Source organism: Marinobacter antarcticus, from assembly GCF_900142385.1.
Lineage (GTDB): Bacteria > Pseudomonadota > Gammaproteobacteria > Pseudomonadales > Oleiphilaceae > Marinobacter > Marinobacter antarcticus.
The window spans coordinates 1-115,343 of record NZ_FRAQ01000005.1 but is presented as its reverse complement, the minus strand read 5'-3'; the positions used below and the strand labels follow the sequence as shown (position 1 = coordinate 115,343).

Here is a 115,343-nt window from a genome sequence, read left to right as displayed (position 1 = left end):
TCACATACTCAATGCCCAGACCCCTTCTGGCCAGCTTTATGAGGTCGATATGCGGCTGCGCCCATCGGGGAAATCCGGCCTGCTGGTAAGCACGCTGCAAGCCTTCGGGAAATACCAGCGCAACGATGCCTGGACCTGGGAGCATCAGGCCCTGGCCAGGGCCAGGGGTGTTGCCGGATGTTCAGAAACGCTCGCCGCCTTTGAAGCTATCCGGCACGATATACTTTGTCAGAGTCGTGATAAGGACAAGCTGCGTCAGGAAGTGGTAGAGATGCGTGAAAAAATGCGGGCCAACCTGGGTACGGCAGAAAGCCGGCGCGAGGAAACTTTTCACATCAAGCATGATGCCGGCGGCATTGTGGATATGGAGTTTATGGTGCAATACCTCATGCTGGCGTGGTGTGAGGAGCACCCGGAACTGACCCGGTGGTCCGACAATATCCGGCAGATGGAGGAGCTGGGCCGGGTCGGTGTGTTGCCGGTGGAAGATGCCGAGAAACTGCGCGAAGCCTACATTGCGCTGCGCTCTAATATTCACCGACGGGCGCTGCAGAACCTTAATAGTCAGGTAGCCGGCGATGCGTTTGCGGACGAGCGACGTTACATCCGGTCTGTCTGGCAGAAAATCATGGTGGGATAACGCGCCAGGTGTCGTTCCGTCAAAATTTCCTGCTAGAATGCGATATCCCCGAAAACCGCTTTTTTAGGAGCAACGAAGAATGTCGATGGCTGATCGCGATGGCGTTATCTGGCTGGATGGTGAAATGGTTCCCTGGCGTGAAGCTAAAACTCACGTCCTGACTCACACTCTGCATTACGGCCTGGGCTGTTTTGAAGGAGTGCGCGCATACAATACAGCGAACGGCCCGGCGATCTTTCGGCTAAAAGATCATACGGATCGCCTTTTCCGGTCTGCGCACATTCTGAACATGAAAATACCGTTCAGTAAGGAAGAACTCAACGAAGCACAGCGTGCATCGGTTCGAGAGAATAACCTGGACGAAGCTTATCTTCGCCCGATGGCTTTTCTGGGCTCTGAAGGCATGGGGTTGCGTGCAGACAACCTGAAAGTCCACGTGATGGTTGCTGCCTGGAGCTGGCCTTCGTATATGTCGCCAGAAGCCAAGGAAATCGGCATCAAGGTGCGTACCTCCTCTTATACGCGCCACCACGTCAACATCACCATGTGTAAGGCCAAGGCTAACGGTAACTATATCAACTCCATGCTGGCGTTGAACGAAGCCATTGCCAGTGGGTGTGAAGAAGCTCTCATGCTGGACAACGAAGGTTATGTGGCTGAAGGCTCTGGCGAGAACATCTTCATTTTGCGCAACGGTGTTCTGCATACGCCAGAGCTGACCTCCTGCCTCGAAGGTATTACGCGCCAGACCATTCTGGATTTCGCGGCGGACCTGAATATTCCCGTGAAAGAGCGCCGTATTACTCGTGATGAAGTGTACATCGCAGATGAGGCTTTCTTTACGGGTACTGCGGCAGAAGTGTTGCCTATCCGTGAGTTGGACGGCCGTTCTATTGGCGCTGGCCAGCGCGGGCCGGTTACTGAGAAGCTGCAGGCGATGTACTTCGATGCGGTTAAAGGGAAGCTCCCTGAGCATAGTGACTGGCTGACACCGGTCAAAAACTGAGAGCGAATGATTTCATAGCCGCTGTCTGCCCCGAGCAGTCGAGCGGCTTCTTTGTGTTTAAACTCATAAAATTGACAGGTGCAGAAAATGGCGGATGTCATTAAAGTTCCGGTTTCTTTCGGTGAAGTTCTCGACAAAATCACTATTCTTGAAATCAAGTCCGAGCGCATCAAGGATGAGGCCAAGGTGCGAAATGTTCGGCTTGAGCTGGATGAGCTAAGCACGACCTGGAACGATGCGGTAGAAAACCAAAGCGCAATTGCAGATCTGCGCAAGCAGTTGAAAGCGGTCAATGAAGAGCTTTGGGTTATCGAAGATGATATCCGGGACCAGGAAGCGGCCCAGGATTTCGGTCCCAGGTTTATTGGACTGGCGCGGGCGGTCTACGTGACCAATGACAAGCGTGCCGCCATCAAAAAAGAAGTCAACCTGGCGCTCGGGTCGCGGTTCGTTGAGGAAAAATCGTATCAGGACTACACGGCCAGAAAGTAAACTGGCTAAGATAAAAAAGGCGCCCTATGGGCGCCTTTTTTATCCGTGGTAAAGATCATAACCTTTTTCTCTGTACCAGGCCTGCCACTTCAATTGCCGTTTCAACTTCTTCAGGCGAGACACAGACGCATACGCCTTCAGGTAATCGCCGAAGCCCGGTTTTGATCTTGGCGACTCCTCGAGCCTATCGGCGAAACGGTCGTACTCACCGGCTAGAGGGTGGAAACGCACTTTTCGCCAAGGCTTATCCCAGCCGATGTAGTGGATGATTCCGGGTGAGAGGGTTGCCTCATCAATCTCGCTTTGCGAGAAGGCAGCCGTTTGCTCACTGGGCCGATACAACCCGGTCTGATGATTCCACTTAAGGTGCAGGTGTTTCCATTTATCGTATAGCACACCGTTTAGCGCGCATTGGTCGTTGGTGCTTATTCTGTCGGGATTTTCTTTTTTGAATTTGAATACTTTTTCCGGTATTTCATCGCGCCGCCAGAGGTCAAGGTTGATCAATAGCATGCCGGAATTGAAGTATTGGTTTTGGGGAATTCCCAATTTTTTGTAGGTGTGGCCTGACAGGTTTTCGACAGCGCCAATATGAAAATCAGAGATATCGGTTTCCCATAACTCGATGATGTCGCCTTTAACGATCATATCGCAATCCAGGTAAATCACTTTATGTACGGATTCATCGAATATTTCGGGAATGGAAATACGATAGTAGGCTGAAGAAGTAATATGTTTGATGGTTGGTAGATCGTCGTACCGATTGCTGTCGAAAGAAACGAAGTCGACGCCAGAAGCTCCGAGCTTCCTGACCTCTTGATTCATCCTTGTTTTGTTCTCGTTGGATATTCCGCCATCCAGGCAAAACAGGGAGACTCGCTCCGGTGCTGAGCAGTTTGCCAGTAACGAATAGAACAGAACGGTCAGGTGAGGCGCGTAATTGTCGTCAGAGCTTGCAACAATGGCAATGGCATCGGACGGCAGGCTCCGGAGTTGTTTATCAGTCATGGTGAGTTTTGCTCCGTTGGAATTTTTTAAGAGCTGATTGCCGCTTGCAGGATTTCCAGTGCTGTCTCAATGCGAAAAAGTACTTCAGATAAACCTTGAATGCGGCATCTGGCGGGGGAAGATCTGCCCAGGGTGTGGTTTTGAGAAATGCCCGGTGTTGCGCTTTGAAAGGATGAAAACAATAGACCTTCCAGGGTTTCTTCTTGCCAGTAAAATGCACGATTTTAGGGTCTAGAATCGCCTCCTCCATGCCTCGCTGCGTGTAGGAACTGCCTTCATGGTATTTCTTTACGACTTTGTAGATGTCGGACTGTTGATTCCAGTCCGGCATTAGGCGCAACCAGCGGCCCCGGAGCACTGCATTCAGGCTGCATTGATCGACATACTGCAGTCGATGTGCATTTTTTCGCGCATAATCGGTAACTTGTAGATGAATGCTCTCTCGCCTCCAGCCCTCAAGATCAATTAGCAGGACACCGGAGTTAAAGTATTCAGTGCGAGGAAGACCAATATCCTTGCACGCTCTTGGTGACAGGTTCTCAACGGCCGCAACGAGATGATCTTTCAGATCCAACTGCCATAGCTCGTCAAGGTCTCCAAGCACCAGGGTATCGGCGTCTATGTAGAGTATCCTTCCAATGTCTGAAGGAATGTATTCAGGCAAATTGATGCGTTGGTAGACAGCCTCTCCATACCTTAGGGTTGGCAGGCCCCGGTAAAGCTGGTCATCGGGTTGGTAGATTTCGAGTTGGCCGTTGTGCCGTTCGATGAGATCCTGAAGCTTGCGAATGCTTTCGGGTGAAATGCTGCAGTTGATCAGGTGAAATGTAATCGGCGTATTCGGTGTTGATGCCAGTGCCGATAGCATCATTACTGCCACATACGGGACGTAATTCTCGTCACAACAGGCCGCAACATGAATTCGGCGGGTCATGGGCTTGCGTCCTCGTGGTGCGATTGAAGATAAAAAGAGTAAATAAATCCTCCCGCGACAGCATTGATATAATGCCCGGTGGTGTAAAGGGTATATGACTCAAAAAGGTTTATTGCCACCCAGAACCCAAAAAAGCTCAACGCAAATATGAAAACATCATCAGGCATTCGACCTTTGCGATGGGCGACAAATGTAGCAACTCCTAACCATACTACCATGGCCAGTAAAATGGCTGATCCAACCAGTCCATTGGCGACAAGGCTTTCAACAAATGAGTTGTGAAGGTGACCAAAGTGTTTCTTGAACCGATCGGAGAAAAAGTCGGATTGGTCGATCAGATCCTCTTTACTTCCCGGGCCCCAGCCCATCAACGGGCGTTCTTTTAGCCATTCGAATGCGACTCGCCAGGAAAGTAGCCGAACGCCATGGCTCGTTTTGGGATCAGCGTTTTCATCTGGCAGGGCGGTGTACTGGTCCACTGAAATGTTGAAAGGCGCCATGATCCGTTCTGGTAAGTTCAGGCCTGCAAGTACAATACACAACAAGAGGAATGGAGCCAGCACGAGAATGACTGTGCGTCGTTGCTGGCCGTGGGCGTTAGCGCTCTTTGTTCTCTTGAGGCAGGCGACTGTCACCAGGCCAATGGTAATGGCAGTGATGATGCCAAGCCAGGCCGCACGGGTCTGGGCGGCTATAAATCCAAAAGCCACTAGGGCAAAGGTGAGGACAACAAGGGACATAAAGGCCCAGCGCCAATGAGTTGAGTTGACCCTGGCGGTTCGGAACATGAAGCAAACCACGCCAATCAGGGCCATTCCAAAAAACATAGCCGTGTGTTGAGCGTTGTGAATGCCAAAGTCTTCCCGTTTTCCGGCCAAAGCGTTGGCCCAGTAGCCGTCTCCGATGGTTGTCAGCAAATAAACTGCAAGCCCGAGTAAGCCTGATAATAAAAGGGGCCAGCGATAGGGACGGGCAATAATGCCCATGCCAAGCGCAACCAGAAATACCATTATCGGCTTCAGAAAATATCGTGTTTCACGAATGTCGGGATCGATGCCCGGCGGCAAGCTATAGGCGTACCACAGCCGTGCCAGAATGAGGAAACCCAACATTACTGCGGACGCCAGAAATAGTGGGTCATGGAGAACGCGGGACCTTAATCCTGTTTTTTTGCCGGAAATAAAAATCAGCCAGAGAAAAACCAGAATCATTACGCTTTCAGCCCCGTGATAGGCTGCGGGGACTGGGAGATAGCTAAAGATATAGGTCGCGAGAGCAGCAACGAACAGTTTTTCGCCGTGGCTTTTTTGAGACAGCCAGGATGCAGGTATTGATAAAAGAGGGGCGCTAGCCATGGGACGGTTCTACGCTCCGCTGTGCTATCCATTCGTCAAGCTTCGCGCAGACTTCATCCACCTCGATCAAATCCATAACGCCCTCAAATTCGGCTTTGGCTCCCCAGCGGGCCGATTCAACACTTTTGCCGGTATATATCTCCAATGCCTCATTATAATGGTCAATACACCAGGGCAGTGAATTATAGGGGCCTGACCGATTCGGGTTGCTCGCCGCATAAAGGCCAATGACATCGGTGTCTACAGCACTGGCGATGTGCGCCGGCCCAGTGTCCGGAGCAACGACAAGGTCAGCCGCACTCATCAATGCCGTCAACTGTTTGAGGGTATCCTTGCCACAGATATTGGTGACCGGTTGCTGCATCTGGTCGGAGATGGACTTGCAAAAGTCCATTTCGAAAGCAGCAGGGCTGCCAACCAGGATGACATTCATTCCATGCTGGCTGACCGCATAGTCAGCCAGTCGCGCGTAGCGCTCCACTGACCAGTTGCGAAGCACATGGCTTGCGCAGGGGCTGATAATAAGATTTCGACGATCCTGTTTCAGGTGAGTCGACGCGAAACTCCGGTCAGCGTCTGAAACGGGAATTACCCACCTCGCCGGCGCGGGTTCAAGACCAAGCGGTGTCAGAAAACTCGCAAGGCAGTCCCGGACGTGCTGCTTGTCGGCTGCCGGAATCCGGCGATTGATAAACATCCCATGCATGTCCTTACTTCGTGCTTTGTCATATCCCACACGGGTTTTAGCGCGGATGCAGGCAGACGCCAGGTTCGCCCTGAATGCAACCTGCATGTGCAGAAGGGCATCAAATCGTCGTTCTCTGAGCGTCTTCCATAGCTCAGCATAACCGCGCCAACCACTTTTTTTGTCGAATACTATGAACTCGACGCCCGGAAGGTCGCCGACCAGTCGTGACTCAATTTTACCGATAACCCAGGTGATGCGGATGCCCGGACATTGGTGTTGAAGACTGAGAACAACGGGCACAACATGAGTGACATCGCCTATCGCTGACAGGCGAAGAATGCAGACTGATTTCATCAAACCGAAATCCTGTGGGGGTTCATTAAATCGTTTGGGCCTTCCGTGGAGCTTTGCTGGCGATCATTGATAAACTTTACGGTATTCTAACTGACTCAGCGGAAATCGTCTCAGGTCGTTCGGGGCGATTGAAAGCCATTTTTATCCATTTCGACGAGAACCATGATGGCCGACGGTGTAAATATTTCGCGAGAGCGCGACTTTGTCTCTATCGCCCATGAGGACTATGGGGGCATTGTGACTCCGGGCTGGTTTGATCCGGATGCCTGGGGCGCGGCCGCTGAGCCAGTCTCCAGCGGCGGTCGCGGAGGAGCATGGTTCGTTGAGACTGCCGACCTCTCGGCGGTGTTAAGAAAGTACTTGCGGGGTGGCTTCGTTGCACGATTTCTGGAGTCGGCCTATCTCTATCTCGGCGAAAAACGAGTTCGGTCGTTTTCTGAGTTCAGGCTGCTGCTGGAGTTGCACAATGACGGCTTTCCAGTGCCTAAGCCCATTGCTGCGTGCTATCAGAGGACAGCATTGGCTTGTTATCGGGCAGCAATTCTAGTCGAGCGATTGAGGGATTCTGCGCCGTTGGCGGACAGTATTGGTCATCTTTCCCTGGGCCAGTGGCAGTCTCTCGGCATGACGCTTCGCCGATTTCATGATGCAGGCATTCGTCATGCCGATTTGAACTGTTTCAATATTCTGGTTCGGGAAGACGGCTTTTATCTGATCGATTTTGATAAGGGGGAAATCAAGGAAAAGCCAAAGCGGGACGCTCCTTGGAAAGCCGCAAATTTGGCGAGACTTCGTCGCTCCCTGGGTCGTTTGAATTGGCGGCAGGCGGGTGCCGGAGATCTTGAAAGCCGATGGGCCGCACTGGAAGAAGGTTACCAGGGTAACGTCGGGTGAACAGTGATGTCGTTTAGGCGACAGTAGTCCTGCCACTGGCTGAATGCCGTCCACTGGTTGATAAAAAAAGTCGAAGTCCGCGAGGAGTCGCATGGGGTGGCATGCAATCCTGACATCAATCAGCTCTGCCTAAATATCTTGTTGTGTGTTCGGTGCGGCGACAATGGGGCGGTACCGTTTAATGTAACTCTCAAGCGCTTTGCTGTGTTGATGGACACTGGGCCCGGTTCCCGGCCGGGCATTGTAATAACCACCGTCTCTTAAAGTGCAGTCGAGCAGAACCATTTATTATTTCCGGGCAATAGGTTTATGGCTGACAAATATTTCATGAGCTGTTGTCCCCGCGACTTTCTTTTTGTCAGGCAGTAGACTGTGCCATCAAAGGGTATTATGTCGTATCAGCAGTGCAATGCGGCGTCACGAAAAGCGCAGAAGGAATCGGGTTTGATCGAAACACAGTCCCCAGAAAAACTCCCTGGAATTCTTTGTTTAACCGATAAATGTGATCGGCCAGAAAGCGAGCTGTTTATCGGCCTCAGAGAGGAGGGGTTTCCCATAGGCGTTATGGCGAATCCGGACGGCGCGAACTTTGAGAGATTGAACAACGCTGGTCTGATTGTTGGCCCAATTGCCTTGCGGAATCGTTTTGACAAAGAGGGTACAGCGGCTATTCGCAATGTGCTTGAGACTGGCAAGTATGATGTTGTGCATGCCTTCAACCCCCGCGCTCTTGCCTGCGCATTGCGGGCAAGCCGGGGAATGTCGATAAAAGTTGTCGCTTATCGGGGCGTTATTGGCAACATCAGCTTCCTTAATCCGGAATCCTGGATTACTTTCCTTCACCCGCGAGTGGACCGTATTGTCTGCGTAGCGGATGCCATTCGAGACTATCTTGCTGGCCTGCATTTCCTTTGGTTGCATCTGCCGCCCTCGAAACTGATAACGGTTTATAAGGGTCATGATCTGGAGTGGTATCAAGATACACCCGCGGATCTTCAAGAGTTTGGTATTCCGGAGGGCGCATTCACTGTCTGCTGTACCGGAAGGGATGTGCCAAGAAAAGGCTTCGACGTGCTTGTTGATTCGCTGGCACGCCTGCCTTCGGATGTTGTTATTCACCTGTTGTTGGTAGGTGATCTGGATCGTAACGAGCCTCTCCGGCAACAGGTTCAGGCGTTGCCTCACCCCGAGCGGGTACACTTCACCGGGTTCAGGAAGGATGCCCCCGCTCTGGCAGCGGCCAGTGATGTGTTCGTGTTGCCCTCCAAGGAGCGTGAGGGCCTGCCCCGCGCTGTCATTGAGGCCATGTCCTACGGTGTGGCGCCAGTCGTAACAGACGTGGGAGGCATGCCCGAACTTGTTGAGCAGGGTGTAAGCGGGCTTGTGGTGCCGCCCAATGATGCGCAGTCGCTCAGTGCTGCACTTCTCGAGCTTTACCGGGATCGGGAACGCCTGAAGCAGATGGGGCAGCTTGCACGCCGGCGGATAGCGACGCATTTCCATACCTCCCAGACGGTGGCGCAGATGGGCAAAATCTATTGCGAGTTAACGGGTCAGAACTGAATGCGGCGTTACCTCTTTTTTGTTAATCAACCTTACTCTTATTCAATACTGCGTCCGCTGCAGACCGAAATCCGCCGCCGGGGCGACGAGGTTGCCTGGTTTGTGGCCGGGTGCTCAGCGGCTCCCCTGAAGCCGGATGAGAAGAGACTGAAGACAGTAAAAGAGGTTGAAGCCTACGGAGCTGAGGCGACGTTTGTGCCAGGTGATTGGGTGCCCTACTTTTTTCCGGGAATAAAAGTAGAGGTTTTCCATGGTATGGCGAGAAATAAACGGGGCCATAAAAGCGAGGACGAAAGCGACCATTACCGAATTCGGGGCTGGTTTGATCTTTACTGCACCCACGCCGAAAAGGATACCGAAAAGTTTCAGGCCCTGGCGCAAGAGTTAGGGCATTTTGCCGTGGCCAAAACCGGCTGGCCCAAACTCGATCCATTGCTCAGAGATGCGAGTTGTGGCGAACGCATCCGCGGAGAGAGTGAGCCACCAACGGTGTTTTTCGCCTCAACATTCAGCCGTTCAGTCACCTGTGCACCTCAACTGGCGGATAAAATCGAGGAGCTTTCGCAGAGCGGGAAATGGCAGTTTATCGTGACGCTTCACCCGAAAATGGACGAAAGCACCGTCGAACGGTATCGGTCAATGCAGGGCGCCAACCTGAGGTTTGTTGAAAGTGATGAGGATTTGATGCCGCTTTTGTCTGAAGCTGATCTTATGCTGTGTGATACCTCGTCGATTATGTTTGAATTCATGTTCCTCCAGAGACCTGTGGTTACCTTCCGTACAAAAATGCCGGGCCCGTATCTTATTGATATTCAAACAGTTGAGCAACTGGAGGATGGGCTGATGCAGGCCGTCCAGCGCCCCCAAGGGCTTCTCGAAGCACAAAAACACCTGTGTCGTGATCTTCATGTGTTTTTCGATGGGCGCTCAAGTGAGAGGGTTCTGGATGCGGTTGATCAGTTTTTGACGGTAAAAAAGCAAACTTTAAAATCCAAGCCGCTGAACCTGCTGAGGAAACTGAAGGTCAGGCGTCGTCTTCGCAAGGAGTTGGCTAAAACGACTTATTAGCCAATGATGCTTTCAATGTCGATAACGGAAGCCAGTCCGGCTGCAAGTGATTATTCATGACCAATCCTGATATATTTTTGGCCAGCACCCCGTTTCAGCTAATAAGCTGCGCCTCGGTTTCCGGTGTTCCGTGACCTGTTTGGCCTGAAGCAGGATAAAGTTGACCGCTCAGTAGGCAAGGGGGTCGGTTATCTGGGGCAGAACCATGGAAAACAGGCGCTTCTGACTCGCCTCAGGGCGCATCTTCTGTACTTGCAGGATCGTCATCCTGGCTCAGAGCTTATTTATTTTATGCACAGAAAACAGAGAGTGGAGTTGTTGTCGCCCTATTTCGAAGGCATTCCTGTGAGCATCCAATCAAATTCCCTGCCCATCGAAATTGCGATGGCATTGGCCGATGACCGGCTCGAAGCCTTTTATGGTTTTACGTCCACCGCACTGTTTACCCTGAAAACACTTTGCCCGGAACTTTCCGTATACCGTATTAGTGACGAGGGTGTTTCTGATGCCGTTTACCACCCCGAAGAGCTTTGGCAAGTGCTGGATCACGCCGGTGCGGAGACAGTTGCGTTTGAGTCTGATAGGGGTGTGGTATGAAAATTCTGGTAACCGGGGGTGCAGGCTTTATTGGCTCGGCAGTCATTCGGTACCTGATTGCACAGACCAGTGCCAAGGTCGTGAATGTCGATATGCTGACCTACGCTGGCAACCTGGAGTCACTGGGTAAAGCATCTACCAGCGATCGTTATTGGTTTGAGCAGGTCGATATCTGTGACCAGCCCGCCCTGCAGGCAGTTTTTGAGGCTCAGCAGCCAGACGCAGTGATGCATCTGGCTGCTGAGAGTCATGTTGATCGTTCGATAGACGGGCCTGCCGCGTTTATTCAAACCAACATCGTTGGTACCTACACGCTACTTGAGGTTGCACGGCAGTATTGGCTGGCACAGCCTGAGCAGAAGCGAAAACTATTCCGTTTTCACCACATCAGCACGGATGAGGTATACGGGGATCTTGATGCTACTGATAAGCTTTTTACTGAAACCACACGATATGCGCCCAGCTCTCCCTACTCGGCCAGCAAAGCCAGTTCTGACCATCTGGTTCGGGCCTGGTTTCGGACTTATGGTTTGCCTGTTGTTGTCAGTAATTGCTCGAACAATTATGGCCCCTATCAGTTTCCGGAAAAGCTGATTCCGTTGATGATCCTTAACGCGTTGGATGGCAAGCCTTTGCCTGTATACGGCGATGGCCTCCAGGTTCGCGACTGGCTTTTTGTCGAGGACCATGCCGAGGCGCTCTGCACAGTATTGAAAAATGGCAAATTGGGTGAAACCTATAACATCGGTGGGCAGAGCGAGAAAACCAATCTTGAGGTAGTTCACTGCTTGTGCAGGTGCCTTGATGACTTGGTTGCAAACAAGCCCGCGGGCCTGTCTTCTTTCAAGGAACTGATTTCTCATGTAACCGATCGGCCGGGCCACGATCGCCGCTATGCAGTTGATATCGGGAAAATCAGCGAAGAGTTGCACTGGCAGCCAAATGAAACCTTTGATTCCGGTATGTGTAAAACGGTGAGCTGGTATCTGGATAATCTTGACTGGTGCCATCGAATTCTTGAAAAATCCGGCAATACATACTGACAGTCAGCAAAGTTGAGCGATTATGAAGGGAATTGTTCTTGCAGGTGGGACCGGGTCTCGTTTGTTTCCAATAACCATGGGTGTGTCCAAACAGCTCCTGCCGATTTATGACAAGCCTATGATCTATTACCCGCTTTCGGTTTTGATGCTGGCGGGTATCAGCGACATTCTGATCATTACGACGCCCGATGATGCGTCGGCTTTCAAACGTTTACTGGGAGATGGCAGCCGGTTGGGTATCCGTCTGAGCTACGAAATCCAAAGAAGCCCCGACGGTCTTGCCCAGGCATTTCTGATTGGGGAGGAATTTATCGGTGCCTCAGATGTCTGCCTGGTTCTTGGTGATAACATTTTTTACGGGCAAGGTTTTACGCCTATGCTAAGGAATGCCGTGCGCCAGATTCAGCAGAAAAGTGGGGCAATGATTTTTGGATATCAGGTCAAGACACCACAGGATTTCGGGGTCATAGAGTTCAACAGTGAAATGCAGGCGGTCTCGTTGGAGGAAAAGCCCACACGCCCGAAATCAAATTTTGCGGTGACGGGGCTCTATTTTTACGACAACCGGGTTGTTGAGTTTGCCAAAAAAGTAGCGCCGTCCGCTCGCGGCGAACTTGAAATAACGGCCATCAATAATGCCTACCTTGACGATGCCTCACTGAGCGTTCAACTCCTTGGGCGCGGATTCGCGTGGCTCGATACCGGCACTCATGGGACGCTTCTGGAAGCGGCACAATTTGTTGAAACCATTGAAAAACGCCAGGGGTTCAAGATTGCCTGTCTTGAGGAGATTGCCTGGCGCAATGGCTGGTTGGATAACGCCGGCATGCTCAGTGCTGCAGCATTTTACGCGAAAAGCGGGTACGGGACGTATATACGGGAACTGGTCAACGAATCTGACATTTCAGACATGAGTGATGCTTCCGGTGAGTGAGCCAAAGGTTCTGCATATTTGTCGGGCGGAGAAGTTCATTCCGCCGTTTATTGATTTGGTGCAGGCCAATTTCGATCCGGCCCTGCATGAATTCGTCATTTTCGGTGACCACAAGAAGTTCAGCAGTGAGGGGCGCTCCAGTGTACATCGCGTTGAGAAGGGTTTTGCCGGGAAAACAGCAGCAAAAGTCCGATTGATTGTTCAGATGCATCGCGCGGATCGAATCATTCTCCATGGGCTGTTCACACGTGCCGTGATTAAAATGCTGTTTTTCATGCCTTGGTTGCTGAAAAAAACGTACTGGGTTATCTGGGGGAATGATCTTTACGGCAAGAGAGAGGCGGGCTCGAAACCAGGGTTGAAGGATTTTTCCAGACGGTTTGTTATAAGGCACCTCGGACATCTGGTAACTTATGTTCCGGGTGATATTGAGCTTGCCAGGGAGTGGTATGGTGCAGGTGGTCAGGTCCATAGCTGCTTGATGTATACCTCTAATTTGTTTTCGGATCCCGGTGTCGGTGAAAGAACCACCGATTTTGTTGAAATCCAGGTGGGCAATTCTGCCGATCCCAGTAATAACCATCTTGAGGTTTTTGAAAAACTGGCGAGTCTTTCGGCCGATAATTTTCGCGTACTTGTGCCACTTTCTTACGGCAATCAGCAGCATGCCCTCCGGGTTATTAGCGAAGGCAAAAAACTGTTTGGCGACCGCTTTGTACCTCTCATTGATTTTTTGCCCTTAGCTCAGTATCAGGAGTTTCTTGCAACGATTGATATTGCCATTTTCAACCACAAGCGTCAGCAGGGGCTCGGCAATCTGATATCGCTTCTCGGTATGGGAAAAAAAGTGTACTTGCGGCGTGGTATATCAACCACCAGCCTGCTGGATTCGTTGGAAATTGAGTGGTTTGATGTCGAAAATATCGATTTGTCTCCGATTCCGGAGCTTTCGAAGGAAGGCAATGTACGACGGGTGCGGCAGGTTTTTTCAAAGCCCAACTTGATTGCCCAACTTGATGATCTTTTTAAGGGGTGAGTGATGGGTTATCTTTCTGAAAGCGCGCTCGAAGAACTGAACTTCAAGAGTCTGGGTCAGGGTGTCAAAATCAGCGACAAGGCCAGCATATATAACGCGGAGCTGATGGAAATAGGTGACTTCTCCCGGGTTGATGATTTTTGTGTTTTGTCAGGCAAGGTTGTCCTTGGCTGTTATTGTCACGTGGCGCCCATGTGCCTGATTGCCGGCGGAGAGCCGGGTGTGGAGCTTAAAGATTTTAGTGGTCTGGCATATGGCGTAAAAATTTTTGCCCAGTCCGACGACTATTCAGGGGAGACGATGATTGGCCCTCTTGTTCCATCAAAATACAAGCGCGAGCGTTTTGCGTCTGTTTTGCTGGAGCGGCAAGTCATCGTCGGAACTAACGCGGTTATATTTCCCGGCGTGACGGTGGCCGAAGGCTGCGCAATAGGAGCTATGGCTCTGGTTACAAAGAGCACTGAACCTTGGGCGATGTACGTTGGAAACCCGGCCCGTTGGCTGAAGGCGAGAAAGAAAGATCTGAACGAACTTGAAAGCAGATTCCTGCAGGAAAAAGACGCGTGATCCCATTTAATCGCCCCCCCGTGACGGGAAACGAGTTGCCCTATATTGAAGAAGCGTTGGGTCAGGGGAAGCTTTCTGGTGACGGCCCATTCACTGAGCGTTGTCAACGGTGGTTCGAACGTCAATTGGGTTGTGAGCGGGCCTTTATGACCCCCTCCTGTACCCACGCGCTCGAAATGGCGGCGCTATTGATCGATGTGAAGCCCGGCGATGAAATCATCATGCCTAGCTACACCTTTGTCAGCACCGCTAATGCTTTTGTACTTCGTGGCGCGCGCATTGTGTTCGTGGACGTCCGTCCGGACACCATGAATATCGATGAAACTCTGATAGAGCCGGCGATTACCGAAAAGACTCGAGCCATTGTTCCGGTGCATTACGCGGGCGTCGGATGCGACATGGACGTTATTATGGAGCTGGCCAATCGTCATGGGCTTTATGTGATCGAAGACGCCGCCCAGGGCATGATGGCCGAATACCATGGCCGTCCTTTGGGTGCCATCGGGCACATGGGTACGTTCAGCTTTCACGAGACGAAAAACTATACCAGCGGCGGTGAGGGCGGATTGCTTAGCATCAACGATGCAAGCTTTGTAAAGCGGGCTGAAATCATTCGGGAAAAGGGTACCAACCGCAGTCAGTTTTTCCGCGGCATGGTCGACAAGTACAGCTGGGTTGGAATGGGTAGCAGCTATCTCCCTTCCGAGCTTCAGGCTGCCTATCTCTGGGGCCAGTTAAACTGCGCCGAGCAGATTCGTGATAATCGCCTGGCTATCTGGGCGCGGTATCACCAGGCTTTCAAGTCTCTGATTGCAAGCGGCACCGTTGACGGGCCTATACTGCCGGAGGCGACTGCGCACAATGCCCACATGTATTATCTGAAAGTCCGGGATCTTGAAGAGCGCACCGCTCTGATTGATCACCTCAAACAAGCCGGTGTTATGGCTGTATTTCACTATGTACCGCTGCACTCCTCGCCGTTTGGCCAGACAGTGGGGCGATTCCACGGCGAGGAGCGCTATACCATCAGGGAGAGCGAGCGTCTGGTGCGCTTGCCGATCTGGTACGGCATGCCAGAGGAAGAGCAGGAGCGCGTCATTCAGTCGCTACTTTCTTTCTTCGACTGACGGGTGATTTTCTCGTTTTGGGCTCAGTGTCCATAGGCCCGCGTACTTGTTAAAGGTCACTTGAGCGTAGGTCACGGCTGTCAGATACCCTACTGCACCGTCAAGAAAGCCGAACCGGATAAAATAAACCTGCACAAAGGTCATTAAACCCCTGAGGGTAGGGTAGATCATAGTGCGCGTTTTCTTGCCTTTCCTGTGTTTTTCCAAAGACCCCAGCCACGCGTATTTGGCACTTTTCTCCAATGAGTGGCCAAAGTCCCGGTGAGTATAGTGGGTCAGGCGGCCGCGCAGGGTTCGGGTTTTCCGGCCTTCGGGGATCAGGATGCGCTCGTGAACCAGGGCGTCGGAAAAACGAACGCCCTCCCGGCGGAAAAGGCGCAATGGAGCCCGGCCACTGCGCCCAAAATCCAGACGGGTGCCATAGATGGTGACGGCCCATGGGAGCTTGTAAGCATCTGCGTCGGGAGCCGCGAGCCGGTGATTGATTTCACGGCCCAGTTCAGGCGTGATGCGTTCATCGGCATCCAGTGACAGCACCCAGTCGCCAGTGGCTTTTTCCAGAGCTCTCTGTTTCTGGACGCCAAAGCCTGGCCAGTCAGTAACTTCAACGATGTCCGCATACTGCTTCGCAATCTCAACGGTTCTGTCTGTGCTTCCGCTATCAAGAACGATAATCTCGTCTGCAACCAGTCTGGCTGACTTCAGGCAGTCGGCAATGTGATCTTCCTCATTCATGGTGATGATGGTGGCTGATACTGTTTTTGTCCGTTGCCGCACGTAAGAGGCGCTTAGCTCATTGAGCAGTGCAGCGGCAATACCGGCAACAGACAGCAGATAGAAAGTCAGGAACAACGTTCGGTTAAAGGTAGCTTCGGTCAGCCCGAAGAGTAGGTAGCCGACGCTGATCATTGAGCCTGACGCTGCGAGGTGCGCCGTAGCAACGTGCGTGCTGAACAGGTGTCGTGCAAAAATCGCCAAAGGTAAGAAAATCAGAAAGGTCCAACCCAGAATGCCGGGAATGCCGCTGGTGGCCGCAACATTGAGTAAATCATTATGGGCGTGGCCGGTACAGCAATCGATCAGCACGGCAGAAGACTCTCCGGATGCGACTGAGGCTTCGATTTCGCGCGTATATCCGCCCAGCCCGACCCCTGTCCAGGGATTTTCTGCGAACATGTGCCAAGCTAGTCCCCACACTTCCATTCGGATCGTGATGCCGGAATCCAGGGTGTCATTTTGCAGAAACCCTTCGAATGACTGAGACATACGTTCGTTGGTTGCGATGGCGGTCATTAGCACAACAGGAATTGCGACCAAGCTGACGATACGCAGGTTTCTGCTGAGCAGTGGAACCAGAAGGAGCAGAAGAAATGGCAGGGCAATCAGGTCGCTCCGGGTTTGCGATAACATGGCAATCGCTGCAGCTCCGGCTCCCATAGCGATAAAGAGAAGGGCAATAGGGAACCGCTTGCTGCGGTAGAAAAACAGTCCGCCTGTCAGGGTGAGAAAGCTGCTTAGTAACGCGATATTTCCAAAGCTGATCGGGTTTATGCCGCCGCCGAAGCGGCTGCTAAGAAGTAAGTCTAAAGAGCCGTGGTTTGCGATCAGCGCTGAACCAAACAAACCGAGAATGGATGCAGCCATCAGCCCGGCCCCGGCAAATACGGTGTTCGCTCCCAGTCGGGCATAACTGAAAGCAATAATCAGGGGCCAGAACAGGATAAAGCGGGCATGAGTGCCGAGAGTTTTTCCGCCCTCATAACTGAAACCTTCAAGTGCCCACGAATAAGCGCTCACGAGTACGAAAAACCAGAAAGCGAAATGCAGTAAACGTAACTCTTTAGGCTTGTCCCACCCTGCCTGATACAGGGCTTTGCGATAGCTGATCGCAAAGCCCGTAATGGCAAGTAACAGGGTTGCGCCTGCCAGGATGCTGGACGATAGAAGCGCACCCCCGACACCGAGTACAAAAAGCAGGTGAATAGGCTTTTTGATTTGATTGGTCATGTTGGAGTGTCCGCGAGGTAAACCGTCAGCATACCCGGCCCGGGTTGTAGGGATTGATTTCGCCTGCTGGCCGGTGCCGCATGCGTTTGTACTCCCATTGGTACTGCCCGGGAATGCTCCGAATACACTGTTCGATAGTGTGGTTCAGTGCTGTTGTTGCTGCCACGGCATCCTTGTTATCCAGGCCCGGCTCGGTTTGGCGTACTACAATCCGAAAACCTTGAGCGTTCTCCAGCCGCTCGGCATAAGTAATCAGAGCCTTGGCGCCAGTGCGCTGCATGAGCTTCGACACAAGAGTCATGGTCTTGACCTCCATGCCAAAAAACGGAGCAAAAGCATTGCCTTTGCCGCGCGGGGACTGATCAGGAAGGATACCGGCAACGCCTCCTTCCCGGAGAATCGAGGCCAGTCTTACGAGCCCCCGTCTGTCGCCGCGCACGAGCTCTGAGCCAAGCCTCCCCCGGACCCGAATCATGTAGTCCTCGAATTCCGGCATGTTAGGCGGGCTGTACAGTGCGGCCATTTTGTAACGGGATGAGAAAAACAATCCTGCCAATTCCCAGTTCCCCAGGTGCGGCGCGAGCAGAATCAGCCCACTGCCGTCAGCCATTGCCTCATCAATTAGCTCAAGCCCCTCTGTTTCCTGAACCAGATCAAGGCATTTTTCAACGGGCCACTCCCACATCAAAGGAACTTCAAGCATCGTCATCCCTGTATTCATCAGCGACTCTTTTGCCATTGCTGCGCGTGCGGGTTGTGATAGTTCCGGGAGGCAAATGGAGAGGTTGATGTCGGTAACCTCACGAGGCTTTGCCGGCATCTTCCACATAAGCAAACCCACAAGCTTGCCAATCCTTTGCGCGCTCGCCAGAGAGAGCCAACCTGCGATACGCAGAAGGCCTGCAACAAAAAAATACTTCAACTTGCTCATTTTCTGCCGTACCGGTCCTCGTATCTGACAATGTCATCCTCGCCGAGATAGGAGCCGGATTGCACTTCGATCAGTTCCAGATCGATAACCCCCGGATTTTCCAGAGAGTGCACCTGTCCTATGGGGATGTATGTGGATTGGTTTTCTGTAACCAGATAGGTTTTTTCGCCGTTGGTCACCCGCGCTGTACCGCTGACGACGATCCAGTGCTCAGCGCGATGATGATGCATCTGAACAGAGAGCTTTGCTCCAGGCTTTACAGTGATTCGCTTCACCTGGTAGCGAGGGCCGCTGTCTATGGAGTCATAGATTCCCCAGGGACGGTAGACCTCACGGTGATTCATGTGCTCGTGCCGGCCATCGCTGCGGATTTGCTCAACCACAGCTTTTACGTCCTGCACCTTGTCCTTGTGAGCAACAAGAATGGCGTCTTTGGTCTCGATTATGACCAGATCATCGACTCCAATGGTGGCAACGAGGCGGCTATCTGCGCGTACAAGCGTGTCTCGGGTTTGGTGAGCAATCACATCGCCGTTGAGGCTGTTTCCATTCGAGTCTTTGTCGCTGACATCCCAAAGGGCGGACCAGGATCCGATGTCGCTCCAGCCTGCGTCCAGGGAGACAACTGCGGCATGATCGGTTTTTTCCATGACCGCGTAGTCCACTGATTCAGAGGGGCATTCAGCGAATAGCTCCGAATTCACCCGGATAAAGTGAAGGTCCTTGCTGGTATCCGTCATCGCGGCACGGCAGGCAGAGAGAATGTCAGGGCGGTGTAATTCCAGCTCTGTCAGATATTGCCGGGCGCCAAACAGGAACATACCGCTGTTCCAGAGGTACTCTCCGGACGCAAGGTAGGCTTTGGCAGTCTGAATGTCGGGCTTTTCCACAAAGCCATCAACGGAGTAGCAATCAACGGCGAGTTCACTGCCGCGATGTATATAGCCGTATCCGGTTTCCGGTTGGTGGGGAACAATTCCGAAGGTCACGAGTTTGCCGTCTTGGGCCAGAGGGACAGCCTGTGCTACGCCTTTCTGGAACGCATCCACATCCTTGATCAGATGATCGGCGGCAAGAACCAGCATAAGCGGGTCATCGCCATCGGCGTTCTCGCAAAGCTGAAGCGCCGCCAGTGCGATGGCAGGTGCTGTGTTGCGACCGCAGGGTTCAAGGATAATGCAGCTATCCTCATGGCCGGATTGCCGCATTTGTTCCGCCGCCAGAAAGCGATGCTCTTCATTGCAGATCAGGAGTGGTTTTTGAGCATCCATCCCGTCAAGCCTGGCCACCGTCGATTGCAGCATCGAGAGTGGGCCGTCCGTCAGCTTAAGAAATTGCTTCGGGTTCAATTGTCGTGACAGCGGCCAAAGTCGCGAGCCGGTACCGCCAGCCATAATGACGGGGTGAATCATGAGTTTACTCCGGGCCTGAGTTTGTGAAAGCTTTGGAAAAGCACCAACCTGAGGTGAAATACTTTACCATACTGGCATCTTAATAATGACCGGCCTGAGGCTTGAGTCGACTGCTTTAATGCCAGGATCCGTGATGAAGCTACCGCTATCCGTTTACTACATTACCCAGAACGAAGAGATGAGGCTCCCGGAGTCGCTGGCAAAGGTGATTGGCTGGGTTGATGAAGTCATTGTCGTGGACTCTGGCAGTACAGACAACACCAGGGATATTGTGGAATCGGCAGGCGCCCGGTTTGTGCACAATGATTGGCACGGCTTCGCGTGTCAGAAGGCGTATGCCGCAAGTCTCTGCCGCAATGACTGGGTACTGGATCTGGATGCTGATGAAGTCCTGTCGGACGAACTTGTTGAAAATATAAAGGCACTTTTCGAGGCGCCCATTCCGGCTGACATAGCGGGCTTTAAAATGCGTTGGGTGTTGTCTCAACCGAACCCCGGGCACCCGTTCAGGCATGATAAAAGCAAGAAGATCCTGCGGCTATACAACCGAAAAAAGGCTGCAATTGAGGCGGAGAAAGATAGCAATAATGATCGGCCCCAGGTGAGGGAGGGGAAGGTAGAGTATCTAAAGGGAGATGTTCTCCACAGGACGCTTATATCGCTTGAGCAAATGGAGAGAAAATACTGCCAGCTTTCCTCAGAGCAAGCGCGGTATCTGGTGGCGAAAGGCCGAAAAATTTCCGCTGGCCGATTGTTTGTGGAATTCCCTCTCAAGTTTCTCAAATATTATCTGATTCACCGGCAGGTCATGAACGGCTGGTTTGGGCTCAGTGTTTCTATTACGGCTGCGAATAGAAATTTCATGAGGCTGGCCAAGGCAAAAGAGTTGCAGATGCTGGCGGAGATAGAAGGCCAGAGCAGCGCAGAAAAGTGATTTTAGGATAGACCAGAGATTGCACAGAACCACGGCGGGAATTGTGTGGTCAGTCCACGGATTTTTTGCCTAGAAGCTCATAATAAAAAGCTTCGGTCCGGCTTGTCATGGCCTCCAGGGTAAGCTCTCGGGAGGCACGCCCAAAGCATGCTTCCTGGCTCTTCTTCAGGCCTCCCAGGTCGGCAAGTTGCACCGACAGGAGTGTCTGCAGCGCGTTCAGGCTGGTCGAGTCTGCCAGGCTTTCCGCAGGAAGAAGATCAAGCGCACCGTTGACCGGCGTTGACAGCACAGGGCACCTTGCAAGTAACGCTTCAACCAGCGCATAAGGGAAACCCTCGCGCTCAGAACTGATTACGCAGACCGACGCTTGTTGCAGCCAGGCCGCGGGGTTGTCTTCGTAGCCGGGTAGCTTTATGAGCGTTTCAGCGCCAAGGCGTTGTACCTGCGCCTTCAATAGATCCATCCCGGAGCCATCGCCCAGAATGTAAAGTGGCAGTGGCGGGTTGAGTGCCGCCCACGCAGAAACCAGGTAGTCGAACTGCTTGACTGGCTCGAGGCGACCTATAGCCAGCGCAAAGGCTTGGACCTCAGGAATCGCATTGGTTGTTTTAGCTCCGTTGTTCTGAGGCTTTACGCCGTTGTATATCAGCTTTGTATTGGCGTGCGAAAGGCTCTGATATATCCCGGTACTGACGGCAATTACCCCGTCAAGCTTGCAGAAATCCTTATGGCTGGTTTTTGTCCCGTGGATCGTGCCCACCGTTATGTTTCCGTGTCTTCCCGTTCCAGACAGCAGTGCGGCAGCTTTATTGCCTTGGGCGTGGAGCACATCGGGTGACAGCTTGCGAATAATTTGCCTTAAACGCAGCTTAAGCAAGGGGTTCCGTCTTCCCCATTGAACCGGTAAAGGGTGGAAATTAACCCTGTGTGAAAAGCGTTGTCTGTAATCAGGGTGAGCAAGAACATGTACTTTATGGCCGCAGCGTGCAAGCTCCTCCGAAAGGTCGGCTGTATGCTTCTCCATGCCTCCCCAATTGCTTCCCGGAGTGGCGATTAGCTGGACGACGGTGAGATGGTCTGGTGCGCTCATGATAGCGGGGGCGCGTTGCCAAGAACTTTGCGGTAGACCTCCAGTGTCGACTCTGTTTGCGCCTGAAGACGAAACCTGAAGGGGATCTCGATATTCGATGTTTTATCGTTCAACAGCCTGAGTGCAACCCGGGCGAATTCCCGGGTGTCATCGGGAGTTACAAGTCCGTCACGGAAGCATGCCTGTAATGTTTCTGCGGCACCACCCCGGTTAAATGCAACGACGGGTGTGCCGGATGAAAGAGCCTCGGTGACGGTGCGACCGAAGGGCTCCGGTTTTGTTGACATGTGGCACACGAGGTCGGAGAAGAGGTAAAGCTCCGCCATGTCATCCCGCTGCCCCAGGAAGGTGACCTTGTCGGTAAGCCCGAGTTTGGCGCGCTGCTGCTCGAGCTCCCCCATAAAATGCTCTTTGCCTGGCTCCACGCCGCCCACAATGATGCCGTGGCAGTGGGGCTTTTCGTGGGTAATTTCCGCCATTGCCTCAAGAAACTGGAGCTGGCCTTTCCACCGGGAAATGCGCCCCGGCATCATCAGAATGCGTTTGTCTTCAAGTTGAGGAAACTGCGCAAACAGAGCCTGTCGCCATGCTCCGCTTAATTTCCGTTGCCGAAAATAATCTACATCCACGCCACGCTGTATCACGGATAGCTTCTGTTCCGGAACGTGAAAGTTTCGGAGAACGTAGTCACGCACGCAATTTGAAACTGCAATCACGTGATCTGATTTCGCCATGATGGCGCTGTAGGGATTAACGGAGTACATGCCATGGAAGGTTGAAACGATCGCGGGGCGCTGATGCGCGGGCAGCCCCTTCCATGCCAGGCGCACAATCCAAGCAGGCATACGGGAGCGTACGTGAATAATGTCTGGCTGCAGCTCCCTGATCAGTTTTCGCATAGGCCGGATCTGACCAAGCGACGCGGCCGATTTGCGGTGAATCGGCATCTGGATGTGGGTCGAGCCTTGTTCTTGAAGGCGCTTTGCCAGCGGACCACCGTTGGAAACGACAAACGACTCATGGCCGTGTCGTACCAGGTCCGACGCAAATTCCACGGTTCCTCTTTCTACACCGCCACTGTAAAGGGCCGGCAGTGCCTGAAGAATTCTCAAGTAGTCGTCCTCTTTTGTCCTTTTTTCATTTTCCCGGAACCCGGAGAAAACCAGCGATGAATTACCCAGTCTGCGGCCCGATCCGCCTCCCAAAGAGAAGTCTCATGGCCAGTTTTGCCGCCCATTACTGCAGCATGATCGCTCCAGCGGGCCACATAGCCAGCTTTGAGCAGCCGTTGGACGCCGCTGACAACCCGACTATCTGAGCGTTCGGATAACTGAAACAGCCCGGTTGGAACGCCGGATGTTGCAGCTTCGCACACCATGGACATGCTGTCCGGGGTTACCCAGATGGCCCTGGACGCGGCAACGTGATGGCTGAGCCAGTCTTCGTGCGTTCTGTCAGGGTCTGCCACGGTGATCCGGGGACCAGAAAGTTCATCAAGTCTCGCCCTGAGAGCATCCGGTGTTCGCCTTGAGCCACTGATCGTCCAGCGCCATTGCGGGTACTCGCCAATCAGGTTGGTGACTTGCCCGAAAACAACGTCATCGTCCCAGTCAAAATGCGGGGAAGGCCCGCCAAGCAACAACAGAGCTTCCGGCTTGTCAGTAATTCTGGCAAGGGGCGTAACGGTGTTGATGACACCTTCTGTGATCAGAGTATCCCGGCTCTGTGCAATCCCGTCATGGGCAGGAATAATTGAGCCATTGATCCACGTGCGCGGGAACCCGGGCTTCATGATGACCAGAGTTTTTGCATTCCTGAGCCGCCGCAATGAGAGCAGAAGCCTATGAGTGCTCGTGCCTGCGGCGATGATAAGGTCTGGGTGGGGTAACGCTTTATCCAGCGCAGGGGGTATCGCCAGCAGTGCGCGCCATAATGGAACGCTTGTGTCGTGAGCATCGATCCAGAACAGGCTGGCGCCGGCCTTCACCCGCAAACGGTTACCCAGGCCTTTCAGTTGATTCCGGTGCCCGGGCTTGTTGTCTGTGAGCAACCATATTACAGGTGCCGGTGATGCTCTATTTGTTGCCATAAAAGCCCGGGTCGTCTATGTCTGGCCGCGTTTTGAAACGCCGGTGCATCCAGAGGTACTGGTCTGGGGCGCGCCGTATCTCACGTTCAAGAATCTGGTTGATCTCGGTTGCATCCCGCAGGTCGTCACCGCTTGGGAATGACTCCAGCGGAGGGTGAAAATAAATGTCGTAACCGGGTTTGTCGTCTCGCCGGAAGTGGCTGAAAGGAACAACCTTGCAGTGGCTGCGTGCTGCGATTCGTGAAGTGGCCGTGATTGTGCCGGCTGGGATGCCAAAAAATGGCGCGAACACAATGTCCTTGCGGCCATAGTCCTGGTCTGTTGCATACCATACGGTGCGATTATCCCGCAGGCTTCGGAGCAAACCACGAAGATCCCGGGAGCCGAGAACCGTGCCATACCGACGCTCCCGCGCCCGGGTCATGATGGCGTTCATCAATGGGTTGTTGTGATCCCGCTGCATCACATCCGCTTCAATATACTCTGTAATCAGGCTGCCGCCGAGATCCAGAGTACTGTAATGGCCGCCCAGCAGCAGCACGCCCTTACCTTTGGCCAAGGCGTTATCAAGGTGTTCTTTGCCGTGAACTTCCGTTATGCCGGTGAGTTTTTTGGGGTTTCGAAACCATGCAGTTCCAAGCTCAATCAGCCCAATTCCATTAGCGATAAAGGTATTGCGCACAAGCGCATCTTGCTGCGACCGAGTGAACTCCGGAAAGCACAATCGGATATTGACCTCGGCTATGTGGCGGCGCCTGCTGGCAAGTCGCCAGGCCAGCAGGCCAATACGCTTGCCAAGCCACCACTGAAAACGGATCGGAAGCTGAGCGACGCTCCACATAACCGCAATTCCAGCCCATGTTGGCCACCAACGAGGATGGCGGTAGGCAGAGTAGTCTGTATTCCGTGGCTGCCGGCGGTATTTCTTCTTCACTTGAAACAGGTCCTGGAAGGGTTAGTTTATTACTGGCCAGGCTATGGTGCCCGGCAGAGTCAGTCGTAAGCAAATCAATAGGGTTTGCGATATGATAGCGCACTGGTTTGCCAGGAGTCCTGCGTGCTTCAATTTATCTATTCACAACTTATACGGTTGCTGCTTCCATTTATTCTTTTGCGGTTGTGGTGGCAAGGCCGACAGGCCCCGGAACTGCGTCTTAACTGGCAGCAGCGCCTGGGCTTTGTGCCCCGGGCCAGCGGTACCGTGGTTTGGGTACATGCCGTCTCGGTTGGCGAAACCATTGCTGCGGCGCCTATGGTGCGGCGCCTCCTCGCGCGCGATCCCAGCATTACTATATTGATGACCGCCATGACGGACACGGGCCTGACGCAGGCCATGAAAATGTTTGGTAGTCAGGTTCAGTACGCTTACGCACCCTACGATACCCCAGGTTCGATACGTCGTTTTCTGAACCGGGCCAACCCCAGAATTCTGGTCATCATGGAAACGGAAATATGGCCGAACATGATACGCCAGAGCCGTTCCCGGCGAGTGCCGGTGTTTCTTATCAATGCGCGCCTTTCCGAACGTTCTGCCCGAGGGTATGAACGTGTCAAAAGCCTGGTTGCGCCGATCATGCGCAGTATCAGTTGGGTGGCCGCTCAGGCAGAAAAAGATGCAGAACGGTTTCGCAGAATTGGCGTTGCAGCATCCAAGGTTGCGGTGACAGGGAGCGTGAAGTTTGATGTGGATATTCCCGACGCTGTGCGGGAGGCTTCGCTAAAGCTCAAGGCATCCTTTTCCTCGCGCCCGGTCTGGATTGCCGGCAGTACCCATGAGGGTGAGGACATGCAGTTGCTGGCAGCCCATCGGCAGCTTTTGAACACTCATCCGGACGCCCTGTTGATTCTGGTGCCTCGCCACCCTGAGCGCTTTGAAGCGATCGCGGAAAAAGTGAATAGACAGAAGTTCTCGCTGGCACGGCGATCCCGGAGTGAAGACCCCTCAAGTACAGAGGTTTATCTTGGGGATACCATGGGCGAGCTGATGATGCTTTATGGCGCCAGTGACGTGGCATTCGTGGGCGGCTCGTTGATTGAGCGCGGCGGTCACAATCCGCTGGAGCCAGCAGGCTGGGGAATCCCGGTGATCTCTGGGCCTCACGTGTTCAACTTTGAAACCATTTATCAGAGGCTTCTCGATGACCGTGGCGTGACGATGGTTGGCAGTGCCGATGAGCTATCCCGTCATCTGCTGGCTCTGTTCAGCGATGCTGATGAACGTCGGGCCAGCGGCCAACGTGCGTTGTCAGTGGTTAACAAGAATAAGGGTGCGCTAGATAGAGTGGTTGACGGGGTTATCGCGCGGGTTTGAAGCGATCGGGGCTGGTATCGGGTGAGGAAGCTCATTCCTCACCCGATCTTTATTATTACGCGTTTCTGTGCCTTCCCGGTGCAAACTAGAGCGTGGGATCGTCCAGAGTCTTCCGATCATTGGCCAGGGCCTCAATGCCAGGGGCATTGGCGCTCAGCCAGTTGTTCAAGTCAATCAGATCTCTCGGGCTGAGCGTTCCGGCAGCCTGCTTCAGTTGAAGCGTATTATTCACATAGTCATAACGGGCGTTGGCGTAATCCCTCAGCGCAACATAGTAAGCCCGCTCTGCATCCAGAACTTCAACAATATTTCGTGTGCCCACATCATAGCCGGCGCGCGTGGCATCCAGTGCACTGCGGCGGGAAATAATCGTCCGCTCCAGGGCTGACGCAGTTTCAATGTTGTTGTTAACGGTCAGGAACAGGCTTCGGGTATTCACCCGCACGTCGCGGCGTACGGTATTCAGAGACTGTTCGGCCACGGTAACCAGAGAGCGCTGCTGGCGCACACCGGCCTGGGTTCCGCCGCCGGAGTACAATGGTACGTTGAGGCTGAGCTCGATCACGCCCTGAGTGCTGACACCATCACGCTGAACGCCCGGCGGATTCTGCTCAATCCCGGTGACATCGGATTTGCCGTAAGAAGCATTCAGGTCCAGCGTTGGGTAATGGCCCGCCTTGGCTCTTTTCAGCCCGGATTCGCTGGCGTTCAAGTCATAAAGGGCAGACTGAATGGACCAGTTCTGCTCCAGCGCAGTCATTTCCCACGCAGTCGGATCCATTGGTTCAGGTCGGCCCAGAGGGAAGTTCTGGCGCAGATTCTCCAGGTCCTCCGAGTATTCGCCTGTTAACCGGGCCAGCCTCTCCCGGGCAATGTTCGTCTGGTTTTCTGCGGCAATCCGCAGGCTCCTGCTGTCGTCGTAGCTGGCGCGTGCTTCGTACACCGCAGTGATGGCGATCAGACCCACATCAAAGCGCTCCTGGGCCTGCTCGTACTGTCGCTGGATCGCTGCTTCGGTTGCCTGGGCGGTCGTTACCGTATCCTGAGCGCGCAACACGTTAAAATAAGCGGTTGCGACATCAAGAATCAGCTGCTGCTGTGCCAGATTGTATTGGGCACGTGCAGATTCTGTCTGGAACTGGCTGGCGTCATACTGAAACCATGCGTCTGCCCGGAACAATGGTTGTGTCAGTTGCACGCCGTAGTTCAGTTCGCGATAACTGTTGTCCTGGCCAGCGCTGGGCCCGTCTGAATCAATATGGCGGGCATCGCCATAGGCTCCTATCTGCGGTAACAGGGCGCTTTGGCTAACATCGCTGGCAGCTTGCTGGGATTCAAACCGCGCTTGGGCTGCGGCAATGCCAGAGTCGTAGGAGAGTGCTTTCTCATAGGTCTCTACCAGATCCAGGGAAAGGGCAGGCTGTGCTGCCAAGAGGCCAACAAGTCCGGAAAGCAATCGTTTCTTCATTGTTACTCCTGAGTACATGTGCGCGTCTGCACCCACCCGGGGCGCTGAAAGGGAATGCCGGATCTCTGCAGTTGATATGAAAACGGCATCAGTAATGGCATGGAAAATGGAACCGGCCTGAACAGATCCGTCATTATGGACAATAATTGCTCTCAGCTCTACACTTGCAAATGACACTTAATTAGCATGCTATTTATCTATAGCTTGCGCTTGCAATAAATGACTTCAAGCGGCTATCGTTCAAAATCCAATCGCAACCGGGATGAATGATGGCCGAGCCATTCCAGTTTCAATCTAGCGACGTCACAATCGAAAAACGCGAAACCGTCTTCCAGGGCTTCTTCCGTATGGACAAGCTGTGGCTGGTGCACCCGCGCTTTGATGGCCGGAACATGCCTCAGTTTACCCGCGAACTCTTTCTCCGCGGCGATGCCACCTGCGTACTCCCATACGACCCCGACCGCGACGAAGTGGTCTTGCTCGAACAATTTCGCCTCGGCGCAATTGGGCGCGACCAGTCACCCTGGTTGCTGGAACTCGTAGCCGGAATGAACGAAAACGGAGAAAGCAGCGAAGACGTTGCCCAGAGAGAAGGTCAGGAAGAAGCTGGGCTCAGTTTCAGCAAGCTCGAAAAAATCTGTGATTATCTCGTCTCGCCGGGGGGCACCACCGAAATGGTTTACCTTTACTGCGGCAAGGTCAGCACCGAATCTGCAGGCGGCCTGTATGGTCTCGAAGACGAACACGAAGACATACGGGCCCACGTGGTTTCGGCTGACGAAGCCATCGCCATGATCAGTGACGGCCGCATCAACAACGCGGCTGCAATCATCGCCATTCAATGGCTACAGCTGAATCGCACCAGATTGCGTGCAGGGTGGCAGTAATGGGCGAATGGACAATGAAACCCAAACGCTATGTGCCGGATCTGCGCCAGCTTGGAGCCCTGTGTGAGGGTAACTACCAGCGTCTTCGCCGGCTGCGTCAGCTCAGAGTCGACGGCCAACCCGTATGCGAAATTGAACTGTACCGGGAAAACGAGTACTTCGGTCGCGTTCGGATTCAGGTGCTGCAAACCGCCCGGTATACCGAAACCCTCCAGCTCGAACAGATCCACAACAGCGGTCGCTGGCTCAATAACCCGCAGATGACCGTTCGGGTATACCACGATGCGGTCATGGCAGAGGTTATCAGCTGCTATCGTGACAGGCAGATTGCGCCCGTCAACGACTATCCCAACCGCTTTATGCACCACCCGGATGAAAAAGTTCAGGTTAACGGATTCCTCGCCGACTGGCTTGAGTACTGCCTGAGATTCGGTCACCTGCCTCTTGAACATGCCGCCTGGACTGCCGGAGAAAGCGCCGACTGAGGCAGACTTTGCCCCTCTGACAATAAGCCAGGCGTCCAGAAAGACGAGTTCAGTTGTTAAATAATGCAATATATTGCCCGGCGCCTCGTCAGAATGTGACGCTGGTTCCAGTGGCAGGTGATAAATCCGGAAGCTGACAACGTACACTTGTTCTGAAATCATAGCTGCTGTGTGAAACAGGAGCCTGTGAATACGTTACTCAAGCGATGGCAGCGAGCACACCAAGAGCATTATGACCTTAAAGGAATCCACCCGTCCGCTTCGGGTACTGCAGTTAACGGATCCGCACCTGATGGCCAGCGCAGATGGCTCGTTGCTAGGTGTAAATACCCGTGACAGCCTCGATGCCGTTATCGCAGAGGTGCTCAAGTCCCATGGGCAACCGGATCTGATTCTGGCTACCGGCGATATTGCTCAGGATGGCTCGGAAGGGGCCTATCGCGTTTTTGGAGACCGCCTCGGAGCCTTCAGCGGCGCTTCTGCATGGATTGCAGGGAATCATGATCAGGTTGGACATCTGGCGGAAGTCGCAGCGCGTTATGACGCAGATCGACGGCACATTGTTCAGGGCGGCTGGCAGTTCATCCTTCTGGACTCTTCCGTGCCCGGTAAAGTATTCGGGGAGCTTGCAAAATCGGAACTGGATTTTCTCGCAGGAATGCTGGAGCAGCACCCGGATTTGCCGGCGCTGGTCACGCTGCACCACCACCCGGTTGATATCAGCGCTGACTGGATGAGAGAAATCGGGCTCAGGAATCGTGAAGACTTCTGGCAGGTGATTGATCGCTTCCCGCAGGTAAAAGTGGTGCTGTGGGGCCACATCCACCAGATCCATGAGCAGCAGAGAAATGGCGTGCAGTTGCTGGCAACGCCTTCCACTTGCATTCAGTTTACCTCCGGCTCGCGCAAGTTCTCTGTGGAAGACCTGGCGCCGGGGTACCGTTGGTTTGAGTTCCAGGCTTCCGGCAACTTCACGACGGAAGTGTGCCGGGCCCGGGAGTTCGAGTTTGAACTCGATCAGAACAGCTCCGGTTACTGAATCGCCCTTGCAAGGTTCGCTGGCGCTAAGGTTTCGGTTACACTGCCCAAAAAATCCGTCAGGAATTATTCTTATGAGCGATACCCCTTCCGATCTCAAGTACATCGAAACCCACCAATGGGTGCGTGTAGGCGCCGATGGCACCGCAACGGTAGGCATTACAGACTTCGCCCAGGAGCAGTTGGGTGATGTGGTTTATATCGGCGTTCCCGAGGTAGGTGAGACGGTCACCGGTGGCGAGGAAGCAGGTGTTGCGGAATCCGTGAAATCGGCATCGGATGTGTTCAGCCCGGTAACGGGTGAGGTTATCGAAATCAATGAGAGCCTGGAAGATGAGCCCGAGAAGGTGAACGAAGACCCTTATGGCGACGGCTGGCTGTTTAAAGTAAAGCTTTCCGATCAAGGTGAGCTTGAAGGCCTGATGGACGCTCTGGCATACGCTGAGCACGTCGCGGCTGCTGAATAGACGGTTCACCTGAGCTTGGGTGTGGTCGTCTTCAGTTAATGTATAATCCCCGCCCTGAATTTCTTTCCTAGGTGGTCGCAATGAATTTCCCGGTTTTATATTTACGCAAAGGCGCGGAGCGCAGGCTTCGGGCTGGCCATCTGTGGGTTTACAGCAACGAAGTTGATATTCAGCGTTCACCGCTGACGGAGTTTGAGGCCGGTGCTCAGGCTGAGTTACGTGCGTCTAATGACAAGCCGCTCGGTGTTGTGTTCGTTAACCCGCATGCACTCATTTGCGGACGTCTGATCAGCCGTGATGCTGCACAAGGTATGACGCCGAACCGGCTGACCCAGCGCATGGAGACGGCGCTGGTATTGCGGGAGCGGCTGTTTGATAAACCGTTCTATCGCTGGGTGTTCGGAGACAGTGATGGGCTTTCCGGGCTGGTGGTGGATCGGTTCGGCGACACGGTGGTGGTGCAGATCTCCACCGCCGGCATGGAGCAGATGAAAGAATCGATTATTCGCGCGGTTCAGCGGCTGGCGCATCCCAAGGCCATTATTCTCAAGAACGATGGCAAGATGCGTTCGGTTGAAGGTTTGGATAGCTACGTTGAGCAGGCATATGGTCCTGAGGCAACGCTGCTTGAAGTGGAGGAAAACGGTGTTCGCTTCGAGGTGCCCCTTGAGGGTGGCCAGAAAACCGGTTGGTTTTATGATCATCGCATGAATCGCCAGCGTCTGCAGGCCTACGCACCGGGTAAGCGGGTGCTGGATGTGTTCAGTTACGTTGGTGGTTGGGGCATTCAAGCTGCGTGTGCCGGTGCCACTCAGGTTACCTGTGTGGATAGTTCTTCAGGAGCAATTGATTCGGTTCATCACAATGCGAAGCTCAATGGTCTGGACAATGTGGAGACCATTGAGGGCGACGCGTTTGAGGCGATGAAAGCGCTGGCGGACGAGAAAGAGAAATACGACATCGTTGTGCTGGATCCGCCGGCATTTATTCCTCGCCGTCGCGATCAGAAGGCCGGAGAACAGGCATACGCGCGACTGAATCAGCTTGGGTTGCGATTGCTGGAACGGGATGGGCTGTTGGTTTCTGCCTCATGTTCCATGCACCTCTCACAGGAGAAGCTGGTGGATATCATTAGAGGCAGCGGTCGCAAGATTGATCGTTTCGTGCAGCTTCTTGAGCAGGGGCATCAGGCGCCGGATCACCCGGTCATTCCCGGGATTCCGGAGACGGACTACATCAAATCCTGCTTTGTGCGTTCGCTGACCGGCTTCATGTGACGTTGTTACTGACCCCGAAAACGGAGTCAGTTTTTCTGTTGGCGAGTGTTATCCGCGAAGACTGATAACTCCCCAACCCCGATTTCGTGCGTATTCTTCCAGCTTCGGGTCAGGGTCAACTGCGATCGGGTTGTCGACTTTTTTCAGCAACGGCAAGTCATTGTGTGAATCGCTGTAGAACCAGGCGCCGTCCAGGCTTTCACCATGTGCGGCCAACCAGTCGTCCAGTCGGGTGACCTTGCCTTCCTGAAAGCTGGGTGTACCGGCTATCTGGCCGGTGTAGTGACCGTTAATCATCTCGGGCTCGGTGGCAATCAGGTGTTCAATGCCCAGCGCTTCCGCGATAGGTTCGGTCACAAACCGGTTGGTGGCCGTGATGATCATCAGGGTGTGGCCGCGCTTCCGATGGCTGTGCAAAAGCTCATCGGCCTTTTGCAGCAGCATAGGTCGCACTTTCTTATCCATGAAAGTAGTCCGCCACCCCAGTAGCTCATCCATGCTGTGGATTGAGAGGGGCTGAAGCGCAAACCCAAGGTAGTTCAGTATGTCCAGCTCGCCATTCAGGTATTCCTGATAGAAGCGATCATTGGTCTTGCGATAGGTTTCGGCATCAACAATGCCTTCCTCTACCAGAAACTCGCCCCAGGCGTGATCGCTGTCACCATCCAGCAGGGTGTTGTCGAGATCAAAAATTGCGAGCGTCAAGCGATTACCTCCAGAGACACAGGGCTTGCGGAAAGCCGGTATCTTACCATGAGTGCCTTCGCACAGCTGCGTTTGCCGCAGCCTTGGGATTCTGTAAGAATGAGCGCAACTTGGAAAAATCCGACCGGTAAATATCTGACCGGTCTGCCGACTTTATTAAGAGGACTGTGCCGTGATCGATTCAGACGGTTTCAGACCCAACGTCGGAATCATTCTGGTCAACCACCAGGGAGAAGTTCTCTGGGCAAGGCGAATAGGGCAGGACTCCTGGCAGTTTCCCCAAGGCGGTATCAATCATGAAGAATCGCCGGAAGACGCGCTGTACCGGGAGCTTGGAGAGGAAATTGGCCTGGGCGCCAATGATGTTGAGATCATCAGTTGTACCCGGGGTTGGCTGAGATACCGCCTTCCCAGAAGAATGGTACGGCACAACTCGCACCCCGTCTGTGTGGGCCAAAAACAGAAATGGTTCCTGCTGAGGATGTTATCACCGGATGCGCAAGTACGCGTTGACGGCACGGATTCACCGGAGTTCGACGGCTGGCAGTGGGTAAGCTACTGGTATCCGTTGGGTCAGGTGGTTTCCTTTAAGCGTGAAGTGTATCGACGTGCGCTGAGAGAACTTGCGCCAAGACTGTTCTACAACATGGAGCAGTGGCACCGGAGCGAGTATAACCGGCGTTTACAGGAACAGGCGAAATGACGGACTGACACCCCCATGCTGAGCATTCTGCGAAGTCTTGTACAAGAGGTAAACAGCGCCCGGGATCTTCACGAGGCGCTGAGTATCATCGTATCGCGTGTGCAAAAAGCCATGGGAACCGAAGTCTGCTCCGTTTATCTGTTGGACCCGGCTTCTAACCGCTACATTCTGATGGCAACCGAAGGCCTGTACCTGAAAGCCGTAGGCAAAGTGAGCCTTGGGCACTCAGAAGGGCTGGTCGGGCTTGTGGGTTCCAGAGAAGAACCCATCAATCTGGAAGATGCGCCCTCCCACCCCCGCTATCGATATTTTCCCGAAACCGGTGAAGAGCGCTTCCGCTCGTTTCTCGGGGTTCCCATTATTCACCATCGCCGGGTACTAGGCGTTCTCGTGGTTCAGCAGCGGGAGAGTTCCCGGTGCTTTGATGAGGGGGAAGAGGCATTTCTGGTCACCGTTTCCGCTCAGCTTGCGGGTGTTATTGCCCACAGTGAAGCGACCGGCGCAATCAGCGGCCTTTCCCTGACCGGCGAAGAGGCCCGCGACGTCAGCTTTAACGGTGTGCCTGGTTCACCGGGCGTTGCGATTGGCCATGGTGTTGTGGTCTACCCGGCAGCCGACCTGGACGTGGTTCCCGATAAGCCGGCGGAAGACATTGAGCTGGAGCTGGAGTTATTCCGATCGGCTGTCCAGGCGGTCTGTGAAGACATTGAGGGGGTTGCAAAACGGCTGACCTCACGGCTTCGTCCTGAAGAGCTGGCACTGTTTGATGTTTATCTCCGCATGCTAAGCGACGAAGCCTTGCCCGGTGAGGTCAATAACCGGATCCGTGAGGGGGTCTGGGCGCAGGGCGCTCTCAAGCAGGTGGTTCAGAATTATGTTCGTCATTTTGAAATGATGGACGACCACTACCTCCAGGAAAGAGCGGTAGATATCCGTGATCTCGGCCGCCGCCTGCTTTCCTATCTTCAGGAAGGCGAGCAGAAGGATCTGAACTATCCCGAGCGCACGGTTCTGGTCAGTGAGGAACTGACCCCCTCCATGCTTGGAGAGGTACCCCGGGGCCAGTTGGTCGGTCTGGTATCGGTCAAGGGCTCCAGCAACTCCCACGTTGCCATTCTCGCTCGGGCAATGGGCGTGCCAACCGTTATGGGGCTAGTGGATATTCCAGTTAATCAGCTTGATGGTAAGGAGCTGATCGTTGATGGTTTTGAAGGGCAGATTTTTGCTTCCCCTTCAGCTGATCTCCGGACATTTTTCCAGACCATCTGTGATGAAGAAGACGAACTCGACCGCGGGTTGGAGGCGCTTCGTGACAAGCCGTGTGTAACAACCGATGGTCACAGGGTGCCTCTGCTGGTCAATACCGGGCTGATGACCGATGTGGTGCGCTCCCTGTCCCACGGGGCTGAGGGTATTGGCCTTTACCGCACCGAAGTGCCTTTCATGATCAAGGATCGCTTTCCATCGGAGCAGGAGCAGCGGCAGTATTATCGCGAACAGCTGGAAGCGTTTGCGCCCAATCCGGTGACCATGCGTACTCTGGATATCGGCGGTGATAAGTCGCTGACGTATTTTCCGATCGAGGAAGAAAACCCGTTTTTGGGTTGGCGGGGAATCCGGGTGACGTTGGACCATCCCGAGATTTTTCTGGTTCAGGTGCGCGCCATGCTGAAAGCCAGTGAAGGTCTGAATAATCTCCAGGTGATGTTGCCCATGATCAGCAATATCTCCGAGGTTGAAGAGTCCCTGCACCTGATATATCGGGTTTACCATGAGGTAAGGGAAGAGGGTTATGACATCCACATGCCCAAAGTGGGCGTAATGATTGAGATACCTGCTGCCGTGTACCAGATTCGCGAGCTGGCTGACCGTGTGGATTTTCTTTCGGTTGGCTCCAACGATCTGACCCAGTATTTGCTTGCGGTGGACCGTAACAATCCCCGAGTTGCCCAGCTCTATCACTCATACCACCCGGCTGTGCTGCAAGCTCTCGTGCGAATAGCTCAGGATGCCCACGCGGTCGGCAAGCCAGTGGGTATCTGCGGTGAGCTGGCGGGGGATCCTGGGGGTGCCTTGCTGTTGATGGCCATGGGCTACGACTCCCTGTCCATGAATGCGGCCAGCTTGCCGAAAGTAAAATCTGTGATCCGCAGTGTCAGTCGGGAGTGGGCTGTGAAGCTTCTGAAAGATGTGCTGTTACTGGATTCGCCTCACGTTATCAAGAGCTGCGTGGAGCTTGCGCTGCGCAATGCCGGCTTTGGTCGTTACCTGCGCCCCGTTAAATCTACGTCCGCAGCTCTGGCCGAACAGGTTGCTTCTTGAAAATGTCATATCGGGTAGCCTTTCAAACCTAGGGTGCGCACTCTAAACCGGGTTGCTATCTTGTTGTTTATAGAGTCCAGAAAGTCCGCTTTGGCTATTTATCCGGAAAAGGAACGGCTATGAAAGCGCCAACTGATCTAAAGCCAACTCCACGTATCGGGCTCGCGCTCGGTGGGGGTGGCCCGTTGGGTGGAATTTACGAAATAGGTGCGCTCCGGGCGCTGGATGAGGCGCTGGATGGGCTGGATTTCAATAACCTTGATGTCTATGTGGGCGTTAACACTGGCTCTTTTGTAGCGGCCAACCTGGCTAACCAGATGACAACGGCACAGTTGTGCCGGATCTTTGTCCGGAACGAGGCCGAGGTTCATCCTTTTCACCCGGACGTTTTCTTCCGCCCGGCTTTGAAGGAAATGGGAAGCCGGCTGTTGGCCATACCGGGGCTGTTTGCCACTGCCATGCGCCGCTTTATCAATAACCCCCACGACCAGAGTCTGCTCGAGGCCCTCACCATAATGGCGCAAGCGGCTCCCGCCGGGCTTTTCGACAATGAAGGGCTGCATGAGTATCTTAAGCGCGCGTTTTCCATGCTCGGCCGTACGAACGATTTCAGGCAGCTGAAGCACAGCCTCTACATTGTGGCTGCGGATGTTGAAAGCACTGACGCCGTATGTTTCGGTGCTCCCGGATTTGACCATGTGCCGATTTCCAGAGCTGTTCAGGCGAGCACAGCGTCACCTGGCTTGTATGTGCCTGTCGATATAGATGGTCGGTATTATGTGGATGGAACACTGCGCAAAGGCCTGCATGCTTCGGTAGCGTTCGAGGACGGCGCTGATCTGGTTTTTGCAGTAAATCCCCAAGTTCCGATTGATGCGAGTGCTGCGGTGAGGGCCGGCACCATGGCGCCAGGAGAGTTGACCCATTCAGGTATGCCAAATCTGCTGTCTCAGATGTTCCGGACCATGGTGTATTCGCGTATGAAGTCGGGAATCGCACACTACGCGACGGATTATCCGGATAAAGACATTTTGTTGTTCGAGCCGACGAGAGACGACGCCAAACTGTTTTTCTCTAACGTGTTCAGTTTCCAGTCACGCAGGATGGTCTGCGAGCACGCCTATCAGATGACGCGCCGGGATCTGCTGAACCGGGCCGACGAGCTGGAACCAAAGCTGGCGAAATATGGCATCAAGCTTCGCCGGGATAGGCTGGAAGACGAACAGCGCACTATAAGCACCAGTCTTTATGGTGAAATGCTGCCACTGTATGTAGCGAAGAGCAGACAGAAAAAGGCAGCAGGGAAAGGAAAGCTCGTGACCGGGCTGGAAAATGTCACTCACCTGTTTTCAAAAGCAGAATAGATAGCCTGGCCAGTGGCGTTAAACGCACCTGGCCCGGCGGCCTCAGATCCGCGTGCGCGGGTCAGAGGATATAGCGGCTCAGATCCTCGTCTTCCGACAGCTCTCCAAGCTTTTCATTCACGTAGTCAGCGGTCACTTCAAACGCGTCTGTTACACCATCACCGGCATCAAACGACAGGCTTTCCAGTAGCCGCTCCAGAACTGTATGAAGGCGTCGCGCACCGATGTTTTCGGTGGTCTCGTTCACCTTCCAGGCAATCTCCGCAATGCGGGCGATGGCCTCTTCGCTGAACGTCAGTTTTACGCCCTCGGTTGCCATCAGCGCTTCATACTGCTGAACCAGCGATGCATCCGGCTCGGTGAGAATGCGCTTGAAATCGTCGGGGCTGAGAGCCTGCAGCTCCACACGGATTGGCAGGCGGCCCTGAAGCTCTGGAATCAGATCCGATGGCTTCGCCACGTGGAACGCGCCGGAGGCAATGAACAGAATATGATCCGTGCGCACAGAACCGTATTTGGTGCTCACGGTACTGCCCTCAATCAGGGGCAGAAGATCCCGTTGAACCCCTTCCCGGGAAACATCCGAAGAGGTGTTCTCTGAGCGCTTGGCTACCTTGTCAATTTCATCAAGAAACACAATGCCATTTTGCTCCACTGCAAGAATGGCTTTCTGCTTTATCGATTCTTCATTGACCAGTTTGGCCGCTTCTTCTTCCTTTACCCGTTTAAGGGCGTCAGCTACCTTCATTGTTCGGGGCTTGGATTTGTCAGCAGACATGCTGGAGAACATGCTCTGCAGCTGGTTGGTCATCTCCTCCATGCCCGGAGGTGCCATGATCTCAACGCCGGCACCAGAGTTGCGAAGATCGATCTCGATTTCCTTATCGTCCAGCTCACCTTCCCGCAGCCTTTTCCGGAACAGCTGGCGGGTGGACGAGTCTTCAGACGACTTCTGGCTGTCTTCATTAAAGCTTCGGGGCGGCGGAATCAGGGCGTCCAGAATGCGGTCTTCGGCGGCGTCCAGGGCTCTTTCTTCGTGGCGCTTCATTTCCTGCACGCGCAACATCTTCACGGCCATATCTGCCAAGTCACGAATGATGGATTCCACATCGCGCCCAACGTAACCCACCTCGGTAAATTTGGTGGCTTCCACTTTCAGGAAAGGTGCGTCGGCCAGCTTGGCAAGGCGGCGGGCAATTTCGGTTTTACCCACGCCGGTGGGACCAATCATCAGAATGTTCTTGGGCGTGACCTCATCGCGAAGCGTGCTGTCCAGTTGCATCCGGCGCCAGCGATTTCTCAGGGCAATCGCCACGGCTCGCTTGGCTTCTTGCTGACCCACGATGTGTTTGTTGAGTTCGTGGACAATCTCACGGGGAGTCATTGCAGACATGGTTGCTCCGGATCAGTCATTTTTGGAGGGTGCGTCTTTGGAGAGCACCTCAACAGTGCGATTATGGTTCGTATAGATACAGATATCCGCCGCGATATCGAGACCTTTTTCAACAATCTCGTGGGCGGAAAGTTCGGTATTCTCAAGCAGGGCGCGGGCAGAAGCTTGCGCAAACGGGCCACCGGAACCAATTGCAATTAATCCCTGTTCTGGCTCGATCACATCGCCATTACCGGTAATAATCAGAGACGCAGTTTTATCCGCCACCGCAAGAAGCGCTTCAAGTCTTCGCAGAGCTCGGTCCGTACGCCAGTCTTTGGCAAGTTCAACGGCGGCCCTCGTCAGGTTGCCATTGTGCTTCTCAAGCTGGGCTTCAAACCGTTCAAACAGAGTGAACGCGTCTGCGGTGCCACCTGCAAAACCTGCGATCACCTGACCGTTGTAAAGGCGGCGAACCTTGCGGGCGTTACCCTTCATTACGGTATTCCCCAGGGAAACTTGGCCGTCGCCACCCATGGCAACTTCGTCATCGCGTCTGACGGAAAGTATGGTAGTCATTAGGGCTCCAATTGCCTGATAGAAATCGCTATGGAGCAGTAATGGAGGCAGGGCGAGAGAATTCAAGTGCGATGGAGGAGGAGACTGTGGGGCGGCCTTTCAAAAACACGCTGTAAATACTTCTTTGTGCGCTTGGCTCCGCCATCCCTGGCTCCACACAGTTTTGGAAAGCCCGCCCCGCAGACTTTCGCTGCTTACGGGAATAGGCAAGTTTTAGTCTTTCTTCGGGATTTTTCGGGAAAGTGGTTGTATGTTAATCGACACAAGCTTGTCCACGGCTGAGCTCATCTTGCTCCGTGAAGTGAAGGGCCCCACATTCACACGGTACCAGACAGAGCCGTTATCGAGCTCGATATGCTGCACAGAGGCTCTGAGGCCCAGGAATGCAATCTGCGCGCGTTGACGTTCAGCATCTTCCTTGCTGCGGAAAGATCCCGATTGCACTATGTAGTCGTAGGCTTCGGTGGTCGGGCCTGGAGTATATTCTTCCACCTTGTGGGGAATCATCTCCGATTCCGGAAGCATGTCATAAAACCGGAAGCCCTGCTTTTTTTCTTCTTGTTTTGCGGTTTTTCCGGTCTGCTGTTGCGCCGGTCTTTCGGTGGCAGGGTGGGGTTGTGGTCCAGCGCTGGGTGGTACGGAGTTCAGATAGACAATGAACCCGATAAACCCTCCGACCGTGGCCAGGGACAGGATCCACTTCAAGGACAGGCCGCCACGTTGGGAGCGAGCCGGCGCTGCGGGCTTTGTGCGCTTTTTCGGGGCGCTTGCAGCCTTGGCCGGCTTTCTTTTTGCCGTGGTAGGCGATGCGGCTGACCGGTTTTTACGAGCATAATCTCGGGACATTGTTGCTACTTACATCTCTTCCGGTGCATTGACGCCCAGCAGGTCCAGCCCATTGGCGATCACCTGGCGCACGGCAAGGTAAAGGCTTATACGGGCATCGCGTACTGCTGTGTCTTCAATCAGCACTTTATGGGCGTTGTAATAGGTGTGGAATTGTCCTGCCAGGTCCCTCAGGTAGTGCGTAAGGTGATGCGGCTCGCGCTGGGCAGCGGAGTTGGCAATCAGCTCCGGGTACTTTGCCAGCTGGTTTGCGAGCTCTTTTTCTTCATCCAGAGTGAGCAACGACAGGTCGCCTGCGCACTCTTGGAGCCCCCGCTCAACACCCTCGGCAGAAAGTTTTCGCAGCACGCTGCAGATGCGCGCATGGGCATACTGAATATAATACACCGGGTTTTCATTGGTCTGGGAGCGAGCCAGGTCGATATCGAAGGTCAGCTGGGAGTCAACCCGCCGCGCAGCGAGGAAAAAGCGGGTAGCATCCCGGCCCACTTCGTCAATTAGATCGCGAATGGTCACGTAACTGCCTGCGCGTTTGGAAATTTTTACTTCCTGCCCGGAGCGGGTGACCATCACCATCTGGTGCAGAACGTAATCCGGCCAGCCTTCGGGGATGCCTACATTCAACGCCTGCAACCCGGCACGGACGCGGGTCACCGTGGAGTGGTGGTCGGCACCCTGTTCATTAATTACGGTGGTAAAGCCGCGCTCCCACTTGTCCAGGTGGTAGGCCACGTCTGGCAGGAAATAGGTGTAGCCGCCGTCTTGTTTACGCATCACCCGGTCTTTATCGTCGCCAAACTCTGTGGTCTTCAGCCACATGGCACCACCGTCTTCATAGGTGTAGCCATTGTCCTGCAGGCGTTTGACGGCGGCTTCCACCTTGCCGTCCTGATAAAGGGACGACTCCAGGAAATACACATCAAACTGGACACCGAAAGCTTTCAGATCCAGGTCCTGCTCCCGACGCAGGTACGCCACGGCAAACTCCTGAATGGCGGTACGATCCTCGGGGTCTGCGCTGGCGGTTACTTCGCGATCATCTGCGGTTACGGTATCACCGGCCAGATAAGCCTTGGCAACATCGGTAATGTAGTCGCCGCGGTAACCATCTTCCGGCCAGCTTGCATCCTCGGGTGTCAGCCCCTTAACGCGGGCCTGTACCGAGAGTGCGAGATTATTGATTTGAGCCCCCGCATCGTTGTAGTAAAACTCGCGGGTAACATCATAGCCGTTAGCCTCCAGCAGGCGGGAGAGGCAGTCGCCAATGGCGGCGCCCCGGCCATGGCCTACATGCAGCGGGCCAGTCGGGTTGGCGGAAACAAACTCCACCTGAACTTTCTCACCCTTGCCGTCGCTGTTACGCCCGAACTGCCCGGCCTCATCCAGAATCGTATTAACAACCTCAAAGGCACTGGCGGTGCTCATGAAAAAGTTGATAAAACCGGGGCCTGCAATTTCCACTTTCACCACGGCGCTGCTTTCAGGCAGTTTTCCGATCAGCATCTCTGCCAGCTTGCGAGGCGGGCAGCCAGCGGTTTTGGCGGCAACCAGTGCGATGTTGCAGGCATAATCACCATGGGATTTATCCTTGGTGTTGCCCACTTGCGGCGTGTAGGTCTGGTCGGCAGGCAGCGTGCCTTCTGATTGAAGGGCTGCCAGCGCGGACTGGAGCAGGTCGGAAACGGTCTCTTTCATGCTGTGAGATGACTCGGTTTACTGGAAAGTTGGATTGGGGCAGGGCGCCCTATGAAAACAGAAGATGGGCATTATCGCGGAAAGTCCTTCTGCAAGCAAAAGCCCGATGATGTTTAGCCTGTTTCTTGAGGATCTACATCAATCATCCATTTTGCGCCCTTCGGGTACTTTTCTTGCTCGAGTGACTGGCAGATGCCGGTCAGGAGTCTGTTGAGGCGCCGCCGATTATCTGCGTTCAGTACGAGCTGCGCTCGGTGCCTGTCGGCCCGACGTGCGATCAGTGCGGGTAGCGGGCCCCAGATTTCGATGCCTGGTGCGCTTGCGAGCGGCTTTATGTTATCCAGTATTTGCAGGCTTTGTTCCATTGTGTCCGCTTCTGCCCGGAAGATCGCCATGGCGCGAAAAGGTGGAAGCTGGCCGCCCTCGCGCTCCTCCAGAAGTTGGTCGGCCATATCCAGATAGCGGCCATGGCAAAGCGTTCTGAGGAGGGGGTGGTCACTGTGACAGGTTTGCACGACCACCTTGCCGGATTTCGTTCCGCGTCCGGCCCGTCCGCTTACCTGAAGTAATATCTGGATCAGTTGCTCTGGAGCTCTGAAATCGACGCTGAAAAGCCCGCCATCCGCATTGATCACAACCACCAGGGTCACATTCGGGAAGTCATGGCCCTTTGCCAGCATCTGGGTTCCGACGAGGATGCAGGGTTTTCCGCTATTGACCTGTTTCAGGATGCTTTGAATGCTGCCTTTGCGTTGTGTGCTGTCGCGATCGACACGAACCACCGGAGTATCCGGAAAGCTGGCGGCAAGTATGTCTTCAGTCTGCTCTGTTCCCTGGCCAACCGGCTTGAACGCTTCACTGTTACATTTCGGGCAGGTTTCGGTCGCCGGAGCCTGATAATCACAGTGGTGGCATCGCATCGCCCGGTCGCGGCGATGGTAGGTAAGGCGTGTGTCGCAGCGCGGACACTCAACCATATGGCCGCAGTCAAAACACATCATGACCGGCGCAAAGCCCCGGCGGTTTACGAACACCAGTGCCTGGCTGCCGCTATCCAGGGTTTGCCGGATCGATTCCAGAGCCGGCCGCGAAAGCCCGCCTTCAAGTGGCCTGCTGCGTATATCCAGCAGGCTGATTGTCGGAGGCAGCGCCTCGCCCGCGCGCTCTTCAAGCCGTATGAGCTGATATTTTCCGCCCAGAGCGTTGTGGTAGGATTCCAGCGAAGGCGTAGCTGAGCCCAGAATGACCGGGCAGCGGTTCAGGTGAGCCCGATATACCGCTACGTCTCGGCCCGAATACCGAAAACCCTCGCCCTGCTTGTATGAACTGTCGTGCTCCTCGTCTACGATCAGCGTTTTCAGTGCTGTAAACGGAAGGAGCACGGCTGAGCGGGTGCCAATGAGAATAATCGGCTCGCCGTTGCGGATTTTCAGCCAGGCATTCAGGCGTTCGCTGTCATTCAGTGCTGAGTGCCACACCAGGATGCGCTCGCCGAAATAGCGCTGGAAGCGGGCAACTGTCTGCGGTGTAAGGTTTATTTCCGGAACCAGCACCAGTGCCTGGTCTTGGGCTGTGAGGTTTTGCTTGAGATAGTGTAGATAGATCTCTGTCTTGCCGCTCCCTGTGATGCCATATAAAAGCGAGGCGCTGAAGCCGTCCGCCGGCACGGGCAGTTGAGAGGCAGCCTCAAGCTGTGCTGCCGAGAGTTTCGGGGCAGTTACGGTTTCCTTGTATTGCTGGCTCCGGGAGGTTTCGCCCGCCGGGGTTGCAGCCTGGATCAGTTCCTTGTCGCTCAGTGCTTTCAGCTGTGGACGGGTAAAGCCGGCCTTTGTAATGTCGCTGCCTTTTGCGCCTTGCTCATGTTGGGCAATCCAGTTCAGCAGCGTCTTCTGTTTATGTGCGTTTGCCGGCAATGCAGCGCCGCTGCCGCAGGCCTGCCACCAGTCTTCAGCTTTTTCGATGGCTGGCCGGCCCCGCCGCAATGCGGGTGGCAAAGCTGTGAACAGGCACTCGCCCAGCGGATGCTGATAATAGTCGCTGGCCCAGCTCAGCAGTTGAAAGGTTTCGACCGGCAGGGCAGGCCAGTCCTCCAGTGCATTGTGGATAGGCTTGAGAGTGATGCCGGCCGGCGGTTCGATGTCGGTCTCCACGACCAGGCCGATAGCCTGTTGGCGCCCGAAAGGAATTTTTACGCGCTGCCCGGGTTTCAGGGTAAGTCCCTCTGGAACAAGATAGTCAAAGAGCCTTCTGAGCGGCCGGTTCAGCGCAATGCGGGCTGTGGATAGCACTGAGTGCTCCCTTGTGGTTTTGGGCGTTACGGTATCTGCTTATCCTGCTGGTTCCGCGGCACAGCCAGACGTCTGGAAAAGCGCAAGGTCAGGGCGCGTTGAACACTTGCCTGCAAGGATAATTGCAAGTAAGATTCGCGGTCTGTTTGCGGCAGGGCATGATTGTGCCCCGTCTTCTCCATTGATTCAAATATGCGGTGCCTGGCACTAGGGCTATAAACATTGCCCCGTGATCAGGTAGCGGCATGACCCAAAGAGGTTCGCCATGAAAGAAGGTATTCACCCCAAGTACGAAGAAATCACTGCAACTTGCTCTTGCGGTAACGTGATCCATACCCGTTCTACTATTGGTCATGATCTGCAGCTGGATGTTTGTTCACAGTGTCACCCGTTTTATACTGGCAAGCAGAAAGTTATGGATACCGGTGGTCGTATCGATCGCTTCCAGAAGCGTTTTGGTGGTCGTATCGCTGGAGCCAAGAAAGACTGATCTCGTCGCACAGTTGAAAAAAGCGCCTCAGGGCGCTTTTTTTGTGGCAGATAAAAATAACGGCTTTGTGTTTGATTATAAGCAATTAGCCGTATTGACTGGTCAGATTTTGTTCGAAGTGCCCTTGTCGTTTTGGGGCGAGCGAGCCATAATGGCGCGCTCCTTCAGGTAGGCTCTTGCCGTCTGGAGGCTTATTACCTTTAAACGTGACAAACGGAACAGTGGCAATGTCTCAAGATCTGAAAGAAGCAGCCCTTGAATATCACGCCAAGCCGCGGCCTGGGAAGATTAGTGTAGAAATAACCAAGCCGACAGCGACCGCCCGCGACCTTGCTCTGGCATACAGCCCCGGAGTTGCCGAACCGGTTCGCGAAATCGCGAAGGACCCGGAGAACGCCTATAAGTACACTGCCAAAGGCAACCTTGTGGCGGTTATCTCCGACGGTACTGCGATTCTTGGCCTGGGTAACCTTGGCCCGCTGGCAAGCAAGCCCGTAATGGAAGGCAAAGGCGTACTTTTCAAACGCTTTGCCGGAATTGACGTGTTTGATATCGAGGTCAACTCCGAAAGCCCGCAGGCGTTCATTGAAACCGTTGAGCGTATTGCTGACACCTTTGGTGGTATTAACCTTGAAGACATCAAGGCGCCAGAGTGTTTCGAGATTGAGCGCGCGCTGATCGAAAAGTGTAATGTGCCCGTCTTTCACGATGATCAGCACGGCACGGCGATTGTTACAGCGGCCGGTATGATCAATGCCCTGGAATTACAGGGCAAGAAAATTGAAGAAGCGAAAGTGGTTTGTCTGGGCGCGGGAGCTGCAGCAATCGCTTGTATGAAGCTGTTGATCAGCTGCGGCATCCGCTCTGAAAACATCTTGATGATTGACCGAAAGGGTGTGATCCACTCAGGTCGCGATGATCTTAATCAGTACAAGGCCATGTTCGCCAACGATACGGACAAGCGCACTCTGGACGACGCAATAGAAGGCGCTGATGTGTTCCTCGGCCTTTCTGGTCCAGACCTTCTGAGCGGTGAACAGCTTAAGAAGATGGCGCCGAATCCGGTTGTTTTTGCCTGCTCCAACCCGGATCCGGAAATCGATCCGGCGATAGCTCTCTCAGTTCGTGACGATCTGATCATGGCTACCGGCCGTTCAGACTACCCGAACCAGGTAAACAATGTTCTTGGCTTCCCCTTCATCTTCCGGGGTGCGCTCGACGTTCGCGCGAGCTGTATCAACGAAGAGATGAAGGTGGCTGCGGTAGATGCCATTCGCAAACTTGCCAAAGAGCCGGTTCCGCAGGAAATCTGCGAAGCCTACGGCGCTGACAGTTTTGAGTTTGGTAAAGAGTACATTATTCCCAAGCCCATGGATGTTCGCCTTCTGGAAGTTGTCCCGGCAGCCGTGGCTCGTGCGGCAGTGGACTCAGGTGTTGCTCGTAAGGGGTACCCTGCACATTATCCGCTGAAGAGTATGGACGACATCATCTGATCGATGACGTTATGAGCTTATAAAAAAACCGGCGGTGATCCCGCCGGTTTTTTTGTGAGTGCTTGTTGGTTTTGGCGTTGCGCGCGTGGCCGGAGCCTGGCGCTTGCGGCTAGAAAATCTGGCGCGAGAGGTCGTCCCCTTTTCCGCGTGTGCCACCCGGGCCCATATCATCTGCGGCCAGCGGCGCTGGCGCATCTTCTTCCTTGAATATCTCGAAAACACCCTCCTCGCCGGGCCTTGCACGCTCACCGGTTTCGGCGTTGATGCGGATGTTAACGATACCATTTGGCCGGGGCATAAAGGTCGGGGGCATTCCGTCGAGCGCTACCTTCATATAGTCCATCCAGATAGGCAGGGCAGTGCTTGCGCCGAACTCTCTGCGGCCCAGAGGGGCTGGTTGATCAAAGCCTACCCATACGGTGGTGGCAAGGTTGTGGTTGAAGCCGGCGAACCAGGTATCCCGCTGTTCGTTGGTAGTACCTGTTTTGCCTGCAATGTCATCGCGTCCAAGCGCCAGAGCACGACGCCCGGTTCCGAGTTTGATCACGTCCTGAAGCATGGAGTGCAGGATATAAACAGAGCGCTCGTCTGCGAGCCGCCGCATGACTCGCGTTTCCGGTGCAGCTTTTGCTGTGATAGCCGGAGAGATCTCGGTTTCGCCGGCGGGGTTTGTCGGGGCACTTTCAGCCGTGTCGCAGTTGGTATCACAAAGGACGACTTCCGGGGCCTGGTATATTGTTTCGCCGTTAACATCTGTAATGCTCTGAATCAGGAAAGGTTCGACATCGTAGCCTCCGTTGGCGATGACGGCGAGCCCTCGGGCTAACTCCATGGGGGAGAGTTGGCCGCTGCCCAGAGAGAGGGAAAGATCTTTGGGCATGTTCTCAACGGGAACCTTGAGCTGCTTGAGATAGTCCAATGTCTGGGGGATGCCGACATCCCTGAGCAGCCGGATGGAGACCAGGTTTCGTGAGCTGTATAACGCTTCGCGAAGCGTAGTAGGGCCAGAGAACTGTCCGGAGGAGTTCTGCGGGCGCCATGCGGTCTCGAGTTCCGAGTCGTCAAACACAATTGGTGCGTCGTTGTAGATGGTTGCGGGTGTGATGCCGCTTTCCAGAGCCGCCAGATACAGGAACGGTTTGAAGGTGGAGCCCGGTTGCCGTCTAGCTTGCATGGCGCGATTGTATTTGCTTTGCCCGAAGCTGTAGCCGCCGGCGAGAGCCTCAATGGCACCTGTTTTTGCCTCAAGGGAGATCAGTGCCCCTTCAGCTCTGGGCACCTGCATGAGCGAGACCCTGGCTGGCTGGTCAATTCCGGATGCTGGATCATCCCCGGCCCCGTCCGCCTCAGACTCTGCTTCAGCCGCGGGCGCTTGTGGTAACTCGTCGACGCGAACGTAAACAACGTCACCCGCGGTTACAACGTCTGAGGGCTTTTCCGGCTTCGGGCCGGTCAGGTTTTCTGTCTTGTAGCGTGTGGCCCATTGCATGGATTCGAATGGCATCACGGCAGGACCGAATCTGCGTAAGTGAACACGAGCCTCGTTTTTGTCATCGCTGACCGCCGTTACAACTGCGGGCATCAGGGATTCGATTCTCGGATAGTTCAGCATAACGCTGGAAAGGTTCCCGCTGGCCAGCGTGTCAGCGTCGAGCTGGCCGATGGCGCCCCGAAATCCATGCCTGCGATCATAGGCTTCAAGGCCGCTTCTGAGCGCGTCCGTGGCCTGTTGCTGGTCTTTGCTGTCTACGGTCAGTGTGACGGTGTAACCATCGGTGTAGGCATCTTCCCCAAAGCGTCTGACCATCTCGGCGCGGGCCATTTCAGCGACGTAGTCGGCATCTACTTCGGCTTCGGTGGCGTTATAGGTTGCGGTAAGCGGGGCCTGGATGGCGAGCTCGTAAGCATCCGGGCTGATAAAGCCGAGCTCTTTCATTCGGCCCAAAATCCAGTCTCTACGCTGCATTGCGCGCTTGGGATTGGCTAGCGGATTGTAGGCTGAAGGGGCCTTGGGCAGGCCTGCCAGCATGGCCATTTGTGCAAGCGAGAGTTCGTTGACCTGCTTGTTGTAATAAACGCGCGCAGCGGCGGCGATGCCATAGGCCCGGTTCCCCAGGTAAATCTTGTTCAGGTACAGCTCAAGAATTCGGTTTTTGTCCAGTTCACGCTCTATCTGAACTGCCAGAAGTATCTCGTTGAACTTGCGAATAAACGTCCGATCACGTGACAAAAAGTAATTTTTTGCAACCTGCATTGTGATGGTACTGCCGCCGGATTGGATCGAGCCGGTAGAGACCAGTTCGATTGCAGCCCGCGCCAGGCCTTTGATGTCGACCCCGAAGTGCTCGTAAAAACGAGAGTCTTCGGCCGCCATAAAGGCTTGTAACTGAATTGTTGGAATCTGTTCGATTGTGATCGGTGCCCTTCTCTTTTCACCGAATTCTGCTATTAATCTGTTGTCTTTGCTATACACCCGCAATGGCGTTTGGAGTTTTATATCCAGAAGCTGTTCGACAGGGGGGAGGCCGGGACGAAGGTAAAGATAGAAGCCTGAGCCGACGATAACGGCGACACTGAGTCCGGTGAGAAATAACCAGGCAAAAAGACGAGATGTACGCAACAAATGAGACATTTTTTTCTGACAACTGTTGGATATAGGTCTATCATTTGAGAAATTGCTTTAGGAAGGATGAGTCGCTTCACCGTTGCAATTGTTCTCAGCTAAAGAAGAGGGAACAGTGTAAACGGAATAATGAAGAAATTCTCTTAAATAAAAAACACATAACACATGTAACCGGGTGCATTTAGCCAGGTATAGGGTGAGCGCGTGTTCGGATTGTTCGGAAAGAAATCCAGTGCAGTATTGGGCCTAGATGTGAGCTCAAGCTCCGTCAAGCTCCTTGAGCTGTCGAAGCAGGGCGACCGTTACAAGGTCGAAAGTTATGCTGTTGAGCCTTTGCCGGCCAACGCTGTCGTCGAAAAAAGCATCACAGATGTAGAAGCTGTTGGTGAAGTCCTTAAACGAGTGGCTTCCAAGTCTCGTACCAGCATCAAACAGGTTGCGGTCGCAGTATCGGGTTCTGCGGTTATTACTAAGGTCATCCAGATGGATGGAGGCCTCAACGAGTTTGAAATGGAAGACCAGATTGTCCTTGAGGCAGATCAGTACATTCCATACCCGCTTGACGAAGTTGCGATCGATTTTGAGGTGCAGGGCCCCTCGGAAAGCAATCCGGATAAGGTGGATGTGCTCCTCGCAGCCTGCCGTAAAGAGAACGTGGATATCCGTGAAGATGCTCTCGAAATCGCATCACTTAATGCGAAAATCGTAGATGTTGAAGCTTATGCCCTTGAGCGTGCCTACGCGCTGATTGAGTCCCAGCTGGACTCCCAGGGTGAAGACCTTGTGGTGGCAATCGTTGATGTTGGTGCCACCATGACCACGTTGAGCGTTCTGGCAGAAGGCAGGACGGTTTACACTCGGGAGCAGATCTTCGGTGGTAAGCAGCTTACCGAAGAGATCCAGCGCCGCTACGGCCTGTCTGTCGAAGAGGCGGGGCTTGCCAAGAAGCAAGGTGGCCTGCCCGATGATTATGAGTCCGAAGTGCTTACACCGTTCCGGGAAGCTGTTGTTCAGCAGGTTGCGCGCGCGCTTCAATTCTTTTTCGGAGCCAGTCAGTACAATGCGGTGGACTACGTGGTGCTCGCCGGCGGTACTGCTTCGATTCAGGGGCTGACAGAAATGGTGGAAGAGAAAACAGGAACGCCGACACTGGTCGCGAATCCTTTTGCAGAAATGGCGGTGGGTTCGCGGGTTAACGCGTCCGCCCTCAGCAACGATGCTCCCTCGCTGATGATTGCCTGCGGACTGGCAATGAGGAGCTTCGACTGATGACAAGAATTAACCTCAGGCCCTGGCGTGAAGAGCTCCGGGCAGAGAAGCAGAAACAGTTCATTGTGATGGTTGTGGGTGCCGCCATTATCGCGGGTGGCCTTACATTTCTCTGGAAGACAGACCTCGATAGCAGCATTGCGTATCAGCAATCCCGTAATGCCTATATTGAATCTGCTGCCAAAAAGCTGGACGAACAGATCCGTGAAATCGAAAGCCTGAAGCGCAAGCGTGATGAGCTGCTGGCCCGTATGAAGGTTATCCAGGATCTTCAGGGCAAGCGCCCTGTGATCGTCCGGGCCTTTGACGAGCTGGTTCGCACTTTGCCCGATGGGCTGTTCTATACAGACCTGAAAAGGGCGGGAGACCAGTTGAGTATCGTAGGTATGTCGGAATCGAACAGCCGTGTCTCAACGCTCATGCGTCAATTTGAAGAGTCCGATTGGTTCACCAGTCCGAACCTCTCCAATGTATCATCGGCAGACAGCCGGCGAGCGGGGTATAGTCAGTTCACTATGACTGTTCAACAAAAAACACCTGAGCCCGAAGGGGAGGATAAGTAATGAGCCTCGCGGACTCTCTGAAAAGCCTCAATGAATTTGATGTAAATGATCTTGATATAAACAATGCCGGTATCTGGCCGGCCCCTATCAAGGCCATTGTTGTCCTGATTGTTTTTGGCCTGATCATGGGCGGCGGTTATTGGTTCTTTATCAAGGATCAATACGTGCAGCTCGACCGGGTAGAGAAAACCGAACAGGATTTGCGCAAAAATTACGAAGAGAAAGCTTACCGGGTGGCTAACCTGGAGGTCTTCAAGGCGCAGATGGTCGAAATGGAAGAAACCTTTGGCGCGCTTGTGAGGCAGCTTCCAAGCGAGACGGAAGTGCCGGGGCTTCTGGAGGATATTACCAATACGGCTTTGGGTAGCGGTCTGGCGCTTCAGGAAGTAAAACTCCAGGCCGAGCAGAAGCGCGATTTTTACTCCGAATTGCCGATCAATATCCGTGTTTCAGGCTCTTATCACGAGCTGGCGTCTTTTGTTAGCAGCGTTGCAAGCCTTCCGCGGATTGTAACTCTGCACGATTTGACCATTAAACCAACTGGCGGAGACGGTGAGCAGCTTGATATGCAGGTTGTTGCCCGTACATACCGCTACCGGGCTGGAGAATGAGCATGGCAGCAAATCATGCGGGAAAAGCCTGGCTGGGTGTCTGTCTGGTATCACTCCTGACGGCTTGTTCCCAGGGCAGCGGTTTTTCCGATCTGGATAAGTTCATGGCAGACACTCGAGCCAAACCTCGAGGTCATGTTGAGCCATTGCCGGAATTCAGCGCTTACGAGGCTTTCAGCTATTCTGCGGCGGATCGGCGTTCACCATTTGAGCCGCCAATGGATGTTCAGCTGACCATGGTTGATGAAAAGCCGGTCAGCGATGTTGAGCCGGATCTGGATCGGCCAAACGAAGTGCTTGAGAATTTTGACCTCAAGGATCTCGGGATGGTGGGTACGCTTCAGGGCGCTTCGGGTGGCCTCTTTGCACTGATTCGGGATAATGCGGGTGGTATTCACCGCGTTCGTACCGGGAACTTCATGGGGAAGAGCTACGGCCGTATTATTGGCGTAAGTGAAACCCGGATTGAACTTATCGAAATTGTTCCCAATGGCCGGGGTGGTTGGGTAGAGCGTCCTCGCTCTCTGACCCTCGACGAAGAAGACGCAGGCTAAGGAGCGGCTGGATGAGAATCGAAAGAAAAATGCATATACAAAAAAGTTCGGGGTCGAGGCTAGCGATGTTCAGAAAACTCAATGTATACGTCGGCGTGATTACTTTTGGGTTGTTATCCAGCCTGGCCAGTGCGGTCACGTTGGAAGACGTGTCGTTTTCGTCGCTACCGGGAGAACGCCTGGAAGTGACGCTCAAATTTGATGGTCAGCCACCTGAACCATCGGGCTACACCATTGAGCGCCCGGCGCGTATCGCGGTGGACCTGCGCGACACTACCAGCGGCCTTGACAGCCGTAGCATTGCTCTGGGGTCTGGTAATGCCCAGAGCATGACCGTAGTAGAAACCAAGGACCGTACTCGCCTGATCTTCAACCTGGTCGAGCTGGCGCCGTACGATACGGTTCGTAATAGCAACTCTCTGGTGATGACCATTGGCGGGGAGTCCAGCGGAAGTTCGGTAACGGCCGACACATCGGCAAACTCTGCTTCCGCGAAGCGCGCAGTATCCCCAGACACGCTTGCAGGCGTTGATTTCCGTCGCGGCAAGGATGGCGAAGGTCGTGTTATTGTCGACCTCGGTAGTCCTGGTACCCAAGTGGATCTGTCTGAGCTCGGCGGCAAAATTCGCCTGACCATGGATGGAATCGCTGTACCCGCAGACCTGCGCCGCCGTCTGGATGTAACCGACTTCGCAACACCAGTCAGCCGTATCGATACCTTCGTTGAAGATGGCAATGCGGTGGTCGAGATACGCCCGGAAGGCAATTATGACTATATTGCCTATCAGTCCGGCAGCCAGTTCACGGTCAGCGTAGAAAAGCTTACTGAAGAAGAGGCTGAATCCCGTCGCGAAGAGAAGTTCCCGTATAGCGGTGAGAAGCTCTCCCTGAACTTCCAGGACATTGAAGTTCGCTCGGTGCTGCAGCTTATTGCTGATTTCACCGGCTTGAACCTGGTGGCGAGCGACACGGTTGGCGGCAGCATCACTCTGCGTCTGCAGAACGTGCCTTGGGATCAGGCGCTGGATCTTATTCTGAAAACCAAAGGTCTGGACAAGCGCCAGATCGGTAACGTGCTGCTTGTTGCGCCGGCCGATGAAATTGCCGCCCGTGAGAAGCTTGAGCTCGAAACCACCAAGCAGATTGCTGAGCTCGCACCGGTTCGATTGGATATCATTCAGGTTAATTATGCCAAAGCAGGGGATATTGTTGCCTTGATCAAGGCGGACGAGGAGCTGATTACTGATCGTGGCTTCGTTTCCTCTGATGTACGAACCAATACCATCAGCGTCCGTGAGTCAACTGATAAGCTTGAAGAAATTCGTCGTCTCGTCTCTACCTGGGACGTACCGGTTCGTCAGGTTTCGATTGAGGCACGTATAGTCCGCGCCCAGAACAATGTCGCTGAAGAGCTTGGCGTGCGCTGGGGTGCGGCTGGCCGTAGTGACGCTAACGGCGGATCAAATAACGTTGCGGTTGGCGGGTCTCAGGGTGGCTTGGCCGGTATTGCCGGGACCAGTGTGCTTGGTTTTCCTTCCGACCTGAACGTAGATCTCAGCACCACTCGATCACCAGCTGGTTCAGTGGCCTTCGGTTATATTGGCACTGATTTCCTGATTGATATGGAGTTGTCTGCTTACGAAAGTGATGGCCAGGCCGAGGTGGTTTCGCAGCCTCGCGTGGTTACTGCAGACCGCCAGACAGCTTCCATCAAGTCAGGTGAAGAGATTCCTTATCAGGAAGCGTCTTCAAGCGGTGCGACCTCTGTGTCATTTAAAGAAGCCGTGCTGTCTCTTGAGGTGACCCCACAGATTACGCCAGATGACAAGATCATTATGGACTTGGTGGTCAATCAGGATTCACGTGGTGAGATTACAGAGGGTATTCCGTCGATCAATACCAACTCGGTTACAACTCAGGTACTCGTAGGCAATGGTGAGACGGTTGTGTTGGGTGGTATCTTCCAGTCTGAAGTTGCCACTACCGTTATCAAAACCCCTGTTTTAGGAGATATTCCCTATCTTGGGCGCTTGTTCAAACGCACTGAGCGGATCAACGAGCGCAGTGAGCTTTTGATCTTCATCACACCCAAGATCATCAAGAACGACCTGATTCAGTAACTCGATCGGATAAAAAAGCCGCCGCGTTAAACCGGCGGCTTTTTTGTGCCTGCAGATCAGGCAGGGCTCAAGCTCAAGCTCAAGCTTATGCAATCTGCAGCCCTGTGATATTCTCACCCGCCTGAACACTATTGAGCGGAAGTTATGTCTTTGCCCAAACGCGTAGTCCTGGTTGGCCCCATGGGCGCCGGTAAAAGTACAATTGGCCGGATGCTTGCCCGGGAGTTGGGGTATCGATTCCTTGATTCTGACCGAATCATTGAGGAGCGCTGTGGGGCAAATATTCCCTGGATATTCGATGTTGAAGGCGAGAGCGGGTTCAGGCAGCGTGAAACAGCCATGCTAGGGGAGTTGTCTGTTGAGCCTGAAACAGTTCTGGCGACCGGTGGAGGTGCGGTTATGTGTACCGAAAATCACCCGCTGCTGAAAAAAGATGCGTTGGTGATCTACCTGAGAACATCGATAGAACAACAGGTGGAACGCACGTGCAAGGATCGCAATCGGCCATTGCTGCAGAACGATGACCCCGAAGGCGTTTTACGCCGGCTGTTTGCAGTCAGGGATCCACTATACACCGAACTAGCCGATATTATTATGCATACAGATCGCAAGAGCCCCCGCCTTGTAGTGCGCCAGCTCGTTAATCGCATAAACCCCAAGACACCGCGACAACAAAGACAGGTGCGAAAGGAAGGCCGCAACCATGTATAACCTGCTCCACGAACTTCCGGTTGATCTGGGAGACCGAAGTTACCCCATCATGATCGGCGAAGGCATGCTGGGTGAGTATGATCTTTCCGGTTACGTTGGTGGTTCTCAGGTGATGATTGTCACCAACGATGTGGTTGGTCCTTTGTACCTGGAGCAGGCCAGAGACTGTTTCCCCGGCAAGAGCGTGGATACCGTTGTGCTGCCGGATGGAGAAAAGCACAAAGACTGGCAAACGCTGAATTTGATTTTTGATGCTCTGCTGGAAAAGCGGCACACTCGTAAAACGACGCTCGTGGCTCTGGGTGGAGGTGTTGTTGGTGACATGACAGGGTTTGCTGCTGCGTCTTATCAACGCGGCGTGCCGTTTATTCAGATACCGACTACTCTTTTATCCCAGGTCGACTCCTCTGTGGGGGGAAAAACAGGTATCAACCATCCGCTTGGGAAAAACATGATCGGTGCTTTCCACCAGCCCGAAGCCGTCCTGATCGATACAGATACACTTCAGTCCCTGCCGCCGAGAGAAGTTTCTGCCGGGCTTGCAGAAGTCATCAAGTATGGCCTGATCCGGGATGCGGCTTTTCTAGATTGGTTGGAACAGGCGATTGACCCGCTGGTAGCCCGTGATAATCAGGCTCTGGCGGAAGCCATATTCCGTTCATGCGCCTGCAAGGCGGATGTTGTTGCCCAGGATGAACGCGAGAATGGGCTCAGAGCCACGCTGAACCTTGGTCACACATTTGGCCATGCCATGGAGACGTTTGCCGGTTATGGTAACTGGCTGCATGGTGAGGCAGTCGGAACTGGTATGATAATGGCTGCCGATCTGTCTGCACGGGAAGGGTCAATCAGCCAGGATGATTATGATCGCATCGTGCGGATTGTTAGCAGGGCCAGCCTGCCTGCTTGGCCTCCGACGAATATGACGCCTGCCGATTTCATGAACCTTATGGCCGTTGACAAGAAAAATGTCGATGGACGGTTAAGGCTGGTATTACTTCGTTCTGTTGGGGATGCGGTAGTTACGTCTGACGCATCTCCGGAAAACCTCGCGGCAACGCTGAAGGCATTCTGTCGACAGTAATGCTGAGAAGAGGTTGTAAATTGAACCGCAGGGATCCTTTGTGACTGACGACAGCTTCAACAGCCTGGATGGTGGAGGGTTGTTCCCCAGATTGCAGCAGCGGTACGGTCTGAGAGACAACCCTCTGGAAATGGAGACGCCGTTCTTCCCGGATGGTATGCGCCATCATGCACTGGAAGCACTTCGCCATCTTTGTGGGTTTGGCGATATGGCGCTGCTGCTCACCGGCGCACTGGGTTCGGGCAGGAGCCGCCTGTTGGCTGAGTTGGTGCGCAGCGAGTCATCAAGGCTGGGGTTTCATCGCCTGTCTGCCGCCGCGATGACAAGCTCAAATGCACTTGCAAGAGATCTTAAGCAGGTTGCCCGTTCGGGCGCCAGCCCGGATGATAATTCGTGTGAAGCCGTGTATCGCTTTTTCCGGTGGTCTGAAGGTCGGGTGGCTAAGGGGCAGCGAATGGTGTTGCTCATCGATGATGCTGATCGTGCATCTCCTGAGCTTCTCAGGCTGATCCTTGACGGCTTTCTGGCTGCTGATCGTGCCAAGGCAGCGGTTCCGGTATTTGCCGGTGAAGACCGTCTCGTCGCGCTTCTGGGGCTTGAGGAGTCATCGGTATCTATTCATCAGATTCATTTGCGCCCGCTTACCAGGGAAGAGGTGTTCTCCTATCTTGAGCCGCGCGTCCACAAGGCGGGCGGCAAGGTGAACGAGCTCCTGAGCCCCGCTCGACTGGCGAGAATACACGACCTCAGCCAAGGCAGCTTTTCCCGGCTGAAGAGAGTGACGCCCGGTATCTGGCTGGACATCGTTTCTGATGCTTCGAAGCCGAAGCGCTTGCGAGGTGTCAGTTTTAAGCAGCTCCGCCTGCCCGCACTGGCACTCTTGCTTTTGAGTGGGTCCTGGTGGTTTGTCTCCCAGCAGTACGATGAGACCGTGGCTATGGAGCAGCAGACCCTTCCTGAACCTGATCGAGTCCGCAAAAGTATTACCATCGGCCCCCATATACCAGAAGAAGATGTGCCGGAAGATGAAGTGCCAGACGAATTGCCCCCGCCATTGACAGAACCTTCGCCCTCAGCGGATCCTGTTTCTGAGCCTGTTTCTGAGCCTGTTTCTGAGCCTGTTTCTGAGCCTGTTTCTGAGCCTGTTTCTGAGCCTGTTTCTGAGCCTGTTTCTGAGCCTGTTTCTGAGCCTGAGCCTGACTTTGCGCCGGCAAATGCGAGCAAGTATGTAGATATCGGGCAGTTGCGCAGCCGAAGTAAAGGCTGGACGATTCAGCTGGTAGCCGGAAACCTGGAGCAGACAGCGCTCAACGTTATTTCCCGCTACCCATCTCTGGATGAGATGGTCTATACGTTGGGAGAGCGTAAGAACGAGCCTTGGTTTATGGTGTTCTATGGAACCTATTCGTCAAAGGACGAAGCCCAAAAAGCGGCATCCCGGCTTCCTGACTCACTGGTTTCTCGCTCTCCTTGGGTGCGCACAACCGAAGGTTTGTGACGGATATCCAAATGCGAAATAGTCTCTTGTAACCCCTTGTTTCGTATCCCTAAAAGTCCTGAGTCTCGGGAGTTATCCCCCGGGAAAAGTGCCAAATCTGTTTGAGTACGTATTTGTACGTGTGTAGAATGATCACCCCATTTTTTTAATGTCGGTTGGGTTTTGCGCTATTTTGGTGCGCAAGCCGCTGATTAAAAGCATTTACTTGCAAGAGAGCACTTATGAAGTCAGGTTTGTATCATCCCGACGAATTCAAAGATAACTGCGGGTTTGGACTGATCGCCCACATGAAAGGCGATGCCAGCCATAAGTTGTTACAGACGGCCATCGAGTCGCTCACGTGCATGACTCACCGGGGTGGTATTGCGGCAGATGGAAAAACCGGTGACGGTTGCGGTCTGCTTATTCAAAGCCCTGACGCTTTCCTGAAAAAAGTAGCAAAAACGGCGTTTGGCAAAGAGCCCGGTAAGCTGTTTGCGGTAGGTCAGGTTTTTCTCAACCCGGATTCGGGCAAAGCCGCCAGCGGTCGTGCCGCTCTTGAAAAGCGCCTGGTCGACCAAGGGTTGGAAATCATGGGCTGGCGTGAAGTGCCGGTTGATGACGGCTGCCTGGGGCCAATGGCTCTGGACTGCATGCCACGGATAGAGCAGGTGTTTGTAACGCCAGCAGCCAAGTCGGAACAGGAATTTGCCATTAGCCTGTTCATTGGGCGTCGCCATGCTGAACGTGATATGGCGGATGACCCTGAGTTCTATGTCTGCAGTCTCTCCCACCGCACACTCGCCTACAAAGGCCTTATGATGCCGGCGGATCTGGCGAATTTTTACAGCGATCTGGGCGATCCCGATTTCGCCACTGCCATTTGCGTGTTCCACCAGCGTTTCTCCACTAACACCATGCCCCGTTGGCCATTGGCCCAGCCGTTCCGCTACCTGGCACATAACGGCGAAATAAACACCATCGACGGCAACCGTAACTGGGCCATTGCCCGGGCTGCCAAGTTCAGTTCCCCGGATCTGCCCGATCTGCAAACCCTGCAGCCTCTGGTTAACCTGGCAGGCTCCGACTCCTCGAGCATGGATAACATGCTGGAAATCCTGCTGGCAGGTGGTGTGGATCTGTTCCGCGCGGCGCGGATGATGATTCCGCCGGCCTGGCAGAATGTCGACACCATGGATTCTGAGCTCCGGGCGTTCTACGAATTCAATTCCATGCATATGGAGCCTTGGGACGGCCCCGCCGGCCTGGTTATGTCGGATGGTCGTTACGCAGTCTGCATGCTGGATCGCAACGGTCTGAGACCGGCGCGCTGGGTGGTTACCAAGGATGATTTCATTACTCTGGCGTCGGAGATCGGCACCTACGGTTATCAGCCAGCGGACGTGGTCGCAAAGGGCCGTGTCGGGCCGGGGCAGATGCTGGCTATTGATACCGAATCCGGCGAGGTGCTGCACACCCGGGATATCGATCAGCGGCTTAAAACTGCAAAACCCTACAAGCGCTGGCTGCGTGAAAATGCGCTGCGAGTGGAAACAACGCTGAACCAGGATATGCCCGATTTCCGGCTGATGGATGCGGATGAACTGCTGGTGCACCAGAAGATGTTTATGGTGTCCTACGAGGAGCGCGATCAGATTCTGCGTCCTCTTGCGGAAAATGCCCAGGAAGCAGTTGGCTCCATGGGGGACGACACACCTATGGCCGTGCTGTCCAGCAAGGTGCGTCATGTCGCGGACTATTTCCGTCAGAAGTTTGCTCAGGTAACCAATCCGGCGATTGACCCACTGCGGGAAGCGATCGTGATGTCGCTGGAAACCTGCCTGGGGGCAGAGCGTAACGTCTTTGAGGAAACCGCAGAGCACGCCAACAGGATCATTCTCACAACACCGGTTCTGTCACCGGCCAAATTCCTGCGCATTGCCAATAATGACCGCCCGGGTTTTAAGGTGGCCCGGATTTCCCTGGGTTATGTTCCGGAGCAGGGGCTTGAGCAGGCCATTCGTCAAGTTTGTGATGAGGCCGAGCAGGCTGTTCGCAGTGGCAAAGTGTTGCTGGTTCTCTCAGACAAGGACCTTAAGCAGGGCGAACTCCCTGTAAGCTCGCTGATGGCAACCGGGGCGGTTCACCATCATCTGGTGGCAAACGGTTTGCGCTGTGATTCCAACATCATCGTGGAGACCGGCTGGGCCAGGGATCCTCATCACTTTGCTGTGCTGTTTGGCTTTGGCGCCACTGCGGTCTATCCGTATCTGGCCTATCAGGTGCTGAACGATCTGATCCGCACCGGCGAATTGCTGATTGATCCTATTGATGCGAAGAACAACTACCGCAAGGGTATCAACAAGGGGCTGCTGAAAATCCTGTCGAAGATGGGTATCTCTACGATTACCTCCTATCGTGGAGCCCAGCTCTTTGAGGCCATTGGCCTTGCAGATGACGTTGCCAATCTGTGCTTCAAGGGTGTGCCATGTCGCATTCAGGGTGCCGGTTTTTTTGATTTCCAGGAAGATCAGGAGCAACTTGCGTCCATCGCTTGGAAGCCACGCAAGCAGATTTCCCCGGGCGGCTTGCTGAAATATATCCATGGTCAGGAATACCATGCTTTTAATCCCGATGTGGTGGGTAAGCTGCAGGAGGCGGTTACCACAGGTGATTACGGTTATTACAAAGAATACGCCGCGCTGGTAAATGAGCGCCCGGTGGCCACGCTGAGGGATTTGCTCGGCTTCCGCGAGGGTATTGAGGCTGTTGGGATTTCTGAGGTTGAACCAGTCGAACAGATCTTTAGTCGATTTGACTCCGCGGCCATGTCCTTGGGCGCTCTTTCGCCGGAGGCCCATGAGGCGCTGGCGGTTGCAATGAATACGCTTGGTGGCCGCTCCAATTCCGGTGAGGGTGGCGAGGATCCAGCGCGCTACGGCACCGAAAAGCGATCCAAAATCAAGCAAGTAGCTTCTGGTCGCTTTGGTGTCACCGCAGAATACCTGCGCAGTGCCGATGTCATGCAGATCAAGGTTGCCCAAGGCGCCAAGCCGGGTGAGGGTGGTCAGTTGCCTGGAGGCAAGGTGAATGAGCTGATCGCGCGCTTGCGCTACTCGGTGCCGGGGGTAACCCTGATTTCGCCGCCGCCACACCATGATATCTATTCGATTGAAGACCTGGCGCAGCTGATCTTTGATCTCAAGCAGGTCAACCCGCAAGCCCTGGTCTCGGTAAAGCTGGTCTCTGAGCCCGGTGTCGGCACGATTGCAGCGGGTGTGGCAAAGGCTTATGCCGACCTTATTACGGTCTCTGGTTACGATGGCGGTACGGCTGCAAGCCCGCTGACATCCATTCGCTACGCAGGCTCGCCCTGGGAGCTTGGATTGACCGAGACTCAGCAGGCGCTGCGTGCCAATGATTTACGTGGAAAAATCCGCCTGCAAACGGATGGCGGCATCAAAACCGGTTTGGATGTGGTGAAAGCGGCCATTCTAGGGGCCGAGAGTTTTGGTTTTGGTACCACGCCCATGGTGGCGCTGGGCTGCAAGTACCTGCGGATCTGCCACCTGAACAACTGCGCAACCGGCGTCGCAACCCAGAATGAGCACCTCCGTGAAGAACACTTCAAAGGTACGGTGGAAATGGCCATGAACTTCTTCCGTTTTGTGGCTGAAGAAACCCGTGAATGGATGGCCAAGCTGGGAGTTCGCAGCCTGGAAGAGCTCGTTGGGCGTGTCGATCTTCTCGTGCGTCTGCCGGGTGACACGGAGCGCCAGAAAAAACTGGATCTGACGCGGCTGTTGTCCAACGATCATATTCCGGCTGACAAGCCTCAGACTTGCCAGGTTGAGCGCAATCTGCCGTTCGATCAGGGTTTGCTGGCGGAAGAAATGCTCACGGCAATCGCGCCTGCTATCGAAGGCAAAACCGGAGGCGCATGGAACTACCGGGTGACCAACTGTGATCGTTCAATCGGTGCCCGTCTTTCCGGCGAGATTGCTGCGAAGCACGGAAACCAGGGTATGGCCGATGCTCCGATCACGCTGGATCTTGTGGGTACCGCCGGCCAGAGTTTTGGTGTCTGGAACGTAGGCGGGTTGAACCTGATTCTCGAAGGCGATGCCAATGACTATGTCGGCAAGGGCATGACCGGCGGCAAGCTGGTAGTCAAGCCGCCCCGTGGCAGTGCCTTTAATACCCAGGAAACCGCGATTATTGGCAACACCTGCCTGTATGGGGCCACCGGTGGCAAGTTGTTTGCGGCAGGCACGGCCGGCGAGCGCTTCGCCGTCCGCAACTCTGGCGCCCACTCGGTCGTTGAAGGTGTTGGTGATCACTGTTGTGAGTATATGACCGGCGGGTTGGTGACTGTGCTGGGTTCTACCGGGTCAAACTTTGGTGCCGGTATGACCGGAGGGTTCGCCTATGTACTGGATGTGGATAACACGTTTGTAGACAAATACAACCACGAACTGGTGGAAATTCAGCGTATTTCCCGCGAAGAAATGGAGGCTTATCGCAACCACCTGCGCAGTGTGATTCGGGAGCATATCTCGGAAACCGGCAGTGTCTGGGCTGAGCATATCCTTGAAGATTTCGACGACTACATCGGCCGATTCTGGCTGGTGAAACCCAAAGCTGCCAATTTGCGCAGCCTGTTGGCAAATACCCGTGCGCGCCCTGAATAAGCTCAGTGCGTTGAGTTTGGTTACTTGCGAGGGTTCAGGGTTGCCAGTACGAGCAGCCCTTGTCGATATTGAGCTGATGAGAGCGCCAACATGAAAGAACGACTTAGTAACGATTTTCAGTTTGTGGAAGTAGGGCGGGTAGACCCGAAGAAAGTCCCCGCGAAGAAGCGCAAAAAAGAATTTGGCGAAATCTATCGGCCCTATACAGCCGATAACGCATCGTCCCAGTCCCACCGCTGCCTGGAATGCGGTAACCCTTATTGTGAATGGAAGTGCCCGGTGCACAACTACATTCCCAACTGGCTGAAGCTGGTTTCTGAAGGCAATATCATGAAAGCTGTCGAGTTGTGTCATCAGACCAACTCGCTGCCTGAAGTGTGCGGCAGGGTCTGCCCGCAAGACAGGTTATGTGAGGGCGCCTGCACCCTTAACGACGGCTTCGGCGCCGTTACCATTGGTTCGGTTGAAAAGTACATCACCGATACGGCCTTCGCCCTGGGCTGGAAGCCAGACGTGTCAGCGGTCAAATGGACGGACAAAAAAGTGGCGGTTATCGGCGCGGGCCCTGCGGGTCTTGGCTGCGCCGATGTGCTGGTTCGCAACGGCGTAAAGCCGGTAGTGTTTGATATCTACCCGGAGATTGGTGGCCTGCTGACATTCGGCATTCCCGAATTCAAGCTGGAAAAATCCGTGATGACCCGGCGGCGCCAGGTGTTTGAGGAAATGGGCGTCGAGTTCCGTTTGTCCACCGAGGTGGGTAAAGACGTTCAACTACAGGATATCCTCGAAGAGTATGATGCGGTGTTCATGGGCATGGGGACCTACACCTACATGAAGGGCGGCTTTCCGGGCGAAGACCTACCTGGGGTCTATGATGCGCTGCCGTTTCTGGTGTCCAACGTTAACCGTCGGCTTGGCTTTGAAAAAGACGCGGCTGATTTCATCAATATGAAAGGCAAACGCGTGGTGGTGCTGGGTGGTGGTGATACCGCCATGGACTGCAATCGCACGTCTATTCGCCAGCAGGCAGAGAGTGTGGCCTGCGCCTATCGTCGCGACGAAGCCAATATGCCGGGTTCACGTCGCGAGGTGTCGAATGCCAGGGAAGAGGGCGTGAAATTCCTGTTCAATCGCCAGCCCATAGCCATTATCGGTGAGGATAAGGTTGAAGGTGTGAAAGTGGTATCAACGGAGCTTGGCGAGCCGGATGAAAACGGCCGTCGCCGGCCCGAGGTGATTCCGGGCAGCGAGGAAGTTATACCTGCAGATGCCGTATTGGTCGCGTTCGGCTTCCGCCCGAGCCCGGCTGAATGGTTTGACGAACTTGCGATCACCACTGACGATTCCGGCCGGGTAACCGCCCCGGAAGAGGCGCAATACGGCTTCCAGACCAGCAACCCGAAGATCTTCGCGGGTGGCGATATGGTTCGGGGCTCGGATCTTGTTGTTACCGCGATCTGGGAAGGCCGCCAGGCGGCTGAGGGCATCATGGATTATCTGGATATCTGACAAACCGTTTGATCCGGATTGGCAGGGCGGCTTACTAAGGGTAAGCCGCCCTTTTTTATTGTGGCAAACGGGGTATCATTGCTCCCGTTCCATTAAGACCATCTGAGAGACAAAGTTGGAATCCCTATGACCGAGCTGAAGAATGACCGCTTACTGCGCGCCCTGATGCGCCAGCCTGTTGATCGTACCCCGGTATGGATGATGCGCCAGGCCGGCCGTTATCTGCCCGAGTATCGCGCTACCCGGGAGAAAGCAGGTGACTTTCTCAGCTTGTGCAAGAACACGCCTCTGGCATGCGAAGTAACCCTCCAGCCTCTCGAACGCTTTCCGTTGGATGCCGCGATTCTGTTCTCGGATATTCTTACCATTCCGGATGCCCTGGGTCTCGGGCTATACTTTGAAGCCGGTGAAGGCCCCAAGTTCAAGCACACCATTCGTTCCAAAGCGGATGTTGATGCGCTGCCGAACATTAAGGCAGAAGTAGACCTTGATTATGTGATGAACGCCGTTTCCACCATCCGGAGCGCGCTCAATGGCAGAGTTCCCCTGATCGGCTTCTCCGGTAGCCCCTGGACGCTGGCAACCTATATGGTCGAAGGCGGTTCCTCCAAGGACTTCCGCGAGGCCAAAAAACTCATGTACAGCCAACCGGAGGTCATGCACAGCTTGCTGGATCACCTCGCTGATGCGGTAATCGATTACCTCAACGGCCAGATCAAGGCAGGCGCCCAGGCGATTCAGATTTTTGATACCTGGGGTGGCGTACTGAGCAGTTGGGCGTATGAAGAGTTTTCTCTTCGCTACATGAAGAAGATTGTTGATAACCTGATCCGCGAGAATGATGGACGCCATGTCCCAGTGATCCTGTTCACCAAAAATGGCGGCCAGTGGCTTGAGTCAATCGCGGATTCGGGGGCTGATGCCGTTGGTCTGGACTGGACAACGGATATCGGCGATGCTCGCGCACGCGTGGGTGATCGTGTTGCCTTGCAGGGCAATATGGACCCAACTATGCTTTATGCTCCGCCGGCTCGTATTCGTGAGGAAGTGGGTGACATCCTGCGTCGCTATGGCTCTGGCCCCGGCCATATTTTCAACCTTGGCCACGGCATTACTCCGGATGTGGATCCCGAGCACGCCAAAGCGTTCATCGAGGCTGTTGTTGAGCTGAGCCCCGAGTACCATCAGCAATAAAGGAGCAGCCCGTGCCCGCCAAAGCCACAGAAAAACGGAAGTTCCATCGCATAAGCTTCGACGCCCCATGTGAGCTGCATGCCCTTGAAAGGCTGTGGACAACAGAGGTGCTGGATATTTCCTTGAAAGGTGTTCTGGTCAAGCGGCCGGAAGGGTGGGATGTGCCGTTGAACCAACCCTGTGAGGTGGTCGTTCATCTGGATGGACAGCAGGCCGGGATTGTTATGGCGGTCGAGTTAAAGCACGTCGAGGCACACAGGCTCGGCTTTAAATGCCAGTACATCGACCTGGAAAGCGCCACACACCTGAAGCGTCTGGTTGAGTTGAACCTTGGGGATCAGGTTCTTCTTGATCGGGAGTTCGCTCATCTCATTGATTAGCAAACTATAGAGCTTTTTCTGACAGGCTGCCGTAGCCGGCAGCCTGGGGTTCAAGTCTAAAGCTCCTCCAATGCCGTAATCGCCTCACTGAGTTTGGTCACAGGAATCACTTTCATTCCCGCAATAGGCTTGCGGGGAGCATTGGCTTTGGGGACCAGAGCGCGAGTAAAGCCATGCTTCGCGGCCTCGTTAATCCGCTCCTGACCGCTGGGCACCGGCCGAATCTCCCCTGATAACCCGACCTCCCCGAAAATCACCAGATTCTGGGGCAGGGCACGATCACGGAATGAAGACACAATCGCAGCCAGAAGAGCCAAGTCAGCGCTGGTCTCGTTGACCTTCACGCCACCCACAACGTTCACAAACACATCCTGATCCGACACATGCAAACCGCCGTGACGGTGCAACACGGCCAAAAGCATCGCCAGACGGTTCTGATCCAGGCCAACAGCCACTCGCCGCGGGTATCCGCCCTGGGCCATGTCCACCAACGCCTGAATTTCTACCAGCATGGGCCGGGTGCCTTCCCAGACCACCATAACCACACTGCCCGGAGCTGCTTCTTCGCCGCGGTTCAGAAAAATCGCACTGGGGTTTTTAACTTCCTTCAGGCCCTGCTCCAGCATGGCAAATACGCCTAACTCATTCACCGCCCCAAAGCGGTTCTTGATACCGCGTAAAGTGCGGTAACGGCTGTCACTGGAGCCTTCCAGCAGGATAGAGCAGTCGATCATATGCTCCAGTACCTTCGGGCCGGCAAGGCTGCCGTCCTTGGTGACGTGGCCAACCAGAAACAGAATGGTGCCTGTCTGCTTGGCAAAGCGGGTCAGAAACGCTGCGCTTTCGCGAACCTGGGTAACCGAGCCCGGAGCGGATTCGCTGTCCGCCACGTGCATCACTTGAATACTGTCCACCACCAGGATCCGTGGTTCTTCCGCTTCCGCAACCTGCATGACCCGCTCGACACTGGTCTCAGAAAGCATTTTCAGATCTTTGGTGGGCAGGCCCAGGCGTTTGGCGCGCATGGCGACCTGCTGCAGGGATTCCTCACCGGTCACGTAGAGTGCGGGAACGCTGGCAGCCAGGTGGCATACAGCCTGAAGCAGCAAGGTACTCTTGCCGGCACCGGGATGACCTCCCATCAGCACGGCGGAACCTTCCACAAGGCCGCCACCAAGAACCCTGTCGAACTCCTGCATGCCGGTGCTGATGCGCTCCTGCTCGGCGAGGCTTACCTCGTCCAGGCTCTGCACGGCCGACAGGCTGCCCGCAAAACCTTCAAAGCGGACACCACGAGCACCTTTGGTATTACTACTGACGCCACGGACTTCGCTGATGGTGTTCCAGGTCTGGCAGGCCGTACACTGGCCCTGCCATTTGGAATAGTCTGCACCACACTCGGTGCAGACATAGGCGGTTTTAGCTTTTGCCATCAGGCCAGCTTCTTGTACTTCATGCGCTTGGGCACCATCGCCGAATCCCCTTTGCGCTTCTTGTGGTCTTCGTCGTAGTCGCTGAAGTTGCCTTCGTAGTAGATCACCTCGCCGTCATCCTCAAATGCCAGAATGTGCGTGGCTACGCGGTCAAGGAACCAGCGGTCGTGCGAGATAACCATGGCAGAGCCGGGGAAGTTCAGCAGGGCTTCTTCCAGGGCACGCAGGGTTTCCACATCCAGATCGTTGGTAGGTTCGTCCAGCAGCAGTACGTTGCCGCCTTCCTTCAGCAGTGCTGCCAGGTGCAGGCGGTTTCGCTCACCACCAGACAGGTCGCCTACGCGCTTTTGCTGGTCTGCGCCTTTGAAGTTAAAGCGGCCTGCATAGGCTCTCGATGGGGTTTCGTAGTTGCCGACCTTAATGATGTCCTGGCCTTCACTAAGCAGTTCCCAGACGGTTTTTGATCCGTCCAGATCGCGACTCTGATCGACATAGGCCAGCTTGACTGTTTCACCCACCGTGATGGTGCCGGAGTTGGGCTGGTCCTGGCCGACGATCATGCGGAACAGGGTAGATTTACCTGCACCGTTGCCACCGATGATGCCGACGATAGCGCCCGGCGGTACGGTGAAGGAAACATCTTCATAGAGCAGATGATCACCAAAAGCTTTGCTGATGCCTTCTACTTCGATGACCTTGTCACCAAGACGGGGCCCGGGTGGAATATAGAGTTCGTTGGTTTCATTGCGCTTCTGGAAGTCCTGCGAGCTCATTTCTTCGAAGCGGGCAAGGCGGGCTTTGCTCTTGGATTGCCGGCCCTTGGCGTTGCTGCGCACCCACTCCAGTTCCTGCTTAACGGCCTTCTGGTGCGAGGCTTCCTGCTTGGCTTCGGTGGTCAGGCGCTGTTCCTTGTTTTCCAGCCACTGGCTATAGTTGCCTTCAAACGGAATACCCTGGCCGCGGTCCAGTTCCAGAATCCAGCCCGCAACGTTGTCGAGGAAGTAGCGGTCGTGGGTGATGGCAACCACTGTGCCTTCGTAATCGTGCAGGAAGCGCTCCAGCCAGGCTACGGATTCGGCGTCCAGATGGTTGGTAGGCTCGTCCAGCAGCAGCATGTCCGGGCCGGAAAGCAGCAGGCGGCACAGGGCTACCCGGCGACGCTCACCACCGGACAGGTTTTTCACCGGCTGATCCCAGGCGGGCAGGCGCAGGGCGTCGGCGGCTACTTCCATTTTGCGTTCGATGTCGTGACCATCGGTGGCCTGAATCAGAGCTTCAAGTTTGCCCTGTTTTTTGGCCAGGGCGTCGAAATCCGCATCCGGCTCAGCGTAGTCGGAGTAAACCTGATCCAGTTCGGCCAAGGCGTTGTGAACCTCCGCCACGGCCTCATCAACAACTTCCTTAACAGTTTTGCTGTCGTCCAGCTCCGGTTCCTGGGGCAGATAACCTACATTGATGCCGGGTTGGGGACGGGCTTCGCCGATGTAATCCTGATCCAGGCCCGCCATAATTCGTAAAAGGGTGGATTTGCCGGAACCGTTAAGGCCAAGTACGCCGATCTTGGCGCCCGGGAAGAAGCTCAGGGAAATATCCTTGAGAATTTCGCGCTTGGGCGGAACCACCTTGCCCACGCGGTTCATGCTGTATACGTACTGGGCCATAATAGCATTACCCTCTTTAAAAACGAGATGTGAAAAGGTTTCGGAGGCGCGTTTGGCCAGCGCCTCACTGAACCTTGTAATTAGGATTGGTAATTGGGCTTGTAAGGTATCGAAACCTTGGAGCTATAGCAATTTCAGGAAAACGGAAGATATCTGCATGGTGGTATCTGCGAACCGCATAAAGGGTGATTTTTAACCCATTAATGGGCTAGAATAGCGGCCCGAATTTTCAGGGATTCCGGGGGCTATTTCCAAGACTCTCCGGGTCAGCCAAGCACACAGGGGCAGCGCATCGATGTTTAATCGTGATATGAAAATCGCCGGTTTCGACGACGAACTCTGGAACGCCATGCAGGCGGAAAGCAAGCGTCAGGAGGCTCATATTGAGCTGATTGCATCCGAGAACTACACCAGTCCGCGGGTCATGGAAGCTCAGGGCAGTGACCTTACTAACAAGTACGCTGAGGGTTATCCCGGCAAGCGCTACTATGGAGGCTGCGAGTTTGTAGACATCGCTGAGCAACTGGCGATTGATCGCGCCAAAGAGCTGTTTGGTGCCGCCTACGCTAATGTACAGCCGCATTCCGGCTCACAGGCGAACTCGGCCGTCTTCATGGCTCTGGTAAAGCCAGGTGATACGGTTCTGGGGATGAGCCTGGCCCACGGTGGTCATCTGACCCACGGTGCCAGTGTGAACTTTTCCGGCAAGATCTATAACGCAGTGCAGTATGGTATCAACACCGATACTGGCCTGATTGATTACGATGAGCTGGAAGCCCTGGCGGTTGAGCACAAGCCGAAGATGATCATTGCCGGTTTCTCTGCGTACTCCCAGGAACTGGACTTTGCCCGTTTCCGCGCCATTGCTGACAAGGTCGATGCCTATCTGTTTGTAGACATGGCCCACGTGGCCGGTCTTGTCGCCGCTGGTGTGTATCCTGACCCTATGCCCCACGCGCATGTGGTAACTACCACCACGCACAAAACACTGCGAGGCCCCCGTGGTGGCCTGATTCTGGCCTGTGACGACGAAGCGCTGCACAAGAAGCTGAACTCTGCAGTATTCCCGGGCGGGCAGGGTGGTCCGTTGATGCATGTGATTGCCGCCAAGGCAATCTGCTTTAAAGAAGCCATGAGCGACGAGTTCAAGACCTACCAGCAGCAGGTGGTCAAGAACGCTTCTGCCATGGCTGATGTATTTGTTGATCGCGGCTACGACGTGGTTTCCGGCGGCACCAAGAACCATTTGTTCCTGGTAAGCCTGATCAAACAGGACATTACGGGTAAGGATGCAGATGCCGCCTTGGGGCGTGCACACATTACGGTGAACAAGAACGCGGTTCCCAACGATCCACGCTCGCCGTTTGTGACCTCCGGTCTGCGCCTCGGCACACCCGCCATCACCACCCGTGGTTTTGGTGAGGAAGAATGCCGTGAGCTGGCAGGCTGGATCTGCGATATCCTTGACAATCTGGAAGACGAAGCCGTAATCAACCGCGTTCGCGAGCAGGCTGAAGCCCTGTGCGCGCGTTTCCCGGTATACGGCTAAGCGTCTGGTAAGACCTGCCAGGCAGGGCGCGTACCAACCCGCGCTGCCCGGCTTTCTCTTCGGAGTTCCTGACTATGCATTGTCCTTTCTGTGGTGAAGCAGATACCAAAGTTATTGACTCGCGTCTTGTGGCCGAGGGCGATCAGGTACGCCGCCGCAGAGAGTGCCTTTCCTGTCGTGAGCGCTTTACTACGTTTGAGTCGGCCGAGCTGGTGATGCCCAGAGTGGTTAAGCAGGACGGCATCCGGCAGCCTTTTGATGAAGAGAAGCTGCGCTCAGGGATCATGAAGGCTCTGGAAAAGCGCCCGGTGAGTATCGAGCAGATCGATGCGGCGCTGAATCGTATCAAATACCGTCTGCGGGCGACCGGTGAGCGTGAGGTTAAGTCCATGCAGCTGGGTGAAGAGGTAATGACCGAGCTACGTCAGCTCGACAAAGTTGCCTACGTCCGGTTTGCTTCCGTTTATCGCAGCTTTCAGGATATCAACGAATTCAAGGAAGAAATCGAGAGACTCTCGGCCACCAATGGCGAGGCGGCGGTTGATGTCGCGAAAGCGCTGGCGGATACCCGCGCCCCTGAAGGAAAAAAATGACCGAGCTCCGGGAACGGTCCATGATGGCCCGGGCCGTGCAGCTTGCATGGCGGGGCCGCTATTCAACGCATCCCAACCCGCGGGTTGGCTGCGTAATAGCTCGTGGTGACAAGATTCTGGGCGAAGGCTGGCATGAACGCGCCGGAGAGGCCCATGCGGAAACCCGCGCACTCAGCCAGGCCGGCCCGGCTGCCCGTGGTGCCACCGCTTATGTCACACTCGAACCCTGTAGTCATTTTGGCCGCACGCCGCCTTGCGCGCGGGCGCTGATTGATGCGGGTGTGTCGCGCGTCTTTGCAGCCACTAAAGATCCGAATCCATCGGTCTCTGGAAGGGGGCTGGAGATGCTCCGTGAAGCCGGTATCAGAGTCAGAGAAGGGCTTTTGGCAGATGAAGCGGCGCGCCTGAACCCCGGGTTCATGAAGCGCATGAATACCGGCCGCCCCTGGGTTCGGCTCAAGATGGCTGCCAGCCTGGATGGCCGCACCGCCATGGCCTCGGGTGAAAGCCAGTGGATCACCGGTGATGAAGCCCGCCGCGATGTTCAGCGGCTAAGGGCTGTCAGTGATGCCATTCTTACCGGTGTAGGAACGGTGCTTGCAGACGACCCCTCCTTAACCGTTCGCCGTGAAGAGCTCGGGGATATAGGTGATGCCACCGAGCCATCCCGGCAGCCGTTGCGAGTGATCGCCGACAGGGACGCGAGAACGCCTCCCTCCGCGACCATTCTGCGCGGCGGCAAGGTTCAGGTGTTTTGCGCCTCGTCCACACTTGCAACGGCGCCGGCACAGGATCTTGCGGCATTGGGAATTCGCCTGGCCGGCGTTGCCTGGAAAGATAACGGCATTGATGTCTCCGAGCTTTTGGATTCGCTTGGGGGAATGGGCATTAATGAGCTGCTGGTGGAAGCCGGACCAACGCTGGCAGGCACTTTTATCAGTGAACAACTGGTAGACGAACTCTGGCTTTACCAGGCTCCGATATTCCTGGGCAGTACCGGCCGGCCGACGGCGCATCTCCCGCTGGAGAGTATGGCTGACAAGATCGAATGGATCGTACAGGACCGGCGACAGGTAGGAGAAGACCAACGTCTGATCCTGGTTCGCCGCTAAACGTTTAAATTCACAGTGTGTCCCAAGGTTGCTGCCTGAGGCGGCAATGGGTGCATTGAAAGGATGCGAAACAGTATGGCACTGAACAGCGTTGAAGAAATCATCGAGGACATCCGCCAGGGCAAGATGGTTATCCTGATGGATGATGAAGACCGGGAAAACGAAGGTGACCTGGTGATGGCAGCGGAGCATTGCTCTGCCGAAGCCATTAACTTCATGGCCCGTTTTGGCCGCGGCCTCATCTGCATGCCCATGACCCGTGACCGCTGCGAACAGCTGGGCCTGCCGCTAATGGTTCAGCAGAACGCCTCCGGTTTTGGTACCAAGTTTACGCTCTCCATCGAAGCGGCTACGGGCGTGACCACCGGAATTTCGGCGGCGGACCGCGCCCGCACTGTGCAGGCAGCGGTAGCCCGCAATGCCAAGGTGTCGGACCTGGTTCAGCCCGGGCATATTTTCCCGCTTATGTCTGATCCGGGTGGTGTGCTTAGCCGCGCCGGCCACACAGAAGCATCCTGTGATCTGGCGGCACTTGCAGACTGTGAGCCAGCGGGCGTTATCTGTGAAATCATGAACGACGATGGTTCCATGGCGCGGCGGGAAGATCTTGAGCGTTTTGCCGAAGAGCACGACCTGAAGATCGGCACCATTGCTGACCTGATTCACTATCGTACCCTGCATGAGCGTACCGTCGAGTGTGTTGAAGAAAATCAGCTCGATACCGAATACGGCGTGTTCAAGCTACGCACCTATAAGGATATTATTCAGGGTTCTACGCATCTGGCCATGATATTTGGCGAGATTCCGGTGGATGACCCGGTGTTGGTGCGTGTTCACATTACCGATACCCTCCGGGACCTGCTGGGCGCCCGTCGCAAGGATTCCCGTAGCTGGCCGTTGCACCATGCGCTTGAGAAAGTCGCAGCGGAAGGCAGTGGCGTCGTGGTTCTGCTGAACAGCGCTGAGGACAGCTATAATCTGGAAGACCGCATTCAGGAGTTTTTTGATCAGGGGCAGGGGCCCGCTGGCAAGGGTAGTTCCGGTGTGTATTTCACCGTAGGCACCGGCTCCCAGATTCTGCGGGACATTGGCGTAAGCAAAATGCGTCTGCTGAGCCCGCCTGTAAAATACTCGGCAATTTCCGGATTTGATCTGGAAGTCGTTGAGTACATTCCCTATACCCCAGACTGATAAACCAGGTTGCAGCACTGCGGCTGCGGCCCGAGAAGGAGCCACCGATGGCAGATATCAAAGTAATTGAAGGTGATTTTACCCAGTGCAGCGGCCGCTATGCGCTGGTGGTTGGCCGTTTTAACGGTTTTGTGGTGGAAAGTCTGGTAAGCGGTGCGGTCGATACCCTGCGCCGCCACGGTATTGCCGACAGCGACATCACTCTGGTGCGAGTGCCTGGGGCTTATGAAATGCCATTGGCCGTGAAGCGCGTTGCAGAAACTGGTGGTTACGACGCCATCATTGCTCTGGGTGCCGTTATTCGTGGTGGAACTCCGCACTTTGAATACGTGGCAGGCGAAGCTGCCAGTGGCCTCGGTGCGGTGAGCCTGGAAACAGACGTGCCGGTGACCTTTGGTGTGCTGACCGTAGATTCTATCGAACAGGCAATCGAGCGCTCCGGCACCAAAGCCGGCAACAAAGGCGCTGAAGCGGCTATCACAGCGCTGGAAATGGTCAGCCTGTTCAAAAAGCTGGGTGAGTAATGAGCGACACTGAAGATACAACATCCCGCCCGGCGCCATCAGGCCAGCCAAAAGCTGGCGATCGCCGTCGTGCCCGGATTCTGGCAATGCAGGGGCTTTATCAGCGCCACTTTACCAAGAGCCCGATTTCGGATATCGAAGCCGAGTTCATGGTCGACAACGACATGACCAAGGTCGATACCCTGTACTTCCGTGATGTCCTGCGCGGCGTCCATCGCGAGCAGGCAGAACTCGATAAGCTGATTGAGCCATTTCTTGATCGACCGTTGCATGAGGTCGACCCCGTGGAGCTTGCCATTGTTCGCGTGGGCGCCTATGAGTTGCGGTATCGCCTGGATGTGCCTTACAAAGTGGTGATCAACGAAGGCATAGAGCTGGCAAAGAGATTCGGTGGCACAGAGGGGCACAAGTTCGTTAACAGTGTGCTCGACAAGCTGGGCCGCCGTTTGCGCCTCGCCGAGATCCGTCCGCGCTGACCGATGGGTGAATTTGAGCTGATCCGGCAGTATTTTATGCCGTTAGCCCGTTTGCACGGCCCCCACTCACTCCTTGTGGGGCCGGGCGACGACTGTGCCATCCAGCAAGTTCCCTCCGGTTCTGACCTGGTTTTTTCTATTGATACGCTGGTTGTGGGTGTGCATTTCCCCCTCAGCTATCGCCCTGATTATCTTGGCTGGAGATCGCTTGCGGTGGCCGCCAGCGATCTTGCCGCAATGGGTGCTGATCCAACCTGCTTTACTCTTGCTCTGACTTTGCCCGAGGCTGACGAGGTCTGGTTGCGTGACTTTGCTTTCGGGCTTGGAAAGGCTGCGGAGTCTTTCGGGCTAGTGCTTGCCGGTGGTGACACAACCCGCGGTCCTCTGGCTTTGAGTTTGCAGGTACACGGTCTGGTCCCACATGGGGCTGCCATCCGTCGTTCCGGTGCCAGGCCAGGTGATCTGATTGTGGTATCCGGCACCCTGGGTGATGCCGGCGCTGCATTGGACTACCTCGAAGCACTGAGCCCCTCCACGGATGAGGAGTTTGTGCTTGAGCGCTACCATCATCCTGAGCCGAGACTGACGCTGGGCGTAGCCCTGAGGAGCCTCGCGACTGCCGCTATTGATGTATCCGACGGTTTGCTGGCAGACCTTGGCCATATCCTTGAAGCTTCCTCGGTCGGCGCGAGTATTGAGCGTGCCCGGTTGCCAGTGTCGCCTGCACTCAAACGTTTAAAAGGCCTTGCTGCCCAGGATTATGCTCTGCACTCCGGAGATGACTACGAGCTTTGTGCGACCATTCCTGAGGCAAGCTGGGCTGGGGCGCCTTCGTCACTGAAGCAGCAGCTCACGGTTATCGGCGTGATTGAGTCGGCGCGGGGTTTGCGTCTTGATGGCGCTGCTGTAGGGTCAGAAGCTGATGCCGTGGGGTTTGACCATTTCAGGAGAAAATCATGAGCCAGGAAGATCAGTGGCCGGAGCCGGATTTACCTCAGGCTATTCTGCCGCCGGGGTTTCTGAAAAATCCTGTACACCTTCTAGCCTTCGGGTTTGGTAGCGGTGCCGCGCCCCGCGCTCCGGGAACCTGGGGCAGCCTGGCGGCGATTCCTTTATGGTACGGATTTGCCTGGTTGCCACCGGTTGCCTATTGGTTTGTTGTTGGGATGGCGTTCGTGGTGGGTATCTGGTTGTGCGGAAAAACAGCCGCTGACCTGAAGGTGCACGACCATGGCGGGATAGTATGGGATGAGTTTGTAGGGATGTGGATTACGCTGGGGCTCTTCCCTGAGCATATCTATGGTGTGTTGCTGGCGTTTCTGATTTTCAGATTTTTCGATGTTCTCAAGCCTTGGCCCATCAATTGGCTGGATGAGCGGTTGCCTGGCGGGCTAGGGATCATGGTGGACGACGTGGTTGCGGGTGTTATGGCACTGCTGTGCCTGTTCGCAATTGATGTCTGGCTGATGCCTTACATCCTTTAGAAAGAGGCTTGCCGGGTACTTCAGAAGTGCTTGGTGCTTTGATGGGCGTTTAGTGTACCTGCTGTTCTTCCGGAAGCATCCTGACCACGTGCAGGAAGCGTTTTAGCCCGATTTCAGCTCGATCTCTGGAAGCAAAAGGTCCGCTGTCGAAACCCTCCCGAGTCGTGAAATACCATTTGTTTCCAACGCAGAAAAACCGACTGCTACGAAAGGGGATGCGTCCTCCTTCTCCTGATCTGATCTGGGTATTCATAGCCAGCTCCTGTGCCCTTGCTTCGTGTCTGTATTCCGGGCGCTGCATGATTGATGAACGTTTGTTTAAAATTAATACAAATCCTGGGAAATTCAACATATTTTGACAATTATATAACCGCTCATGCGGCCTGACCGTGCTCTGCGCTCTTTTGCGTATCCGGTTGCCCTATGCTGCTGCTGTGTTCAGAATACACGATAACTGGCTGCATCCTTCGCCCGTCCAAGCCTCATCCGAATCGTAAAGGAGATAAAATGAGTATCAGTCATGTTTTACGTGTTAGCAGGTTTAAGTTGAGCCATTCCAGCCGATGGTTGCAGATGGGGCGGGCGTTACTTCCAGCGGTGCTCCTCTCTGTATTGGTGGGCTGCTCATCGGCGGTTACCAAGCTTGAGACCTGGGAGGGCAACCCGGCCACTGCGGTGAATGCGTCTACGCTGAAAGCGCCTGGTGCTATTCATGTAAGCCGGGTTAATGGACGTGCCATGAGCAACTATCTGATGGATGACCTGGCGTTGGATTATGCGCTGCTTCCGGGTGAGAACGAGGTTGTATTCACTTATAAAACCATCTGGGCCAAAGCCGGAGTTGTGAAAAATGGTGAGTCGAAGGTTCACGTGATCGAGAGTGAACCACAGGTCGTGCGATTTGAGGCGAGTCCCAATGAGACGTATCGATTTGAATTCGACAAGCCGGAGTCCCGTCGGCAGGCAGAACAGGTGATTCCGGAGTTCTCTGCGGCAATTGTGGGGGCTGATGGTAAGGTGCTCGCCCAATCTTCAAAGTGGTCGCCCGCAGATAGCACTTTGGCAGCGCGAACGCCTGTGCTGGGTGATCAGGCTGCTAATGACGAAGCCTGGTCCAATGATGGTATAAGTTCGCTGAGCCGCTTAAAAGCCGTCTGGGCAACCGCTACGGATGAAGAGAAAAAAGCATTCCTGCGCTGGGCGTTCGAGTAGTCGCCCGGCGCTGGCGCTGCGTCAGCCATTATCGCCTGAAGCGGCCCGTAAGCTTCTTCAGCGCGCTTTCCAGTAAGCTTATTGTATCGTCAAGCAGTGTCTGGTTCCGGGTTTCTATGAGAGGCGTGTGCATCTCCTCCGGATCCAGATCGCCGGCGGCTTCCTCGATGGCTTCCAGGCTTTCACAGACATGGTTCCGGAGCGAATCGCCCTGGGCCACGACATCGGGGCAGATGGTAAAGTTGAGTGTCAGGCTGCCCTGATAGCTCACGGCAACAATAACCAGCCCCATGCTGTCGAACAGCGGTGCGGCATTATATTGCTGCGCCAGTTTCGCGCCCTGCAAGTACAGGGGCACTTGGGGGCCGGGCACGTTGGTAATGGGCAGGTTGAACACAGGCCGATAGCGCTGGGCAATCTGCAGCTCCGAATACAGCCGTGCTGACAATGCCAACATGCTTGAAGGTAAAAGCTCTGTGAGCCGGTCTGCCGCGATGGCTTCCCGGTATGGCTCTGAGGCCACCGCGTTCCAGTGAATCCTGCGAATGCGCCGGGCCGGATCGGATTCGTTAGTGGCAAGGTCCAGCAGCATGGCAGACATCTGGTTTCCGGTGGTTCTGCGCAGAGTGCTTGAGCGCACCGAGATGGGAGTCATGGCAATCAGAGACTGGCCCGTGTCTGCCCCCTGCTCGCCAAGATATCGTCGTAGTGTTTCCGCGCAAAGCCCCAGCACCACATCATTAAGTGTGACATCACCCAGTGCCGCCTTGATCGCTTTGAGGCGGGATAATTCAATGTTGGCGGATACGATTTTGCGATTGGCCGTGATCTGCCGGTTGAATGGGCTGTGAGGTGCGGAAAACAAGGGAAATGGCAGGGGGATTTTTAGCAGCTGCTTCTGGATCAGCCCCCGGGCAGTTGTCTCCGCAGCGCCTGCTGCCAGCGAGGCGAATCGCCAGGGTGCGCGCAGGATGTTGGTAGCGGCCTGGATCATTACCCGTTCTTCTGAAGGCTCTGGACGCGGTTGCCAGGGGCGTGGCGCGCTGATCCGTTGCGGTTCCGGCGTGTACTCCAGCAGTTTGCCGATGATTTCCTCGCCACTGAAGGCATCAATGGCTGCATGATGTAGTTTGACGATGAGTGCGAAGCCTTCTTTTCCATCTTTCTCTTCGCCCAGCCGAAAACCATCCACGAAGGTTATGTGCCAAAGCGGGCGATCCCGCTTCAGAGGCTCTTCGAGAATCCTCGATGCAAGCGTCATCAGGCTGGCTTCCCGGCTGTTTTCGCCAAGGCTTACATAGGCCAGGTGCCTTTCAATGCTGAAATCAGGATCATCAATCCAGTATGGCCGGCCCAGACGAAGGGGTATTTCCTTCAGGCGCTGGCGGAAAACGGGCACTACGTGAAGACGGCTCCGCAGATAAGCAACAAAGGTACTGAACGCCAGAGGCGTTTCCCGCTCGCTGGCATCGAAGAGGTAGATGCTACCGATATGCATCGGCGCGATCTCGGATTCGAGGTATAGGAAGGAAGCGTCCAGTTCGGATAGCTGCCGCATCAATGGGCTCCGTTCGTTATTAAGGTTCGTCGCAGTATAGATGAACCGATTGTTGATCCCGTTGACTCATTTGCCTGCCAGGATTCTGCGGCGGAGTCATTCAGGCACCAGCCGGTCCCGAGGCACTATTTATCCAGCCAGTCTGTTACGGCCGGGTCGTCGATCAGTTTTTGCCAGAACCATATCAGGGCCTTACCTTTATCGTCTGCGTGTCTTGCGGCCTGGAGCGCGACGGGCTGTCTTGGTTCACATACCTGTTTTTCGACGAGCTGGCCGGAAGCAAGAAGTTCTTTCACCCGAGGTTTTGGTAACCAGCCCACACCGAGACCTGCTTTTTGCATGGCAATTTTATGGTCGATATTGGTGCCCGTCAGAGTGCGCTGCCTTTGAAAGATGCCGGCATGGCCGGCGGGTAGAGAGCGAGATGTGTCCGCGGCAACCGCTGCCGGGAAGCGGCAGATATCATCTTCACTCAGCGGTTCTTCTGCATTTGCCAGCGGGTGGTCGGGAGAGACCGCAAAAACAAAGGCCAATTTGCCAAGGATATGGCAGGTGAAGTTTCCGGCGGGTTTGCTGATGTCGTCGGCGCCAATAATAAGATCCACCCTGCGACTTTGGAGCGCATCCCAGGTGCCGGCAAAAACTTCTTCTGTAACCTGAACGTCAACGGGAATACCCATTGCGCAGAACTCTTTTATGGCCGGAAACAGGCACTCCGCCGGCAACAATGAGTTGAATCCGATGCGCAGTCTGGTTTCCCAGCCCTGGGCGACCTGCCGGGTTGAGTGTGCAAGGTTTTCGGCAGCATCAAGCAGGGTTCGACCTTCTTCGAGCAGGTATCGGCCCGCAGGGGTAAGCACGGCCCGATGTCCGCTTCTGTCGAATAGGGTTACGTTCAGGTCTTCTTCGAGCTTTTGCACGGTGTAGCTGATGGCCGATGGCACCCGGAAGAGTTCGGCGGCGGCACCGGCGAAGCTGCCTTTGCGGTCGATGGCGTCGAGGACTTTGAGGGCGTCTATGGTGATGGCTGTGTGCATGTTCGAATTATCTGAGGTTGTTGGCCAGAATTGCTTGTTTGAGAGGGTAGCAGGGTCACCGTTATTCTTCTCTAGTTATCAGTATATTCATTGGAGTCAGGTATGGGTCTTCTCGTCGACGGAAAATGGCATGATCAGTGGTATGACACCGGCAAGACCGGCGGTAAGTTTGAGCGAGAGGCGGCGCGGTTCCGGAACTGGGTAACGGCTGATGGCTCGCCGGGGCTGGCGGGTGAGGGTGGTTTTAAGGCTGAGTCGGGGCGTTATCATTTATACGTGTCCCTGGCCTGCCCATGGGCTCATCGGACGTTGATTTTCCGGAAGTTGAAGGGGCTTGAGGCCCATATTTCCGTGTCAGTTGTGCATCCGGACATGCTTGAGAACGGCTGGGAATTTCGCTCCGGTGAGCAGGCGCACAGAGATGATCTGTATGACTTCCGGTTTATGCACCAGGTGTACACAAAAGCAGCGCCGGAGTATTCGGGGCGGGTGACGGTTCCGGTGTTGTGGGATAAGCACAAACAGACCATTGCCAGTAATGAGTCGGCGGATATTATACGGATGTTTAATTCCGCGTTTGATGGCCTGGACGATGTGCTCAGCGATGTGGACTTCTATCCCAACGCGCTTCGTGCGGAGGTTGATGCCGTGAATGAGCGGGTTTACCACACGGTTAATAATGGTGTTTATAAAGCAGGCTTTGCGACGGCTCAGGTGCAGTATGAAAAGGCGTATTCCGAGCTGTTCGATTCACTGGGCTGGCTGGAGGCGCGATTGTCAGCGCAGCGTTATCTGGCGGGGAGCCATTTAACAGAAGCCGATTGGCGGTTGTTTACAACGCTGATTCGTTTTGACGCCGTGTACTACGGGCACTTCAAATGTAATCGCCAGCGTATCAGTGATTTTCCGGCGCTTTCAGGTTATCTGAGGGAGCTGTATCAGGTGCCCGGTGTGGCGGGGACGGTGGATATTGATCAGATCAAGCGGCACTATTACGTGAGTCAGCGTACCGTTAACCCTACGCAGATTGTTCCGGTGGGGCCGTTGCTTGATTTCACGGCGCCCCACGGGCGGGGAGATCTTAGCTGACTCGGGCCACGGCGACTTGGGTGAGCAGTTCCAGGGCTTCTTTATGGGGCGAGGCGGCAAGAGCGTTCAGGGTGTCTGAGGCCTTGGCCGCCTCGGCCCTGGCCCGCTCCATGGTGTATTCCAGTGCGCCGGATGCCTCAACAAGTTTGAGAATCCGTGACAAGTCATCCAGCCCGCCTTTGCGGATAGCCTGGCGGATGAGCTGGCGGTCTTCTTCGTTGCTGTTTTCCATGGCGTGGATCAGCGGCAGGGTGGTTTTACCTTCTGCCAGGTCGTCGCCGACGTTTTTGCCCATGGCTTCGGCATCACCGCGATAATCCAGAACGTCGTCCACCAACTGGAAGGCCAGGCCCAGATGTTTGCCGTAGTTTTTCAATGCCTGCTCCTGCGCATCGTCTGCGCTGGCGAGTAAGGCGCCGGAATGGGCTGCTGCTTCGAAAAGCATGGCGGTTTTATTGTGGATGACGGCCATGTACTGATCTTCGGAAAGATCCGGGTTTTTGATATTCATCAGTTGCATGACCTCGCCTTGGGCGATCACCGCAGTGGCGTGGGACAGCACGTTCATAATAGGAAGGCTTTGTAGCTCTACCATCATCTCAAACGCACGGGCGTAGAGGAAATCACCTACCAGCACGCTGGGGGCATTCCCCCACTTGGCGTTGGCCGTGCTTCGACCCCGGCGCATGTCGGAAGTATCTACCACATCGTCGTGGAGAAGGGTTGCGGTATGCAGGAACTCAATGACCGCTGCCAGTTTGAGATGCTCGTCTTTGTTATAGCCTGCGGCCCGACTGGAAAGCAAAACCAGCAAGGGCCGCAAGCGCTTACCGCCGCTTTCAATGATGTACTGGGCTATTTTCTCTACCAGAGGGACGTCCGAAGAAAGTCGCTGGATGATCAGGTCATTAACGCGGCTGAAATCGTCTGCCACGGTGTCGTAAATGCGCTGGGCTGTCATGCGGCTTGCGGGTCCCTTGCTGGTGTCGTAGTTATGTAGATGCCTAGTGTGCTGATAATACAGGTAGGACGCGGCAATGCTAGGTATTGCCGCGGTTAGTGTCAACTTGACTTGTAATACGAAGCGCCTTTTCGTACAATCACGCGCCCAACTCATCCCAACCTGCGCTCCCTGCTATAGGGTCGCCAGAGCGCTTCCCTTAGAACCAGGTGGATAAGAGCAGGGATGGGTCAATCGCGGAGAATGTTAATGTACGCAGTTATTGTTAGCGGTGGTAAACAACACCGTGTTAAAGAAGGCGAAACTCTGAAGCTGGAAAAGCTGGAAGTGGAAACCGGCGGCAACGTCGAGTTTGACCGCGTTCTGCTGATCGCTGATGGCGACAATTTCAAAGTTGGCGCGCCGGTTGTTGATGGTGCCAAAGTCACTGCGGAAGTGGTTAGCCACGGCCGTCACGACAAGATCCAGATCATCAAGTTCCGTCGTCGTAAGCACTCAATGAAGCGTCAGGGCCACCGTCAGTGGTTTACTGAAGTCAAGATCACGGGTATTCAGGGCTAAGCTCCCCGAAAAAACCCCTTAATCAGGAGGCTTGTCATGGCTCACAAAAAAGCAGCAGGTAGTACCCGTAACGGTCGCGATTCCGAGTCGAAACGACTTGGTGTGAAGCGCTACGGCGGCGAATCAGTATCTGCAGGCAGCATTATTGTTCGTCAGCGCGGAACCCGTTTCCACGCTGGAACAAATGTTGGCCTGGGCAAAGACCATACGTTGTTCGCGAAAGCAGGCGGCCAGGTCAAGTTCGAAGTAAAAGGTCCGCAAAACCGTAAGTTCGTAAGCATCGTTCCAGCTGCTGCGTAAGCAGCGGCAATCCGGTTCTGTCGAACCTTGGGCAGCCCTGATATCCTGTCGGCATAGATAGGATTCGGAGCTGTCTGGAGCCCCGCAAAGCTTCCTTGAGGCTGCGGGGCTTTTTAGTTTATGCGCCACGCGCAAAGGGTTGATTCATGAAATTCGTAGACGAAGCCACAATCATCGTTGAAGCCGGCAATGGCGGAAACGGCTGCCTTAGTTTCCGGCGTGAAAAATACGTTCCCAGAGGTGGTCCCGATGGTGGCGATGGCGGCGACGGTGGCTCCGTATATCTCGAAGCAGAGGATTCGCTTAACACGCTGGTAGATTACCAGTTTCAGCGTAAGCACAAAGCGCCGGGCGGGGAGCAGGGTTCCGGGCGGAACTGCACCGGCACCAAAGGCGAGGATCTGGTGTTGCCAGTGCCGGTTGGCACCACGGTGGTTGATGTGGATACCCATGAGGTGCTTGGCGATCTGACCCGTATTGGTCAGCGCTTGAAGGTGGCTCAGGGTGGGTTCCATGGACTCGGTAATACTCGGTTCAAATCATCGATAAACCGTGCGCCCCGCCAAACGTCTAAAGGCTCTGAAGGTGAGCTCCGGAACCTGCGTCTGGAGCTGAAGGTTCTGGCAGACGTTGGCCTTCTGGGGATGCCCAACGCAGGTAAGTCTACCTTTATACGCTCTGTGTCAGCCGCTACGCCCAAGGTTGCAGATTATCCGTTTACTACGCTGGTGCCGAACCTGGGTGTGGTGAGCGTGCAGATGCATCAGAGCTTTGTTATTGCGGATATTCCCGGTTTGATTGAGGGCGCAGCAGAGGGTGCGGGCCTCGGCATTCGATTTCTGAAGCATCTGGTGCGCACTCGCCTACTATTGCACCTGGTGGACGTAGCCCCTTATGACGGTTCATCCCCCACCCATGCGGTAAATGTGATTGCTCACGAACTCGAAAAGTTCAGTGAAACTCTGGCCAGTCGGGAGCGTTGGCTGGTGCTGAACAAGGTCGATATGGTGCCGGAAGAGGATCGTGAGGCCCATTGCCAGGCGATCGTTGAGGAGCTTGGTTGGCAGGGGCCGGTATTTAGTATTTCAGCGTTAAGCGGCGAGGGCACCAAGCCGCTGACTCAGGCAGTTATGCGCTGGATTGAAGAGCGTGCCGAGGAAGAGGCGGAGAACCCTGAGGTTGCCGAACAGGAGGCCGCGAGGCGTCAGAGGATGGACGAAGAGGCTCGAGTCGGTATCGAGGAAGAAAAGCAAGCTCGCCGCGCGGCCCGTGAGGAAGTTGATGATGACGTCGACGACGATGATGATCACGATGTTGAAGTGGTTTATGCGCCAGAGTAAATTTTGGCTTTTACCATGACTGAACGCGCCCAGCTGTCTCAGGCGCGCCGCCTGGTGGTGAAAATAGGAAGTGCCCTTCTGACTAATGATGGCCGTGGCCTGGATGTGCCAGCGTTAGGGCTCTGGGTGGATCAGATGGCGGCGTTGGTTGAGCAGGGCGTTGAGTTGGTTGTGGTGTCTTCAGGTTCGGTGGCGGAGGGTATGAGCCGCCTGGGTTGGAAGAAGCGCCCGGAGCAATTGCATGAATTGCAGGCTGCGGCCGCTGTAGGTCAGATGGGGCTGGTGCAGACCTGGGAGGCGGAGTTCAAGCGCCACGGCATCCATACCGCCCAGATTCTGCTGACCCACGATGATCTTTCCGACCGCAAGCGTTACCTGAATGGGCGTAGTACGCTCAGGGCGCTGCTGGATTTTGGTGTTGTACCGATCGTGAATGAAAACGATACGGTGGTTACCGACGAGATTCGCTTCGGTGATAACGACACCCTGGGGGCTCTGGTTGCCAATGTGGTCGAGGCTGACGGTTTGATTATCCTGACCGATCAGCTTGGTTTGTTTGATAAAGATCCGCGTAAAAATCCGGATGCGAGCCTGGTGACAGAGCGATTCGCCGGTGATCGGGAGCTGGATGCCATGGCCGGCGGCAGCGCCGGAGTTCTTGGTCGCGGTGGGATGCAAACCAAGCTTCGCGCTGCGCGCCTGGCTGCGCGATCCGGGGCATTCACGGTGGTTGTGGGCGGGCGCATTGAAGGTGTTCTTACCCGGCTGCGTCAGGGTGAGGTTCTTGGCACGCTGCTGCTTCCTGAGCAGGGTCGCATCGCGGCGCGAAAGCAGTGGCTGGCCAGCCACCTGCAAACCCGGGGCAGGCTGACCCTCGATGACGGTGCGGTGAAGGTGCTTCGCCTGGGTGGACGCAGTCTTCTCCCGGTCGGTGTTAAAGCTGTGACAGGGCAGTTCCGTCGTGGCGAGATGGTGTCTTGTGTCGATCAGAAGGGTAACGAGATAGCGCGCGGGCTGGTGAACTACAGTGCAGGCGAGGCTGGGGCGATAGCGGGTCGCTCAAGCAACAGCATCGCAGACATTCTGGGTTATATTTCCGACGAAGAGATGATTCACCGGGATAATATGGTGATTGTCTGAAGCAAAAAAAACCGGCTTGAGAGCCGGTTTTTTTAATCGCATCAAGAGCTTTTGGTTAGCGCGAGGCGCTATCAGGCACTCTTCAGCGCTTTGATTTTGGCGCTCATGCGGCTCTTCTGGCGGGCAACTTTGTTCTTGGTAAAAATGCCCTTGTTGACCATGCCGTCCATAATAGGCTGGGCAGTTTTGAAGGCGGCCTGAGCTTCCTCGTAGTTGCCGGACTCAATCTGGGTCTGCACTTTTTTCATGTAAGTGCGGGTCATAGAGCGAAGGCTTGCGTTGTGCTTGCGGCTGTTCTCGTTCTGACGTGCGCGCTTTTTGGCTTGCGGGGTATTTGCCACCGTAAAACTCCTGGAAAGTACTGAAAGTTCGTTACTGAATGATTTATACGGAAAACCCTGGGTAAAATGCTTTCCAGAGGCCCCCTGAAATCGCGGGCGCGCCCATAACAAGCGCGTCGAAATAAATGACGCGAAACTATGCCGCTAAAACCCGTAAATGTCAATACTAAGTCCCATTTGATCCCATGACTCAAAAGGGCTGTGGTAAACTCCCGGCTCGCTGGATACGGGTTTGGTAGGGAAGCAGGTAATTCCCGAAATACCCGGCCGAAAGAGTGCGCAACCCGGATAAAAGCCCGAATGTCATCGCAACCCGAAACATCACCGGAAAAACAGCCACCTGCCAGAGCGCCCGGCCTGCTTCGGTCTTCCGGCCTGGTAGGCGTGATGACCATGCTTTCGCGGGTTCTGGGCCTGGTGCGGGATATGGTGATTGCGCGCTATTTTGGCGCTGGTGCCGGGGCCGATGCTTTTTTCGTAGCTTTCAAAATACCCAATTTTTTACGCCGGCTTTTCGCCGAAGGAGCATTCTCTCAGGCGTTTGTACCCGTACTTTCGTCCTACCGCGAGAACCACCCGGTCTCCGATGTAAAGCGGTTGGTAGATGCGGTTGCCGGTTCTCTCGGGCTTGTTCTGCTAGGTATCACTCTGGTTGCTATGCTCGGCGCGCCGCTTCTGACGGCCGTCTTTGCCCCTGGCTTTCTGGGCGATGATGTCAAATTCGCGCTGACCAGCGACATGCTGCGCATCACTTTCCCATATTTACTGATGATTTCCCTGACGGCGTTTGCCGGCGGTATTCTCAACAGTTACGATCGTTTTGCTGTGCCTGCTTTTACGCCGGTTTTGCTGAATCTGGCGATGATCGGTGCTGCCGTCTATCTCTCGCCGTTAATGAGCGAGCCGGTTATGGCTCTGGCGTGGGGTGTGTTCATTGCCGGCGCGCTTCAGTTGTTTTTTCAGTTGCCGTTCCTGATGCGATTGGGGCTTATGCCCCGGCCGCGGGTTGATTATCAGCATGAAGGTGTCAGCCGCATCCTCAAACTGATGGTGCCGGCGCTATTCGGTGTGTCTGTCAGTCAGATCAACCTTCTGCTGGATACGGTTCTGGCGTCGTTCCTGCAAACCGGAAGTGTATCCTGGCTATATTATTCGGACCGGCTTTCCGAGTTGCCCCTGGGTGTATTCGGAATTGCCATCGCGACGGTGATTTTGCCGAGCCTGTCCCGCAAACACGCCGCAGCCTCCACTGACCAGTTTGCGGCTACGCTGGACTGGGCTGTCCGTGCTGTGCTGATTATCGGGGTTCCCTCTGCTCTGGCGTTAGGGCTGTTGGCTGAACCGTTAATCGCGACCTTGTTTCATTATGGTGAGGTCACCGACAGGGATGTGGCCATGTCGGCCCAGAGCTTGCGGGCGTACTCCGCCGGGCTGCTCGCCTTTATGGTTATCAAGGTGCTGGCGCCGGGTTTTTTTGCGCGCCAGGATACCCGTACGCCGGTGAAAATCGGGATCATTGCGATGATGGCCAACATGGTTTTCAATCTGGCCCTCATCGTGCCGCTGGCCCATGCGGGTCTGGCGCTGGCCACCTCGATGTCCGCGTGGCTTAACGCAGTTTTGCTCTGGCGTGGGCTTAAGCGCCAGGGTGCCTGGCAAAGCCAGCCCGGCTGGCCAAAATTTCTCGCCCAGATCGGTCTGGCGAACTCGGTTATGGTTGGCATTATCCTCTGGCTGAATATGCCGGTTATGCGCTGGCTGTCGGCGGACGGCATCGAGCGTTCTCAGCATATGGGTATGCTGGTTGTGGCTGGCGGTGGTGCCTACTTTGTTGTTCTGGCGCTGGCTGGGGTGCGGGTAAGACATTTTCGCCAGAGGTAAGGTATAATCGCGCGTTTTCTCGCCAGCGCTTTGCACACCATCAAAGCGCTGAAAGCCAACTGGCAAATGAAGGTTCGCATTGCATGCGTCTGATCCGGAGCCTGACCAACCTGAAAATGCTTTCCAGGCAGGTGGATTCTCCGCTGGCGGAGGGCTGTGTTGCCACCATCGGCAACTTTGACGGCGTTCATCTGGGCCATCAAACCATTATCGATCAGGTGAAAAGCAAAGCCCGCGCTTTGAACTTGCCCTCGGTTGTCATGGTTTTTGAGCCTCAACCAAGGGAGTTCTTCCAGGGCATGGAGGCGCCGCCCCGGCTGATGGGGTTCCGGCAAAAACTGGAGGCTTTGCTCGCGGCGGACATTGATATCGTGCTGTGCCTCAAATTCGATGAAACCTTTCGCAGTTATTCCGCCATGGGCTTTATCGACGATGTTCTCATTGACGGGCTGGCGGTGCGTCACCTCGTCGTAGGTGATGATTTCCGCTTCGGTTGTGACCGGGCCGGGGACTTTGCGCTACTGGAGAAGGTGGGCAGAACCGCCGGTTTTTCAGTGGAAAATACCCGCACCGTAACCGTTGCGGGCGAGCGTATAAGCAGCACGCGAATCCGCAACCTTATGTTGGAAGACCGGCTGGAAAAAGCAGAGTCTCTGTTGGGGCGCCCGTATCGCATTCGGGGCCGGGTAGTTTATGGTCGGCAGCTGGGGCGCCGTATCGGATCGCCCACCGCGAATGTCCTGCTTCGGCAGATGCCTGCCTTACGGGGCGTTTATGTGGTTAGCGTTACGCTTGAAAACGGAACGACTCAGGACGGCATTGCCAACATCGGCCTGCGCCCGACGGTTGATGGCAAACAGCCAGCACTGGAAGTGCACCTGTTTGACTTTACTGGCACACTTTACGGCCAGCATATTGACGTTGTTTTCCGCCACGGACTGCGGGATGAAGAAAAGTTTGACTCTATCGACGCGCTGAAAGCGCAGATTGCCAGAGATTTCGACGCCGCACGAGCGTGGCTGGCAGAACATCACTGACCCAAACTGGCCAAACAAACTGACCTAAAGAGCACGCACACGAACCATGAGCGACTATAAGCACACTCTGAATCTGCCGGAAACCGCGTTTCCCATGCGCGGCAACCTGGCCAAGCGCGAGCCCGAGATGCTCAAGCGGTGGCAGGATCTGAACGTTTACGCCAACCTGCGCCAGCAGCGCGAAGGGCGTGAAAAGTTCATCCTTCACGATGGCCCTCCCTATGCCAACGGCAGCATTCACATTGGTCATGCGGTCAACAAGATTCTGAAGGATATGATCGTGAAATCCCGCGGCTTCATGGGCTTTGATGCGCCCTATGTGCCGGGCTGGGATTGCCATGGACTGCCGATTGAACACAAAGTTGAGCAGGAGATTGGCAAGGCCGGTGTGAAGGTCGACTACAAAACCTTCCGCCAGGCATGCCGCGACTACGCCACTAAACAGATTGCCGGCCAGAAAGCCGACTTTATCCGCCTCGGTGTGATGGGTGAGTGGGACAAGCCCTACCTCACCATGGATCCGAAAGTCGAAGCCGGCATTGTTCGGGCGCTAGGCAAGATTGTCGCCAAGGGCCATCTGGTGCGTGGTTACAGGCCGGTTTACTGGAGTGTGGTGGGTCAGTCCGCACTGGCAGAAGCCGAAGTAGAATACCAGGACAAAACGTCAACGCAGATTGATGTGCGTTTTACGGCGGTCGATCAGGGCAAAGCCCTGGCGCTGTTTGGCACCGACAAAGGCGAAGGCGACGTTTCCGTGGTTATCTGGACCACCACGCCCTGGACCATCCCTGCGAACCAGGCTGTGTCGCTCAATGCCGATCTTGACTACGCGCTGGTTCAGGTTGATGCCGGCAACGGTCCCGAGCGCATGATTCTGGCGGCGGCCATGGTTGAAGGCGTTATGGCGCGCTGGGATGTTGCGGATTTTGAAGTGCTGGGCACCTGTCTGGGTGCCGATCTTGAGCACCTGTCCTTGCATCACCCGATCTACGACAAGCAGGTTCCGGTGATTCTCGGTGACCACGTCTCTATTGATGCGGGCACCGGCGCCGTGCACACAGCCCCCGATCACGGTATGGAAGATTTTGTCGTCGGCAAAATCTACGGCATCGGCACGTTGAACCTGGTTCAGGCCGATGGCACTTACACCAGCGCTACCGGTGAGTTTGCAGGTATTCATGTCTATAAGGCGGATGATCCGGTTTGCGACGCTCTTGCGCGCGAAGGCAAATTGGTTCGCAAGGAAAAATTCCGCCACAGCTTTCCCCATTGCTGGCGCACCAAAACGCCGCTGATCTACCGCGCGACGCCGCAATGGTTTATCAGCATGGAGAAAGAAAACCTCCGTGCAGACGCACTGGAAGCCATCAAGGGTGTGCGCTGGATTCCTGCCTGGGGCCAGAGCCGTATTGAGGCCATGATCCGGCAGTCTCCGGACTGGTGTGTCTCACGCCAGCGTACCTGGGGCGTGCCGATTACCCTGTTTATTCATAAAGAAACCCAGGAACTGCATCCGGACACCCAGAACCTGATTGAGAAAGTGGCCCAGGCTATCGAAACCGGGGGCATCGATGCCTGGTACGAGATCGATACCCGCGAATTGCTGGGTGATGATGCAGACCACTACGAAAAAGTTCTGGATACACTGGATGTGTGGTTCGATTCCGGCGTTACCCACGAGTCTGTGTTGCGCGTACGCCCGGAGCTGGGCCAGTTCCCCGCTGATTTGTATCTGGAGGGCTCTGACCAGCATCGTGGCTGGTTCCAGTCTTCGCTGAAAACGTCCATCGCAATGAACGGTGTGGCGCCATACCGGCAGGTGCTCACCCACGGCTTTACCGTGGATGGCAAGGGCCTCAAAATGTCCAAGTCGCTGGGTAACGTGATTGCGCCTCAGGAAGTCATGAACGAGCTGGGTGCCGACATTCTCCGCTTGTGGGTTTCAGCGACCGATTACAGCGGCGAAATGACGGTTTCCAAGGACATCCTGCGGCAGACCGCAGACGGATACCGCCGTATCCGCAACACCTCGCGCTTCCTGATGAGCAACCTCACAGGCTTTGATCCGAAGCAGCATATGGTCGCTCCGGATGAGATGATTGCGCTGGATCGGTGGATGGTGGATCGCGCTCAGCAGCTGCAGAACGAGCTGCATGAGGACTACCAGAATTACGACTTCCTGCGGATTTACCAGAAAGTGTACAGCTTCTGTGAAGCCACCCTGGGCGGCTTTTATCTCGATATTATCAAGGATCGCCAGTACACCACCCAGGCGGATAGCCTGGCACGGCGCTCTTGCCAGACCGCGCTTTACCATGTGGCCGAGGCCCTGGTGCGCTGGATTGCGCCCATCCTGAGCTTCACAGCGGATGAAATCTGGCAGCACTTGCCGGGAGAGCGCGGTGACACTGTGTTCTATGAAACCTGGTACGAAGGCCTTACAGAACTTCCAGAAAATGCCGAACTGGGCCGCGATTACTGGCGCCGGATATACGGTGTGAAAGAAGCCGTAAACAAGCGCCTGGAAGAAGCCCGAGCCCGCGGCGAAATCAAGGGATCACTGAGCGCCGAAGTCACGCTTTATTGCGAGGGCGATCTGGCAGCTGACCTGGAGTTCCTTGGAGAAGAGCTCCGCTTTGTGCTGATCACTTCCGAAGCAACCGTGCGACCAGTATCGGAAGCCGGTAGCGCCGAGATGACCAGCTACGAAGGCCTGCGGGTAAAAGTGACGCCGGCGACGTATGCGAAATGCGAGCGTTGCTGGCACCACCGGGAAGATGTGGGTGCTAGCGCCGAACACGAAGATTTGTGTGGCCGCTGTATCACCAATGTGGAAGGGCCGGGTGAAACCCGCTCGTTTGCCTGATGGATCTGGCAATGACTGAACAGAAAACCGGAACCAAACTGAAGTGGCTCTGGCTGGCCCTGCTGGTTATTGTGCTTGATCTGGGCACCAAGGCCATGGCTACGGCCATGCTGACCTATGGTGACCCGGTCTCGGTTATTCCCATGTTTAATCTGACGCTGCTGCACAATACCGGGGCGGCGTTCAGTTTCCTTGCGGGCGCCGCCGGCTGGCAGCGCTGGTTCTTCGTGACACTGGCGTTGGTGGTCAGTGTCGTACTCGTCGGCTGGCTGAGAAATCTGCAGCGCCATGAAACCTGGTCGGCCATTGCTATCGTACTGATCCTTGGTGGTGCGCTGGGTAATGTATACGATCGGGTTGTGCACGGTTACGTTGTCGACTTCCTGCATTTTTACTGGCAGGACTGGCATTTTCCCGCATTTAATCTGGCCGATACAGCCATTACCATAGGTGCAGCCATGATGATTCTTGATATGTTCCGCAAGCCTGCTGATTCCGGCCCGCCTGCGAACGGGAGCGAATAAAGTCCATGAAAGAACTGCCAATAGACAAAGGGACGCGCGTCACCCTGCACTTTGCGCTGAAATTCGAGAGCGGCGAAGTGATTGATTCCACCTTTGATAAAGATGCGGCGACTCTGGAAATCGGTGATGAAAGCCTGCCGGAGAACTTTGAGGCCTACCTGATGGGGATGAAGGCCGGCGACAAAGCCAGCTATCAGGTACCACCGGAAAAGGCCTTCGGTCAGCGTAATCCCAACAATATGCAGACGTTTAAACGGCACGAATTCAGTGCCGATATGGTGCTGGACCCGGGCGTGATGATCTCCTTTGCGGACGCACGCCAGCAAGAGCTGCCTGGCGTAGTGAGCCGCGTGGAAGGGGACCAGGTGGAAGTGGATTTCAATCATCCGTTGTCCGGGCGTACACTGACTTTTGACGTAGAAATTATCGACGTAGAACCGGCAGGGCAGACGCACTGACTATGCAGATAAGATTGGCAAACCCCCGTGGCTTTTGTGCAGGCGTGGATCGCGCTATCGAGATCGTAAATCGCGCTCTGGACGTATTCGGTGCGCCGATTTACGTGCGCCACGAGGTGGTACACAACAAATTTGTTGTTGATAATCTGCGTAATCGCGGCGCCATCTTTGTGGACGAACTGGATGAGGTGCCAGACGACAAACTGGTCATCTTCAGCGCTCACGGCGTATCCCAGGCTGTGCAGAGCGAAGCTGCCCGCCGCGGTCTCAAAGTGTTCGACGCCACCTGCCCGCTGGTCACCAAAGTGCACCTGGAAGTCATGCGCTACAGCCGCGATGGCCGCGAGTGCGTGCTGATCGGGCACCACGGCCATCCGGAAGTGGAAGGCACCATGGGCCAGTACGATCACAGTACCGGCGGCGATATTTACCTGGTTGAGAATGAAGAGGACGTCTCACGCCTGGAAGTGAACGACCCGGCACATGTCTCCTATGTTACCCAGACCACGCTTTCCATGGACGACACCGCACGTGTAATCGACGCATTGCGTGAGAGATTCCCCGAGATCGAAGGCCCGCGCAAAGACGACATCTGCTACGCCACTCAGAACCGACAGGATGCGGTGAAGCAACTGGCCGGTGACTGCGACCTTATGCTGGTTGTTGGCTCACCCAACAGTTCAAACTCCAACCGTTTGCGCGAGCTGGCGGAGCGTATGGGCACCCCGGCCTACCTGATCGACGAAGCTTCCCAGATTGATCCGCAATGGCTGGACGGCAAGTCCTTCATCGGCGTTACCGCCGGCGCTTCAGCCCCGGAAGTGCTGGTCAACGACGTGATTGGCCGCCTGCGGGATCTTGGAGGCAGCGTGCCAGAGGAGATTGCCGGGCGTGAGGAGAACATTGTGTTCTCGATGCCTAAGGAATTGCGGATTGATGCTACTAATGTTTCTTGACACTGTTTTTTGACGACTCTTGATAGAAAATGCACTCAATGGCGCGCGGAGGCTTTGTGACCCAAGTCTGGTTTTGAACACCCCGCTACCGTTTATCCCCTCCGAATGTCCGTCTGTCATGCCGCGATAGCATGATTGTGGCAGTCTGATTATCCTCTGATTAAAAGAACAGGATGACGAGTCTATGTCTGGCAAGTTCAGAAATGGTTTCACGCTGATAGAGCTGCTTGTACTCATGGCAGTGTTGGGGGTTGTTGCTGCTATTGCAGTACCGAGCTTCTCCAGGGTGATAGAAAGTAATCAGCTCACTACAACCAACAACGATGTGGTAGGAGCGCTGAATATGGCGCGCGCTGAGGCCGTACGGTCAGGTGCGCCCAGGTCATTGGTGCCGGATACGACTTTTACCAATGGTTATGAGATTGTTGAAGATGATGGAACAGTGATCAGCGAATTCGAGGGCGCTTCGGGCCAATTTACGATCGCTCTGACCAGCGGCGGCAACCCAAGATTCGGTGCAACCGGCTTGTTGCTGGGTGGTGGCTCCGAGTTTAATGTCTGCAGGGCTTCTGGTGAAGATGGAACCAGGATAAGAATAACGGCTGGCGGCCAGATCAGATCGGCCCGGATCACTTGTCCATAATGAGGTTGTCATGATGATAAAACCCCTGTTATCCGGAAAACCTCAGCGTGGATTTACCATGATAGAGGTGCTTATTGCAGTTCTGATACTCGGAATTGGCCTGTTGGGTGTGGCGGGTGTTCAATTGGTATCCATGCAGCAAACCGTTAACTCGACGCTTCGCTCTGAAGCCACTATGTATGCCCAGACTGTTGCAGAAAGATTGCGGTCGAACGGAGGAGTAACTCTGACTGCAGGTCAGCTATCGGTGCTGAAAACGCAGATGCTGGCGAATCTTGGATCGGGGGCCGATCTCAAGGTGACCATGAACGGAACCTCAACTGTCGCTGAGGTGGAGATAACATGGACAGAGCGAGACCCCTTCGCTGCGAATAATGGCCTGGCAACCCAAACTCTTACTTTGGATGCGAGATTGTAAATGAAGCGCTTCTTCCTTCTTCCAGCTAGCCCGGGTACACAAACAGGGTTGTCGCTAATCGAGCTAATGATTGCGTTATTGCTCGGCACGCTTTTAAGCGTGGGTCTTGTCCAGGTTTTCACATCTAACAGCCAGTCGTTTCGTCATAACGAATCCTCGGCAAGATCTCTGGAATCGGGACGGATCGCAACCGACATACTGTCCCGTGCGATACGCAATGCTGGCTTTTTTGGTTGCTATCCCGTCAATGGTATTACCAACAATCTCGACAGCTCTGATGGTGAGTATGATGCAGTGCTGCATGGCTTTGATACGCTGGGAGTGTCTGCAACCGGTGCTGAACGACCTGCCGCGGCCGTTGCGGGTACAGACTTCATAAACATCACCGGGGTAAGCCGCCCCGGTGCGATCGTCAAACTCGAGGCCGATATGACGGCCACTGACAATATAGTGCTTGCCGATGCTGGCGGTCTTGCAGTGAATGAGATGATATTCATAACCAACTGTGAAATGGGCGATATTTTCGAGATTTCTGAGTTGAATGCTGTCGGCAGTAATATTCAGCTAAAAGCGGATGAAGGTGCCGGGACGAACGGCAGCGGTTCTCCAGGTAATGACCTGAGTGCGAACGTCCCCCTTGGTTGCACGACGGCCGGATCATGCTTGAGTGCAGTTTACCAGCGCGGTACAGAGATTTTTCAGCCATACAGCGAAGCCTATTTCATTGGTAATGCCGCTGATGGGGGGAGCTCCCTTTTCATGAGACAGGCCAGCGGAGTAGACATTGAGCTGGTCGCAGGTGTTGAAGATATGAACGTGCGATTTGGCGAAGGCACAGTAACTACAGGCGTACAGAACTGGCGCGCGGCCTCGGCTGTCACCAGTTGGGACAATGTGCTTGCGGTGGAGGTAAGCCTTCTGGTTGCGGCGCCGAACGACAATATTATGGACAGCGCCCAAGCTTATTGTTTTCCGGGCTGGGAAGACTGTGTTGCAGATGCAAGCAAACTGACAACGCCGGCAGACCGGCGGATGTATCGGGTATATACATTTACCAATGCTCTCAGAAATCCGTTCTAGCAGGGTGACATAAACATGCGAATAGTGAATAAACAGAAGGGTGCAGTGCTGTTGCTGTCATTGGTGATCTTGCTGGTATTGACACTTCTCGCGGTTTCCGGGATGCAGGGCAGCATCATGCAGGAGCGTATGTCGACAGCCCAGAGAGACGGTATGCTCGCACTGGAAATTGCAGAAACTGCAATGCGTGAGGCTGAAGCAACACTGGATGGCCTCTCCGATCTGACAGATTTTGGCGTAACAACCGGTTTTTACGATGGCACGGATACCAGCATAACGGTGCCGTCACCTTTCATCAAAAAGACCTGGGTTCCGGACACAGGTGACCCCGACAATGCAGGTGACGGGACGGCTGTAAACGGCGTGACCCCGCAGTTCATGTTTGAGTACAAAGGCAAGGTAACTGTGGATTCCGAAGGACAGTTGCCTCGGGACTTCAGCCAATACGGTGCTGCAGGCCCGGCAGAGTTTGATTACGCACGCATCCTTGTAAGAACAGCCGGGCCGTCTGGCTCGAGCATGCGCTTGCTTGAGGGTTTTTATGTATTTCAGCCCGGTGGGTTGGGAGGAGGTAATCCATGAACACGTTTAACCTGAAAGCTATGCTATCCGCTGCTTTGCTTGTTCTTCCTACAGCGGGTTATTCCGCCCGGCCTGACTTTGCGCAGGAACCTTTGTTTATCGGGAGTGCTGTGGCGCCGAACCTGATGTTTATACTGGACGATTCGGGTTCTATGGGCTGGGAATATATGCCGGATGACCTCAGTGGCTATAATAATATACAGTCAAGCCAAGGTAGTTCGTATTATCAGGACGGAAAGGACGCGGATTATCCATACTACTACTCTTCAAAAGTAAACAAGGTATGGTTCAACCCCAACGTTACATACAGCCCACCACTTCAGGCTGACGGAACTGGATCCTTACCTGATTCCTCTTATACATCCGCTCCCGAGAATGGATATGACAGCGGTAGTGGCACAAACAACTTGAGCAATAAGTTTGCGATCAGAGACTATAATGTCGAGGGTGGTGGTTTTTACTGGGTCTTCAATAGTTCGACATCCTGTGACGCAAACCCCAGGCAAAACAGTTGTTATAGCCATGTTTCGGTTAATAATCTATCTGCTAGTGAACAAACGAATTTCGCAAATTGGTACTCGTACTACAATACGCGCGTGAAAGCGGCGAGGGCGGGTATCAGTGGGGCATTCTACAATCTGCCCACAAGCTTTCGCCTTGGATGGGGGCGTATTAACTATGGCTCCCATACAGTTGACGGCGCCTCTGGCGTTCGCGCTGTTCAAGAAGGCATAAGGGAATACACGACCGAGAGAAGGGAGGATTTTCTCGATTGGCTCTATGATGCTCCCTCGAGTGGCGGCACGCCTTTGAGACGCGCTCTGGAGGGCGCCGGCGAGTATTACGAAGGCAGCAAGCGCGCTTGGTCGGATGATCCGGAAGAGGCTGTGAGTGGCACAAATCCTGTCAGAGAATGCCGGCTTGCCTACACGATTTTGATGTCAGATGGTTATTACAACGGTAGCAACCCAGCATCATCTGTTTATCAGGCAGATGATAACGATGGGTCTGACATATCTAATAACAGAGGTGACTCGTTCAAGTATATTGCGAGTGATCCGTTTGTAGATGGAAGAGGTGCTTATACGCTAGCCGATGTCGCGATGCATTACTGGAAGCGTGACTTGAGAACGGACATAACCAACTACGTACCGACCTCCGAAAAGAATCCAGCATTCTGGCAGCACATGGCGACTTATACTGTGGGCCTAGGTGTAGAGGGGTCTGTTGATCCTGTCGCGGCGTTCAATGCTATTAAAAGCGGAACCTATATCGACTGGTGGGGCGGAACATCAAATGAAGACAAAGTAAATGATATGCTCCACGCGGCGGTTAACGGAAGAGGCGGGTTCTTTAGCGCTGCTGATCCCGAGAAATTCGCAACTGAACTCGCCGGAACCGTTGGAGCCATTGTTGCGGAAGCTGGTTCTTCCACGGCTGTTGAATTCGATGTTTCCTCTTTCCAGCAAGGCGCACTGATCTTCGCATCTCAGTTTGACCCCAACGGCTGGACGGGTGACCTGAAAGCGGCCAAACTGGGTGGCACCAACAGCCCGGTTGTACCAGATATCAACGAGGCGGTTAAAAACGGGGACGGCTGGTCCGCAAGGACCATCTTGGACAACCGTGACCTGGCGACTGATGACAGGGTAATTGTTACCTATGGCAACGGCGCTAAAGGCTTTCGCTGGACTGATTTATCAAATGCACAGAAAAATGATCTCCGGTATGGCAGCGTAGGGGATACCGTTGCCGAGCAACGGCTCGACTATATCCGAGGGGACAAGTCTCTCGACGGAACTACCGGATGGCGCAAGCGTGGTAGCCGGCTGGGGTCAATCGTTAATTCTTCGCCCGAGTTTGTTGGCGAGCCCCGCGCAATATGGCCAGATACAGCGCCTTTTGGATCTACGTCAAAGCGTTTCTCCGATTTTGTAACCAGCAACAAGACCCGCACACCGGTAGTGTATACCGGATCAAACGACGGCATGCTACATGGTTTCAAGGGAACAGTGAGTGGCGGTGATGAGGTGCTCGCGTACATTCCTGAGTTTGTTTACAACTCGACAGCAAACAATGCAGGGCTCCACTTCCTGACAGATCCGGGGTATCAACATCGGTATTACGTGGATCTGGAAATACGTCAGCAGGATATCTTTACCAAAGGCAAGGAGGCCGATGGGACGCTGACTACAGATGAGGATTGGAGAAGCATCATAGTAGGTGGCGGCCGCGCTGGCGCAAAAGGTATCTTTGCAATGGATATCACAGATCCTTCTGGCTTCACTGAAGCAAACGCCGAAAAAATCATACTCTGGGAGTTTGCCGGCACCGACAATGCGCGCATGGGCTATGTCACGCAGGCTCCGGTGATTGGTATGACCAAGTGGGGTACGGATGCACGCTGGACAGCCTTTGTATCCAATGGGTATAACTCGGATACTGCCAGTACCGGATTTTTCATGCTTGATATTGAAGGTGGAATGGACGGGAGTTGGGATACGGGCGACGTTCGTTACGTCGAGTTTGAATCTGGTGGCGATGGCCTCTCTCCACTGACAGCGCTGGATACTACGGGCGATTATCTGGTAGACCGCGTCTATGCCGGTGATCTGGATGGCAACCTCTGGGCTGCAAGTCTGAGCAGTGCCGGGACTTGGGCTTCGGCCTATAATAATAGTGGTTCTCCGGAACCTGTTTTCACCACACAGACGAACCAGGCGATTACTGCAGCGCCAGTTGCGGCGGCGAACAAGACCATGCCCCGTGCCGGCAACCTGCCGAACCTTATGATTTATTTTGGTACCGGCAAGTACCTGGAAGCTAATGACGTTACATCGAATAGTACCCAATCTGTATACGGTATCTGGGACAGAGGCAGCTCGGGATTAACTCGCAGTGGTCTGGAGTCTCGCAGTATCGTGGAAGGAGCTCTGACGTTACCAGATACAACGACCGCCAACGTTCGCTATTCGACTGGCGACAAGATGGACTTTACAACGACGAAGGGCTGGTACGTTGATCTACCTACAAGCGGCGAAAGAGCTGTGGTCAGTGCACAGGTTCGTGGAGAGTTTCTGTATCTGAATACTATGATTCCGGATCAGAACCCTTGCTTGGGTGGTGGCAGAGGTTGGTTGATGGCGTTTGGGCTGGACGGACGGAGTCCGGAAAAACGTGCATTCCTCAAATTTGGAGCTAAGGTTGCTGGTTACCAAAGCAGTGGTCTTCCGAATCAGTCCACTATTCTGGGTAATTTCCGCTTTACCCCAGGCAGTGACAGCAAAGATCCTGTAGACGTTGTAGAGATTCCACCGCTTAGCGGGGCTGTAATCAACGCCGGGCGCCGTGGCTGGAATGAGCTGATCAATGAGTAAAGCAGCTTGAAGCGTCGCAGATCAGATAACAGAGGATAACTGCATGAGAGTATTACTTGCGATCATTGTTGCTATGTCGTTGGGTGCCTGGAGCCTAGGCTCCGTGGCACAGGATAGACTAGATGACGGTTTTCAAGGCATTAACGATCTAGGAGCCGAGGGGCGTCGTCAAGGCGCAGTACTTGATGCCATCTACCCGGAAGACGATCGAGTGGTCATAGATGACAACGAGTATTTCCTAGAAGGCTCAATTACTATTGACAACCAGACGGTTTCAGCAGGCAGTGCGATGGCGATTTTGCGGGAGGGCCAACGCTTGCTGAATATTGATGCTGAGCGCGAAGAGGATAGCGGGCGTCTGGTGCTACACGGAGTGGATACGCTTTGAACGTTGACCTAAACACACGCTACCATCGCCGGGAAGACGGATTTACGCTGATTGAACTGATGATTGTCGTCGCAATCATTGGCATCATTGCCGCAATCGCTTATCCATCCTATCTGGACAATGTCAGGCAGACTCGCAGGGCGACGGCCCAGGCTGATTTGATGGAGCTCGCGCAATGGATGGAAAGGCAATATTCGGCAGACTTCTCTTATCTTGAGGGGGGCAATCAGCCGGTATTGCCATTTACCCAGTCCCCCCGTAACGGAACGGCTTTTTATAACTTCAGTTTTAACGGCGCTGTGGCGGCGAATGCTTTCTCGGTACAGGCCGTTCCGGCAGGCGATCAGACGAGCGATGATTGCGGGACGTTGAGGTTGACTCAAACAGGGGCCAAAACATCAACGTCCGGGACTAATTGTTGGTAAGACAGTTAGCAACTTATTGGTCGGCCTTTTGAGTCCTCCGGGATACCGTCGTTATCAGTATCCTTAGCGATTCTAACCCGGCCGCCTCTGCTGATTATAATCTGGCCAGCGAGCGAAGCGTCCCGTGATTCCGGGCACCACGTAATGTTACCCAAGTCACTGTGGATGAATCCGGTGGGCCTGAACTGAAAAAAGCTTCGGTTTAGCGAGCGGGCTACAAGCCTTCCGTTGCCGCTTGGCGAGATTGTTCTGAGAAGTCTTTCATTCGCGATCAGTTTTCTGGTGTTGTCCGGGTCTAGAAAAACGTGAATGTCGTCGTTCCAGTCCTTGCCACAAGTGCCAGTGGTATCAAGCGGGCAGACGGTCACAATTGCTCCGTTCATTACTGAATGCTGCCTGGCAAATGCAAACACACCCATCAAATCATGCAAAGCACCTCGTCGCTCCTGACTATTTATAAAAGAAGTGAATGAGGGTAGTGCCATATTTATCAGTATTGCAGCGACAGCCACTACAATCATTAATTCTAAAAGCGAAAAGCCACGATTTTTGTGAGCAAACATTTTTCAACATCCATGTAATAACAGTTATATAGCGAACGCGTCCTGCGTGCCGCTGCCATTTGATTTTCAAGCCACCTTGAAAATCACTCCATTCCCAACTTCTTCAATCGATACCGCAACGCCCGAAAGCTGATTCCCAGCTTCTTAGCCGCTGCCGTCTTGTTCCAACGAGTCGCTTCCAGAGCTTTTTCAATAGCCTGCCGCTCGATCGATTCCAGATAACCCTCCAGATCAATATCACCCTCGGGTACCAGAGCTGGGCTGGCGCTTGCAGTAGCGCCGTCATTTGAATTGCCAGCCTCGGTCGGCAGGCCATTTCCGAGGTGCAGGTCGGAAGCACTGATCTTCTCGGCGTCACACAGGGTAAAAGCGCGCTCAAGAATATTTTCCAGCTCCCGCACGTTGCCGGGGAAATCATGCTCTTTCAACCGGTCAATTGCGTCCTGGGTGAGCGTTGCCGTATCGCATTCGTATTCCCGGGCAATGCGTTCAAGGATGTGATTGGCTAGAAGTGCGATATCGTCTTTGCGATCCCTTAGCGGAGGAACAGCCAGCTCGATCACGTTAATCCGGTAAAAGAGATCCTGTCGGAAGCTTCCTTCCTGAACCAGTTCTGCCAGGTTTTTGTGGGTTGCACTCAGTAACCGTATGTCGACGGGCAGCTCTTTGGTATCGCCTACCGGGCGTACCACTTTCTCCTGAATGGCGCGTAGCAGTTTTACCTGCATGGCGAGGGGCAGGTCGGCTACTTCGTCCAGAAACAATGTGCCGCCGTCGGCGGAGCGGAATAGCCCGTCTTTGTTTTCGACGGCACCCGTAAAGCTGCCTTTTTTGTGCCCGAAAAACTCACTTTCCATCAGCTCTGAAGGAATCGCGCCGCAGTTTACGGCAACGAAAGGCTTGTCGCTGCGAGGGCCCTGAAGGTGAATCATCCGCGCCACCAGCTCTTTCCCACTACCTGACTCGCCGCTTATAAATACCGGTGCCTGGCTCCTGGCGAGCTTGCGGGTCTGGTTGCGTAATTTTTTAATTTGCGCGGAGTTGCCGAGCAGAAGGCCGGGCTCATCAGCAGTGTCATCATTGTTGGCGCCGGGTTTCGCAAGCTTGAGGGCGCTGTTTACCAGTTCTCTGAGCCGGGAGAGCTCAACCGGTTTGGAAACAAAGTCAAACGCGCCGGCTTTCAGGGATTCGATCGCCGTATCCATGTTGCCATACGCGGTGATAACGGCAACAGGCGTGTCTGGTCGGTGTTGCTGAATCCATTGAACCAGCTCGATGCCATTGCCGTCTGGCAGGTTCATGTCTGTCAGGCAAAGCTGCGGGGTATGCTGTTCCAGCAGTTTGAATGCGCTGGTAAGATCCTGCGCGGTCAGGGTCTTAATGCCCATGCGGGTTAGGGTGATTTCAAGTAGATCCCGAATGTCGGGTTCGTCGTCAACGATCAGCGCTGTGTGAGTGGTCATCTTGTTTTTTCGGTTCCATGTCAGATCATTCGCCCTGGGTGGGCAAAGGTAATGCGGAAACAGCAGCCGGTTTGGTCGTCGTCCACGAGGGACAAATGGGCCTGATTAGCCTCGCACAGTTCCCTTGCGAGATAAAGCCCAAGGCCTGTGCCACCTTTGTCGGTAGTGTAAAACGGCTCAAAAACCAGTTGGCTTGAGCCAGGAGCCACACCTGGGCCAAAATCCCTTACATCCACGTAAGCTCGCTCTCCATCTGCAGTGGCGCCTGCACACAGCTCTATTTTGCGTTCACCGGTATGCTGGTGGCTGTAGCGCAAGCCATTATCACACAGGTTCACCATCACCTGTTCGATCTGGCTTTTATCAAACCGCGCTTCGGGTATAGCCGATACGGTGTTTAATGTCATAACGGTGGCTGGGATAGCGTTTTCCTGGGTCTGGAGGAAATCGGTTCTGAACTCTGTCAGCCAGCTGCCTACATCAACCAGATCGGCATTGGCCGGTTTGCGCCGGGAAAGGCTCAGCACGTTCTCGATAATACCGTTCACGCGGCGGGAGTGGCGGCGGATGATGCCCAGCATCTGTGCGTCGCCGCTATCCAGATGGGGAGATTCTTCCATGAGCTGGGCTGCGTGGCTGATGGCCCCGAGCGGGTTGCGGATTTCATGGGCAATACCGGCAGTCAGCCGGCCGAGAGAGGCCAGCTTCATCTGCTGGGCCTGCTGCGTCACTTTGCTCATATCTTCGATAAATACCAGAATCTGATCGCCACGCTCCTGATCAAGCGGGGTAAAGTTGACTTGCAGCAGGGGGGAGGTGGGTGCCGGTTGAAACGGTTCTGTGCGTTTTTCCGGATTTTTGAGCCACGCATCCAGGCCTGATTTGAGGGGCTGGGGCAGGGCCCGGGATCGAGTTGCGGGCATTCCCGTATCTGTTGGGATTCCAAACAGCAATTCTTCGGCGGCAGCATTCGCCAGGCGGATATGGCCATACCGGTCAAGCACAAGAATACCGGTGCGCATGCGCTGGATGATCTGCTGGTTGATGTGTTCCAGCTCTACAATGCTTTGTGCCCGGCTGCTCGCCAGTGCCTCACTGCTCATCATTCGTCGTGAAATGTTCTGCAAGATAAACGCTGCAGCAAAATACAGGATGCCAAGGGAGCCGGCACGCACGATATCATCGCCGGGGCCGCCAAGAGTCAGGGCCGCCCAGCCCGAAATGCTGAGTGAGCAGATTGCCGCAAGCGCCGCATAGAAAGTGCCCATGCGGCTGGGGGTAAGAATGTTGCCGGCAGCCACAGAAACAATAACGAGGTTGGCAAGCCCGTTAGTGATGCCCGTACTGACAAATAGCAGCCCGTGCAGGATCAGAATATCCAGCAGAATCGATAAGGTGATATGTCGTTGCCCTGGCTGAAAGCCAGCCAGCATGGTGAACGCGATAAAAGTGTTCAGAGCGAGATAGCCCATCACGCCAAGCTGGTAGTAATCCAGAAGCCGGAAATGAATGTCGAAATTGACTGGGTCGACAAACAGCAACGCCACCAGCATCAAGCTGATCACAACCCGATAATGATTGTAGATGCGAAACAGCTTGGCTTGCTGAAAGCCGGGTGTTCTTTTGCCGGTACTGACTGCTGCTACCGAATCTGTCGCCATGGTTTTCGAAAATCCGTTGTTGAGCGGAAGAAATCAGGGTCTGTGCGGGGTTATAATAGCCTTTTCGTGGCAATGAGTTACAGGAGCCAATCTATGTCTGTTCCCGGGAGCACCCCGATTTCGAGTACATCGTACCGCAAGTTGCGGATAGTGATGGCGCAGATGGATTTTCTGGTGGGGGATATTCCCGGTAACACCGGGCTGGTTATTGAGGCAGCGAAGCGTGCCCAATCAGAGCACGAGGCAGATATCGTTGTTTTCCCTGAGCTTTGCATCACCGGATATCCGCCGGAAGACTTGTTGCTGCGCCCCAGCATGGATCTCAGAGTGAGTGAGGCGCTGGAGCGTCTGCAAAGTGCAGAGATTGGCGCAGCGATCGTTATCGGAGCACCTCTTCGCAGTGGTGGCCTGCTTTACAACGCGGCTGTGGTGATCGAAAGTGGCAAAATTACGGGTCGTTACTTCAAGCGATTTCCGCCCAATTACCAGGTGTTTGACGAGAAGCGTTATTTTGGTGATGGAGCGGATGCGGCAGTGGTCAATATCTGTGGCGTACCAGTGGGCCTCACGGTTTGCGAAGATATCTGGTCGGACGGCCCCGTGGAAGACTCTGCAGCTGCTGGTGCGCGGCTGATCATCAATCTGAACGCCTCACCCTATGATATCGGTAAGCAGGCGCGGAGAAAGGCGCTGCTTGAGCGCAAGTCACGTGAGAATCGGGTGAGTATTGTCTACGTGAATCTGGTGGGCGCCCAGGATGAGCTTGTGTTCGATGGTGGTTCGATGGTTTACGACCACTCCGGTACTCTTGCTGTGGAAGCACCACAGTTCATAGAGGGCCTGTTCCCGGTAGATTTCCTGTGTGACCATCATTGTCAGCCGGCTTCCCGGCCATCGCCTGCCGTGCCCTCGCTGGAGGCAAACGTCTACAATGCGCTTGTGACCGGTGTGCGCGATTATGTAAACAAAAATGGTTTCAGATCTGTTGTGCTTGGGCTTTCCGGGGGGATTGATTCCGCTGTAACCCTCGCCGTGGCGTCGGACGCACTGGGACCGGAACGCGTCCGGGCCGTGATGATGCCCTTCAGGTATACGTCGGATATCAGCCTTGAAGACGCAGAAGCTCAGGCGGTGGCGATGGGCATTCAATACGATGTGTATTCCATAGAGCCGATGTACGACTCGTTCATGGCGACGCTCGCGGCTCCGTTTGAGGGCACAACGCCTGACACCACAGAGGAAAACTTGCAGGCCCGTATCCGGGGTATTGTGTTGATGTCGCTTTCCAATAAGTTTGGCTCGCTGGTACTCACTACCGGCAATAAAAGCGAAATGGCCGTTGGGTACTCCACCCTTTATGGTGATATGGCCGGTGGCTTCGACGTGCTCAAGGATGTGCCCAAGACGCTGGTATTTCGCCTCGCCTGGTACCGTAATTCCGTGTCTCCGGTGATTCCTGAGCGGGTGATAACGCGTCCTCCCTCAGCGGAGCTGGCTCCGGACCAGAAAGATGAAGACAGCCTTCCGGGTTACGATGTGCTGGATCAGATTCTGAACCTGTATGTTGAGCGGGATTTCAGCGCCGATGCGATTGTTGCGGAAGGTTTTGATCAGGCGGACGTCAGTCGTGTTATCCGCCTGGTGGATATCAATGAGCACAAGCGCCGGCAGGCACCGATCGGGGTTCGGATCACCGAGCGCGGTTTTGGAAAGGATCGCCGCTATCCCATTACCAGTGGCTGGAAAAGCGGCAACTAACGAAAGGGCCCCGGGTTTCTTTCGGGTTATTCGTCGCCCATAAGCCCGAAGGTAACCACGCTAGAGAGTGAGCGGTTCTCGCGCTTCAGCAGGTTTGCCTCAAACTCGCCGTCACTGTTGAACGCATCGCTTTTCGGGAAGTTCTGGCGAAGCAGAGCGACCGCATCCTGAGAGCCCTTTTTGAATTTCAGGAAGTCGAAGGTTTCTGCCAGGATAACGATAGCCTCTTCAACGAATGGTGATGAGGGGAAGTTTTCTATAACGTAACGCGCTCTGTTGTTGGCAGCCACGTAAGCTTCGCGCTTGATGTAATAGCGAGCGGCGTAAAGCTCCAGTTCTGCCATTCGGTTTCGAACTGCAATCATGCGCTGGCGGGCATCGGCAGCGTATTCGCTCTCCGGATAGCGGTTCAGCAGCTCGCTGAAATCACGGAATGCTTGCTGCTGTTCTCCGGCGTCCCGGGCTGCGACATCAATCGGGAGGTAGCGTGCAGCCAAGCCTATATCAAGGTTGTAGGAAGCTAGCCCGCGCATATAAAGTGCATAATCAGCATGCTCGCTCTGGGGGTTCAGGCGCAAGAAGCGATCTGCTGCCGCTCTGGAGCCTTCAAGATCCAGGTTCTGGTAGCGGGCATAAATAAGATCGAGCTGCGCTTGTTCGGCGTATCGGCCGAAAGGATAGTAGGTTTCCAGAGAATCAAGATTCTGCTCGGATTCGTTGAAGTTGCCGGAGTTCATTGCCTGGCGGGCGTTGTCGTAATAGGTCTTTTCCGGCAACACTTCCTCCTGCTTGTTAGATGCGCAGGCACTGATCAGTACAATCAGCGTGGAAAGTAGCAGTAAACGAAAACCTGATCTCATGCCGGAATCCCGTATAATGTCGATAAATTCGAGTGCGTCATTGTAGCGGGGAACTCGCCTCATGTGCAGCCTCATGTGGATTCATGCAGAGCGCACCCCCCGTTAGTTGCAAATATACTGACCGAAACGTAACACACACAGGCCCCGGGGGCTTAATGTCATCTGAAAACCGAATAACTGCCAGTTTTTCTGTGCCGTCTGCGCTGAGTGACCGGCGTTTGGATCAGGCTGCGGCAGAACTCATGCCCGAGCATTCGCGTTCGCGCCTGCAGTCCTGGATTCGCAGCGGTGCGCTAACGGTAAACGGAGAAGTTCGTAAGCCAAGAGACAAGGTGATGCTGAGCGACCGGCTGGAGCTTGATGCCGAGCCTGAGGCTCAAGTGACCTGGCAGGCCGAAGCGATCAGTCTGGATGTTGTCTATGAGGACGAACATCTGCTTGTTATCAACAAGCCTGCTGGTCTGGTTGTTCATCCTGCCGCAGGCCACGCTGACGGCACGCTGGTGAACGCACTACTGAACTATGCTCCGGAGGTGGAGAATCTGCCCCGTGCCGGTATCGTCCATCGTCTCGATAAAGACACCTCCGGTATCATGGTGGTAGCTCGTAGTCTGATTGCTCACACCTCGTTGGTTGGCCAGTTGCAGACCCGAACTATGGGGCGCGAGTACGAGGCAGTTGTTGTTGGCACCCTGACGGGCGGTGCCACAGTGGATGCGCCCATTGGTCGCCATCCCCATGAGCGCAAGAAAATGGGTGTGGTCAACAGCGGTAAGCCTGCGGTAACCCACTATCGCCTGATTGAGCGATTCGCCGCCCATACCCATGTGCGCTGCAAGCTTGAAAGCGGTCGCACACACCAGATTCGTGTGCACATGGCTCATGTAAAGCACCCTCTGGTCGGTGATCCGCTCTATGGTGGTCGCTTGCGTTTGCCGAAGGGTACAACGGAAGAGCTGCGTGAAGTGCTCTCGGCGTTTCACCGGCAGGCATTACATGCACGCCAGCTCACGCTGGAACATCCGGAAACCGGAGAAATTCTGAGCTGGGATGTGCCTTTGCCGGAGGATTTCCTAGTCTTGCTCGCGGCGTTACGTAAGCACGTTCAGGAATTGGAGAGTAATGAGTTCTGAAGCTACCGCTGATCTAACACTTATTCGCCCGGACTGGCCGGCGCCTGCGAACATCCGCGCGGTGTGCACTACCCGGGCGGGCGGCGCCAGTCAGCACCCATGGGCCAGCCTGAATCTGGGTGATCACGTAGGTGACGCGCCGGAGCATGTGCTGGAAAATCGCATGAGGCTGGCCAATGTTTGCGGCCTTCCGGCCGATGCCTTCGGATGGCTGAATCAGGTCCACGGCACTGAGGTCATTAACCTGCCTGCAGGAGACGTCACTGTTGTCCCGGAAGCGGATGCAAGTTTTACCCGAGTAACCAATATCGCCTGTGCCATTCTTACCGCAGACTGTTTGCCTGTCGTTCTTTGTGATCAGAATGGAACCACGGTGGCAGCTGCTCACGCCGGCTGGCGCAGCCTCTGTGGCGGAGTACTGGAAAACCTGGTCGCCCGTATGGCCTTGCCGGGTAATACGTTAATGGCCTGGCTTGGACCTGCCATAGGCCCGCAGGCGTTTGAGGTCGGGCCAGAAGTCAAAGCAGCTTTTATAGCGCAGGACCCGCAGGCAGAGGCGGCTTTCAGCGCGGTGGGAGCCCGGGAAGGTCATTATATGGCCGATATATATCGTCTTGCCCGACAACGGCTTGAAAGGCTGGGCGTCAAAAATATCTCTGGTGGTGACTTTTGCACGGTTACCGACAGTCAGCGCTTCTATTCCTATCGCCGCGATGGTCAGACTGGCCGTATGGCAACGGTGATCTGGAAAATCTGAGGTGTGTCAATTTTCTGACATTTGCCGTATGCGTTGACCTTGAACTTCTCCCGATTGCCCCTACATTAGTACTCAAAGAAAGCCGAATGCACAATAACTGATCGCATCGGCCGAACAAATCGGGGGACGAGTTCATGAGAATCGACAAACTCACCAGTCTTTTGCAGGCCGCACTGGCGGATGCCCAGTCTCTGGCTGTTGGCAAGGATCATAACTTTATTGAGCCTCTGCACCTTATGCAGGCGATGCTTGATCAGCAGGGCAGCTCCATTAAGCCGCTCCTGAAGCAGGCAGGGGCAGAGCCCGGCCGGGTACGTCAGGCTGTGGCGCAGGAAATCGAGAATCTGCCGGAAGTAAGCGGCAGCGCAGGCGACGTCGCCATGTCCAACGATATGGGGCGTCTGTTCAATATTGCCGACAAGCTGGCGCAGAAGCGCAAAGACCAGTTTATCTCCAGTGAGCTGATGCTAATGGCGGCCCTGGAAGATCGTGGCACGCTTGGCCGTGTACTGCGTGAGCAGGGCGTGGACAAGGCTGCGCTGGAAAAGGCGATCAGTGCCGTGCGTGGAGGCGAAACTGTTGATGACGCCGGGGCCGAGGAAAACCGCCAGGCTTTGTCGAAATACACTATCGATCTGACTGAACTCGCTGAAGCCGGGAAGCTTGATCCGGTCATCGGTCGTGACGACGAGATTCGTCGCACTATTCAGGTGTTGCAGCGTCGTCGCAAGAACAACCCTGTACTGATCGGTGAAGCTGGCGTGGGTAAGACCGCAATAGTGGAAGGTCTGGCTCAGCGGATTGTTAATGGGGAAGTGCCCGAAGGTCTCAAGAACAAGCGGGTCTTGTCTCTGGATATGGGCTCTCTGATTGCCGGCGCCAAGTTCCGGGGTGAGTTCGAGGAACGCCTGAAGGCGGTGCTGAGCGAGCTTACCAAACAGGAAGGTCAGATCATCCTGTTCATCGACGAAATTCATACAATGGTGGGTGCCGGTAAAGCCGAAGGCTCTATGGATGCTGGCAATATGCTCAAGCCAGCTCTGGCGCGCGGCGAGTTGCACTGCGTCGGCGCCACCACTCTTAATGAATACCGTGAGAATATTGAGAAGGATGGCGCCCTGGAGCGTCGCTTCCAGAAGGTGTTGGTGGCCGAGCCGACTGAAGAGGACACCGTTGCGATCCTCCGTGGTCTGAAAGAACGTTATGAGGTACACCACGGCGTAGAAGTGACTGACGGAGCGATTATTGCTGCCGCCAAACTGTCCCAACGCTACATCACCGACCGCCAGTTGCCTGATAAAGCCATTGATCTGATCGATGAGGCGGCCAGCCAGATTCGCATGGAAATGGACTCCAAGCCAGAGCCCCTGGATCGTCTGGAGCGCCGTCTGATCCAGCTCAAGATTGAGCGGGAAGCGCTGAAAAAAGAGACTGATCCGGCCTCAAAGAAGCGGTTGGAGGAGCTGTCGAGCGTCATTCTGGATGTTGAGCGGGAATACGCTGACCTTGAAGAAGTCTGGAATACCGAGAAAGCTGCTTTGCACGGATCTCAGAAGATCAAGAGCCAGCTCGAGCAGGCCCGTATTGACCTGGAAACTGCCCGCCGTGCAGGCGATCTGGGCAAGATGTCTGAATTGCAGTATGGCCACATACCGGAGCTGGAGCGTCAGCTGGATATGGCGAGCCAGGCTGAAATGATGGAAATGAAGCTCCTGCGTAATCGCGTCACCGACGAAGAAATTGCCGAGGTTGTTTCCAGGTGGACGGGAATTCCGGTATCCAAAATGCTGGAAGGCGAACGCGACAAGCTTATGCGCATGGAAGATGATCTGCATAGCCGGGTTATTGGTCAGGATGAGGCTGTAGAGGCCGTATCGAACGCCGTTCGCCGCTCCCGGGCGGGCCTTGCAGATCCGCACAGGCCTAATGGATCGTTTCTGTTTCTCGGGCCAACCGGTGTGGGTAAAACCGAGCTGTGCAAAGCTTTGGCTTCGTTCCTTTTCGATACCGACGACGCCATGGTACGCATCGATATGTCGGAGTTTATGGAGAAGCACTCCGTGGCCCGTCTGATTGGTGCGCCGCCGGGTTATGTCGGTTATGAAGAGGGTGGATACCTCACCGAAGCCGTTCGTCGTCGTCCATACTCTGTACTTCTGCTCGACGAAGTTGAAAAGGCGCACCCGGATGTATTCAACATACTTCTCCAGGTGCTTGATGACGGACGTCTTACGGATGGTCAGGGCCGCACAGTGGACTTCCGTAATACAGTAATCGTCATGACCTCGAACCTTGGCTCGGACATTATTCAGCAGAAGGCCGGCGAAGAGAATTATGAGTCCATGAAGAGTGCGGTGATGGAGGAGGTGGGTACACACTTCCGCCCTGAGTTTATTAACCGTGTGGACGAAGTGGTTGTGTTCCATCCGCTGGCTGGAAGCCAGATTCATGGTATCGCGAAAATCCAGATAGAGGTTCTTGGCAAGCGCCTGCAGGAACAGGACATGAAGCTGGAGCTGGACGATGCTGCCATGGATCTGCTGGCAGAAGTCGGGTACGACCCGGTTTACGGCGCACGGCCACTCAAGCGGGCGATTCAGCGAATGATTGAAAACCCGCTGGCACAGAGGCTGTTGCAGGGTGACTTCGTTGCCGGTGACACAATTCTGACCACTGTGGATGGAAGCAAGCTGGAGTTCAAAAAGGCTTGAGTGGAGTTGATAATAAAAAGGGTGAGAGCTGTAGCTCTCACCCTTTTTTTCTGCGTTTACTGCTGATCTTCTGCTTTGCAGTTTTCAGCTGCAATTTCTTCCAGTTTTTCTTTTTGTTCTGCGATTTCTTCCGGGCTCAGATAGCGCATTTCGCCATCTTCCTGGATACGGATACGCGCGTTGCTCTCTATGACTTTCAGGTTTGAGCGAGCGTTTTCGCAGTTAGCTTCACGTTGTTTGCGACGCGCTGCCTCGACCGCGGTTTCCTTTTCACGGTCAGCCTCGTTCTGCTGCTGCTCCTGAAGCTCGCCGAGACGCTTTTGGGGGCTGGAGCGGCTGGTAGCGGCTCCGGAAGACGTGCCGGAGCGAACGTTAACCGTCTCAGAACTGGCGCCCACAGGCTGGCGGTCACCAAAATGCGTTATGCCATTTTCGTCCGTCCATTTGTACACCGAGGCGCTCATTGCCATGCCGGGTGCTACGGTCATCAATAGTGTCAGCATCAGGGTTTTTCTGTTCATGACTCTACTCGTGGTGTGTGTGCTACCCCCGGGCAGGTCAGTAACCTGAAAATCCGGGCCCGTTATTTTGTTTTATGTTTACCTATAATGCCATTTGCGCGAGGCATTTTCTTCTGCCTGGTTCAAATCTACGTAACTGAGTTGCGGATAATTATGCCAGACCACTAGCCAGTATGGGCACCGAAAGCAACAGAGGCTATTGACAGGGAGTTTCGCGCTGTCAGAATTACCAATTGCCTGAAGACTGGGGTTTATACGGCAGGCAATCCCGTGCAAGTATCCCCCGTTATTTACCACACTGAGCGTGCCGCGCATTTGTCGCGGAATGGTTGTTGCTTACGTGCAACCCGTCGATTGGCCGTTCTCCGCAACCCTCAGGAGGGCGGCTGGCCAGGAAACAACCTCTTAACAAGGTGTGGAGCTGCAGCCGGTTCCGCTTTCAAAAGAAGCAGGGAAACCGTGAATCCAGGCAACCGGGCGTTTGCCCGGCTCATTCACTCGTAGAAGAGGGTAAAACATCGTGGAGTTATTGTCTGGTGCCGATATGCTGATTCGTTCCCTGCAGGATCAAGGGATCGAGTACATATACGGCTATCCGGGTGGTGCAGCCCTTCATATTTATGATGCGCTGTTCAGGCAGGACAAGGTCAAACACATTCTGGTAAGGCACGAGCAGGCAGCGGTGCACATGGCTGACGGCTATGCGCGCGCCTCCGGACTGCCGGGAACCGTGCTTGTGACCTCCGGTCCTGGAGCCACCAACACCATTACTGGTATCGCTACAGCGTTCATGGACTCCATTCCCATGGTGGTTCTGTGCGGTCAGGTTGCGTCTACACTGATTGGCGAAGATGCCTTTCAGGAAACCGACATGATTGGTGTGTCCCGGCCTGTGGTTAAGCACAGCTTCAGCGTGCGTCACCCCTCAGAAATTCCGGAAATTATCCGCAAGGCGTATTACTTGGCGTCGACTGGGCGTCCTGGGCCTGTCGTTGTGGATATCCCCAAAGATATGACCGCGCCGAATGAGCGCTTTGAATACGCTTACCCGAAAAAGGTCAAGTTGCGCTCCTACAATCCGGCGATACGTGGTCACGCAGGCCAGATTAAAAAAGCGGTAGACATGATGCTGGCGGCACGTCGGCCGATTATCTATGCCGGTGGCGGTGTCATCCTCGGCAAGGCTTCCGAACAGCTGACAGAGTTGGTGCGCAAGCTGGGTTTTCCGATCACCAACACTCTGATGGGTATCGGCTGCTATCCGGCGAGCGACAAACAGCATCTAGGCTGGCTGGGTATGCACGGAACATACGAAGCCAACATGGCGATGCACCATTCGGATCTGATCCTGTGCGTTGGTGCCCGGTTTGATGACCGCGTTACCAACGCAACTGAGAAGTTTTGCCCCGGTGCCCGGATCATTCATATCGATATTGACCCGGCATCCATCTCCAAGACGATCGATGCAGACGTCCCGATTGTCGGGCCGGTTGATGCGGTTCTCAAGGAAATGCTAGCGCTGGTTAAAGAGAGCAAGGAAAAGCCGGATGCTGAAGCGCTGGTCTCCTGGTGGAAGCAGATCGACGAATGGCGCGCGTTCCACGGAATGCGTTATGAAACCAGTCCGGATGTAATAAAGCCTCAGGAAGTGGTTGAAATGCTGTGTCGCCTGACGAACGGAGATGCATTCGTCACTTCCGACGTGGGTCAGCATCAGATGTTTGCTGCCCAGTATTACAAGTTCGACAAACCCAATCGCTGGATTAACTCGGGAGGCCTCGGCACTATGGGGTTCGGCTTGCCAGCAGCTATGGGCGTCAAGCTGACTCACCCGGACGACGAAGTGCTGTGCATTACCGGTGAAGGCAGTATCCAGATGAACATCCAGGAGCTGTCCACCTGCAATCAATACAAGCTGCCGGTTAAAATCATCAACCTGAACAACGGGTCTTTAGGCATGGTGAGGCAGTGGCAGGACATGAACTACGAGTCCCGACATTCTCATTCGTACATGGAATCATTGCCAGACTTCATCAAGCTGGCGGAAGCCTATGGTCACGTGGGTATCCGGATCGATAAGAAAGAAGATCTGGAATCGAAGCTCAAAGAAGCGTTGGCTATGAAAGACAGGCTGGTTTTCGTGGATATTCAGGTTGACCGCTTCGAGCACGTGTATCCGATGCAAGTGGCCCGCGGCTGCATGAAAGATATGTGGCTCAGCAAGACGGAGAGGGTGTGAACATGCGTCGAATCATTTCTGTGTTGCTTGAAAACGAACCGGGCGCCCTGTCCCGCGTAGTCGGGCTGTTTTCGCAGCGCAACTACAACATCGAGACCTTGACCGTCGCGCCTACCGAGGATGAAACCTTGTCCCGGCTAACGGTTACAACGTCCGGTTCGGATCGGGTTATTGAGCAGATCACCAAGCAGCTCAACAAGCTCGTTGAAGTGGTCAAGCTGGTGGATCTGACGGAGGGCCCCCACATCGAGCGGGAGCTGATGCTGGTCAAGCTGAAAGCAACAGGGTCTCAGCGTGCCGAAATCAAACGCACCGTGGATATTTTCCGGGGCCAGATTGTTGATGTTACCAGTTCGGTTTATACCGTTCAGTTAGCAGGCAATAGCGACAAACTGGATGGCTTTATTCAGGCTATCGGAACGTCGGGTGTGCTCGAAGTAGTTCGCTCCGGCGTTTCCGGAATCGCCAGGGGCGAGAAGGTTTTGAGCCTTTAAGTCGTTTCATTTTTTACGAACGTTCTGGCCTTTTAACAGGCCATCACAAATAACAGAGGTTACTCATGCAGGTTTATTACGATAAGGATTGCGATCTTTCCATCATTCAGGGCAAAAAGGTTGCCATCATCGGTTTTGGCTCACAGGGCCACGCTCATGCGTGCAACCTGAAAGAGTCCGGTGTTGATGTGACCGTCGGTCTGCGCCCTGGTTCTTCCTCTATTTCCAAGGCAGAGGCCTATGGTCTGAAGACCAGTGATGTGCCATCTGCGGTTGCTGCGGCTGACGTGGTTATGGTTCTGACTCCGGATGAGTTTCAGTCCCAGTTGTACGCGGCCGAAATCGAGCCCAACCTTAAGCAGGGTGCTACTTTGGCCTTTGCTCACGGCTTTGCAATCCATTACAACCAGATTGTTCCGCGCAAAGACCTGGACGTTATCATGATTGCCCCTAAGGCTCCGGGCCACACCGTTCGCACCGAATTCGCGAATGGCGGCGGTATTCCTGATCTGATTGCGATCTTCCAGGATGCTTCAGGCAACGCCAAGAACCTGTCGCTGTCTTATGCCAGCGGCATCGGCGGTGGACGTACGGGTATCATCGAGACAACCTTCAAGGACGAGACTGAAACCGATCTGTTCGGTGAGCAGGCGGTTCTGTGCGGTGGTGCGGTTGAGCTGGTAAAGGCCGGTTTTGAGACCCTGACCGAAGCAGGTTATGCTCCGGAAATGGCGTACTTTGAGTGCCTGCACGAGCTGAAGCTTATTGTAGACCTGATGTACGAAGGCGGTATCGCCAACATGAACTACTCCATCTCCAACAATGCAGAGTATGGCGAGTATGTGACTGGCCCGGAAATTATCAACGAGCAGTCTCGTGAAGCCATGCGCAACGCACTAAAGCGTATCCAGAGTGGTGAGTACGCGAAGATGTTCATCTCCGAAGGTGCTCTCAACTACCCATCCATGACTGCGCGTCGTCGTCAGAACGCCGCTCATGAGATTGAAGTGACAGGTGAGAAGCTTCGCGGAATGATGCCGTGGATCTCTGCCAACAAGATCGTGGATAAGGATAAAAACTAATCGGAGTTCCGCCTGGTTTAACAAAACGCGGCCCGGGTGGCCGCGTTTTTCGTATATACTTCGCCCAAATGCTTTCCGGAGTAGTGGGAATGACTGAAGAAAGAAAAGATGCCGAATTGGGTTCCCGGGCAAACGAGCCAGAACCCGCCTCCAGTGCAACGGCCGAATGTGATGTCGAGCCTGGCGAGGTTATAGAAGAGGAGCTGGTCGAGGGGGCTCCAGTGCGCAGGAAGGGGATATACCTTCTGCCTAATGCACTTACAACAGCCTCGTTGTTCTCTGGCTTCTACGCCATTGTGTCTGCAGCGGGCGGCGTTTTTGATAACGCTGCGATTGCAATCTTTGTATCCATGATTCTCGATGGGCTTGATGGGCGTGTTGCCCGCATGACCAACACGCAGAGCAAGTTTGGTGAAGAGTACGACAGTCTCGCAGATATGGTTGCGTTTGGTGTCGCACCCGGATTCGTTGCGTTCTTTTGGTCGCTGAACGGGCTGGATAAAATCGGCTGGGCTATTACGTTTATATACGTTGCCGGTGCAGCGCTGCGTCTTGCGCGATTCAATACGCAGATTGGCTCCGTGGACAAAAAGTTCTTCGTCGGTCTGCCCAGCCCGGCCGCTGCGGCATGTGTTGCTGGCTTGGTGTGGTGCTTTCACGCGTTTGAGCCCTCGGCCTGGCTCACCTTCCTGACCATTGTGGTTGTGGGCGGCACGGGCGTACTGATGGTCAGCAACGTTCTGTATCGCAGCTTCAAGGATCTTGATCTCCGTGGGCGTGTGCCTTTCGCTGCGATTCTGCTTGTGGTTCTGATTTTCGTAGTGATTGCCCTGGATCCGGCTACTGTGCTTTTCACCGGTTTCCTGATTTATGCTTTATCTGGGCCTGTTCGTTCGCTGTTTCGTGGAAAGCCGCGTCGGTCCGTCAAGGCTGATAAGTAAAGCTCTAAAGAAGTAGTACGATTTTTGAGCGGTTTCCTCCTCGTTTTGGCGATTTCATAGGTGGAAACCGAAATCCTTCAGGATTAATTGAAAATGGCCGTTGACAGAACTGCGTGTGTCTGTAGAATGCGCATCTCCTTCGAGGGACACACCGCTGAGGCGGGATGATCTGAGAAGGGCAACTGTTTGAAAGTATTGAAGAAAGCGAGTTTCAAGTTTCTTTAATTAAACGGTTGACAAGGCGGCGATACGATGTAGAATACGCCACCTTGATTGAGCCACGGCTCAAACGCTCTTTAACAAATTAACCAAGTAATTCGTGTGGGCGCTGGCTGGAGTATTTCGACAAGAAATACCAAGGCAAGCGACTCGTCGAACATTGAGTTTTGTCTTGAGCAAGAATTGAGATCTTCGGATCTTGTATGATTTAAACTGAAGAGTTTGATCATGGCTCAGATTGAACGCTGGCGGCAGGCTTAACACATGCAAGTCGAGCGGAAACGATGGTAGCTTGCTACCAGGCGTCGAGCGGCGGACGGGTGAGTAATGCTTAGGAATCTGCCCAGTAGTGGGGGATAGCCCGGGGAAACTCGGATTAATACCGCATACGCCCTTTTG

At 54.6% G+C, this 115,343-nt stretch carries 102 protein-coding genes and 1 rRNA gene (1 of these 103 running past the window's edge); 72 read left to right on the top strand and 31 right to left on the bottom strand.

Annotated features, from left to right (window positions below; all coding sequences use genetic code 11):
• The 3 genes from glnE to BUA49_RS16885 all read left to right on the top strand — a co-directional run.
• Positions 1–640, top strand: the end of a protein-coding gene (gene glnE / locus BUA49_RS16895) for a bifunctional [glutamate--ammonia ligase]-adenylyl-L-tyrosine phosphorylase/[glutamate--ammonia-ligase] adenylyltransferase (protein WP_072799713.1). The gene continues 2,264 nt to the left of window position 1, outside the view; the window shows 640 of its 2,904 coding nt (coding positions 2,265–2,904); the start codon falls outside the window, past its left edge; its stop codon occupies positions 638–640.
• A 79-nt stretch (positions 641–719) separates the two neighbouring features.
• Positions 720–1,646: a branched-chain amino acid transaminase gene (locus tag BUA49_RS16890; RefSeq protein WP_072799711.1), complete on the top strand. Its 927-nt coding sequence runs from the start codon at positions 720–722 to the stop codon at positions 1,644–1,646.
• 87 nt (positions 1,647–1,733) lie between these two features.
• A complete protein-coding gene (locus BUA49_RS16885; RefSeq protein ID WP_072799709.1) occupies positions 1,734–2,138 on the top strand; it encodes a DUF6165 family protein in 405 nt (134 codons plus the stop codon).
• 39 nt (positions 2,139–2,177) lie between these two features.
• Here BUA49_RS16885 and BUA49_RS16880 read toward each other — a convergent pair whose 3' ends face one another.
• From BUA49_RS16880 to BUA49_RS16865, 4 genes are read right to left on the bottom strand one after another with little or no spacing between them, the layout of a single operon-like run.
• Positions 2,178–3,146 (bottom strand): glycosyltransferase family 8 protein, encoded by a 969-nt coding sequence (locus BUA49_RS16880; protein ID WP_072799708.1) that lies wholly within the window; start codon positions 3,144–3,146, stop codon positions 2,178–2,180.
• Positions 3,139–4,080 (bottom strand): glycosyltransferase family 8 protein, encoded by a 942-nt coding sequence (locus tag BUA49_RS16875; RefSeq protein WP_072799706.1) that lies wholly within the window; start codon positions 4,078–4,080, stop codon positions 3,139–3,141. The genes BUA49_RS16880 and BUA49_RS16875 overlap by 8 nt, the downstream gene beginning before the upstream one ends.
• Complete coding sequence (locus BUA49_RS16870; protein WP_072799704.1) at positions 4,077–5,435, bottom strand: O-antigen ligase family protein; 1,359 nt, start codon at positions 5,433–5,435, stop codon at positions 4,077–4,079. Before BUA49_RS16870 ends, BUA49_RS16875 begins: the two co-directional genes overlap by 4 nt.
• Entirely contained in the window at positions 5,428–6,477 is a 1,050-nt protein-coding gene (locus BUA49_RS16865; RefSeq protein ID WP_072799702.1) for a glycosyltransferase family 9 protein, read from the bottom strand. Before BUA49_RS16865 ends, BUA49_RS16870 begins: the two co-directional genes overlap by 8 nt.
• A 165-nt stretch (positions 6,478–6,642) precedes the next feature.
• On the opposite strand from BUA49_RS16865, the gene BUA49_RS16860 reads away from it, so the two are divergent.
• The 9 genes from BUA49_RS16860 to rffA all read left to right on the top strand — a co-directional run bounded on the left by BUA49_RS16860 (position 6,643) and on the right by rffA (position 15,306).
• Positions 6,643–7,371 carry a 3-deoxy-D-manno-octulosonic acid kinase gene (locus BUA49_RS16860; RefSeq protein WP_084063618.1) on the top strand — a complete coding sequence of 243 codons (729 nt, stop codon included), beginning with the start codon at positions 6,643–6,645 and terminating at the stop codon, positions 7,369–7,371.
• Positions 7,372–7,815: 444 nt separating this feature from the next.
• The gene (locus tag BUA49_RS16855) at positions 7,816–8,934 is read left to right on the top strand and encodes a glycosyltransferase family 4 protein (RefSeq protein WP_228704527.1); all 1,119 of its coding nucleotides are present in this window, start codon (positions 7,816–7,818) and stop codon (positions 8,932–8,934) included.
• Entirely contained in the window at positions 8,935–10,002 is a 1,068-nt protein-coding gene (locus BUA49_RS16850) for a CDP-glycerol glycerophosphotransferase family protein (protein WP_072799700.1), read from the top strand.
• A 123-nt stretch (positions 10,003–10,125) separates the two neighbouring features.
• Positions 10,126–10,599: a hypothetical protein gene (locus BUA49_RS17830; protein WP_072799699.1), complete on the top strand. Its 474-nt coding sequence runs from the start codon at positions 10,126–10,128 to the stop codon at positions 10,597–10,599.
• Positions 10,596–11,642 carry a dTDP-glucose 4,6-dehydratase gene (rfbB, locus tag BUA49_RS16840; RefSeq protein ID WP_072799697.1) on the top strand — a complete coding sequence of 349 codons (1,047 nt, stop codon included), beginning with the start codon at positions 10,596–10,598 and terminating at the stop codon, positions 11,640–11,642. The genes BUA49_RS17830 and rfbB overlap by 4 nt, the downstream gene beginning before the upstream one ends.
• 22 nt (positions 11,643–11,664) lie before the next feature.
• Complete coding sequence (gene rfbA, locus BUA49_RS16835; RefSeq protein WP_072799695.1) at positions 11,665–12,576, top strand: glucose-1-phosphate thymidylyltransferase RfbA; 912 nt, start codon at positions 11,665–11,667, stop codon at positions 12,574–12,576.
• Positions 12,569–13,612 (top strand): TDP-N-acetylfucosamine:lipid II N-acetylfucosaminyltransferase, encoded by a 1,044-nt coding sequence (locus BUA49_RS16830; protein ID WP_175547605.1) that lies wholly within the window; start codon positions 12,569–12,571, stop codon positions 13,610–13,612. The genes rfbA and BUA49_RS16830 overlap by 8 nt, the downstream gene beginning before the upstream one ends.
• Before the next feature lie 3 nt (positions 13,613–13,615).
• Positions 13,616–14,179, top strand: coding sequence for an acyltransferase (locus BUA49_RS16825; protein ID WP_072799692.1), 564 nt, complete (start codon positions 13,616–13,618; stop codon positions 14,177–14,179).
• Complete coding sequence (gene rffA, locus BUA49_RS16820; RefSeq protein ID WP_072799690.1) at positions 14,176–15,306, top strand: dTDP-4-amino-4,6-dideoxygalactose transaminase; 1,131 nt, start codon at positions 14,176–14,178, stop codon at positions 15,304–15,306. The genes BUA49_RS16825 and rffA overlap by 4 nt, the downstream gene beginning before the upstream one ends.
• On the opposite strand, the gene BUA49_RS16815 is transcribed toward rffA, so the two are convergent.
• The 3 genes from BUA49_RS16815 to BUA49_RS16805 are packed head-to-tail and all read right to left on the bottom strand — an operon-like array spanning position 15,286 to position 19,656.
• On the bottom strand, positions 15,286–17,313 hold the full coding sequence (locus BUA49_RS16815) for an O-antigen ligase family protein (RefSeq protein WP_072799689.1): 2,028 nt from the start codon (positions 17,311–17,313) through the stop codon (positions 15,286–15,288). The genes rffA and BUA49_RS16815 overlap by 21 nt on opposite strands.
• 25 nt (positions 17,314–17,338) lie before the next feature.
• Positions 17,339–18,244, bottom strand: a complete 906-nt coding sequence (locus BUA49_RS16810) for a lysophospholipid acyltransferase family protein (RefSeq protein WP_072799687.1) — start codon at positions 18,242–18,244, stop codon at positions 17,339–17,341.
• A complete protein-coding gene (locus BUA49_RS16805; protein ID WP_072799685.1) occupies positions 18,241–19,656 on the bottom strand; it encodes a mannose-1-phosphate guanylyltransferase/mannose-6-phosphate isomerase in 1,416 nt (471 codons plus the stop codon). Before BUA49_RS16805 ends, BUA49_RS16810 begins: the two co-directional genes overlap by 4 nt.
• Positions 19,657–19,789: 133 nt before the next feature.
• On the opposite strand from BUA49_RS16805, the gene BUA49_RS16800 reads away from it, so the two are divergent.
• Positions 19,790–20,590, top strand: a complete 801-nt coding sequence (locus BUA49_RS16800) for a glycosyltransferase family 2 protein (RefSeq protein WP_072799683.1) — start codon at positions 19,790–19,792, stop codon at positions 20,588–20,590.
• A gap of 49 nt (positions 20,591–20,639) precedes the next feature.
• Here BUA49_RS16800 and BUA49_RS16795 read toward each other — a convergent pair whose 3' ends face one another.
• The 4 genes from BUA49_RS16795 to lpxL form a co-directional block, all read right to left on the bottom strand.
• Positions 20,640–21,614 carry a glycosyltransferase gene (locus BUA49_RS16795; RefSeq protein ID WP_228704529.1) on the bottom strand — a complete coding sequence of 325 codons (975 nt, stop codon included), beginning with the start codon at positions 21,612–21,614 and terminating at the stop codon, positions 20,640–20,642.
• A 62-nt stretch (positions 21,615–21,676) separates the two neighbouring features.
• On the bottom strand, positions 21,677–22,792 hold the full coding sequence (locus tag BUA49_RS16790; RefSeq protein ID WP_072799680.1) for a glycosyltransferase family 4 protein: 1,116 nt from the start codon (positions 22,790–22,792) through the stop codon (positions 21,677–21,679).
• Positions 22,789–23,769: a mitochondrial fission ELM1 family protein gene (locus BUA49_RS16785; RefSeq protein ID WP_072799678.1), complete on the bottom strand. Its 981-nt coding sequence runs from the start codon at positions 23,767–23,769 to the stop codon at positions 22,789–22,791. Before BUA49_RS16785 ends, BUA49_RS16790 begins: the two co-directional genes overlap by 4 nt.
• On the bottom strand, positions 23,756–24,703 hold the full coding sequence (gene lpxL / locus BUA49_RS16780; protein ID WP_072799676.1) for an LpxL/LpxP family Kdo(2)-lipid IV(A) lauroyl/palmitoleoyl acyltransferase: 948 nt from the start codon (positions 24,701–24,703) through the stop codon (positions 23,756–23,758). The genes BUA49_RS16785 and lpxL overlap by 14 nt, the downstream gene beginning before the upstream one ends.
• A 123-nt stretch (positions 24,704–24,826) precedes the next feature.
• Between lpxL and waaA the strand changes: the two genes are divergently transcribed.
• Complete coding sequence (waaA, locus tag BUA49_RS16775) at positions 24,827–26,080, top strand: lipid IV(A) 3-deoxy-D-manno-octulosonic acid transferase (RefSeq protein WP_072799674.1); 1,254 nt, start codon at positions 24,827–24,829, stop codon at positions 26,078–26,080.
• An 85-nt stretch (positions 26,081–26,165) separates the two neighbouring features.
• Here the strand turns inward: waaA and BUA49_RS16770 are convergent, their stop codons facing one another.
• Positions 26,166–27,548 carry a TolC family outer membrane protein gene (locus BUA49_RS16770; RefSeq protein ID WP_072799672.1) on the bottom strand — a complete coding sequence of 461 codons (1,383 nt, stop codon included), beginning with the start codon at positions 27,546–27,548 and terminating at the stop codon, positions 26,166–26,168.
• Positions 27,549–27,817: 269 nt separating this feature from the next.
• Between BUA49_RS16770 and BUA49_RS16765 the strand changes: the two genes are divergently transcribed.
• The 5 genes from BUA49_RS16765 (at position 27,818) to BUA49_RS16745 (ending at position 31,702) form a co-directional block, all read left to right on the top strand.
• On the top strand, positions 27,818–28,435 hold the full coding sequence (locus tag BUA49_RS16765) for an NUDIX domain-containing protein (RefSeq protein WP_072799670.1): 618 nt from the start codon (positions 27,818–27,820) through the stop codon (positions 28,433–28,435).
• Positions 28,435–28,920, top strand: coding sequence for a DUF1249 domain-containing protein (locus BUA49_RS16760; RefSeq protein ID WP_072799669.1), 486 nt, complete (start codon positions 28,435–28,437; stop codon positions 28,918–28,920). The genes BUA49_RS16765 and BUA49_RS16760 overlap by 1 nt, the downstream gene beginning before the upstream one ends.
• 232 nt (positions 28,921–29,152) lie before the next feature.
• Positions 29,153–29,959, top strand: a complete 807-nt coding sequence (cpdA, locus tag BUA49_RS16755) for a 3',5'-cyclic-AMP phosphodiesterase (protein WP_072799668.1) — start codon at positions 29,153–29,155, stop codon at positions 29,957–29,959.
• Positions 29,960–30,032: 73 nt separating this feature from the next.
• On the top strand, positions 30,033–30,425 hold the full coding sequence (gene gcvH, locus BUA49_RS16750; RefSeq protein ID WP_072799666.1) for a glycine cleavage system protein GcvH: 393 nt from the start codon (positions 30,033–30,035) through the stop codon (positions 30,423–30,425).
• A gap of 80 nt (positions 30,426–30,505) precedes the next feature.
• On the top strand, positions 30,506–31,702 hold the full coding sequence (locus tag BUA49_RS16745) for a class I SAM-dependent rRNA methyltransferase (RefSeq protein ID WP_072799665.1): 1,197 nt from the start codon (positions 30,506–30,508) through the stop codon (positions 31,700–31,702).
• A gap of 48 nt (positions 31,703–31,750) precedes the next feature.
• On the opposite strand, the gene BUA49_RS16740 is transcribed toward BUA49_RS16745, so the two are convergent.
• Entirely contained in the window at positions 31,751–32,407 is a 657-nt protein-coding gene (locus tag BUA49_RS16740; RefSeq protein WP_072799663.1) for a histidinol-phosphatase, read from the bottom strand.
• Positions 32,408–32,579: 172 nt separating this feature from the next.
• Between BUA49_RS16740 and BUA49_RS16735 the strand changes: the two genes are divergently transcribed.
• From BUA49_RS16735 to BUA49_RS16725, 3 genes are all read left to right on the top strand, one after another.
• Positions 32,580–33,110 (top strand): RNA pyrophosphohydrolase, encoded by a 531-nt coding sequence (locus BUA49_RS16735; RefSeq protein WP_072799661.1) that lies wholly within the window; start codon positions 32,580–32,582, stop codon positions 33,108–33,110.
• 15 nt (positions 33,111–33,125) lie between these two features.
• Positions 33,126–35,432 (top strand): phosphoenolpyruvate--protein phosphotransferase, encoded by a 2,307-nt coding sequence (ptsP, locus tag BUA49_RS16730; RefSeq protein ID WP_072799660.1) that lies wholly within the window; start codon positions 33,126–33,128, stop codon positions 35,430–35,432.
• Between the two features lie 119 nt (positions 35,433–35,551).
• Complete coding sequence (locus BUA49_RS16725) at positions 35,552–36,796, top strand: patatin-like phospholipase family protein (protein ID WP_072799658.1); 1,245 nt, start codon at positions 35,552–35,554, stop codon at positions 36,794–36,796.
• Positions 36,797–36,857: 61 nt separating this feature from the next.
• Here BUA49_RS16725 and hslU read toward each other — a convergent pair whose 3' ends face one another.
• The 5 genes from hslU to BUA49_RS16700 all read right to left on the bottom strand — a co-directional run bounded on the left by hslU (position 36,858) and on the right by BUA49_RS16700 (position 43,576).
• The gene (gene hslU, locus BUA49_RS16720; RefSeq protein ID WP_072799656.1) at positions 36,858–38,189 is read right to left on the bottom strand and encodes an ATP-dependent protease ATPase subunit HslU; all 1,332 of its coding nucleotides are present in this window, start codon (positions 38,187–38,189) and stop codon (positions 36,858–36,860) included.
• Between the two features lie 12 nt (positions 38,190–38,201).
• Positions 38,202–38,747, bottom strand: coding sequence for an ATP-dependent protease subunit HslV (gene hslV / locus BUA49_RS16715; RefSeq protein WP_072799655.1), 546 nt, complete (start codon positions 38,745–38,747; stop codon positions 38,202–38,204).
• A 213-nt stretch (positions 38,748–38,960) separates the two neighbouring features.
• Positions 38,961–39,593, bottom strand: coding sequence for an SPOR domain-containing protein (locus tag BUA49_RS16710; protein ID WP_072799653.1), 633 nt, complete (start codon positions 39,591–39,593; stop codon positions 38,961–38,963).
• A gap of 9 nt (positions 39,594–39,602) precedes the next feature.
• On the bottom strand, positions 39,603–41,288 hold the full coding sequence (argS, locus tag BUA49_RS16705) for an arginine--tRNA ligase (protein ID WP_072799652.1): 1,686 nt from the start codon (positions 41,286–41,288) through the stop codon (positions 39,603–39,605).
• 113 nt (positions 41,289–41,401) lie between these two features.
• Entirely contained in the window at positions 41,402–43,576 is a 2,175-nt protein-coding gene (locus BUA49_RS16700) for a primosomal protein N' (protein ID WP_072799651.1), read from the bottom strand.
• A gap of 265 nt (positions 43,577–43,841) precedes the next feature.
• Between BUA49_RS16700 and rpmE the strand changes: the two genes are divergently transcribed.
• Together rpmE and BUA49_RS16690 are read left to right on the top strand one after the other, a co-directional pair.
• The gene (rpmE, locus tag BUA49_RS16695) at positions 43,842–44,066 is read left to right on the top strand and encodes a 50S ribosomal protein L31 (RefSeq protein WP_072799649.1); all 225 of its coding nucleotides are present in this window, start codon (positions 43,842–43,844) and stop codon (positions 44,064–44,066) included.
• A 227-nt stretch (positions 44,067–44,293) separates the two neighbouring features.
• Positions 44,294–45,559 (top strand): malic enzyme-like NAD(P)-binding protein, encoded by a 1,266-nt coding sequence (locus tag BUA49_RS16690; protein WP_072799647.1) that lies wholly within the window; start codon positions 44,294–44,296, stop codon positions 45,557–45,559.
• A gap of 109 nt (positions 45,560–45,668) precedes the next feature.
• Here BUA49_RS16690 and BUA49_RS16685 read toward each other — a convergent pair whose 3' ends face one another.
• Positions 45,669–48,191: a penicillin-binding protein 1A gene (locus tag BUA49_RS16685; protein ID WP_072799646.1), complete on the bottom strand. Its 2,523-nt coding sequence runs from the start codon at positions 48,189–48,191 to the stop codon at positions 45,669–45,671.
• A gap of 195 nt (positions 48,192–48,386) precedes the next feature.
• Between BUA49_RS16685 and BUA49_RS16680 the strand changes: the two genes are divergently transcribed.
• The 12 genes from BUA49_RS16680 (at position 48,387) to BUA49_RS16625 (ending at position 64,345) form a co-directional block, all read left to right on the top strand.
• Positions 48,387–49,451 (top strand): pilus assembly protein PilM, encoded by a 1,065-nt coding sequence (locus BUA49_RS16680; protein WP_072799644.1) that lies wholly within the window; start codon positions 48,387–48,389, stop codon positions 49,449–49,451.
• Positions 49,451–50,014 carry a PilN domain-containing protein gene (locus BUA49_RS16675; protein ID WP_072799642.1) on the top strand — a complete coding sequence of 188 codons (564 nt, stop codon included), beginning with the start codon at positions 49,451–49,453 and terminating at the stop codon, positions 50,012–50,014. Before BUA49_RS16680 ends, BUA49_RS16675 begins: the two co-directional genes overlap by 1 nt.
• Positions 50,014–50,625 carry a type IV pilus inner membrane component PilO gene (locus BUA49_RS16670; protein ID WP_072799640.1) on the top strand — a complete coding sequence of 204 codons (612 nt, stop codon included), beginning with the start codon at positions 50,014–50,016 and terminating at the stop codon, positions 50,623–50,625. The genes BUA49_RS16675 and BUA49_RS16670 overlap by 1 nt, the downstream gene beginning before the upstream one ends.
• Positions 50,626–50,627: 2 nt before the next feature.
• On the top strand, positions 50,628–51,179 hold the full coding sequence (locus BUA49_RS16665; RefSeq protein ID WP_072799638.1) for a pilus assembly protein PilP: 552 nt from the start codon (positions 50,628–50,630) through the stop codon (positions 51,177–51,179).
• 65 nt (positions 51,180–51,244) lie between these two features.
• Positions 51,245–53,299, top strand: coding sequence for a type IV pilus secretin PilQ family protein (pilQ, locus tag BUA49_RS16660; RefSeq protein ID WP_084063616.1), 2,055 nt, complete (start codon positions 51,245–51,247; stop codon positions 53,297–53,299).
• Between the two features lie 144 nt (positions 53,300–53,443).
• The gene (gene aroK, locus BUA49_RS16655; RefSeq protein ID WP_072799637.1) at positions 53,444–54,010 is read left to right on the top strand and encodes a shikimate kinase AroK; all 567 of its coding nucleotides are present in this window, start codon (positions 53,444–53,446) and stop codon (positions 54,008–54,010) included.
• Entirely contained in the window at positions 54,003–55,094 is a 1,092-nt protein-coding gene (aroB, locus tag BUA49_RS16650) for a 3-dehydroquinate synthase (RefSeq protein ID WP_072799635.1), read from the top strand. Before aroK ends, aroB begins: the two co-directional genes overlap by 8 nt.
• Before the next feature lie 40 nt (positions 55,095–55,134).
• On the top strand, positions 55,135–56,592 hold the full coding sequence (locus BUA49_RS16645; protein ID WP_072799633.1) for an SPOR domain-containing protein: 1,458 nt from the start codon (positions 55,135–55,137) through the stop codon (positions 56,590–56,592).
• A gap of 221 nt (positions 56,593–56,813) precedes the next feature.
• On the top strand, positions 56,814–61,262 hold the full coding sequence (gene gltB / locus BUA49_RS16640) for a glutamate synthase large subunit (protein WP_072799632.1): 4,449 nt from the start codon (positions 56,814–56,816) through the stop codon (positions 61,260–61,262).
• Positions 61,263–61,352: 90 nt separating this feature from the next.
• The gene (locus BUA49_RS16635) at positions 61,353–62,771 is read left to right on the top strand and encodes an FAD-dependent oxidoreductase (RefSeq protein WP_072799630.1); all 1,419 of its coding nucleotides are present in this window, start codon (positions 61,353–61,355) and stop codon (positions 62,769–62,771) included.
• A gap of 126 nt (positions 62,772–62,897) precedes the next feature.
• Positions 62,898–63,965 carry a uroporphyrinogen decarboxylase gene (hemE, locus tag BUA49_RS16630; protein ID WP_072799629.1) on the top strand — a complete coding sequence of 356 codons (1,068 nt, stop codon included), beginning with the start codon at positions 62,898–62,900 and terminating at the stop codon, positions 63,963–63,965.
• A gap of 11 nt (positions 63,966–63,976) precedes the next feature.
• The gene (locus tag BUA49_RS16625) at positions 63,977–64,345 is read left to right on the top strand and encodes a PilZ domain-containing protein (protein ID WP_072799627.1); all 369 of its coding nucleotides are present in this window, start codon (positions 63,977–63,979) and stop codon (positions 64,343–64,345) included.
• A gap of 56 nt (positions 64,346–64,401) precedes the next feature.
• On the opposite strand, the gene radA is transcribed toward BUA49_RS16625, so the two are convergent.
• Both radA and ettA read right to left on the bottom strand, forming a co-directional pair.
• Positions 64,402–65,778, bottom strand: coding sequence for a DNA repair protein RadA (gene radA, locus BUA49_RS16620; protein ID WP_072799626.1), 1,377 nt, complete (start codon positions 65,776–65,778; stop codon positions 64,402–64,404).
• Complete coding sequence (gene ettA, locus BUA49_RS16615; protein ID WP_072799624.1) at positions 65,778–67,439, bottom strand: energy-dependent translational throttle protein EttA; 1,662 nt, start codon at positions 67,437–67,439, stop codon at positions 65,778–65,780. The genes radA and ettA overlap by 1 nt, the downstream gene beginning before the upstream one ends.
• Positions 67,440–67,734: 295 nt before the next feature.
• On the opposite strand from ettA, the gene glyA reads away from it, so the two are divergent.
• From glyA to BUA49_RS16575, 8 genes are all read left to right on the top strand, one after another.
• The gene (gene glyA / locus BUA49_RS16610) at positions 67,735–68,988 is read left to right on the top strand and encodes a serine hydroxymethyltransferase (protein WP_072799622.1); all 1,254 of its coding nucleotides are present in this window, start codon (positions 67,735–67,737) and stop codon (positions 68,986–68,988) included.
• A gap of 74 nt (positions 68,989–69,062) precedes the next feature.
• Positions 69,063–69,581: a transcriptional regulator NrdR gene (nrdR, locus tag BUA49_RS16605; RefSeq protein WP_072799620.1), complete on the top strand. Its 519-nt coding sequence runs from the start codon at positions 69,063–69,065 to the stop codon at positions 69,579–69,581.
• Positions 69,578–70,693, top strand: a complete 1,116-nt coding sequence (ribD, locus tag BUA49_RS16600) for a bifunctional diaminohydroxyphosphoribosylaminopyrimidine deaminase/5-amino-6-(5-phosphoribosylamino)uracil reductase RibD (RefSeq protein ID WP_072799619.1) — start codon at positions 69,578–69,580, stop codon at positions 70,691–70,693. The genes nrdR and ribD overlap by 4 nt, the downstream gene beginning before the upstream one ends.
• Positions 70,694–70,768: 75 nt before the next feature.
• Positions 70,769–71,884, top strand: coding sequence for a bifunctional 3,4-dihydroxy-2-butanone-4-phosphate synthase/GTP cyclohydrolase II (ribBA, locus tag BUA49_RS16595; protein WP_072799617.1), 1,116 nt, complete (start codon positions 70,769–70,771; stop codon positions 71,882–71,884).
• Positions 71,885–71,931: 47 nt separating this feature from the next.
• Positions 71,932–72,408 (top strand): 6,7-dimethyl-8-ribityllumazine synthase, encoded by a 477-nt coding sequence (ribH, locus tag BUA49_RS16590; RefSeq protein ID WP_072799616.1) that lies wholly within the window; start codon positions 71,932–71,934, stop codon positions 72,406–72,408.
• Positions 72,408–72,884: a transcription antitermination factor NusB gene (gene nusB / locus BUA49_RS16585; protein WP_072799614.1), complete on the top strand. Its 477-nt coding sequence runs from the start codon at positions 72,408–72,410 to the stop codon at positions 72,882–72,884. Before ribH ends, nusB begins: the two co-directional genes overlap by 1 nt.
• Before the next feature lie 3 nt (positions 72,885–72,887).
• Entirely contained in the window at positions 72,888–73,844 is a 957-nt protein-coding gene (thiL, locus tag BUA49_RS16580) for a thiamine-phosphate kinase (protein WP_072799612.1), read from the top strand.
• The gene (locus BUA49_RS16575; protein WP_072799610.1) at positions 73,841–74,368 is read left to right on the top strand and encodes a phosphatidylglycerophosphatase A family protein; all 528 of its coding nucleotides are present in this window, start codon (positions 73,841–73,843) and stop codon (positions 74,366–74,368) included. The genes thiL and BUA49_RS16575 overlap by 4 nt, the downstream gene beginning before the upstream one ends.
• A gap of 49 nt (positions 74,369–74,417) precedes the next feature.
• On the opposite strand, the gene BUA49_RS18120 is transcribed toward BUA49_RS16575, so the two are convergent.
• Positions 74,418–74,621, bottom strand: a complete 204-nt coding sequence (locus BUA49_RS18120) for a DUF6316 family protein (protein ID WP_072799609.1) — start codon at positions 74,619–74,621, stop codon at positions 74,418–74,420.
• A 320-nt stretch (positions 74,622–74,941) separates the two neighbouring features.
• On the opposite strand from BUA49_RS18120, the gene BUA49_RS16565 reads away from it, so the two are divergent.
• Positions 74,942–75,580 (top strand): DUF2057 family protein, encoded by a 639-nt coding sequence (locus tag BUA49_RS16565; protein ID WP_407656720.1) that lies wholly within the window; start codon positions 74,942–74,944, stop codon positions 75,578–75,580.
• Positions 75,581–75,608: 28 nt separating this feature from the next.
• Here the strand turns inward: BUA49_RS16565 and BUA49_RS16560 are convergent, their stop codons facing one another.
• Together BUA49_RS16560 and BUA49_RS16555 are read right to left on the bottom strand one after the other, a co-directional pair.
• Positions 75,609–77,138 (bottom strand): WS/DGAT/MGAT family O-acyltransferase, encoded by a 1,530-nt coding sequence (locus tag BUA49_RS16560; protein WP_072799606.1) that lies wholly within the window; start codon positions 77,136–77,138, stop codon positions 75,609–75,611.
• A 125-nt stretch (positions 77,139–77,263) separates the two neighbouring features.
• Positions 77,264–78,175 carry a LysR substrate-binding domain-containing protein gene (locus tag BUA49_RS16555; RefSeq protein ID WP_072799604.1) on the bottom strand — a complete coding sequence of 304 codons (912 nt, stop codon included), beginning with the start codon at positions 78,173–78,175 and terminating at the stop codon, positions 77,264–77,266.
• Between the two features lie 102 nt (positions 78,176–78,277).
• On the opposite strand from BUA49_RS16555, the gene BUA49_RS16550 reads away from it, so the two are divergent.
• Entirely contained in the window at positions 78,278–79,264 is a 987-nt protein-coding gene (locus BUA49_RS16550; RefSeq protein ID WP_072799602.1) for a glutathione S-transferase family protein, read from the top strand.
• Here the strand turns inward: BUA49_RS16550 and ispB are convergent.
• Positions 79,257–80,225 carry an octaprenyl diphosphate synthase gene (ispB, locus tag BUA49_RS16545; RefSeq protein ID WP_072799600.1) on the bottom strand — a complete coding sequence of 323 codons (969 nt, stop codon included), beginning with the start codon at positions 80,223–80,225 and terminating at the stop codon, positions 79,257–79,259. The genes BUA49_RS16550 and ispB overlap by 8 nt on opposite strands.
• A gap of 249 nt (positions 80,226–80,474) precedes the next feature.
• Between ispB and rplU the strand changes: the two genes are divergently transcribed.
• The 4 genes from rplU (at position 80,475) to proB (ending at position 83,566) form a co-directional block, all read left to right on the top strand.
• A complete protein-coding gene (rplU, locus tag BUA49_RS16540; protein ID WP_072799598.1) occupies positions 80,475–80,786 on the top strand; it encodes a 50S ribosomal protein L21 in 312 nt (103 codons plus the stop codon).
• A 36-nt stretch (positions 80,787–80,822) separates the two neighbouring features.
• Positions 80,823–81,086, top strand: a complete 264-nt coding sequence (gene rpmA / locus BUA49_RS16535) for a 50S ribosomal protein L27 (protein ID WP_072799596.1) — start codon at positions 80,823–80,825, stop codon at positions 81,084–81,086.
• Between the two features lie 146 nt (positions 81,087–81,232).
• Positions 81,233–82,426: an Obg family GTPase CgtA gene (cgtA, locus tag BUA49_RS16530; RefSeq protein WP_072799594.1), complete on the top strand. Its 1,194-nt coding sequence runs from the start codon at positions 81,233–81,235 to the stop codon at positions 82,424–82,426.
• A 15-nt stretch (positions 82,427–82,441) separates the two neighbouring features.
• A complete protein-coding gene (gene proB / locus BUA49_RS16525; RefSeq protein WP_072799781.1) occupies positions 82,442–83,566 on the top strand; it encodes a glutamate 5-kinase in 1,125 nt (374 codons plus the stop codon).
• A 71-nt stretch (positions 83,567–83,637) separates the two neighbouring features.
• Here the strand turns inward: proB and rpsT are convergent, their stop codons facing one another.
• Positions 83,638–83,907: a 30S ribosomal protein S20 gene (gene rpsT / locus BUA49_RS16520; protein WP_072799593.1), complete on the bottom strand. Its 270-nt coding sequence runs from the start codon at positions 83,905–83,907 to the stop codon at positions 83,638–83,640.
• A gap of 300 nt (positions 83,908–84,207) precedes the next feature.
• Here rpsT and murJ point away from each other — a divergent pair, with 300 nt between their 5' ends.
• The 13 genes from murJ to BUA49_RS16455 all read left to right on the top strand — a co-directional run bounded on the left by murJ (position 84,208) and on the right by BUA49_RS16455 (position 98,542).
• Entirely contained in the window at positions 84,208–85,788 is a 1,581-nt protein-coding gene (gene murJ / locus BUA49_RS16515; RefSeq protein ID WP_072799591.1) for a murein biosynthesis integral membrane protein MurJ, read from the top strand.
• An 83-nt stretch (positions 85,789–85,871) separates the two neighbouring features.
• Complete coding sequence (gene ribF, locus BUA49_RS16510) at positions 85,872–86,825, top strand: bifunctional riboflavin kinase/FAD synthetase (RefSeq protein WP_072799589.1); 954 nt, start codon at positions 85,872–85,874, stop codon at positions 86,823–86,825.
• 46 nt (positions 86,826–86,871) lie between these two features.
• The gene (ileS, locus tag BUA49_RS16505) at positions 86,872–89,691 is read left to right on the top strand and encodes an isoleucine--tRNA ligase (protein WP_072799588.1); all 2,820 of its coding nucleotides are present in this window, start codon (positions 86,872–86,874) and stop codon (positions 89,689–89,691) included.
• Positions 89,691–90,215, top strand: coding sequence for a signal peptidase II (gene lspA / locus BUA49_RS16500; RefSeq protein ID WP_072799586.1), 525 nt, complete (start codon positions 89,691–89,693; stop codon positions 90,213–90,215). Before ileS ends, lspA begins: the two co-directional genes overlap by 1 nt.
• Positions 90,216–90,220: 5 nt before the next feature.
• Complete coding sequence (fkpB, locus tag BUA49_RS16495) at positions 90,221–90,673, top strand: FKBP-type peptidyl-prolyl cis-trans isomerase (RefSeq protein ID WP_072799585.1); 453 nt, start codon at positions 90,221–90,223, stop codon at positions 90,671–90,673.
• A 2-nt stretch (positions 90,674–90,675) separates the two neighbouring features.
• Positions 90,676–91,629: a 4-hydroxy-3-methylbut-2-enyl diphosphate reductase gene (gene ispH / locus BUA49_RS16490; protein ID WP_072799583.1), complete on the top strand. Its 954-nt coding sequence runs from the start codon at positions 90,676–90,678 to the stop codon at positions 91,627–91,629.
• A 184-nt stretch (positions 91,630–91,813) separates the two neighbouring features.
• Positions 91,814–92,272, top strand: a complete 459-nt coding sequence (locus BUA49_RS16485) for a GspH/FimT family pseudopilin (protein ID WP_072799581.1) — start codon at positions 91,814–91,816, stop codon at positions 92,270–92,272.
• A gap of 10 nt (positions 92,273–92,282) precedes the next feature.
• Entirely contained in the window at positions 92,283–92,690 is a 408-nt protein-coding gene (pilV, locus tag BUA49_RS16480; protein WP_072799579.1) for a type IV pilus modification protein PilV, read from the top strand.
• Positions 92,691–93,770: a PilW family protein gene (locus BUA49_RS16475; RefSeq protein ID WP_084063615.1), complete on the top strand. Its 1,080-nt coding sequence runs from the start codon at positions 92,691–92,693 to the stop codon at positions 93,768–93,770.
• Between the two features lie 15 nt (positions 93,771–93,785).
• Positions 93,786–94,352 carry a pilus assembly PilX family protein gene (locus BUA49_RS16470; RefSeq protein ID WP_072799576.1) on the top strand — a complete coding sequence of 189 codons (567 nt, stop codon included), beginning with the start codon at positions 93,786–93,788 and terminating at the stop codon, positions 94,350–94,352.
• Positions 94,349–97,729, top strand: a complete 3,381-nt coding sequence (locus BUA49_RS16465; protein WP_072799574.1) for a pilus assembly protein — start codon at positions 94,349–94,351, stop codon at positions 97,727–97,729. Before BUA49_RS16470 ends, BUA49_RS16465 begins: the two co-directional genes overlap by 4 nt.
• Before the next feature lie 43 nt (positions 97,730–97,772).
• Positions 97,773–98,117, top strand: coding sequence for a hypothetical protein (locus BUA49_RS16460; RefSeq protein ID WP_072799572.1), 345 nt, complete (start codon positions 97,773–97,775; stop codon positions 98,115–98,117).
• Positions 98,114–98,542, top strand: a complete 429-nt coding sequence (locus BUA49_RS16455; RefSeq protein WP_072799570.1) for a type IV pilin protein — start codon at positions 98,114–98,116, stop codon at positions 98,540–98,542. The genes BUA49_RS16460 and BUA49_RS16455 overlap by 4 nt, the downstream gene beginning before the upstream one ends.
• A gap of 5 nt (positions 98,543–98,547) precedes the next feature.
• Here BUA49_RS16455 and BUA49_RS18300 read toward each other — a convergent pair whose 3' ends face one another.
• From BUA49_RS18300 to BUA49_RS16440, 3 genes are all read right to left on the bottom strand, one after another.
• A complete protein-coding gene (locus BUA49_RS18300; protein ID WP_072799568.1) occupies positions 98,548–99,105 on the bottom strand; it encodes a GspH/FimT family pseudopilin in 558 nt (185 codons plus the stop codon).
• 83 nt (positions 99,106–99,188) lie between these two features.
• The gene (locus BUA49_RS16445; RefSeq protein WP_072799566.1) at positions 99,189–100,568 is read right to left on the bottom strand and encodes a sigma-54-dependent transcriptional regulator; all 1,380 of its coding nucleotides are present in this window, start codon (positions 100,566–100,568) and stop codon (positions 99,189–99,191) included.
• Between the two features lie 20 nt (positions 100,569–100,588).
• Entirely contained in the window at positions 100,589–102,229 is a 1,641-nt protein-coding gene (locus BUA49_RS16440) for a sensor histidine kinase (RefSeq protein ID WP_072799564.1), read from the bottom strand.
• A 93-nt stretch (positions 102,230–102,322) separates the two neighbouring features.
• Between BUA49_RS16440 and BUA49_RS16435 the strand changes: the two genes are divergently transcribed.
• Entirely contained in the window at positions 102,323–103,987 is a 1,665-nt protein-coding gene (locus tag BUA49_RS16435; RefSeq protein WP_072799562.1) for an NAD+ synthase, read from the top strand.
• A gap of 26 nt (positions 103,988–104,013) precedes the next feature.
• Here the strand turns inward: BUA49_RS16435 and BUA49_RS16430 are convergent, their stop codons facing one another.
• The gene (locus BUA49_RS16430) at positions 104,014–104,847 is read right to left on the bottom strand and encodes an outer membrane protein assembly factor BamD (protein ID WP_072799779.1); all 834 of its coding nucleotides are present in this window, start codon (positions 104,845–104,847) and stop codon (positions 104,014–104,016) included.
• A gap of 155 nt (positions 104,848–105,002) precedes the next feature.
• On the opposite strand from BUA49_RS16430, the gene rluD reads away from it, so the two are divergent.
• The 3 genes from rluD to clpB all read left to right on the top strand — a co-directional run bounded on the left by rluD (position 105,003) and on the right by clpB (position 109,448).
• The gene (rluD, locus tag BUA49_RS16425; RefSeq protein WP_072799560.1) at positions 105,003–105,980 is read left to right on the top strand and encodes a 23S rRNA pseudouridine(1911/1915/1917) synthase RluD; all 978 of its coding nucleotides are present in this window, start codon (positions 105,003–105,005) and stop codon (positions 105,978–105,980) included.
• On the top strand, positions 105,970–106,737 hold the full coding sequence (pgeF, locus tag BUA49_RS16420) for a peptidoglycan editing factor PgeF (protein ID WP_072799558.1): 768 nt from the start codon (positions 105,970–105,972) through the stop codon (positions 106,735–106,737). Before rluD ends, pgeF begins: the two co-directional genes overlap by 11 nt.
• Before the next feature lie 134 nt (positions 106,738–106,871).
• A complete protein-coding gene (gene clpB / locus BUA49_RS16415) occupies positions 106,872–109,448 on the top strand; it encodes an ATP-dependent chaperone ClpB (protein WP_072799556.1) in 2,577 nt (858 codons plus the stop codon).
• A gap of 56 nt (positions 109,449–109,504) precedes the next feature.
• Here clpB and BUA49_RS16410 read toward each other — a convergent pair whose 3' ends face one another.
• Positions 109,505–109,969, bottom strand: a complete 465-nt coding sequence (locus BUA49_RS16410; RefSeq protein ID WP_072799554.1) for a DUF4124 domain-containing protein — start codon at positions 109,967–109,969, stop codon at positions 109,505–109,507.
• 520 nt (positions 109,970–110,489) lie between these two features.
• Between BUA49_RS16410 and BUA49_RS16405 the strand changes: the two genes are divergently transcribed.
• The 5 genes from BUA49_RS16405 to BUA49_RS16385 all read left to right on the top strand — a co-directional run.
• The gene (locus BUA49_RS16405; protein ID WP_072799552.1) at positions 110,490–112,208 is read left to right on the top strand and encodes an acetolactate synthase 3 large subunit; all 1,719 of its coding nucleotides are present in this window, start codon (positions 110,490–110,492) and stop codon (positions 112,206–112,208) included.
• 2 nt (positions 112,209–112,210) lie between these two features.
• On the top strand, positions 112,211–112,702 hold the full coding sequence (gene ilvN / locus BUA49_RS16400; RefSeq protein ID WP_072799550.1) for an acetolactate synthase small subunit: 492 nt from the start codon (positions 112,211–112,213) through the stop codon (positions 112,700–112,702).
• A 65-nt stretch (positions 112,703–112,767) separates the two neighbouring features.
• A complete protein-coding gene (gene ilvC, locus BUA49_RS16395; protein WP_072799548.1) occupies positions 112,768–113,784 on the top strand; it encodes a ketol-acid reductoisomerase in 1,017 nt (338 codons plus the stop codon).
• An 89-nt stretch (positions 113,785–113,873) separates the two neighbouring features.
• The gene (pssA, locus tag BUA49_RS16390; RefSeq protein WP_072799546.1) at positions 113,874–114,725 is read left to right on the top strand and encodes a CDP-diacylglycerol--serine O-phosphatidyltransferase; all 852 of its coding nucleotides are present in this window, start codon (positions 113,874–113,876) and stop codon (positions 114,723–114,725) included.
• A gap of 429 nt (positions 114,726–115,154) precedes the next feature.
• Positions 115,155–115,343, top strand: a 16S ribosomal RNA gene (locus BUA49_RS16385); the annotation flags it as partial.

What these genes read in the sequence shown, in the direction of transcription:
- BUA49_RS16890 (WP_072799711.1), top strand. Translation starts at nt 720, where the DNA reads ATGTCGATGGCTGATCGCGATGGCGTTATCTGGCTGGATGGTGAAATG.
- BUA49_RS16885 (WP_072799709.1), top strand. Translation starts at nt 1,734, where the DNA reads ATGGCGGATGTCATTAAAGTTCCGGTTTCTTTCGGTGAAGTTCTCGAC.
- BUA49_RS16880 (WP_072799708.1), bottom strand. Translation starts at nt 3,146, where the DNA reads ATGACTGATAAACAACTCCGGAGCCTGCCGTCCGATGCCATTGCCATT.
- BUA49_RS16875 (WP_072799706.1), bottom strand. Translation starts at nt 4,080, where the DNA reads ATGACCCGCCGAATTCATGTTGCGGCCTGTTGTGACGAGAATTACGTC.
- BUA49_RS16870 (WP_072799704.1), bottom strand. Translation starts at nt 5,435, where the DNA reads ATGGCTAGCGCCCCTCTTTTATCAATACCTGCATCCTGGCTGTCTCAA.
- BUA49_RS16865 (WP_072799702.1), bottom strand. Translation starts at nt 6,477, where the DNA reads ATGAAATCAGTCTGCATTCTTCGCCTGTCAGCGATAGGCGATGTCACT.
- BUA49_RS16860 (WP_084063618.1), top strand. Translation starts at nt 6,643, where the DNA reads ATGGCCGACGGTGTAAATATTTCGCGAGAGCGCGACTTTGTCTCTATC.
- BUA49_RS16850 (WP_072799700.1), top strand. Translation starts at nt 8,935, where the DNA reads ATGCGGCGTTACCTCTTTTTTGTTAATCAACCTTACTCTTATTCAATA.
- rfbB (WP_072799697.1), top strand. Translation starts at nt 10,596, where the DNA reads ATGAAAATTCTGGTAACCGGGGGTGCAGGCTTTATTGGCTCGGCAGTC.
- rfbA (WP_072799695.1), top strand. Translation starts at nt 11,665, where the DNA reads ATGAAGGGAATTGTTCTTGCAGGTGGGACCGGGTCTCGTTTGTTTCCA.
- BUA49_RS16825 (WP_072799692.1), top strand. Translation starts at nt 13,616, where the DNA reads ATGGGTTATCTTTCTGAAAGCGCGCTCGAAGAACTGAACTTCAAGAGT.
- BUA49_RS16815 (WP_072799689.1), bottom strand. Translation starts at nt 17,313, where the DNA reads ATGACCAATCAAATCAAAAAGCCTATTCACCTGCTTTTTGTACTCGGT.
- BUA49_RS16810 (WP_072799687.1), bottom strand. Translation starts at nt 18,244, where the DNA reads ATGAGCAAGTTGAAGTATTTTTTTGTTGCAGGCCTTCTGCGTATCGCA.
- BUA49_RS16805 (WP_072799685.1), bottom strand. Translation starts at nt 19,656, where the DNA reads ATGATTCACCCCGTCATTATGGCTGGCGGTACCGGCTCGCGACTTTGG.
- BUA49_RS16800 (WP_072799683.1), top strand. Translation starts at nt 19,790, where the DNA reads ATGAAGCTACCGCTATCCGTTTACTACATTACCCAGAACGAAGAGATG.
- BUA49_RS16795 (WP_228704529.1), bottom strand. Translation starts at nt 21,614, where the DNA reads ATGGAGAAGCATACAGCCGACCTTTCGGAGGAGCTTGCACGCTGCGGC.
- BUA49_RS16785 (WP_072799678.1), bottom strand. Translation starts at nt 23,769, where the DNA reads ATGGCAACAAATAGAGCATCACCGGCACCTGTAATATGGTTGCTCACA.
- BUA49_RS16770 (WP_072799672.1), bottom strand. Translation starts at nt 27,548, where the DNA reads ATGAAGAAACGATTGCTTTCCGGACTTGTTGGCCTCTTGGCAGCACAG.
- BUA49_RS16765 (WP_072799670.1), top strand. Translation starts at nt 27,818, where the DNA reads ATGGCCGAGCCATTCCAGTTTCAATCTAGCGACGTCACAATCGAAAAA.
- BUA49_RS16760 (WP_072799669.1), top strand. Translation starts at nt 28,435, where the DNA reads ATGGGCGAATGGACAATGAAACCCAAACGCTATGTGCCGGATCTGCGC.
- cpdA (WP_072799668.1), top strand. Translation starts at nt 29,153, where the DNA reads ATGACCTTAAAGGAATCCACCCGTCCGCTTCGGGTACTGCAGTTAACG.
- gcvH (WP_072799666.1), top strand. Translation starts at nt 30,033, where the DNA reads ATGAGCGATACCCCTTCCGATCTCAAGTACATCGAAACCCACCAATGG.
- BUA49_RS16745 (WP_072799665.1), top strand. Translation starts at nt 30,506, where the DNA reads ATGAATTTCCCGGTTTTATATTTACGCAAAGGCGCGGAGCGCAGGCTT.
- ptsP (WP_072799660.1), top strand. Translation starts at nt 33,126, where the DNA reads ATGCTGAGCATTCTGCGAAGTCTTGTACAAGAGGTAAACAGCGCCCGG.
- BUA49_RS16725 (WP_072799658.1), top strand. Translation starts at nt 35,552, where the DNA reads ATGAAAGCGCCAACTGATCTAAAGCCAACTCCACGTATCGGGCTCGCG.
- hslU (WP_072799656.1), bottom strand. Translation starts at nt 38,189, where the DNA reads ATGTCTGCAATGACTCCCCGTGAGATTGTCCACGAACTCAACAAACAC.
- hslV (WP_072799655.1), bottom strand. Translation starts at nt 38,747, where the DNA reads ATGACTACCATACTTTCCGTCAGACGCGATGACGAAGTTGCCATGGGT.
- BUA49_RS16710 (WP_072799653.1), bottom strand. Translation starts at nt 39,593, where the DNA reads ATGTCCCGAGATTATGCTCGTAAAAACCGGTCAGCCGCATCGCCTACC.
- argS (WP_072799652.1), bottom strand. Translation starts at nt 41,288, where the DNA reads ATGAAAGAGACCGTTTCCGACCTGCTCCAGTCCGCGCTGGCAGCCCTT.
- rpmE (WP_072799649.1), top strand. Translation starts at nt 43,842, where the DNA reads ATGAAAGAAGGTATTCACCCCAAGTACGAAGAAATCACTGCAACTTGC.
- BUA49_RS16690 (WP_072799647.1), top strand. Translation starts at nt 44,294, where the DNA reads ATGTCTCAAGATCTGAAAGAAGCAGCCCTTGAATATCACGCCAAGCCG.
- BUA49_RS16685 (WP_072799646.1), bottom strand. Translation starts at nt 48,191, where the DNA reads ATGTCTCATTTGTTGCGTACATCTCGTCTTTTTGCCTGGTTATTTCTC.
- BUA49_RS16675 (WP_072799642.1), top strand. Translation starts at nt 49,451, where the DNA reads ATGACAAGAATTAACCTCAGGCCCTGGCGTGAAGAGCTCCGGGCAGAG.
- BUA49_RS16670 (WP_072799640.1), top strand. Translation starts at nt 50,014, where the DNA reads ATGAGCCTCGCGGACTCTCTGAAAAGCCTCAATGAATTTGATGTAAAT.
- BUA49_RS16665 (WP_072799638.1), top strand. Translation starts at nt 50,628, where the DNA reads ATGGCAGCAAATCATGCGGGAAAAGCCTGGCTGGGTGTCTGTCTGGTA.
- pilQ (WP_084063616.1), top strand. Translation starts at nt 51,245, where the DNA reads ATGTTCAGAAAACTCAATGTATACGTCGGCGTGATTACTTTTGGGTTG.
- aroK (WP_072799637.1), top strand. Translation starts at nt 53,444, where the DNA reads ATGTCTTTGCCCAAACGCGTAGTCCTGGTTGGCCCCATGGGCGCCGGT.
- aroB (WP_072799635.1), top strand. Translation starts at nt 54,003, where the DNA reads ATGTATAACCTGCTCCACGAACTTCCGGTTGATCTGGGAGACCGAAGT.
- gltB (WP_072799632.1), top strand. Translation starts at nt 56,814, where the DNA reads ATGAAGTCAGGTTTGTATCATCCCGACGAATTCAAAGATAACTGCGGG.
- BUA49_RS16635 (WP_072799630.1), top strand. Translation starts at nt 61,353, where the DNA reads ATGAAAGAACGACTTAGTAACGATTTTCAGTTTGTGGAAGTAGGGCGG.
- hemE (WP_072799629.1), top strand. Translation starts at nt 62,898, where the DNA reads ATGACCGAGCTGAAGAATGACCGCTTACTGCGCGCCCTGATGCGCCAG.
- radA (WP_072799626.1), bottom strand. Translation starts at nt 65,778, where the DNA reads ATGGCAAAAGCTAAAACCGCCTATGTCTGCACCGAGTGTGGTGCAGAC.
- ettA (WP_072799624.1), bottom strand. Translation starts at nt 67,439, where the DNA reads ATGGCCCAGTACGTATACAGCATGAACCGCGTGGGCAAGGTGGTTCCG.
- glyA (WP_072799622.1), top strand. Translation starts at nt 67,735, where the DNA reads ATGTTTAATCGTGATATGAAAATCGCCGGTTTCGACGACGAACTCTGG.
- nrdR (WP_072799620.1), top strand. Translation starts at nt 69,063, where the DNA reads ATGCATTGTCCTTTCTGTGGTGAAGCAGATACCAAAGTTATTGACTCG.
- ribD (WP_072799619.1), top strand. Translation starts at nt 69,578, where the DNA reads ATGACCGAGCTCCGGGAACGGTCCATGATGGCCCGGGCCGTGCAGCTT.
- ribBA (WP_072799617.1), top strand. Translation starts at nt 70,769, where the DNA reads ATGGCACTGAACAGCGTTGAAGAAATCATCGAGGACATCCGCCAGGGC.
- ribH (WP_072799616.1), top strand. Translation starts at nt 71,932, where the DNA reads ATGGCAGATATCAAAGTAATTGAAGGTGATTTTACCCAGTGCAGCGGC.
- nusB (WP_072799614.1), top strand. Translation starts at nt 72,408, where the DNA reads ATGAGCGACACTGAAGATACAACATCCCGCCCGGCGCCATCAGGCCAG.
- thiL (WP_072799612.1), top strand. Translation starts at nt 72,888, where the DNA reads ATGGGTGAATTTGAGCTGATCCGGCAGTATTTTATGCCGTTAGCCCGT.
- BUA49_RS16575 (WP_072799610.1), top strand. Translation starts at nt 73,841, where the DNA reads ATGAGCCAGGAAGATCAGTGGCCGGAGCCGGATTTACCTCAGGCTATT.
- BUA49_RS18120 (WP_072799609.1), bottom strand. Translation starts at nt 74,621, where the DNA reads ATGAATACCCAGATCAGATCAGGAGAAGGAGGACGCATCCCCTTTCGT.
- BUA49_RS16565 (WP_407656720.1), top strand. Translation starts at nt 74,942, where the DNA reads ATGGGGCGGGCGTTACTTCCAGCGGTGCTCCTCTCTGTATTGGTGGGC.
- BUA49_RS16560 (WP_072799606.1), bottom strand. Translation starts at nt 77,138, where the DNA reads ATGCGGCAGCTATCCGAACTGGACGCTTCCTTCCTATACCTCGAATCC.
- BUA49_RS16555 (WP_072799604.1), bottom strand. Translation starts at nt 78,175, where the DNA reads ATGCACACAGCCATCACCATAGACGCCCTCAAAGTCCTCGACGCCATC.
- BUA49_RS16550 (WP_072799602.1), top strand. Translation starts at nt 78,278, where the DNA reads ATGGGTCTTCTCGTCGACGGAAAATGGCATGATCAGTGGTATGACACC.
- ispB (WP_072799600.1), bottom strand. Translation starts at nt 80,225, where the DNA reads ATGACAGCCCAGCGCATTTACGACACCGTGGCAGACGATTTCAGCCGC.
- rplU (WP_072799598.1), top strand. Translation starts at nt 80,475, where the DNA reads ATGTACGCAGTTATTGTTAGCGGTGGTAAACAACACCGTGTTAAAGAA.
- rpmA (WP_072799596.1), top strand. Translation starts at nt 80,823, where the DNA reads ATGGCTCACAAAAAAGCAGCAGGTAGTACCCGTAACGGTCGCGATTCC.
- cgtA (WP_072799594.1), top strand. Translation starts at nt 81,233, where the DNA reads ATGAAATTCGTAGACGAAGCCACAATCATCGTTGAAGCCGGCAATGGC.
- proB (WP_072799781.1), top strand. Translation starts at nt 82,442, where the DNA reads ATGACTGAACGCGCCCAGCTGTCTCAGGCGCGCCGCCTGGTGGTGAAA.
- murJ (WP_072799591.1), top strand. Translation starts at nt 84,208, where the DNA reads ATGTCATCGCAACCCGAAACATCACCGGAAAAACAGCCACCTGCCAGA.
- ribF (WP_072799589.1), top strand. Translation starts at nt 85,872, where the DNA reads ATGCGTCTGATCCGGAGCCTGACCAACCTGAAAATGCTTTCCAGGCAG.
- ileS (WP_072799588.1), top strand. Translation starts at nt 86,872, where the DNA reads ATGAGCGACTATAAGCACACTCTGAATCTGCCGGAAACCGCGTTTCCC.
- lspA (WP_072799586.1), top strand. Translation starts at nt 89,691, where the DNA reads ATGGATCTGGCAATGACTGAACAGAAAACCGGAACCAAACTGAAGTGG.
- fkpB (WP_072799585.1), top strand. Translation starts at nt 90,221, where the DNA reads ATGAAAGAACTGCCAATAGACAAAGGGACGCGCGTCACCCTGCACTTT.
- ispH (WP_072799583.1), top strand. Translation starts at nt 90,676, where the DNA reads ATGCAGATAAGATTGGCAAACCCCCGTGGCTTTTGTGCAGGCGTGGAT.
- BUA49_RS16485 (WP_072799581.1), top strand. Translation starts at nt 91,814, where the DNA reads ATGTCTGGCAAGTTCAGAAATGGTTTCACGCTGATAGAGCTGCTTGTA.
- pilV (WP_072799579.1), top strand. Translation starts at nt 92,283, where the DNA reads ATGATGATAAAACCCCTGTTATCCGGAAAACCTCAGCGTGGATTTACC.
- BUA49_RS16475 (WP_084063615.1), top strand. Translation starts at nt 92,691, where the DNA reads ATGAAGCGCTTCTTCCTTCTTCCAGCTAGCCCGGGTACACAAACAGGG.
- BUA49_RS16470 (WP_072799576.1), top strand. Translation starts at nt 93,786, where the DNA reads ATGCGAATAGTGAATAAACAGAAGGGTGCAGTGCTGTTGCTGTCATTG.
- BUA49_RS16465 (WP_072799574.1), top strand. Translation starts at nt 94,349, where the DNA reads ATGAACACGTTTAACCTGAAAGCTATGCTATCCGCTGCTTTGCTTGTT.
- BUA49_RS16460 (WP_072799572.1), top strand. Translation starts at nt 97,773, where the DNA reads ATGAGAGTATTACTTGCGATCATTGTTGCTATGTCGTTGGGTGCCTGG.
- BUA49_RS18300 (WP_072799568.1), bottom strand. Translation starts at nt 99,105, where the DNA reads ATGTTTGCTCACAAAAATCGTGGCTTTTCGCTTTTAGAATTAATGATT.
- BUA49_RS16445 (WP_072799566.1), bottom strand. Translation starts at nt 100,568, where the DNA reads ATGACCACTCACACAGCGCTGATCGTTGACGACGAACCCGACATTCGG.
- BUA49_RS16440 (WP_072799564.1), bottom strand. Translation starts at nt 102,229, where the DNA reads ATGGCGACAGATTCGGTAGCAGCAGTCAGTACCGGCAAAAGAACACCC.
- BUA49_RS16435 (WP_072799562.1), top strand. Translation starts at nt 102,323, where the DNA reads ATGTCTGTTCCCGGGAGCACCCCGATTTCGAGTACATCGTACCGCAAG.
- BUA49_RS16430 (WP_072799779.1), bottom strand. Translation starts at nt 104,847, where the DNA reads ATGAGATCAGGTTTTCGTTTACTGCTACTTTCCACGCTGATTGTACTG.
- rluD (WP_072799560.1), top strand. Translation starts at nt 105,003, where the DNA reads ATGTCATCTGAAAACCGAATAACTGCCAGTTTTTCTGTGCCGTCTGCG.
- pgeF (WP_072799558.1), top strand. Translation starts at nt 105,970, where the DNA reads ATGAGTTCTGAAGCTACCGCTGATCTAACACTTATTCGCCCGGACTGG.
- clpB (WP_072799556.1), top strand. Translation starts at nt 106,872, where the DNA reads ATGAGAATCGACAAACTCACCAGTCTTTTGCAGGCCGCACTGGCGGAT.
- BUA49_RS16410 (WP_072799554.1), bottom strand. Translation starts at nt 109,969, where the DNA reads ATGAACAGAAAAACCCTGATGCTGACACTATTGATGACCGTAGCACCC.
- ilvN (WP_072799550.1), top strand. Translation starts at nt 112,211, where the DNA reads ATGCGTCGAATCATTTCTGTGTTGCTTGAAAACGAACCGGGCGCCCTG.
- ilvC (WP_072799548.1), top strand. Translation starts at nt 112,768, where the DNA reads ATGCAGGTTTATTACGATAAGGATTGCGATCTTTCCATCATTCAGGGC.
- pssA (WP_072799546.1), top strand. Translation starts at nt 113,874, where the DNA reads ATGACTGAAGAAAGAAAAGATGCCGAATTGGGTTCCCGGGCAAACGAG.